Here is a 115343-nt window from a genome sequence, read left to right on the forward strand (position 1 = left end):
ATGCAATGTACTAATCTACAAGAAAGGCTCCCTGCCTCAATAGCAGCCGACCACGAGGAATTGTGGGTATCAGTACTTGAGAATTTAAAAGATGAATATGGGCTAGCTACTTTTAATTCATGGTTTACTCATTTATCATTCCAGGAAATAAAAGACGGTACACTAAAAATTACCGCTCCCAGTAAGTTTATCAGGGAATGTGTAATCAATAACTATTTCAGAAAAATTAAGCAGCTGGTTTCCGATATTGACCCCAATATTAAAATTATTGACCTTAGAGTTAAACAAAACAGACCTTCCTTAGTAACGAAAGAAAAAAAGCCATCGTTTAATGATAATTCAGTTATAAGAGTTGAGGAATATGAGTCCTCCACCCTTGCATCAAATTTGGACAGAAAACTTACTTTTGATAATTTTGTGGTCGGCAACTCAAATAAATTAGCTTTCATGGCTTCAAAGGCGGTTGCGGAAGGTAGGAGTAATAACCCGACCAATGTACTATATATCCATGGTGCAGTCGGCATGGGAAAAACTCATTTACTTCAAGCTATAGCTGAATATATAGGTAACAATCAGCCGAATAGAAATGTGGCTTATCTAAGTGCAGAAAAATTTATGCATCAATATATTTTATCTCTTAAGAATAATTCTAGTTTAGGTTTTAGGGAGCATTTAAGAAGTCTGGATATACTACTTATTGACGATATACAGTTCATTTGCGGTAAAAGCAGCACGCAACAGGAATTTGCCAATACTTTTAACGCCCTTGTCGAAAGCGGAAGAATGGTGGTAATTTCATGCGACAGATCTCCCTATCAGTTAGAGCTTGACGGTAGAACCAAATCTCGCTTGGCGGGTGGTTTATCGGTTGAAATTAAACCTGCGGACTTTGCTCTTCGCTATGAGATTTTAAAAACTAAAGCTAATATGCTTAATTTGAATTTAAGCAAAGATATATTGGAATTTATTGCGCAAAGCGTTACTTCAAGTATCAGAGAACTGGAAGGCGCTTTAAACAATTTATCCCTTTATGCCAATAACTTCGGTATGGAGCTTAACCTTCGCAATACAAAAGAAATATTGAAGGATTGTATTCTTGCTCATGAGGTGAGTGTTACAGTAGATAAAATTATTGAAGTAGTAGCTAATTTCTACGGGGTTACTGCTAAAGAAATATTTTCGAAAAGCAGAGAATCAAAGTATGTGCTTCCGCGGCAGGTTTCAGCTTTCATATCAAAGCAGCTTACCGATAAGAGCTTAAAAGATATTGGGCAAGCTTTAGGCAAGCGTGATCATGCGACCGTTATATACTCGATTAAAAAATTAGAAGAGAGAATGGCTAACGATAAGTCGGTTAACGAAGATATTACTAAAATTATCGATATGATCGGTGCACGATAAAATATTCTATTAGCAAAGCTATAACAAAAAAACAAAAATTAATCATTATTTTACTAATAAAGTTAAATTCTTTTATTATTTTGTCATTCCTAAATATTTTATTAATATAGTTGTGTTATAATTCTTTCTAATTATATTAATATAGAATTATATGAAAAGAAAAGAGCCGGATAAAAAAGGTAAAAAGGTTAGTACTAATGCTAAAAACTCTCAACCTAATAAGAGACTAAATGTAGAAGAAAATAAAGATAGCGGTATAATAGCGGGCGCTTCACTTCTTATGACTCAAGAAGCGTTGTTAAGAAAAAAAGTAAATGAATCACCATACTTTCTTGAATTAACAAAAACACTTATTAACAACGAAGTGTATTCCATGTTATTTCATCCATTGTCAAAAGATTTGGTGAATACAATAAATGTTGCCCAAGATATACCTGAACCAATACCGGGTATAAAATTGCTTTATACACAAGAGCTTAGTATCTTTATAAATAATCTACTTAATGGACTCAAACTACAATCATCTTTTAGCAAATTAAGTATAATAAAAATTTCAAAACTGTTACACGAAACTAATTTATCAGGCTTGCCTGATATAATTCAAACTTTTAAAATTATTCTCTCTTATTACCCGTTGCATGTTAATGAGATTATATCAGTATTCAGCTTATTTGAGAAAGTTAGTACGGATGAAAAGTTTGATAGTTTTTATTTAATACAAGAAATAATTGATTATACTATAAATGCATATATTGAGAAGAAAGACCATTACAGTTTATTAGCTTTAAGTAAATGCTATTTAGAGCTGTTTAAAAACTTTCCGCAAAGAGAAGTTATTGAGACAATAAACAAGGTAATTATAGCTGTATCTAACGAGACTAACGACCAAAATATTTTTAGTGAATTATTTAGGTTAAATGAAGCATTAAAAGTATGGAATAATATAGAATATAATGAAAATAAAGAATTAATTTTCAATTTGTTGGCTGATAAGATAAAAATCTACGCAAACAATTATGATTTTATTAATGCTTATGAATTAGATAGGGCATATAATAATTTCAATATTTTATTTAATGATGAAATAACAATTAGTGAACATATATATTTTATTAATGAATGTTTAGTAAAAGCTATTGAAGAATGGGTAAAGAGTGAAGATCTGACAAGTTTGAGTTTAAATCAACAAGTAATAAGTAATAATAAATGGTTATCTGCTGATATTATTCTTACCTTGTGTCGATTTTATTTGAAATCAAACTTTTTGTATGAAGCAGGTGTATATATAAATAAAGCAATAAGCGAAGCTGAAGATAATATTTTTATTGAAGGTTTTGAAGCTACTGATAAAGAAAATTTTTTGATTATAGAGGAATTTTTAGAGGAAGTAGCTTATAATGAAGACGTTGAAAGCGTAATGGGTTTGTATAACGAGATAGACTCTAAAGAACTAAAGAGTAGATTCTTAAAGCTTATTAAAGATGCTTGTCATAAAAAGATAACTAATTGTATTGAAGGAAATGATTACAAAGAAGCAAACAGACTTTTCACAATAATATCCGATAAATTGGAGTTAAATGAAGCAGTATTGCTGCTATTAATGCAATTAAATATTAATGGAAATCAATATATCGAAGCTAATAAATATTTAACGTTAATACTGGAAAGGGATTTTTATAATAAAAACATTTTGGAATCAGTTCGAGTTATTTTAGATGATACGCTTAGAAGCTACCAATTAGAGTGTGATTATGAAAATTTCAATGAGATGATTGAGCTTATCAGGAAAGCTTGGAGTGATAAAAAGCTGAATTATAACCCAATTAATATTTTAATTGAAACTTGTGAAAAGCTTATAAATCCCTCTAAGGAAGCTCGGTATTCTATAGAAAAGTTAATTCATGAGATAATGCCCGATAATATAGGTAATGTAAAAAAATTATATTATAGTTGTTATTATCTTGAAAAATATGAGGAAGCTTTAGGGTATGCCTTAAAAGTTGTAGCCCAAGAACCGGAGGATGAAGTGTTTCAACTGAATCTAATAGATTTATATTATGATACTAAACAATATAATTATATTATTGATAATCAGGTGAGTTTATTAGAAAAGTTTAAAGATTACGATAAATTCAAGAGAGCGAGACTAATAAACTTCATTTGTATTTCATATAATAAATTATACTTTGATTCCAATGTTACACAAATTACTCCGGAGCAAAAAGCTGGATATCTAAAAAAAATGATAGGATATATTAATCAAGGTATAGGATTATATCCTTATTTAGATTACTTATGGTCAAATGGTGCAAATTATTTTTTAAGATTTAATCAATTAAATATATCAGGGTATGAAGCGGAAAAAGAAAGATATAGAAGTTTAATAGAACCTTATAATAGTATTGGCCAAGAATATAAAAAGATTAAACAAGCCGTATGTAATGGGTTAGATGCTCCACAATGCCGGAAAGAGCTCGATGAAATATTTAGTGAATTACCATTTATAAAAAACCACTTTGCCAGACAAAAAGTAGCCGATTACTTTTATTACGTTTTTCCAAATGGTGCTCGAATATTTCAAGAGTATCTCCAATCTTTTGTAAAAGACAATAAAAATGCGGAATCATTAAAACAAGCAAGGGGAATATGTTTAAAAGAGCTAATGAAACCGTACACTGAAGGTGATAAATATGATGCCAATGCGCATGTGCATATTTATAATATCGCTAAAACAGAGTTTTGTATGTTAACAAGGCGAGAAATAATAACAGGAGAACCAAGAGCTCTTAGGTTGCTTGCAACTATTAAAGTGCTTGAAAATTGCAATAGTGCTGCGCTTCCTGATACTGATAATGAAATTATAAAAACAAATTTAATTGATTTAACCAAAGATCAAAGGGAGGTTAAAACTTCTATATTTATCACACCAAGAGCTATTTATTCCTTAAAAACAAATTGGGGAGATAAGGTTAAAGATCGGCAGAGTGAATCAAACAATAGCAAAGTATCCCGGGGATAAAAAAGATCCATTTTTAAAGAATTAGGCAAAAAGCTTTGCCGATGGATTAAAATTTTATTGAATACTAATTTTAAATATATTATCTTGTGCAGTAATTCACATGTAGGCTTAATATTTTGGTGTCTTAAAGATTTCGCCTACAGAGGTTTAACCAAAATTATTTATATAGGACAAAACTTATATGCAAAATTTCACTATTAGCCAGCTACTTGATGCCGGCGTACACTTCGGTCATAAAAAGAACCTTTGGAACCCTAAGATGGCGCAATACATCTATGGTATCAGAAACGGGGTTCATATTGTAGATCTACAGCAAACAGCTACAATACTCGCTCATGCATTAAATGTTTTAAGAGAAGTTGCTTCTAAAAACGGAAGAATTCTTTTTGTCGGTACAAAAACTCAAGCGACCGATATTTTGGCTGAATATGCTCAAAAGTGCGGCCAATATTATGTTAACCATCGTTGGTTAGGCGGAATGCTTACTAACTGGCCGACAGTTTCAGCTTCATTAAAAACTATGAGAGAATACGAAGAATTACTGGAAAATGAAAATTTAACTCTTACTAAGAAAGAAAGACTGGATATTTCCAGAAAGCATAATAATCTGGAAAAAGTACTGGGTGGAATTAAAAATATGGGCGGCATGCCTGACCTTCTGTTTGTTATTGATACAAATAAAGAATCTCTTGCTATAAAAGAAGCGAACAAGCTTGGTATTCCGATCGTGGCCATTTGTGATACAAATACTTCTCCCGACGGCATCGATTATGTTATTCCAGGAAATGATGATGCAAGAAAAGCTATCCTTTTATATTGCCAACTTGCCAGTGATGCTGTTCTTCAGGGAATGCAGGCAAGTATGTCTAAGTCCGGTGTTGATATTGGTGCTTCCGCCGAAATCAACGAGAGTACTTTCTCTTTAAATAAGGAAAGTGATCAGGATGAGAATTCAGAATCTGAAGTAACCGAATAGTAGGTAAATAATATGACAAATATTAATGCATCCAGCGTAAAAGATTTAAGAGAAAAAACCGGTGCAGGTATGATGGACTGTAAGAAGGCTCTTACCGAATGCAGCGGAGATTTTGAAGCTGCCGTAGATTGGCTTAGAAAAAAAGGTTTATCGGCTGCGGGCAAAAAAGCGGATAGAGTTGCAGCAGAGGGTTTAATAGCTATTTATACCGAAAATACTCGCGGAACAGTTCTTGAGCTTAACTCGGAAACCGACTTTGTTGCCAGAAACGAAAAGTTTCAAAGCTTGGCAAAAAATTTAGTGCGAAATGCCTCAAACTTTAATGGTAGTGTTGAAGAATTAAAATCCTCTAAACTTAAAGACGGCAAAACCGTAAATGAAGAAGTTATTGAGCATGTGGCGGTGATCGGAGAGAATTTAAGCTTAAGGCGTTTTGAAACTTTATCGGTAAATAGCGGTGCGGTTGTAAGTTACACCCATAATGCAGTTGCGGAAGGCCTTGGAAAAATCGGAGTTTTAGTTGCATTAGAGTCTGAAGCTAAATATGAAGATTTACTTCCCGTCGGTAAACAAATTGCTATGCATATTGCAGCAGCTAAGCCTGAAGCATTGAATATTGAGCAATTGGATCCCGCTAAGGTAGAAAAAGAAAAAAGCATACTTAGTGAACAAGCTTTAGCTTCCGGGAAGCCTAAAGAAGTTGTTGAGAAAATGCTCGAAGGCAGAATTAGAAAGTACTATGAAGAGGTAGTATTGCTTGAGCAGGTATTTATCATGGATAACAAGATGAAGATATCTCAGGTAATTGAAGATGCCGGAAGGCAAATCGGAAAACCGATTAAACTTACAGCCTTTGTAAGATATGCTCTTGGTGAGGGTATCGAGAAAACGGCAGAAAATTAATTTAAGTAAAAAAGGGGCTTTAAGCCTCTTTTTTTATAACTAATTTTATTTGGATATAAGTTATAATGGTAAAGAAGTATAATAGGATATTACTGAAGCTTTCCGGGGAAGCATTAATGGGCGCGCAAAAATTCGGCCAGGATCCGGAAACTATTAGCAGAATCTGCTCTGATATAAAAGAAGTTAGAGATGCTGGGTATGAAATATGCGTAGTAGTGGGCGGCGGTAACATTTGTCGGGGTGCTGAAATATCAAAAATGGGAATTGAAAGGGCGAGCGCTGATTATATGGGGATGCTCGGCACGGTAATTAATGCTCTTGCTATTCAAAGTATACTTGAAAGCATGGGGGTTTATACGAGGGTGCAATCCGCTATCCCGATGACTACCATTTGCGAGCCGCTAATCAGACGCAGAGCAATCAGGCATATGGAAAAGGGCAGAGTAGTAATTTTTGCCTCAGGAACCGGTAACCCGTATTTCACAACTGATAGCGGAGCAGCTTTAAGAGCGGCAGAAATGCATTGCGATGCAATTGTTAAAGGCACGCAAATCGATGGAGTTTACTCTGCTGATCCTAAGCTTGATAAGAGTGCAACCAGGTATGATAGGATAAGCTACAAGGATGTAATTAATAATGATTTGGCAGTTATGGATATAGCAGCTATTACCCTTGCAAGAGAAAATAAAATTCCTATACTGGTATTCAACCTACATGAAAAAGGTGCATTACTTGAAGTTTTAAAAGGAAAAGGAACATTTACAATTATTGAATAGGAGAAAATGAAATGAACACGCCGGCTGAAATAATTTCTGATGTAAAAAAAAGAATGGATGGAGGCTTAAACTCCCTAAAACATTCGTTAAACAGCTTAAGAACAGGAAGAGCGAGTATTTCATTATTAGACCCGATCAAGGCGGAAGTTTACGGTAGCTTAATGCCGCTTAACCAACTCGGTACGGTTTCAGCTCCAGAGCCTCGCTTAATTGTTGTGCAGGTTTGGGATAAAGAATCAGCTAAAGCTGTTGAAAAAGCGATTGCAAATGCAGGTCTCGGCCTTAACCCAATTGCTGAAGGAAATGTGATCAGAGTTCCGATTCCTGATTTAAGCGAAGAAAGAAGAAAGGAATTTGTGAAAAAAGCTAATGAGTATTGTGAGCAGGCAAAAATTGCGCTTAGAAATGTTAGACGTGACGGCATAGAAGTGATAAAGAAATTAGAAAAAGATAAGCAAATTTCCGAAGATGATATGAAACATTATTCCGATGAAATTCAAAAGATAACCGATGATCATACTAAAAAAGCTGATGAAGCCACCCAAGCTAAAGCTAAAGAAATAATGAGCGTGTAATAATATAATAATTTTTATGTATCTTTACTTTGTTATAAAGCGCCTAGGTTAAATAAATATTATTGTATGATTTATAACTTAATTTACTATAGATTATTTATTTATTCTTACAGCGATGCGCCTCATAATGAGGCACCATACTTGGCATTAAATCTAAACAAAAAAATTAGATAATATATATATTAATTATCATTAACATTCTTAATGCTTTTACCGTATCCGATATTAGCCTGTTTATGTTGGTTCAAGTTTTTTAAGGAGGCTAAAACATCTTTATGTACTTCAATTGAGGTTTTATTCAATTGATGTAAGTGATTAGTTAGCTCGCTAATCTCATTACCGAGTTCAGAAAAACAATTATGCTTGGAAATCTCTTGAAACACATTAACCAATTTTTGGTTTATGGGCTGAAAATCTTGTACTTCACCTAAATTTACATTTTGATGAAAATCTTGGATTTCCTCATTTAGGGAAGTAATCTGCTGGCGGATATGTTGCATGGTACCGTTTTATTTTTTATAATTTGTTTCAATCGCTTGGCGTGCCAGTTTATCGGCAATTTCATTATATTTATCACCGCTATGTCCTCTCACCCAATTCCATTCTATTATAAATTTTTGTGATATGTCATCAAGCTTTTGCCATAAATCAACATTTTTAATTTTTCCGCCATTCCATTTATTTCTTTTCCAAGTAGAAATCCAATCGGTAATTCCGCGCATTACATAAGTACTATCAGTATAAATCTTGATCTTTACCGGTCGGCTGACTTGCTTTAATGCTTCTATTGCAGCAGTAAGTTCCATTCTGTTATTAGTGCTGGTGTTCTCATAACCGGAAATTTCTTTTATACTATCACCCCAAATCAATACTGCACCCCAGCCACCCGGCCCAGGATTACCGCTGCACGCCCCATCACAATAAATCACTAGAAACTTTTGCATGAATAAGTTAAGTTAATCGATAAAAAATTATTATTATAATAAAGAATAATTAAAATCAAGCAAGATAGAGGTTAACATTATGCAAGAAGATTTACCTAAGGTTGCAATACCTCGCTCAATTAAAGTCGAGGTAAAAGAAGGAGAAACATATTATTATTGCACCTGCGGTTTAAGTAAAAGCCAACCGTTTTGTGACGATTCTCACCAAGGAACCGGCTTTTCACCCTTGGAGTATACAGCAGATAGCAACGGGATAGTAAGCTTCTGCGGGTGCAAGCATACTAAAAAACCCCCCTTTTGTGATGGGGCACATAAAACATTAGCTTGAAAACTCTTTTTTTATTAATAAAATAAACTTTTTTGGCTAAACATATATTTATGAAAAACTCTAAAACTATTAAGCAATTCGGGAGAGCCGTAATATTTATAATAACTTTATTCATATTAACCCCAGTTTCCTTTTCAAAAAACCAATCTGCTTTTAATATATTTTCTTCAGGCAAAGAAGACAAAAACAATTTAAAATTTTTTAAAGAAGTATTAGATAGAGTTAAAAAAGAATATATTACTGAAGTTGATGATAAGCAATTAATTGAGAATGCGCTTGATGGTATGCTTTCTTCACTTGATCCGCACTCGGGGTTTTTTGATCAGAAAGCTTATAAAGAGTTTAAGACTATAACTTCTGGAGAATTCGTCGGCTTAGGTATTGAAGTAATGATGGAAAACGGATTTATAAAAGTGGTATCCCCTTATGATGGTAGCCCCGCCGAAAAGGCCGGCTTAAAAACCAATGATTATATTACTGCAATTGAAGGAGAAGTAGTTAGAGGAATGAAGCTTAGTGAGGCGGTTGAAAAGTTAAAAGGTGCGCCTAATACTAAAGTGAATATTACGGTTTTTCGAGAATCTACCGGGCAAAATCTGCAAATGAGTATTACCAGAAAGTTAGTTCCACTTATTCCGCTTAAAGCAAGAATTATTTCGGATGATGTATTATATGTTAAGATTTTAAATTTTAATGAAAAAGTATCAACTGACTTAAAATCGGAAGTCAAGAAATTAATCGGCATAAACGGAGAGATAAAAGGCGCAGTATTGGATTTAAGATCAAACCCGGGTGGCCTGCTTGATCAGGCCTGTGAAGTAAGTGATTTATTTTTAAATGAAGGGGAGATAGTTACAATAAAAGGTAGAGACCCGAGTAAAATTAAAGTATATAAAGCTTTTCCGGGAGATATTATTAATAACTTGCCAATGGTAGTTTTGATTAATGCCGGCACTGCTTCGGCACCTGAGATTGTCGCGGGAGCATTACAAGATAATAAAAGAGCTATCATAGTTGGTGAAAAGTCGTTCGGTAAAGGTTCCGTACAAAGTACGATACCATTTTCAAACGGCACGGCAATAAAAATAACAACCGCCAAATATTATACCCCCTCAGGGAGATCAATTCAAGCCGAAGGAATAAAGCCTGATATTTATATTGAAGAGGCAATAGTTAAGCCGGTGGACAAAACTAATATACTGTATAAATCTGAGCAATCACTGAAAGGTCATTTGCAAAATGAGCATAAAAATAATACTGCCGAGAAAAAGGATGTTCGAAACAATACTAAAATAGAGCTGAAAATTGAAGAGGATTTTCAATTGCTTAGGGCAGTAGACCTGATTAAAGGGATGACAATATATAACCAACTAAAAAGAGTTAACTAATGAAAAACTTAAAAATAATTTTTGCTATCCTACTTTTTAATCTTTTACTTTCTTTAAAAGCTTATGCTTTTGAATTAAAAGAAATTATGCCTTCACAATTTCCGGGTGTAGTAGAAAGCAAAAATATAAGATTAATATATATATTTACTTCATGGTGCTCGGTTTGTAAGCGTGTGTTTCCTGAAGTTGTCGAGTTATACAAAGATTTTGATCCTAAGGATGTTGATATTATGTTGATTTCTTTAGATGATAATGATGAAGTGGTTAACGACGCATTTAAGCTTTATAAAGATCAAAACTTTGTTATTTATCGAATCAATCAGGATAGCCCGCAGGAAGTAATGCAAGGATTGTTAAAAGCAGGAATCCTCTATAAAGGCAGTGTTCCGCATTCAACGATTATTGATGAAAAAGATAATATAGTTGTTAACGGAAGCTATAAAATTCACTCACTTAAAAAAGCCGTTGAGTATTTAATTAAGAATAAATAATTATAGTCTAATTTTGTTTATTTAAAAATTGGTATGCATTTTGCTATATAATAATTTATATAGATTTTACACCAAGGGGAAATTATGAATAATCAGGATATTACCTTCTATAATACAAATAATATTGATGACAAAAACCGAATATTATTTTCTGAAAGCAAATCATACGAAATTAATGATAACGGTAATATACCTACAGGCGCAGGCACAATAGATAGCTTATACCCGGTAAGTATTCAGCAGTTAGTAAGTCAAGCAACCGCTTCAGGTAATATCGGTATATCGAATAGGATGAGTGATGATAGATTGAACGCAATCCTTATCGTCAATAAAAAAACAATAATTTTAGGAAAGAACGAATTAACTAAAGAAGATATTAAAGCAGATATAATGTGTGACTTCGGACGAAAACCACTATATGGGTTGCCATTTGGTGATAATGATAATTTGCTTTCAGACAATGATATGACGGCTAAATTAGTCTCAATGTATTCTTTTAAACCGTCCAGCTATGCAACATGGCATATTAAGGCAAAATTTGAATTTCAAAATAAAATTTATACGGTTGAAGACCCGTGCAAAGATAAATCTCCATATCAGCAGGAAGAAATAAATTCCGATGAATATGCAGTTAAAAATATAGAACTTGCCTTCGCTAATGAAAATTATGAATTTTAAAAAATAATAATGCATATACTGCCGATTTTTTAGAAATTGGCATGTATATTGCTTAATAGATGTTATATAAGATTACGGATAGGGGGAAATTATGGGTAATCAAGCTATTACAACGGCGGTAACAGGGTTATCGGCTGCTGAGAAATCGGTTTCGTTAATAAGCGGAAACATAGCCAATGAACATACTGACGGGTATAAAGCATTTCAACAGATGCTAGGCTCAAATGCTAATGCGGACGGGAGGTCAAGCTCAGGAGTAACGGGTTATATCAGAGCAAATATTGATACACAAGGCAGCATGAAAAATACCGAAGTATCAACTGATATAGCTATAAACGGAAACGGTATGTTTGCAGTCGGTGATGCTAATGCAGGGGGCGGTAAAAATTCAATATTATTTGCACGAGCCGGCTCATTTAGAGCTGATGAAAAAGGGAATTTATCCTTACCCTCGGGAGAAGCGTTGCTGGGATGGTCATTAGATGATGCGGGTAATATGCCTCCAGGTGCAGGAACAACAGATAGCTTAAGCCCTGTAAGCATTCAACAACTGGTTTCTCAAGCAACAGCTACAAGTAATATTACATTCAAACCAAACCTTAATTCCACCGAGATAGTAACCGGCGATAGGCAAGTAACTATTGATATAGCTAATAGCGGTTCTAAAGCTTCACCTCATAATGCATTCATTAAAGCAAATGATGTTCTTTATGCAAACCCTGCTAATTCATTAAAAGTCGGCGAAGGTTTTAGTGTTACTATGCCGGTATTGCAAAGTGATGGAAAAACACTAAAAATGACTCCTACTTACTTTACTTACGGCGGGTTTTCTCAAGCTAATCTTTTAGGAGATGCGGGCACGGATCTAGTAGGAACGGTAACTGATAATATAATGATTACAGTCGGGAACAATACGGCAACTCTTACTAGGGGTGCAGGAACTACTAATTTAGAAGTTATGCAAAATGTAGTTAATCAAATTAACAATATATATAATACTTTTTTAAGTGCCAGAATTGTAAGTGAAGGGGGTAATTCTACAATCCTTATATCTCCGCTTGATGCTAACCAGGCGATGAATTTTTCCGGTACCGGTGATTTACAATCAAAATTAGGATTAACTACTAATACTACGGCAGGAGCTAATAGATTCGCTTCATTACAAAACATTACCGATGCCTTAAATAAAATTACCGGGATTACTGCAAAAGTAAGTAGCGGTGATAATGCGGGTATTACTATATCCTCCGCAAAAGCAATGTATCTTGATAACTATCAACCGCTTGGAGCAGGAAGCGATTTTCTTTCGGAATTTAATATTGCTCCCGGATATATTGATTCATTGTATAATCCGTATGATTTAAATAATAATATGGCTAATGGAGCATTTATTCCTGCTTATAAAGAAGATATAGTTATATATGATGCAATGGGTAATGCTTATAATTTTGTAGTAAGCTTCCTTAAGATAGGGGTTAACTCATGGGCTTCCGAGGTTTATTCTTTAGATAAAACCGTGATAAATAATGGAAGAACTGATGGTTTAGTGCAGGCCGGAATAGTGAATTTTGATAGTACCGGGAAATTGCAAGCTTATGTTCAAGCTGTGCAAAGCACAACCAGCACCAATATTTTGAATCCCGGTACATCACTCGGGGCAACCAACGGCCAGAATATGACTATTCAAAGCGGTACTACTACTCATACTTTCACCTATGATGAGGCAATAGTTACCAGTGCTACAACATTAGGTGCAGGTGTTACTCTTGTTGGTGTGGCAACCGATACTTTAGATATCACAGTCGGTGGATCAACTTATAATTTTGCAAGGGGCAGCGGTACAACCAACTTAGCGGTTTTAAATGATATAGCTGCGCAAATTAACTCGACTAGGGGAGAAGATGCTTTAAAGGCAACCGTTAAAAATTTAGGCGCGGGCAACTATGCATTGAATATTAGCCCAGCCGATATCACTAAAGATATTACTATTGCGACAACCGCATTAGGAACTGACCTTGGTATTCTTAATACTGACAGCGTATTAGCTGACCCTGCGCGATATAGTACTTTATATGAATTAGCTGAAAGAATTAATGATACTTCATCTACTACTGATTCTTTAAAGGCATCAGTGATTCTAAACAGCGCAGGTTCATACCAACTTAAGATAGAACCGGTTAATCCTGCGTCTTATCTGACATTCGGCGGTACGAGTGGAGTAATTAATACTCCGCTTGGTACTGGTGCAACTGATACCATATTCTCTGCTTTAGGTCTTCAAAATACAAATGCTGGAAAAGAATTGGCAGCATTAGGTGAAACAGTAACTATTAATTGGTCTGATTCTATCAAAGCTGCTCCTAATGTGGTAACCATTAATTTCGGTTTGCCCGGTGACCCTGAAGCAATAAGCCAAATTAATCAGGATTTTATTGTAAGAAAGAAAGAAAATGATGGTGCGGTAACCGGTGAACTGAGTTCTATTGAGATTGATAGGGAAGGTAACATAGTTGCTAATTTTACTAATGGAAAAGTAAGGAAAATATATAAAATAGCAATTGCTTCTTTTACTAACTATAACGGACTTACCGCAGTTTCGGATACATTATTTACCACAAGTAAGGATTCGGGTGCGTTGGATTTAAAGCAAGCAGGCGGAAATGGTGTAGGTGAAGTAAGATCAGGTACATTAGAAGGTTCAAACGTTAATGTTGCTGATGAGCTTGCTCATTTGATTCAAGCGCAGACTTGGTATCAGGCTAATGCTAAAGTAATTAATATTGCCAATAGCCTCTTTGACGAATTGATCCATAGAACTTACGCTTAATATTATACAAGAGCTTATCAATAAAAGGTAAGCTCTCTTTAAAAAAACTGCTTCTAACCTTCGCAAGTTAAAACTTCTATAAAATTCTAAATTATATAAAATATTTAAAGATAAATTATTAAGTATTTCTTATTTAATTTGTGTTTATCGTAAGTATTCTCAAAATAGGTAACTTAATTTTATTAAGAATTATATGAGGTTAGGCAATGGAATATAGCGAAGGCATTTTTAAAGCTTTACGAGAACAGCTTGTATTTGATGAGTTACAAAGCCAAGGAATAAATAATCAAAATGTTTTAGAAGCAATGCTTAAGGTTCCGAGACATGAATTTATTCCTGAGCAGGAAAAGCATTTAGCTTATGTAAATAGAGCATTGCCGATTGGATACAGTCAAACTATTTCTCAGCCGTTTATTGTAGCAACAATGACTCAAGCGGCAAATTTAGATAAAGATTCTAAGGTACTTGAAATCGGTACCGGAAGCGGTTATCAAGCTGCAATTTTAGGGAATATATGTAAAGAAGTTTATTCAATAGAGGTAGTTGAGCCATTAGCAAAGCAAGCTACAAAAGTACTAAAGAAGTTAGGATATAATAATATACATATTCGTATTGGAGACGGATATGACGGTTGGAAGGAGAACGCGCCGTTTGATGCTATTATTGTTACCGCAGTTATTGCAAAAGTGCCGGAGTCGCTTCTTTCTCAACTTAAAATCGGAGGTAAGCTTATCATTCCCGTAGGTGAGGAATATGGTGATCAGGAATTGCTTGCAATTACTAAAACAAATAAAGGCTACGAAACTACTTACCTAATGCCGGTTAAATTCGTACCCTTTATTTAAAAATAAGTTTATTAGAAACTTATTTGGCCTTCAAAACACTTAACTGCCGAACCTGTCATTAACACTTCTAAATCTTCGGTTATTTCTATTAATAATGTTCCGCCCGGTAAATCAACCTTACATTTATTATTAATTAGCTTTTGAGTATATGCAATAATGGCGGTTGCACAAGCTCCGCTTCCGCAGGCAAGGGTTATGCCTGCTCCTCTTTCATATACGGTAAGAGCAATGTGATTATTATCTAAAATATGTGCAAAGTTAACGTTTACCGCTTGAGGAAATAGTTCATGGCTTTCAAAAAACGCTCCATACTTAGCAACACTTTCAAGCTCTAATGGAATTGAAGAAAAAAATACTAAATGAGGATTGCCCATACTAAGCGCAGCTCCTTGTTTAAATCCTTCTATCTCAAAATTTAAATTTAACGGATCAACCGGAGAAGAGAGTGGGATCTTATCCCAAGCAAATTCAGGTTTACCCATATTAACCGTATAATGAGGTTCATTATTTAAAGGGGGCAGTTTCTTAAAAAATAATAACCTTTCACCTACTTCAATTGCACCGCTATCTCTACCGGTCAAATCAGCTACACATCTTGCAGCATTTCCGCAATTGCCTGCAGCGGAGCCGTCTGCATTATAAATAGACATTTTTATATCCGCTCTACCGGAATTAGAAAGTATTATAAGTTGATCAAAGCCAATTCCCTTGTTCCTGTTGCTCATTTTTTTAATATCTTGGGAAGAAAAGCTTATCTTTCCCTCTCGCTCATCGAAGATAGCAAAGTCGTTGCCGACACCATGCATTTTTATAAATTTAAGCATTGTGAGTATATAAAAGTTTAATTCTTTTATATTAGCTTTTTGAGAGAGAAGCAAGATAATGGACGTTAGTTATAAATGGTTAGAAAAAAGTATAATGCTAGTCTTTATATTTATATTATTAGTCGGTTAATTGTTTATTAACTAATTTATTTTAGAATTAGGAAATAATCGTTACGGGAGGATTTATGAAAGGCGGTGGAGATAAAAATAGATATGCGACAAGCTATATTACGGGCGGTGACGGTCTAGTTTATGCTATAAATATGGCTTATCCAAAGGAAATAATGGAAGATAAGCTTAAAGAGCGAATTGAGCTTGGGGTAAGACCTGAAGGTCAAGATCACATAGCATGGATGGTTAGAAACAAGATTCCGCTGGTTGTAGCAACAAACCCTAGAACTATAAAAGATCCTATAAGTTGGGCAGTTGATAATGGTATTGGAATTGATGGAAAAAATCCTGTAGTTTGGGCAATTGATAATGAAGCGCGAATTGAAGGAAAGGCTCCTATAGAATGGGCAATTGAAAATAAAAAGACAATTGAGAATACGGATCCTATAAAGTGGGCAATAATAAATGATAAAAAAATTAATAACCGGAGTGCTGTAATATGGGCGATAATAAATGATAAACCGATCGAAGGAAAACCCTCTATGGAATGGGTGAGTACTCAAGAGGAACCCCAAAAAAAATTTAAGATAAGGATGCTAGCGGGCGACGCGGTAAAATTAGCTATAAAAGAAGGCAAAATGATAGCAGGAAAAGAACCTGTAATTTGTGCAATTGAGAATGATATTAAAATTGGTTCAAAAGATCCGATATATTGGTTATTAAGAGAAAATTTTGGGAATAGACTGAGAAATGACCAAAGGAATCCTACGATTGATGGAATTGATGCCATAAAATGGGCAGTTGAAAACGGTACAATGATTGAGAGGATGAATCCTATAAGATGGGCAGTTGAAAACGGTACAATGATTGATGGGATGAATCCTATAAGATGGGCAGCTGATTATAGGTATAACATTGAAGGAAAAGATCCGCTTATTTGGGCTGTTCATGATGGTCACAATATTGAAGGAAAAGATCCACTTATTTGGGCAATTGAACAAGAGAAAAAGATAGAAGGAAAAGACCCTATCATTTGGGCTATCGAAAATGGTATAGAAATTAGATATGAACCAGCTTTAATTTGGGCGGTAAGTAATAACATGGTAATTAACAAGCAAGACCCTGTAGAATGGGCTTTAGCTAATAATCATAATATTCCTGAAATATTGTTAATATTTAATAAAATTATTAATGATGAAGTTATTGCGGATAAAGATAATGAGATATTTATTAAAAATAACGAAAAAATCCAAGGTAAAACTCTTATAGAATGGGCAATAGAAAAAAATAAAAGTATTGAAGGGAAGGAGCCCTTACAATGGGCAGCTGAAAAGGGATTAAAAATTAATGGAAAAGATGCTACAGTTTGGGCAATAGAAAAAAATAAAAGTATTGAAGGGAAGGAGCCCTTACAATGGGCGGTTGAAAATGATGTAAAAATTGAACAGAAGGATGCTATAGCATGGGCTATAGGAAAACCTAAAAAAATTGAAGCAAATAAATATTTAGCTAATTTAGCAGAAATTGCAGTGCTAAGGGCGGTTGAAAATGATGCAAAAATTGGCGGCCAAGACCCGATAGATTGGGCGTTGAGCAATTTTATATGGCTCGAAGATAAGAACCCGATAGCATGGGCAGCTGAAAACAGAAAGCAAATTAATAATAAAAACCCGATAGTATGGGTTGTTGATAACAAAAAGATGGTTGAGAATAAGGATCCTATAAGATGGGCGGTTGAAAATGGTGTAAAAATTGAAGAGCAAGATGCTTTAGAGTGGGCGATTGAAAAAATACAAAGAATTGAATCCATGGACCCTATGGAGTGGGGTAAGGAATTTAAAGTAGAAAAAGGGAAAGAAGAAGCTTTAAAAAATGCTATTAGAAAAGGTAATAATGTTGATGGAAAAAATGCAATTGTTTGGGCAATGGAAAATGATCAAATAATTGCCGGGAAAGAACCTATATTATTTGCTTTAAAAGACTTGGGTAATTCACCGCGCTATTATGATAAATCCATTATAGAACTTTGTGCCGCAAAAGGGCATGATTTGCTATTAAAAATTGCGGAAGAGTATTCTTCGGTTAAAGCAGCGAAAAGAGAAGAAGATAAGGAATACTTAACGAAACTCAGTGAGTTACATAAAATTATAGTTAGAGAAGAATCTATAAATCAGAGTGCACCAAATATAATTGATAAGGATAGTGCTTTAGGGCAAATGTTACTTTCAAACAACCCCAAAACAATTGCAAGATTAATTGAAAAGGAAACGGCAGGTTTTAAAGAAACTGAGGGTATGACATTATCTTACGAACATATTATGGAGCACTGTAACTTGGAATTAATTGATAAAATAAGCGAAGTCGGAGAGGCTTTAAGTAAAAGACAAGATGGGGTTATGCAATCTATAGCAGATAAAATAAATGCTTTTGCAAACAAAGCTAAAATCTTACTCGGTATAGGGCGCGGTATAAAGGATGAAGAATTAGCAGCGGCAGTTAAGGATCTGGATGTGATAGCAAAAAGAGATGTTAACCTCTCATCAGGGGGAATTAAGAATGAGAGTATGACTGAGCAAAAAGTAAAAAGTTTCGTGGATAAAGTTAGCTCATCATCTGGGCGAATAAATAGTGAAAAAAGAGAAAATCTGTCTCAGGTAAGCAAATTGGATAATTCCTCGGTTAGTACCGGGCACTGCTTATAACCCATTTGCTTTTAATGATAAAACCTGGTTTTATAGAGCATATTATCTTCAAATCAGGTTGAAAGAATATGACAACTCAATTTAAAGTAGGGGATAAGGTAAAGTGGAAATTTGTTTACGGGGAAACCGAGGGTGAAATAATAGAAGTACTTACCGAAAATCTTAAGACATCAGCTAAACCGGTCACCAGGTATAAAGTTAAAAGCTCAAAAACAGGTAAAACCGCTATACATAAAGCCGAAGCTCTAATAAAGATTTAGAGCTTCGATTTCCTTCTGGCTGCTTTACAGCCCAGGGTAATTAGCACTATTAAACCGGTGACTAATTTGAGATCAGAAGGAGCAAATCCGATTGCAAGCGCTAAACCTTGAATTTGCTGGTAGATAAGTGCTCCTATTATCGGTGCACTTACTACCTTAAGCATGGAATCATTACCGATCACGCTTTCACCGATCATAAGTGCTGCAAGCGCATGTATAACTATCCCGATACCCATTCCGATATCAGCATATTCCTGAACCTGTACGGTTAAACTCCCGGCTAAACTTGCTAAACCATTACCGGCAAATAAACCTAACATAATATATAAATTAACATTAGTACCCTGTTTCTCTGCAAATTCAGGATTTAATCCGACGGAACGAAACCGCAAGCCTTTTTCAGTATTTAAAAAAAAGTAAGAAAGAGCAGCAATAATTAAGCAAATTAAGAGCAAGAGGCTGATCTTAAAAAGTAGCGTTTGGGGAAAGCAGCTAAATAAATTGTGTTGATCAAATAACGCTATATTCGGCTTACCCATAAGCCTTAAATTAACACTATAAAGCATAGTACTTAAAATTATTCCTGCTAACAGCGTATCAATTTTTAGGCGAATATGTAAGAAAGCTGTGATTATTCCTATTAATCCTCCAAATAATACCGCTATAGTAGTCGCAAGAATCGGGTTTACTCCTAAGATAATAAGGGAGGCGTATACTGAGCCACCTAATGTATAAGTACCTTCAGGGGTAAGATCTGCGAAATTAAGCAGTCTAAAAGCAATTGCAATACCGGTGGCCACAATAGCAAGTAATAAACCTTGCTGTAATCCGGAGGGCAATAAATCTATAAAAACACTAATCATCACTCAACTCCCATTAAAGTGTTATCTTCATAGGTATGAAATAAATCGAGCAATTTAGTTATAGTTAAAGCACTCTTTTCTTTACAATTAAAATCTTCGACTATTTTTCCCCTATGCAGCATGATTAAGCGGTTACCGTATTTTATAGCATCATTTAAATTATGGGTAATCATAAGAGTGGTAATTGCATTTTTCTCTACTAAGTTTGCCGTATAATCCATAAGAAAAGCTGAAGTTTTAGGATCAAGGGCGCTGGTATGTTCATCAAGCAGAAGCAGGGAAGGGGGAGAAAAAGTTGTGGAAACAGTAGCGATCACTTGCTTTTGCCCACCGGATAAAGCTTCCATTTTGGTATCTAAAAACCTTTCTAAACCTAAATTTAATATTGTTAACTGCTCTCTAAGCTGCTCTGTTTTTCGCTTATAAGGAAGAAGGGTGCTTGCTTTGCAGCGCATCTCACTCAAAGCTAAATTCTCAAGCAATGTCATTTCTTTTACTATGCTTTTGTTAGTATCTTGAGTAATACTGTTTATCAGCTTAGCACGTTTATAAATACTCAAGTTAGTCAGCTCTCGGTTATGCAGTTTTATTGAGCCTGAATCAACTTTATAATCTCCTAGAATTGCTTTAAAAAGAGTGGATTTTCCCGAGCCATTGCTGCCGATCACTATGCAAAAATCTTTCTCATTTAGTGTTAAATTAATTCCTTTTAATATTGGTTCGCAATCAACATTAAATGTCTTATATATATTTTTAATTTCTAACATAAAATTTACCTTAAAACCTCAACGTGCTCAATATATTGAGGTAAAGTGATACCAAGTTTATCAGCTTTTTGTTTTGATATAAAACCGCTATGATCGTTTTTGCTCGGGTATATCGGATCTATATTTCCAACTTTTTCTCCGGCTAAAATTCTACCTGCTATTTGTGCGGTATTTATACCAACTTTAGTATAATTAACTCCGTAGCTACCCAATAATAAGTGCTTCTTTACAGCATCTGAATCAGCATTGATAACCGGTATTTTCATTTGATCAGCTGAAGAAATAATCGCAGGCAGTGCCGGCTGAATTATCCCGCTTACTCCAACATATATAAAATCTGCCTTATCTTTAAAAGTACGCATTCTGAAAGGGATATCCTTAGTCTGTTCAACCGGTACCAGGAGAATTTCCATATTATGAATTTTAGCAGCTTCGCTCATCATTTTAACTAATGCTAAGTCATTAGCCTCACTCGTTGAATAAAGCATTCCTACCTTTTTAGCATGAGGTAATAATTCTTTGGCAAAGTTTAACATGAGCTTAAGGTCTTGCCGGTCTGATGCGCCGGTGATGTTATTTCTTGTATCAGGACTATTATTAATTAACCCTGCTTCAGCCGGGTCAGTGATTCCGGTGAAGATAAGTGGAGTATCTTTAAAAATACTTTTAGCTGCCTGAGCGACAGGAGTAGTAAGAGCTATCACTATTTTTGGGTTAGTGGCTTTTAACTTGGTTAACATCTGCATAATAAGAGTCGGCTCAAAATTTACATCTGCTATTTCAAAGTGAATTTGCTCACCTTCTTTAAAGCCAAGCCGGGAGAGTTCGGTTTTTATGCTTGAAATAATTTCGTGTAAAGATGAATGAGAGCCATAGTTAGCGATCGCAATAACCGGTAAGTCGGATTTTTCTCTTTGCTTGATAAATAATGAGAAGCAAATGAAGATGATAACTATAGTAGCAGTTAATAGATAACGCTTGATTTTAAACATTTGAGTATCCTTTTATAAGTATGAATTTAATAAATAATTTGGTTAAACAGTTAGCTACGCCAACGCCACCATGTTTTCATTAAATTATTAACTTTGAAGGACATCTTTTTTAAAAATTAAATAGTATAATTACGCATATCATATCATATGTTGTAGCAGGTAACAACACAATAAAATTTAGATATTGTTCTTTATATCTTTAAACCTAATCTCCACCTACGCCAGGGCCTCTATCTTTACTTTCAGTATCTGTGGTTTTATCATCGGCACGAGGGTCTACTTCTCTTTCAGCTTCCGCTTCTTTAACATAAGCTGCGTACTTTTTGGTGATGGGTGGTATGATATTATGATCAGTTGTTTTAGCTTCTTTTGTTTTTTGCTCTGCCGGGTTGTTTGTAATCGGGGTATCAGAAGTCATGCAGCACTCCTTTAAAATAAATAATAAATATTATTAGTTAAAAGAAATGCCGCAAAATATCTAAGTAAATTAAATTATATTTTAACTCGTCAATTATGCTGATGGAAAAAAGCTTAGTCTGCTTTTGCACCTGAGCTTGCTATTTTTGCTTCAATAGAAGCCGGTGTTTTTTTATACTTTCTTCTTGCTTCGTACTGAATTAAATATAACCCTCCTAAGGTAATTATAAAGTAGCCGATCAACGAGAACCTATCCGGCACTTCACTAAATATAATATAACCAAGTATTCCACCGAACACTAATCTGGTATAGTCATAAGGCATTACGGTTGAGATATCGGCATATTTAAATGCTTTAAACAATGCTGCTGAGTGAATAAGGTAACAAATTGCAAGAATTGCTAAATACTTAATATGCCAAAATTGAATAGGTTCCCAAGCTTGAAGAGCAAGAGGAAATGAAACTAGTGAAGAAACCAGCGTTACGTAAAATAGCTGCCCTTTAGAGCGTTCGGTTTTTCCGAGAACTTTTATGGTTATATTATTTCCTGCCCAAAAGAGAAGCGCCATGAAGAGATAAACATAATATCCGTTAAACTCTTGAAAACCCGGTTTAATAATTAAGAGAGTACCTATTAAACCGCATAAGATAAATACAATTTTAGCAATATTCAGCTGCTCTTTAAAGAATATTACCCCCACGGAAACAATTAAAGCTTGCTCCAGGAAAGTAATAGCTGCAGCATCAAGTACATTTAGCTTCGATAGTGCAAAAAAGAAGCATAAAGAAGCCATGATACTAAACGTTCCTCTTGCGACATGAGTACCCAATTTATTAGTTTTGAGATTTTTTTTAATCCCTCCTACAAAGCACCAAGGAATAATTGCAATAAGGATTGCAAATTTATAAAGGAAAGCTACCTGGTTAGGGTGTAAAGTATGCATAAGTTTTTTAGAAACTACATACAGCCCAGACATAGCGATTGCATGCACAATCATAAGCAATATTCCGGAACTTACCTTATCGTTTTTTAATTTAGTTTTTAGTTTATGCATGCTCGTATTCCTCGTTTAACTGCTCAATTTGTTGTTGCATTTTTTTCTTCTTTCTACGTTTAGCTTCGGATCTTATCAAGATAAGACCTGAACCTACAATTAAGAGATATCCTATGTATGATACGGTCTCTGGAGTTTTATCAAACATATAGAATTGTAAAATCCCGATGAAGACAATCTTGCTGTATTCAAAAGGAATAACGGTGGATATTTCAGAGTATTTAAATGCCTTAAAGAAGGAGATGTTATGTATAAAGTAACAAAGCGCAATTACTGCTATATACTTAAACAGATCGAAATCCAAGCCGATTTCTTCTAAAGTAATTAGCCTGTTTGGTGACCATATCTCCAGTCCGGCTAAGTTGTTAGTTCCCCACTCGATAAAAGCAAAGGGAAAAGCAAATATGCATGAGAAAAGAGTTACATAAAATAATTGAGTTTTAGTTTTTTCGGTTTTACCCATAACTTTCACTACTATACAATTCATAGTCCAGCAAGCTACCGCAAGTAAAGTGAATAAATAGAAGAAATTAAATTCTTTAAATCCGCCTTTTGCAAAGAAAACCGGTATAAAGCCCTCTTCAAATTTTAAAAGATCAGGATAAAGAATTACGGATGCCCCGATAAAGCTTGCGAACACGCAGAAAATCTTACTTTTAGTCGTGGTTTCTTTAAAGTAAAGCATACCGATTGCAACTAATAAAACCTGCTCTAAGTAACCTAAAGCCGTTGCATCAACCAGATCTACATATTTTAAGGCATACATAAATGATAATGAGCCGCAAATACTCAAAAACCCTCGTATAAGGTGGAGTTTTATTTGATCGGTAGCTATAGATTTAAATCCGTTTTTAAATATCCAAGGTAATATGGATATAAGTATAAGAGATTTATAAAAGAATATTATCTGATTTGTACTTATATCCTTAGATGCAAGCTTCATAACTGCATAGAGTATTGCTAAAGCAGCAGCATTTAAGATCATGAATAAAATTCCATATATATTATTATGCTGATTTGCTTGCATGGTTTTCCTCATTTAATAGGTTGTTATGAAATAATTTTAAGGTGAAGGTAGCTAAAACACCTTCTTCGTTATTTTGTATTGAAAGTGTGCCGCCGTGGTCTTCTACAATCTTTTTGACTATAGAAAGCCCAAGGCCTGTGCCGGTAGATTTTGTGGTAATATAGGGTTCGGAAATTCTATCGATAAGATCGAGCGGGATGCCTTGGCCATTATCTTTTATAAACACTTTCACCAAGTTTAAATCCTCACTGATTTGATAATATATATGAATTTCAGGCCTGAAGGTTTGGTTTTGAGCTTTTGCTTCAATTGCTTCATTGGAATTCTTTATAAGATTAAATAAAACTTGTGTTATTTGTGCTCTGTCGCACTTTACATAACATTCTTCCAAAATATTGTCAAATTGATATTTTATATTTGGGTTAATGCTTTTTTGAGAAAAAATTACTTCGTTGATAATTTGTAGAAGATCATATCTTGCAAGTTTAGGGGAAGGGATACGCGCAAACCGGACAAATTCCTCTACCATCATACCTATATCCGAAACATGCCGGGTAATGGTATCTACATACTTTGTAAAGAGCTCAGGCTCAGATTTAATTTCTTTTAAGAATTTTCTCTTTAGCTGTTCAGCTGATAAATTAATAGGAGTGAGAGGGTTTTTAATTTCATGTGCAATTCTTCTAGCCACGTCTGCCCAGGCGGCTGATCTTTGAGCCGCTATAAGTTTGGACATGTCATCTATGGTAATAATGAATCTTTCCAATTCCTGCTTAGTATTAAACTCGGTTCCGATTCTAACGAACAGATAGGTTTTTTTATCTCTTCGTTCTAGGGTAATATTACCTTCAATAAGTTCTTGAGAGGGTGTAGAAGCTTTTTCTAAAAGTTCTGATATTTCGGGAAGTGAATCCTGGTAAGGCTGGTTTATAATCCTAGTTTCTTCTTTCTTTAAAAGTTTGGCAGCTGATTGGTTACAGAGTGTTATTAAGCCTTTAGGGTTAATAACCAGGACTCCACTTGAAACTTCGGTTAAAATCGCTTCTATAAACCTTCTTCTCTCATCTATAATATCTTTTGCACTGATAAGTTCATTAGTTTGCTCGGCAATTTTCTTAGTCATGCTATTAAAAGCTTTAGCAAGAACGGCAGTTTCATCTCTGGCATGTTTTCTTTCGGGAACTCTGACGGAGAAGTCCCGCGCTTTAATTTTAGAAGTGGCCTCAACCAATTGGTTAATCGGGCGAGAAATAATATTTGCTAATTTTACTGCTGTAATGATTGAACCAAGGCATAGAATGATAGTGATAACAACAAAGGCAACTTCAAGCTTTACTTGAGTTCTATCTTTATCTTTAAGCATAGTTTTATAAAGGTTAGCAGAGCCTTTTGTGGTCGCTAAATAGTTAATAATTTCGCTATCTACATACCTTCCGACTAAAAGGTAGGTATCGATGAAGTTATCTAGCTTTATAATTGCTCTTACTTTATCTTCCTGCTCGGAGCTGATTATTATAAGTTTCCCGGTACTTGCCTCTTTTAGAGTCTCCTCAGGCAGCCTTTCAAAGGTCAAAGAGAAGCTTAAATAGTTTTTACCCAATACTTGGGTAGGAGTAAAAACCATAGCTTCAGAAAGGTTCCTAAGCTCCGCTTCTTTATTTAGGAGTATGCTGAAATACTCCGGGCTTTCAGATAGTACCACTTGGTTTTTTGCAATACTGTTTGTAACGCCTAATATATCAGCTTTAATGCTATCTTTATGTTCTTTTAAATAAAGCTCGGCAATCTTAACGGTTTCGGATATTGCAAAGCCGATTTTATCATTAAATAATTTTTCTACCCCTAAAAAATAATAAATAAGTGCAAAAACCGCGACCAGGACTGTAGGTGTTATGGTAACTAAGCCGCCTACTAAAAAAACTATTTTTCTTTTTAAAGTGGTATCAGAAAGTTTTCTATAAAAGTACTTAAACACAATTTACAACATTAGTAGTTTAGGTTTTTTAGTTCTATACCATTTGGCAATTATAAGCTTTGTAAGTGAAACTGCCGTAAACATAGAGCAAAGTATACCAATTGTAAGTGTAACTGCAAACCCCTTAACCGGGCCTGTGCCGAATATATAAAGTATAATTGCAGCTAAAATTGTGGTTAAGTTTGAATCTAAAATAGTACTGAATGCTAAGCTATAACCACTCTCAAGTGCAGAAAGAGGATTTTTTCTTTTTTTAACTTCTTCTTTTACTCTTTCGAAAATTAATACATTAGCATCAACTGCCATTCCTAAGGTTAATACCATTCCTGCAATGCCGGGAAGGGTGAGAGTAGCATTGAATAATGATAATGCAGCAATGGTCATAAGTAAGTTAAACAGGAGCGCAAAATTGGCAACCATACCGAATAACCCATAGAAAACAAACATAAGCAACATAACAAGGATGACTCCTGCAACTACAGCTTTTATGCCTGCTTCAATGGAATCAGCTCCCAAGCTTGGGCCTACTGTTCTTTCTTCGACAATATTTATCGGTGCAGGTAAAGCTCCCGCTCTAAGCAGTAGTGCAAGTTCATTAGCTGATTGGATGCTGAAGTTACCGGAAATTGTTCCGCTTCCTCCTAAGATCGGCTCTCTGATTCCGGGCGCGCTGATAATTTTGCCGTCTAAAACAATAGCAAGAAGTTTCCCTGTATTTTTAGAAGTCAAATCTGCAAAAATTTTACTACCCACACTGGTAAGTTTAAAGTGTACCACAGCTGAGCCGTTATTTACCGTAGTTTGAGCATCGGTAAGCATATCACCGCTTAATGCTGCTCTACTTTTTACCACTAAAACGTTTCTGCCGAAATTACCTCTTTCTTTTGTATCAAGAGGTAATAATTTTGAGCCGTAGGGCACTTTACCGTTTGCAGCATCTGAAAGCCTTACGCTGTCATCTACTAAATGGAAGGAAAGTTTAGCTGTTTGCCCGAGTAGTCTTTTAATTTGTTCCGGATTCTCTAAACCGGGAACTTGGAGAAGAATCTGATTATCACCTTGCATTTGCAGATCTACTTCCTTGGTGCCGGTTTCATCAATTCTTCTTCTTATAATCTCTTGTGTCTGCGCCATTAAATTATTTTTAAGACCGCTTTTAATAATTTGCTCTAAGGATAAAATAAGAACATTTTTATTTGCTTCAATTTGTGCGGTGTTGCCGAAAATATTATAAATTATTGTTTTAGCGTCATATATTGAATCAGCAGAGGATAAATGAATAGTAATATAATCCTCGGTAATATTAAATTTCTCAAAGCCAATTTTTTCCATTCTCAGCTTGGTTTTTATCTGCTCTACACTACTTTCTAGCTGCTCACTGAAATAATGTTTACTGTCAACCTCAAGTAATAATGAAGCGCCCCCTCTTAAATCTAAGCCTAGATTAACTTTATTAGCTGGAAAAGCAGACTTTAAGCTTGAATCTGCTATTTGCGGAAAAAGGGTAGGAATTGATAGATAGATACTAATAAGACAGGTGAATATAATGGTGTAAACTTTCCACTTAGGTATTGTCAGCATATTTTTTTACTTATTATCAAGCGTTGTTTTTAAAGCTTTTAATAGTAATAAGTATTTTTATCAAGTAAGTATTTCCTTGAAGGATTGCTTTTTTTTTTCTAAGTTGTAAAAAAAATACGTTTTTACTTATGAATATCACGACTATAATACTTGCTGCAGGAAAAGGTAAGCGAATGAAAACAGCATTACCTAAGGTAATGCATAGTGTAGGCAATATGCCGCTTATTGAGCATATTATTAATTTAAGTCGGCAGATATCAATCGATATTAGGGTGGTCGCGAGCGGAACTTTAAAAGAGCATGCGGAATTTAAGTCACTTGAAAATAAATATAATTTTGCTTCCTATATACAGGAAGAACAGCTGGGAACGGCGCATGCATTACAGTGTGCCGAGCTTGAAAATATCGGATCGGAATATATATTAGTGTTATATGGGGATACTCCACTAGTTACCTACCAAACCTTAAACCAAATGATCGAGCGGGCAAAAAACAGTAACGCGGTTATTACTGCTTTTGGGTTTTATGCGCAAAACCCTACAGGCTATGGTAGGCTTATAACTGATCAGGATCAGAACTTATTAGATATAATAGAAGAAAAAGATGCAACTGCCAACATTAAGAAAATTAATCTCTGTAACTCAGGTATAATGCTGATTAAAACTTCTGAAGGTAAAAAGCTTATTAGGGAAGTTGAAAATAATAATGCTTCAAAAGAATATTACCTTACAGATTTAATAAGAATTGCAAATGATAACGCATACTCTTGTAGTTATATTTTGGGTGATGAGGAGGAAGCCTTAGGAGTAAATGACCTGGCACAACTTGCCCGGCTTGAAGAAATTTTTCAAAATAGGATGAGAAAAAAAATAGATGAGTGAAGGGGTGATTCTAATTGCTCCTCATACCGTGCATTTTTCTGCTGATACCATAATTGCCGGTGGAAGCAAAATTTACCCTTATGTTTTTTTTGGCTCCGGGGTAGTTGTTGAAAAAGATACGGAAGTTTTCTCATTTTCTCATATTGAGCAATCAAAGATAGGAGCTAATTGCAAAATAGGTCCTTTTGCCAGATTAAGGCCGAATAATGTTCTAAGCGGTGATAACAAGATAGGTAATTTTGTTGAGTTAAAGAATGCCAGGCTTGCGGAAGGAAGCAAAGCTTCTCATCTATCTTATATCGGAGATACTGAAGTCGGGAAAAATTGTAACATTGGGGCAGGGACAATTTTCTGTAATTATGACGGTAAAAATAAGCATTTTTCCAAAATAGGGGAGGATGTGTTTATCGGCTCTAATAGTGCTATCATTTCTCCGGTGAATATCGGGGATAATGCCTTGATCGGAGCAGGGAGCACAATTACTCAAGATGTTGAACCTAATGATCTGGCAATCGCCAGAGCCAGACAAGTTAATTTAAAGGGCAGGGGAAGGAAGAAAGAAAGAGTAGATTAGTTGATGAGAAAGGTTTTAGCTGAGCACAACGGAATAAACTTTAAATTTAAACAGTTCTTCATCCTCTTCTATATAACTATATATAATAAGTTAAATTTAATATGCTGCATAGCCTATAACTGAAAATCAGATAACAAGACTAGTAAGAAGTACGCGCCTAGCCGCCATTTATGGCGCGTGCTCGTATAAATGACATAGTCATTTATACGTAAACTTAGTTTGTTTTTTTATAGTTTAACTACGCTCTCTATATATAGTATATTCAACTTAATCTACTATAAATATAGTCATTTTCACTCAAATTGAGAATAAAAGTTTATTATGTGTGTGAATTCGAAGAATTCATAAATGTATGCCTTTGCGCCCCGGTAGGGGGCGCTCTGCCCGCCTGACATGCATTTATTTTAATCTTCTATTAATTTATTACGGCATTTAGAAGAGCCGATAAATCCTGAGTATTATATTGTTTTGAAAAACTTAAACAACATATATTCTCAATGACCGGGTTCTCTGCTTCACGCACTATCTTCTTATTTTTAATCAGATATTTCATCGGGTATCAATTATAATTACATGCTATATGTATAATCAGAAAATGTTTCGGTGTAAGTTGTTTTGGTACTTATAGAAGTCTTTGAACTATCCTCAAAATTTTCTGTCTCTTTATTATCAATGGTTTCATCGGATTGAAATATCAATTTTATCACTTCTTCTTCATCATCTACTGCCGTTTCTACTACTAGTATCCTCTGTTCAGCCTGCAAATTTTTTAAGTTTTCACTTATTGAAGAAAAGTCTATAGTACCTTCTTTTTCAATTAACTTATTTATCTCATCATCTGCAATCTTTATTTTCATTGCCTGCATTTTAACAATATTAATAAATTCATTTGCTGTCAACTTAGCATCCCGTTCCTCCGTGGATTGATAGTGAAATTTCCAACCCGGCGTACTTCTTAGGTTAATATTTTGCTGTGTAACAATATTATTAATTATGGGGTTATTAATTACTATATTATTAATAATACAAGGCTGATCGGGCAAATTTTTACCTGAAAATAGATTTTTATGCATTCCTAAAGGATCGTTTGCCTTTTGAAAGTAAGTGTTATCATTTTCTGCTTGATTTAACTCGCTTATCCATTCGTATATATCATTAATAGCTTTATCTTTAGCAGCTTGTGCTTCAAGTTTTATTTTCTCCCATTTTTCTTTATCATTTATTAAATTCTTTTTTTCATTTTCGGCTGCTTGCAATTTTTCATTCACTTCTGTTATTTCTTGCTTAATGTTTTCTAATTTTTCTCTTGCAGGGATCTTTTTCATATTTTATCTCACTATTAATCAATATTAACTTTTTAATTATTCATGCACGGATAAACATGAAGAAGTTATTAAACAACTTTTAAAATATATAAAAATATTAAAGAAGCTGATATATGTTAAAATAGTTATATGAAATTGGAATTTATTTATCAAATATTTTTATATTAAATTTAATATTTAATGCTTATTAAGTCTCCTTAAGCTGAGTAACAAGCTGCCCCCTACAATCATTGAATTTATCCCGATAAACAATGTTGAATAATAACCCGGATTATTTTGAACCAAAGAGCCTAAGATTAACCCTATACTAAGTGCTGTTGGTAAAACATATCTAAATTTTAATAATTGATATTTTTTATAACATAAATATAAAGGTAAGCCGAATACAAGTAAGCAGAAATACGAGCAAGTTAAAACTATTAATAATGCCAAGAAAGCATACCCGCCTTTAATTGGTAATAATAAAAGAGAATATATTAGTGCTAACGGCCAAGGAGCTATTAAGAAAGCTGATAATGTGTCTCCGAATTGATTGGTTTTGTTCAAATTATTTATTTTCAATTCACCCTTTATTTTAAAAAGTATCAAATTCTTTATACTGCGATATACTGGGTATATTATTATTGATAAAATTTTAGATCGAAAAATAAGATGATTTATCTTGCTGAAGAGGCCAATCGGAGTGCTAAGCAGAGTTAGGATATGGATAGCCTCTCTACCATAATAAATTGAGTCATCTACTTTTAACGCCATGCCATTATCAATATCCAAGCCTTTTGAGGTAATCTCATTCATAAGAGTACTTGGCTTACGTGCATTTATAAAAGTTAAATTACCTATATCCTTTTTAATCTTAATCTCCTTGCAATACATTTCGCTTAAGGGGCATTTATAATCATAGATTAACCAAATATCTTTTTTAGCCGGTAAAATAGGGATATTATTCATTTTTTAAATAATTATATTTTTTTGGAAGTATAGCTTGCTTACAATGTTAATAATAGGATGTTATTTAACTTAAGTAAAAATTATATGTTCTTTCTAACTGATTTAACTGTTATACTAAGCTTTTTTCTTCTTTCTCTTCTTGAGTGCCGGGAAAGTTAGGATAAATTCGGTATACTTGCCTAGGCGTGACTTGCATTCAATATATCCGCCCATATCGTGCATTATCATTTTACAAAATGCAAGACCGATACCGGTACCGCTTTTGCTTTTTGAATAGAATTTATCAAATATATAAGGTATGTCCTCTTCCGATATGCCTTTACCATTATCTCTAAAATATAGCTTATTACTCTCTGCTCTAATCTCTATTTCTACATTCCTGCCACCATATTTATATGCATTATTCAGCAAATTAGACAGCAAGCGTTTAATATAATGCAGTGAGCCGTAAAATAAAAAGTTTTCTACAATGTTAATAACGACACCGTCTTTCTCGGGGTTAAGTAGCTTATATTCTAATATGCTTGCGGTAACGCATTCTTCTATACTGATATTCTTCTTATCATCGGCAATTATCGTGCTTTTAAGCGAAGCAAGAAGCCCATCAACTGTACTGATACCCTGGGAGCTAACTTTAGTAAGCATTTGAGTAAATTCTGCTAAAGTATTAGCATCTTCCGTATTTAGAGTGAAAGTACAAAGATCCCCTTTCACTTGTTTATTGGCAAAGGCACCCTGAAATAAATTATTTATGGTCACTGCACACATATTAAGTGTCGCAAGCGGGCTTTTTACCTCGTGTGCCATAGCTCCGCCGAACATATGCATTGTTTCTACTCTTTCTTCCTGCTCCTTCTCACGTTTTCTAAGAAAGAACAAGGTGGCGAATAAGAAAAATAAATAAATATAGGCTATGCGGCCTGTGGTAGTGATTTCCTGGAATCCCTCTAGACTAAATCCACTTTGCTTGAATAAAATAAACCCGCCAAGCGTACCGATCGAATAAAGTAATAAAAACCTCCTCGCATCAACAAATAAGTATAAAGAAAAAGCGGATAATATACCGTTTACCACCCAGAACGGGTCATTAAACCCAATAAATAGCATATAACTTGAAACGAATGGTAAACAGAAAGTGATCAGGAAATACCAATAATAATGCAAATATTTTTCTAAAAATCTTTTGCTGACTATAAACTCTCTAAATAACAAAACCATACAGAAAAAGTAGCCGATGGTTATAAGGTAAGCAAATGTAACATGCCCCGGGCTTGAGGTGACATCCAGGCTATATAAGAAGTAATAAGAAAGAGTAAAGGTACAAAATTTTCTAATTTCTATTTTATGTTGCCCGGGATTCTCTGCAAGCAACTTAATACTGGAGATTAAAAACTTATATGCATTTCTTATCGGGTCAAAAATAGCATTTGTAATCCTATTTAGTAAGGATTCTCTGGCCACTTTAGGAGTGGATTGTACTTGTATATGTCCTTTGGAAACTTGGTAATAGTGCATGCAGAATAAGCCTAGTGCACTTCCTATGTCACCTAAAGTAATACTTATTATAGCAAATTCCCCTGCAATAACTCTACCGATTAAAGTAAAAATAATAGCACTAATTACACTTGCTATAAATGAGTTGCTATTAGTTCTAAAACCTAAAAATCCTGCGATTGTAGGAATTGAAATTAAAGGCTCCCAAAAGTTTGCTACTAACCATATTAAAGCTAAAATATTACTACTTAATTTGATAAGAGCTAGAGAGGAGATAGCAAGTACAATTGTTGTAGCTTTGAGAGCAATAAGCTGCAAAGCATTATTCATATTTGGTCTTAATACTTTCAAAACATCGTTAATTAAAATTATACTGGTTGCATTTATTTGAGCTTCAGCCACAGACATAATAATTGCCATGAGCCCTGAAACCATTATGCCTTTGAGTCCAAGAGGCAAAAGCGATATAAACTTTAATAATGTTTCGTCAGGTTGTATATTTGGAAAAACAGCTTTCATTTTATAAGCAATAAGACAAAGTGCAGCTGAAAAAGGCAGAGATATTAAAGTAATCATCTTTAATGCTTGCTTAAGTTGTTTAGTGTCTTTGGCAATCAAGCATCTTTGAATAAAAGCAGGATCTACCCCAGGTAATAAAAAATATAATGTAAAGCTAGTTAATAAACTTACATTTTCATTCGATAATTTTATTTTTAAATGAGATTCAGGAAGATAAGAAATAAAGTTTTCAAGCCCCCCTGCTTTAGAAAAAATAACTATATATGATATTGGAATAATAAAAAAGAAGATGGCAAATTTAAAAATCTCAGTATGTATTACAGCTTTAATACCGCCTAAAGCTGAATATATTGTGATGACCCCATATCCAATTAATATTCCATACCCTGTTTCAATACCTAAAAAATAGTTAAATACAAGACCTAAGGCTAGGGCTTGAGCTGCAATAGATCCTAAGCTTATTATCATGGATGATAAAGCTACTACCCATCTGCCTGGAGCCCCATAAAGCTTATAAATTATTTCAGTAAGTGTTATACATTCTTTAAACTGTTCAAAATTACAAGTAATAATCTTAGTTATAATAATCCAACTTAGTGGAACAAGCAATTGCCCAACTACGTAAATAGCTCCAAACTCATAGATTTTACCAATTACCCCAATAGTACTTCCTGCCCCTATTGAAGATGCAAATATAATACAGACTAAGACTGTTACTGATATATTTTTATATCCTAACGCAAAATCTTTAAAAGTCTTGATTTTAGTTGTTTTATATAGGCCGATTATTAAACATATACTTAAAAAAGCTATAACAATTGATAAATCAATATAAGTTAATTTAATCATGCGGAGTATTTATAATATTTAAAAAATATTATATAACATTTATAAATAATCTTCAAATATCTTAAATACAATTTAAGCATTATTAAAATAACGAATAATATATATAATATAAGAGGAGAAGTAATTTAGATTGTTTTTATAAAAACGCAACTTCGTTCATTATTTTAATGAGGGAATATTTGGGACTAAGACTACAAGTAAAGGGATGCAATGGTTATACAAGATTATATTTGCAAAATTTTTATATAATTAGGGCGAGGCTTAAAAGAAAAAAATACCTGTAGAGAAATATGGAAAAATTTTTATTTGGTCTTATTACCCTGAGATAAGAATATATTTTTCCCCAAAACCGCTTCAATAGCGTTTTTAGCTACAAAAGTTTTTTTAGTAGGTTTCGAATGAGAAAATGCACAAACAACAAATGCTACAGCACTTAAGATAAAAGCTTTTTTGAAAATAGACATTTTAATAGCCTCAAAGTTATTTATTTAACTTTTAATTAAACTAAAGAATGATCATTAATTTGACAATACATATTTTATTAAGAATTAGATAATATATAATTACTATTTGCTACGTTACTTTAAATAGCTATAAAAGATTAAAGTTTTGAAATATCTAATATATCGCCTACCTTATTACCATGGTAGCATAAGAGTTAAAAAATCGAAAAATAAGTAATATATAACCTTATAAAGTTTCGAACCAATGGATAAAATTTTAATATTGTAATAAATATGTTGTTTTAGCTTAGACAATGTAAAGTAAGAAGGAATTTACTTGGATGCTATGGTCAAATATTGACGAAATATTGTAAAGTTTAAATATAACCTTAAGATCTTTTAAGCAGTATTATAGTAAATAACATTATCTTTAAAACAAAACAAAAACCTTAAAAAATATTTAAAAGCATTTATTAAAAAACTCTTCATAAATATGTTTTTCTAAGATATCGCATTTATTAAGAAATGAATAATCAAAAGAAAGTTTTATATCTTTCAAAATAGAATAGTTTTGTGCCCAGTTTAATATATTTCTTGTAGACATTAAAATAGTGATATCGCCGTTTATAAAACCTTGTCTTATAAGCTGAGCGAGAGTCACCATGCTTTTAAGTGTATCTTTAGGGATATCGGGGAGTTTTAAGGCTAATACTTCAAGCTCTTTATCAGGGGGCATAAAATCAAGGTTGGTAATAATATTCCAGCGATCCAGCTGCGCCTGATTTATCGGGTTTGTTCCGTGATAAAGGCCGGTCGGGTCGCCTAGGCCGATAGTGTTTGCAGTTGCAAAGATTCTAAAATGCTTATGAGGCTTTATTACGCTATTTTGCTCAAGTAAAGTAAGCTTCCCGTTCGTCTCTAAAAGTTGTTGGATTACAAACATAACATCCGGTCTTCCTGCGTCATATTCATCAATGATAAGTGCGATAGGCTGTTTTAGTGCAAGAGGGATTATACCTTCCTGAAATGAAGTGATTTGTTTTCCTTCACTTAGGGTTATGGTATCACGGCCGATCAGCTCGGTTCTGGTAATGTGGCCGTCAAGATTAATTCTAATACATGGCCAATTCAGCCTTGCTGCAACTTGTTCAACATGGCTTGATTTCCCGCTGCCGTGGTAACCGTTTATAAAAACTTTAAGGTTATGCTCAAAGCCCATAAGTATAGCTCTGGTTGTGTTTTCATCAAACACATAGCAATCATCCGTTTCTGGGACTAAATCTGATTTCCTGCTGAATTTATTTAGTTCACCGAAATCAAAATCAAATAAACTTTTAGAATCTACTTTAATTTGTTCCATTAACTTGCATCCCTATATTGATCCAGCTTTTTCTTCAGCACCTTTATAGTTATGCCGAGAACATTAGCTGTTTTATCGTAATTTCCTTGAAATTTTTTCCAGGCATTTTCTATAGTTTCTTTTTCAGCCGCAGCCAATGTTTTTATTTCAATATTATCATTATTTACTATGGAATTATTGTAATCCGTAAGAGTTAATATTATGTCATTAGGAGAAATTTTTTCGTCTAAAGAAAGAAGCAATGCCCGGTGAATAGTATTTTCTAATTCTCTTACATTACCCGGCCAATTATAAGATAATAATTTTTCAGTTGCCTCATTTGACAGTTGCTTATATGGGATAGAATTTAAGGCAGAAAACTTATTAAGGAACACTTCCGCAAGGTCTAAAATATCATCTTTTCTTTCTTTTAAAGAAGGGAGTTTTAAATGAATAACGTTAAGTCTGTAAAATAAATCTTCCCTAAATCTTCCGGCTTTCACCTCCTCAGCTAAGTTTCTGTTTGAAGTAGCTAAGATTCTAATATCTAATTTTACCGGGGCACTTCCGCCGACTCTATATATTTCTCTTTCCTGTATTGCTCTAAGTAATTTTGCTTGAAGCCTTAACTCCATTTCACTTATTTCATCCAGTAGTATTGTCCCGCCTTGTGCCTCTTCAAATTTACCGATTCTGCGGTCAACAGCGCCAGTAAATGCACCCTTCTCATGCCCAAAAAGTTCCGATTCCAGTAAATTATCAGGGATAGCTGCGCAGTTAAGCGATATTAAATCTCTTTTGCTACGTTTACTTCTATTGTGAATATATTTAGCTATAACTTCTTTACCTACTCCCGATTCGCCTGTTATTAGAACGCTTGCCTCACTGGGAGCAATTTGGTCTGCTATTCTGATAGTTTCTTGGAACTCTTTTGATTTTGCAATCATTTTTGAAGGTTTATCACTTGTCGTAATCAATTCCAAAAGTGCGGAAATAATTTCTTCATCCGGGGGGAGAGATATATATTCCTTAGCGCCGGACTTAATAGCATATATAGCTTTTTCTTTGTCAGCTTCAATTCCGCAGGCAACCACCGGTATACTTATTCTTTCTTCTTTAAGGCTTTGGGTTAAAGATTTTATATCTTGTGAAACCTCAACCAATAGTAAGTCCGCTCCCTTACCGGAGCGCAATGCCGCCAGAGCAGCTTTAATATCGGAAACATGAAAGATTTTTGCGCCACGTTTAGCCGCAATTTTACTTGCAGTAACTATCTGTTCACTCATTCCACCAATTACAATTAGTCTCATTGCTTACCGGCTCTAATATTAAGATTATATAAAGATACTATATAAATAATTCAGATCTTTCAAATATTATAAACAACTTTAGAGTGTTTAGAAGCAGCATTGCTAATCCGAGTGTTTCCATTAGTAATTAAGATGTATTTTAATGTACTAAATATCATATAAAATGCTATGCATATTAAAATATGCAGCACAGCAGTACTACTTAACCCTAGAAATCTTATTGAAAAACCTGCTTGCTCCAAACAACTGGCAAGTACTAATAAAAAAATTCCTAAAATTCCGGGTATAATATTTTTTGATAAATTATTAGCAAAGCAAACTAAAAATATAACAAGCATATTAAAAGCAGCCATGCTGTAATAAAGGATTGCTATTACAAATTCACTACTTACTTCAACTACGGCTATAAAATAAAGTACTAAGGTTACAATAGAAAAAATAAACATAATATAGGTGAATAATTTTGAATTAAACATTGCCGCACACATATTCCAAGTAATGGCGACCGCTACCCCTAGACAAACTAAATTCATATAATTCAGCGTCATTCTTAATAAATAATTTTTGCTGTTAATTAGCACTCCTTCGTTTACTAAACCAAGTGAGGTTGAGATACTTATAAGTACTAAAAAAGAAATGATTAAATTTTTTAAAACCCGGTTTGTTGTTTCAATTTTATAAAAATCGATACTATAATATATGCATTGGATAACCAATACACTTAAAATCAAAATTATATCTATATACATCATAAATACTAAAAATACATTTCCTTATTAGCAGAATTTTTTCTTTTTTTCAACAGGGCAATTACATAATTACATTATTTTTTAATAGAAGGTGTCATGTAAGATTTTAAATAATATCTTGCCTTTTTAATTTGAACGGGATTATAATTATAAAGGAAGTTAGTTGAGGGCAGCAAAGTTTGTAAATTTGGTCAGGTCTGAAAAGAAGCAGCCATAGCAAGTTAAACTGGGTCTTAGCTAGCTTCCACCTCAAATTTTATTCTCTTATAAAAAAGTTCTATTTTGCTATCTTACTTAATTGATATTGAAAGTTGTAGAATATTGATTATTATGCTTTCAAAAGCAGATATTTAGGTTCTCCGTATGAAAATTGTTATAAAGAAGAGTAATTTACAGAAAGCTCTTAATCATGTTCAATCAATAGTAGAAAAGCGTAATGCTATTGCAATGCTCGCGAATGTTAAGATTGAAGCTAAGGATAACCGCCTTGCCTTCACTACTACGGATATGGATATTTCAATAACTGATTTAGTTGAAGCTGAGGTTGACCAACCTTATTCAACTACTATTCCGGTGCTTACATTATATGAAATTGTTAAAAAAATCCCTGAGGATGCAGATATAACTTTCGAAGCATCGGCAGATAATATCAATCAGATTTTAGTTAAGTTTGCTTCCAGTAAATTCACTTTACCTTGTTTGCCGGCGGAAGAATTTCCTAATTTTGAACTTGGTGATACTACCCATAATTTTAAAATTAGCTCCAGTGCCTTAAAGCTCTTATTAACTAAGACACGCCATGCTATTTCCAATGAGGAAACAAGATATTATTTAAACGGAATTTATCTTCATAGTATTGAATCCGAGGGCGCTGGATTATTAAGGGCAGTTTCAACCGACGGCCATCGATTAGCAAGAGCGGAGGTAGCGCTTCCTGAAGGAGCGAAAAATATACCCGGTATCATTATTCCTAAAAAAACCGTAAATGAATTAATAAAGCTAGTAGAAGATTTTAATGATGATATAAATATCGGCTTGTCGGTCAATAAAGCAATATTTGAGATTGGTAATTCGAAATTAATTACTAAGCTGATTGACGGTAAGTTCCCGGATTATACTCGAGTTATCCCGACTAATAATGATAAGCAGCTGGAAATTTCCTGTAAAGATTTGATTAAATCCATTGAGCTTGTTATCTCAGTCTCAAGCGATAAAACAAGAGCAGTTAAGCTTGATATCGAGCCGTCAAAGGTAGTGCTTTCGGCAAGCAGCGAAATGAACGGTAATGCAAGCGGAACACAAATGCTTGCGGCTAATTATAATCTTGAACCAATTTCGATCGGTTTTAATTCAAAATATGTTTTAGATTCTTTAAATACCATGGAGGGTGACACAGTTAGATTCATGCTTTCCAATAGTAGCGGGGCGGTAATTGCATTAGATAGCGCTGATGATAAAAGCCTCTATATATTAATGCCTATGCAGGTTTAATCTTTGGCGCTGATTGGGCTTAGTTTAACCGGTTTTCGTAACCACATAAGCTTAAATTTAAGCCTGGACAGCAACTTTGTAGTTATTTGCGGACAGAATGGTGTAGGAAAAACCAATGTATTGGAAGCTATATCATTCTTTGCACCGGGTAAAGGCTTTAGAAATGCCAGCTCAGAGGATGTTTTTAATAAGAATGATAACCGGCTTAATGAATGGGCGGTGAGTGCTGAGCTTGAGTGCGGTTATGATGATATCCGGATTACAACCGGTTGTAAGCTGGATGCTTATCACAATATTTCCCGAAGAATTATAAAAGTAAATGATGAGCTATCATATAAATCTTCAGAGTTGCTTAGTTATCTTAAAGTAATTTGGATAACTCCTCAGACTGATAGAATATTTTTAGAATCACCGGGAGTAAGAAGGAAGTTTTTAGATAGGGTGACTTATAACTTCTTTCCGTTGCATGCTTCTCATATAGTTAATTATGAAAAACTGGTCAGATCTAGGTTAAAGATTATTCAACAACCTAAATTTGATGAAATTTGGGTAGCAGCACTTGAAAAGCAAATCGCTACATTAAATTTTCAAATTTATAAAAATAGAACTAATTGTCTTAATATGATTAAGGAGTCGCTTAATTTAAATTCGAGTAATTTTCTTAAGCCCGCTATTAACCTGGTCGGCAGTATTGATAATTTTCTTATAGATATAAAAAATAATGAAGTTGAACAAATCCAGGAAAAGCTGAAATCTAACAGAAGAATTGATGCTTTGAGCGGCAGAACAAATTTCGGTATTCATAAAAGCGATATAGAAGCCTTCCATCCCATAAAGCACATTAAGGCAGACCAGTGTTCTACGGGCGAGCAAAAAGCTATGTTAATTTCAATCATATTAGCTCAAATCAAATCTATAAAGCAAATTAGCTCCACTTCGGTGATTTTATTGCTTGATGAAGTGTTTTCCCATCTTGATATAAATTTCAGACGAAACCTAATTGAAGAATTGAATGCACTTGAAGTTCAAGCTTGGATCACCACCGCTAATGAGCACATAATTGAAGAAATTAATTATAAAAAAAATGTAGTATTAATTTAGTCTTAGAGTTTTTGAGCTGTATATACCCGCATAATTTTAGAGATCCGAATGTTTAACAGTCCTTGCAAAGCTAAGCGCATGAACCTCACGTGCACCATTTTGTTTTAACACTTTGGCGCACTCATTTATTGTACTGCCTGTGGTAATTACATCATCGATAATTATTATTACCTTATCTTTTATAGCCTTTCTATAATTCTCATTGAATACAAAAGCGCTTTTCATATTTGCTCGCCTTAACTTTTGATTAAGACCGCTTTGTGAAGGCGTATCTTTAATTCTCTTAACTAAGTCGGGAATTAATTTTAATTTCGTATTTTTGGCAAGTTCTTTAGCAAGCACTAAAGACTGATTAAATTTTCGCTTCCTTAGGCGTATTTTATGTAAAGGCACCGGCATAAGTATATCTGAATTTCTTATCAGTTCTTCCCCGGCTATAAGCATTAATTTGGAGATGGTAAATTTGGCCTGTAAATTATCGTTATATTTAAAATCATAGATTAAATGGTCTGAATGCTGATCATAAACCAAAGCAGCCCTAATTTTTGAGTAATAAGTTTTAAACTTTTTACAAGAACAGGAGCTACTTTCAAAATAAGGTATACCGCACCTGTCACATATATTTTCAACAATAAAAGAAAGCTTTGACCAACACACTGCGCATAAGCTATTATCTTCAAAAGTTTCCGTTTTACATAATAAACATCTTGGTGAGAAAACAATCCAAGTAATTATACTTTTCAATTTTTTGAGCATAAAAATGCAAGTATCCGGCTATACTATATTTGATAGAGAATTTTATAAACTAAATTTAAAAAGATGTATAAAAAATTTTAAAAAACATGATTTTCTGGTTAACGAAGTATCCGAAAATGTGGTCGAAAGAATTAGTGAGTTTTCAAAAGGGTTTAATAATGCTTTAATCTATGGTTTGTTTGACCGGTCGGTTCTAGATAAAAAAATTGATGTTAAAAGAGGGTTCCCCGTTTATGAGTTCACTCAAACTCATAATCAGGATGAGTGCATTGTATTTGATGAAGAATATAATACTTGCATTGAAGATAGTTATGATCTCATCATTTCTAACCTCTCTCTTTCCTTTGTGAATGATTTACCCGGAGCATTAATTCAATATAAAAAATATTAAAAAAGGAGGAGTATTTATTGCTACTCTCTTCGGCGGAGATACTCTAAAAGAATTAAAAGATGTGCTGATAAAAACCGATAGTAAGTTTTACGGCGGAAGTAGACCGCATATTATACCTTTTATAGACATTAAAGACGGAGCTGCATTATTGCAAAGAGCAGGTTTTACACAAGCTATCTCGGATTCATTTAATATAATCGGCAGATATTCATCTATATTCAACTTGCTTAGAGATATAAAAGGAATGGGGCAGAGCAATTGCTTGAGCGCCAGAAGTAAAATCATATTGCCCAAAAACTACTTTTTTGAAGCTGAAGAAATATATAAAAAAGACCACAATCTTGAAGCAACATTTGAAGTTGTAACGATAACGGGTTTTAAAGCTTAATAAATACCTTGTTAAACTCATTGCATAATAAGTAATTTTATACTAAAAATCTCTTACAACATAATTTAAATCATCAATGTAATTTAATCATGCTTTCAAAACTTTTAGGTCTTTTTTCCTCTGATATGGCTATTGATCTCGGTACTGCTAATACTTTAGTTTATGTACCGAAAAAAGGTATTGTTCTTAATGAGCCATCAGTGGTTGCGTTGCTTAATGACAGAGGGAGTAGTATTCCTTATGCATTCGGTAGTCAAGCTAAGATGATGTTAGGAAAAACGCCGGCTGAAATTAATGCATTCAGGCCGCTTAAAGATGGCGTAATCGCTGATTTCAAAGGTGCCGAGGAAATGATTAAATATTTCATAAATGCGGTTCATAATAAACGTAGTTTCTTTGCACGTCCTTTGGTAATAGTATGTGTGCCGTCCGGTTCAACTGCTGTTGAACGCAGAGCTATTCAAGATGCTGTAGAAAGTGCCGGAGCTAGAGATGTATTTTTAATTGAAGAGCCGATGGCAGCTGCAATAGGAGCTAATTTGCCGGTTACCGAGCCGACCGGTTCCATGATAGTTGATATTGGAGGCGGTACCACGGAGGTTGCGGTAATTTCTTTAGGCGGAGTGGTTTATGCCAAGTCGGTTAGGGTCGGAGGAGATTCTTTGGATGAATCGATCATTTCATATATCAGAAGATATCATAATTTATTAATCGGTGAATCTACCGCAGAGAAAATTAAGAAAGAAATCGGTGCAGCTTGCAGGCCTGAGGGTGAGCCTAGGACTATGGAGATTAAGGGTAGGGACTTAATAAACGGTATACCTAAGGAAATCGTGCTTTCCGAAGCACAAATTTCCGATAGCTTAGAAGAGCCGGTCAAGCAAATTATTGAAGCTGTCAAGCTGGTACTGGAATCCGCTCCGCCTGAGTTGTCCTCCGATATAGTTGATAGAGGAATAGCTCTAACCGGAGGAGGAGCTTTACTTAGAGGGCTTGATAAAGTAATTAGAGAAGCAACCGGCCTTCCTGTATTCGCTGCTGAAGAGCCGCTGAATTGCGTAGCTATGGGTACCGGAAAAGTTCTGGAAAACTTTGAGGAATTAAAACATGTTCTTTTTAAACAAGATTAATTGGTCTAATGAATATAAAATATAATAATGAAGACCTGCTTTTTGCCGCACTTGGCGGAGCAGGAGAAATTGGCATGAATTGTTACCTTTACTATCATAAAGGTAAATGGCTCGTGGTCGACTTAGGCATCGGATTCGCCGATGAGTCTTTACCGGGTGTAGAGATTATCGTACCTAACATTAATTTTTTAATTAAGAATAAACAGGATATTGCCGGGCTTGTGCTTACTCATGCGCATGAAGATCATATAGGTGCCGTGCAATATTTATGGCCGGAACTGGAATGCCCGGTTTATACCACTAAATTTACTTCTGCGGTGCTTAAAGCAAAATTAGCGGATGTAGGATTGGAAAACGAGGTAGATATTACGGAAGTGCCGGAAAACAGTAAATTTTCCGTTGGTCCTTTTGATATAGAATTTTTTAATATTACTCACTCTATTCCTGAAATGCACGGGCTTATGCTTAGGACTGATAAGGGTAATATATTTCATACCGGAGATTGGAAACTTGATATTGACCCTATTATCGGTAATGCAACCAATGAGGAAGCATTAAAGAAATTCGGTGATGAAGGTATTCTTGCCCTTGTATGCGATTCAACCAATATATTTAACCAAGGCAGCTCAATTTCAGAGGGGGAGCTTCAAAAGAGCCTTCAGGATATCATTTGCGGATTTAAAAATAACTTGGTTATTGTTACGACTTTTGCATCTAATATTGCAAGAATTCACTCTATTGCAAAAGCTGCCGAGTCTGCGAACAGAAGAGTCGTTTTAATCGGTAGATCGCTCTGGAGAGTATATGAGGCTGCTAAACAGTCCGGATATTTAGAAGATTTGCATCCTTTCTTAACCGATAGAGAAGCTAAACACTTAAAGCGTGAAGAAATGCTTGTTATCTGTACAGGTTGCCAAGGTGAGCCGCTGGCGGCTACCAATAAGATTGCAAACCATATACACCCGAGCATAAAAGCACAAAAAGGTGATGCAATAATTTTTGCTTCAAAAATCATCCCGGGTAATGAAAAGAAAATCTTTAAATTATTTAATCAATTCTGCAAACTAAGAATGGAAGTCTTAACGGAAAAAGACCATTTTGTCCATGTATCAGGGCACCCTGCAAGAGATGATGTTGCAAGGATGTATGAATTGCTTAGACCGCAAATTGCCATACCTATGCACGGTGAAGCCGTTCATTTACATGAGCATACGAAATTTGCACTTGAGCACGGCGCTAAACAAGCTGTAGAAGTTGAAAACGGAGATGTGATCAGTATTGAAGAAAGCGGGGCTAATAAAATAGGGACCGTAATCAGCGGTAGTTTAGCAATCGACGGTAACTATATTTTGCTGCCGGATTCTAAACTGATAAAAGCCAGAAGAAAAATGCGCGATGAAGGCTTAGTGATTATTACCCTCTTAATCAACAGTAAAAGAAAGCCTTTCAGTTTGCCCCTAGTGGTAGCTCCTGGAGTGCTTGACGAGAAGGATGACAGTGAGGTTATTGATGCGATTAAAGAAGAAATTTTCAATCATGTGAGTAAAGGTAAATTCCGTCATAGAATTGAAATTGAAAAATACATAGTTTCTACGGCAAAAAGGATAGTGAGGGCAGAAGCCGGCAAATATCCTGAAATAATAGTTCAAATTGAGCAAATTTAGGAAGCACATGAAGATTAGGGTGGGTACAAGAGGAAGTCAGCTTGCTCTTGCCCAAACAAATATAGTTATAAATGAAATTAAAAAACACTACCCTGAAGCAGAGTTTGAAATCATAAGGATTAAAACTACAGGGGATATGTTGTATAATAAAAATTTAGCACTAATCGGTGGTAAGGGGCTATTTCTAAAAGAAATTGAGGAAAGTTTGATAGCTTCAAAAATTGATCTTGCCGTTCATTCCATGAAGGATGTACCTGCGGTTTTGCCCGAATCATTAATAATTGATAGTGTGCTGGAAAGAGAAGATGTAAGGGATGCTTTTATTTCCGATAAATATAATTCCTTGGAGCAGCTTCCGTTTGGAGCCGTGGTCGGCACCTCTTCTTCTAGAAGAAAAGCGGCAATTTTGAGTAAAAGGCCTGATTTGATAGTTAAAAACTTTAGAGGAAACGTAATCACCAGGCTTGATAAGTTGGCAAAAGGTGAGGTTGATGCAACCATCCTCGCTTATGCAGGCTTAAAGAGGTTAGGACTGGAAAAGGTTGCAAAATATATTTTTGATTGTAAGGAAATGTTACCTGCAATTGCGCAAGGCGCAATCGGAATTGAAAGAAGAGTAACTGATGAAAAAATGGCTGAAGTAATCGCAAAAGTGAATCATACGGAGACCATGACTTGTATTACAGCTGAAAGATCATTCTTATACCACCTCTCCGGAGATTGTACTACGCCTATCTCTGCCTATGCTACTTTAGCGGGTGAGCAACTAAACCTAGCAGCACAGCTCGCTGAAAGCGACGGCACAATATTATATTCCTCTTCACAAACGGGTGGCAAAGAGCAGGCCTTAGAGCTTGGTAAAGCTGCTGCCGATGAAATTAAGAATAATTCTGGTATTTTAAATTAATACTAAATATATTTATTAATTAGTATTAATTTATTAGCTACAAAAAAGGGGAGTAGGTAATGAGAGAAGCTAGAGTATTATATGAGCACCCGGCAAAAAGGAAATCGACTTTAGTATGCTTTGATTTTGATCAAACAATATTAAACGAGCATTCTCATAATCAAATTAAACATAAGCAACTAAGTAATTTTAGTGAATGTATTGAAGCGGATTACCTGGAGGAACTAAAAGAACGAAAGCCTGATGAGGTGTTTAAAAATAGAGAAAAATTACGGGAAACTTTAAATCTCTTTTTTGAGCAGGGGCATAATATTGCAATAACTTCTTTTACTGAATATAAATCCTTGATAATTCCCGTTCTAAAGTTTTTGGGATTATCAAAAGAACAGCTTAGTAAAATTCATGTTGAAGCTTGGTTGCCGGAAACACAAGATTATATGTCTAAGTTTGGTAAAAACGGGCATATCAGAAAAGCAATGGGTCATTTCAAGGTTAATGATTATCAACTTGTTATGTTAATTGATGATAGCATAAATAATATTGAAATAGCTAAGTATAACAATATCAAAACAGTATTAGTTCCTGCCGAATATAATCCTGACCCAGCATATCTGGATGAAGCGGTTAAGCTTGGCGAAGAGCTTGTAAAGCAAGCTACCGCAAAAGATAATGAGCCGGAGGTTTTGACTTCGAAAGAAAAAAATACTTCTTGGGTTGCAAGAGAGAACGTTCGAAATGATAACCAATTAGGTTTAAATTTTTAATTAAATAATGTAAAAAAATAATAGGTGGTAATATTTTTAAATTTTTCATATGCACAAGCTTGATCTCAAGTTTTTTGAGCGCCCGACTTTACTGGTTGCTGAAGAACTGATAGGAAAATATTTTATATTTAATGATAGAAAGCTAATTATTACCGAAACGGAAGCATACGTTGGCCGAGATGATGAGGCATGTCATGCGGCAAGGGGAAAAACTAAGCGAACTGAGGTGATGTTCGGCAAAGCTGGATGCTTATATATATATTTTATATACGGCATGTATTACTGCATGAATGTGGTGACTGAAGAAGAGGGTATTGCTGCGGCCGTCTTAATTCGAGGAGCATTAGACATCACGGGAGCTGAGCAGAAGCTCTTAAACGGCCCGGGTAAACTTTGTAAAGATCTGTCAATTGATAAAACTTATAATACTTTAGATATAGTAGGAAACGACCGAATTTATTTCTTAGGTTCCGACTTAAAATATGAAATACAATCTACTCCGAGAATAGGTATCTCTAAAGCAAAAGATAAACCTTGGCGATTTATCGCAAATCTCTGAATAAGAATTTTTGCATTTGTTTCATAACGAGCGGAATTGCGCTGAAATAAGGATTGCCGCCTTTATTATATATATTAAGCCAGGATTTAGTTAAAACTTCCAAAGAAATAAATGAATGAATATCAGTTTCTTTTTTTGTATCAATAAGATCAAAAAAGTCAGCTATTTCAGTTCCTATAATTTTTGAGGTTCCAACCACGGCATACTCTTCAATCATATTGTCTAAAAATATGTTATTCGTAGGCATTAACCATTTTTCATCATCTCTTAAAATTGCCTCACAAACCGGTTTAGCAAATTCCTCAGTAGATTTTTTTAATTGGAAGTATAGCCCGCTTGAAAATATATCCATTTGCTCATGCGGGATGAAAGCATCGGGAAAAATATGAAGTTTAAGAAGTTCAAGAATATTATCAACCGAATCAATCGCTGCGGCAGAAATCCCGGCTCCGAATTTTTTGCCGGTTATAGGGGATATATTCATACCTAAGATTGCCGCTCCGGCTGATAAGCGTGTGTTTGTAATAAAACGCTTAAATGCAATTATGTTATTAGCTTCAAATCTGAAATAATCTATTATGTCTTTACTGTTTAGTTCTAATAAATCTTCTAACATTTTTATAAATATTAAATTTGAAGTTAAATATGGATTAGAATAAACACTGACGGTGAAAAGAGTTATTGACCCTAAAGTATTTAAAGATTCATAGCTTGGAAAAAAGCTTCTTATATACTCTTCACTAAGATGTGAATTTAGTTGTTCGGTTAATGAGGGAGTATCATTGGAAAAAATATCTAAATACTGATTAATATTAGAGGAGGTAACGGTTTTATGGCAATTTAAAATATTATCATATTCGGGGGTATCGAAATATATTTCTAATATTGCATCTTGTATTATGCTACCGGTAGTTGCATTATATATATCATCTGTATTTGGATTGTTTTCCATTATATCTTATAATATCTGTTGATAATTTTTATTTTATTTAAAAATTATTTATTTTTTGCAATTAAAATATTTTTTGCTCAAATTCATTTGAGCAAGTTTGCCCCATGTTAGGACATGTTGTCAATAGGAAGCTTGATAAGAATTTATTTCAGTTAAACGAGAGAAAGTTTAAGCAACCAGTTTTGCAATTGAATAAGCTGCAGCTGCTGCAATGCCGCCTATGAAACAAGTATGTAGTGCTGATTTAAGTACGGATACTCCGGTACACGCACCTTTAAAAGCTCCGAATCCTAATAGTGCTATTGTTGTTGCAATTACCGAAATACTTAATGCCTTTTCAATATTACTTGTAAATATATAAGGTGATAACGGAACAAATCCTCCTATTGCATAAGCGGAACCTATTATAAACGGGCTTACTACCTCTCTGTTTTTATCAGGTTTCTCCAAATTTAATTCAAAACGCATCATAAAATCGCGCCATTTTTTCGGATCCTTTTTTAAAGAGTCCACAATAAGTTTTTTGCTCTCAAACTCAGTAATTCCGAAATCTTCTAAAATTGCTTCCACTTCCTTCGCCTCTATTTCCGGAACTTCTTCAATTTCTTTAGTTTCTCTGGCAAGCTCAGTCTCATAATGTTCTCTTTGAGTTTTTGCTGCCAAATATCCTCCCATACCCATTGCTATCGTTCCGGCGGCAATCTCGGAAACCCCGGCAATAACAATAATATTCGAGCAATCTACGGCGCCGCTTAAGCCTGCAACAAGCGCAAAAGGGACGGTAAGACCATCTGCCATACCTAATACAAAATCCTGAAGATAGACCGAAGACTTAGAATGATGTTCCTGATGAAATTCACTATTTGATTGCAGCATATTACTTATAGTTATTAAACCTTTAAACGCTGAAGGTTAGAAAATTATAAGCATTTGTCAATAAGTAACTATGATTAAAGTTTTTTTAATAAATAAGTTTTGTATAAAGATTTAGCTTGGTAAGGTTGTGCTTGACTTTAATCATCGTTTTATGTAAAAAGCTACTTTAAAGTAATTCAAATTTTTGAGATATTAATTAAATGGCAAATCATAAGTCTGCAAAAAAAGCTCATTTAACATCATTAGACAATAGAGCTAGAAATAAATCCGTGCTTAGCAGAATCAAAACTTTCATAACAAAAGTTGAAAATCTTATTACATCAAATGATTCTAAAGAAGCTGAGCTGGCTTTAAGAAATGCTGAATCAGAAATTATGAAAAGTGTTACAAAAGGTGTTTTAAAGCTAAATACCGCAGCTAGAAAAGTAAGTAAGCTTACTAAAAGAGTTAAATCAATGTCACAAGCTGCTTAATGAGTGTTAAAAGTTGTTGAGGAACAGTTTAAAAATTAATTCTCAACTTGCTTTTATAATTCTCTCGACGGTTTTATTAGTTTTAAGGTTATTTGCAATTAAAGTGAATAACCTTGAACTTTATGCTGATGAAGCCCAGTATTGGGTTTGGGCTCAGCACCCGGCTTTCGGTTATTATTCTAAACCTCCCCTTGTTGCATGGTTAATTGCTTCTTCTACTAAGTTATTTGGTAACTGCGAATTTGCAGTCAGGATTTTTTCTCCCCTTCTTCATTTTATTACCGGGTTCATAGTTTATCTGATCGGTAAAAATTTCGGCAATAAAGTAGCCTTTCTGTCGGGTTGTGTATACATCACGACACCTGCTATATTCGTCTCTTCTTTTATAATGTCGACTGATCCGGTTTTGATGTTATTATGGGCGCTTTCGTTTTACTTTTTCCTTAGCGCATTAAATAGTAATAAATTTATCTATTGGATTTTATGCGGGGTAGCATCAGGCTTAGGAATGCTGGCAAAATATAATATGCTTTTCTTTTTGCTGTCTGTATTTTTATATATGTTTTACATAAGCAAATCTTTTAGATTTGTTTACTCCAAAAATTTTATAGCGGCTTTAATATCGGCTCTTATAATTTTTAGCCCGAATTTACTCTGGAACATTAACAACATGTTTGTAAGTTTTATGCATACTGCTGATTTAGTGCAAGGGGATCCGAGTAGTAAATTTAGTTTTAAAAAGTTAGCTGAATTTTTCTTTGCACAGTTCGGTGTATTCGGCATAATTACTTTCAGTTTCCTTAATGTTTCCGCATATCTTTGGTGGAGAGGTAAGCTCAATAAAAACTACAATATACTGTGCTTCTTCTCTATCCCGATTCTATTTTTTATGTTAATTATCGCCTTCATTTCCAGGGCGCATGCAAATTGGGCGGCTCCGATTTATATAACCTCTTCCGTTTTAGTAGTATTAACGGCAAAAGATTTAAATAAATTAAATTTAATAAAATTCAGTATAGTGCTACACCTTGTTATCGGCTTGGGTATAATGTTTTATCAGCCCTTATGCCAAAAACTTGGTATGGAAATAGCGCCTAAATATGATATTTACAAGCGCTTAAGGGGCGGAGAAGAGCTGGGAAGAAATATATTAAGAATTAAAGGAAATTATGATATTGCTATAATTGCAGTAGATACGAGAAAGGATTTATCATTAATAAATTATTATACTAAGCAAAGCAAGGTAGAAATTGTGAAGTGGAATCCTACCAAACGCATCTCGGATTATTATGCATTAACTACCGATGCAAATAAATTTATCGGTCAAGATATGTTAGTAGTGTTTCAATATTCTGATGAAGAAAGAAGGCGAAGTGATGAAAAATATTTAAGAAAATATGCAGAAGAGGTAAAGTTTATCGAGGTGCTTAATAAATCTACTGCTCATTCTCACCCTAAATACCAAATCTTTTATTTAAAAAAATTTAAAGGGTACTAATGATGTTAAATAAAATTATATTTTTAACTATATTTACTATTTTAGCTGTAGTGTTTTATAGAAACGGAAATATAGATTTAGCAGTTTCAGGCTATTTTTATGATCATTTGCACGGGTTCTATTTAAAAGAAAGTTTGTTTGCAAAATTTACCCATAAAGTTGTGCCGTTAATTGTAGGTATCTTTATTACGGGAGCAGTAATTTTGGGGACTAGAAAACTTTTAAAGGTAAAATCAGTAAACCCGAAACATTATATAAAAATTATTTATGTAATGTTAGTATGTATTACAGGCCCCGGAATAGTAGTAAATATGGTATTTAAAGAAAACTTCGGCAGGGCAAGACCGATCCAAGTTGAGAATTTCGGCGGAACAGCAAAGTTTACCCCTGCATTTGTTATTGCTAATCAATGTAACACTAATTGCTCCTTCGTTTCCGGGCATGCTTCAATAGGGTTTGTCTTTTTTGCTTTTGCCTTTATTAATAAGGGTAGAAAACGGATGATGTATAATGTTTTAGCAATTAGTTTAGGTTCTATATTTGGTTTAGGGAGAATTATTCAAGGCGCCCATTTTTTAAGTGATGTTATATTTTCGGGGTTTTTTGTATATATAACCGCGTATGTTTTAGCTTTACTTATTTTACCTAAGGAAGAAACTACAACTTCAACATAAAAATTTATTTTATACACTGTTAACTTTTTATTAATAAATGCTTAAGTATACTATTTAGTAGATAGAAAATAATAGTTTCATCCCTTTAGTGAAAGAATTTAGTAAGAATAAAAAATTAATTATCAGCTATGTAATTCCTATTATTTTAGTAATTCTAGTAGGTGTTTATTACCTAAAAGAGGCCGGATACGTCGGAACTGATAACGCTTATATAAAAGCAGGGAAAATATATATCAGCCCTGAAGTAAACGGGAAAGTAGTAAACATAGCGGTTAAAGAAAATGAAAGAGTTGAAAAAGGGAGAGTTTTAATAACTATTGATGATGAGCCATATCATATTGCTTTAAATCAGGCTAAAGCTAACCTTAATAGTACCATAAACGGTATAGAAGTATTAAAAGCGCAGTATCTTGAAAATACTGAAAGCTTAAAGCTTGCAGCAATGAATAAAGATTATGCGCAGCGTGAATTTTATAGAGCATCAGAACTTGCAAAGAAGCGCGCCGGAACTGAAGCTCAAGTAGATGCGGCCGCCAATAAACTCAATGGAACCAAGCAGCAGATTGCCATACTTGAGCAAGAAAAGAGACAATTAATAATTAATTTATCAGGTGATCCTCTAATTTCAGTTGAAAAGCATCCCAAATACATTGAAGCTAAAGCAAGCGTTGATCAGGCGGAACTAAATTTAAAACGCACAGTATTAAGAGCTCCTAATAACGGCATAATAAGTCAAGTTAGCACACTAAGTGTCGGAGACTATGTAGCAACCGGCTCATCCCTCTTTAGCATCGTACTTTTGGATAATATTTGGGTTGAAGCGAATTTAAAAGAGACTGATTTAACAAATGTTAAAGCAGGACAAAAAACTAAAGTAATGATTGATAGTTTTCCTAATTTGAAAGTAGAAGGTGTGGTTGAAAGCGTGGGTGCGGCAAGTGGCGCTGAATTTAGCATCCTTCCTCCACAAAATGCGACCGGAAACTGGGTAAAGATAGTGCAGAGAATTCCGGTTAGAGTATCAATTGAACAGCCTGATAGCACTTTACCTCTACGTGCGGGTATGAGTGCAGTAATTGAGATTAATACTAGATCTTCGGCGGAATAAGAGATGAGAGTAGGGATACAAACACTCTTCTCCAATCAGACATTAGTAACGATTTCAGTAATGCTTGCAGCTATAATGCAGACTTTGGATACAACAATTGCAAACGTTGCCCTGCCTTATATGCAAAGTACATTATCCGCGACTCAGGATCAGATTACCTGGGTTTTAACTTCTTATATCGTTGCTGCGGCAATAATGACTTTGCCCACCGGTATATTAAGTAATAAGTTAGGTAGAAAGAAATATTTTATATGGTCAATAATCGGGTTCACGGTTTCTTCCATGTTATGTGGGACTGCTTTATCCTTAACTGAAATGGTTTTATTCAGGATGTTGCAAGGAGTGTTCGGTGCGGCACTAGTTCCCCTTTCTCAAGCAATTTTACTTGATAGTTACCCTAAAGAAAAGCACGGAGTTGCTATGGCGATGTGGGGTTTCGGCATTATGATCGGGCCTATACTAGGGCCTACGCTTGGGGGGTATCTGACTGAATATTATAGTTGGCGCTGGGTATTTTTTATAAATTTACCCTTTGGTATTTTAGCCTTGCTTGGAGTTATTGTTTCAGTTGCTGATGAAGCAAAATCGACTAATCAAAAATTTAATATTGCCGGGTTTTTACTTGTCAGTATAGCTGTCGGAGCACTGCAATTAATGCTGGATAGGGGGGAGATGAAAGGTTGGTTTTCTTCAACTGAAATTGTTATTGAAACTGCAATCGCATGTTTTGCATTTTATTTTTTTATCATACATCTGTTTAACTCAAAAACACCTTTTATAACTCCCGGCCTGTTTCTTGATAGAAACTTTGTAGCAAGCGTAATCATGGTTTCAATAATAGGTATAATTTTATACGCTTCATTATCGCTACTCACACCTTTTCTGCAAAGCTTAAAAGGTTATCCCGTATTAACTACAGGATTAGTACTTGCTCCGAGAGGGGTAGGGACTATGGTAGCAATGATTATAGTCGGGCATTTAATTACTAGGATTGATACACGAATGCTTATTACATTCGGGTTAGTTTTAATTTTATTTTCACTATGGCAAATGATAAATTTCTCGCTGGACGTTAATATATTGCTTTTAGTTGAAAGCGGCTTAATTCAAGGATTTGGGTTCGGGTTTGTATTTGTTCCCTTAAGCACTATTGCCTTTTCGACCATAAATCCGACTCAAAGGACGGAAGCGGCCTCACTTTACAGCTTAATGAGAAATATCGGAAGCAGTATAGGTATCTCAATATCAACCAATATTCTAGCTGAAAAAACTCAAATGATGCATGCCGTCATTTCAGAAAGCATAACACCGTTTAATCACCTTCTTCATTCTTCTTTATCCCCAAGCGCGTGGGATATTAACACCGTAAAGGGACTGGCGAGCCTAAATAATGAGATTACCAGGCAAGCACAGTCAATTGCATACATTAACGATTTTACATTCTTAATGTATATTTGTGCAGCCTCTCTGCCTCTTGTGCTTTTACTGAAAAAAACCGAAATTGAGAAGAAAGCGGATATAATCGCAATCGCAGATTAAAATTGACAATTCGGGCAGTAAAACGTTGACCTGCCGGCCATTTTATTATTTAAAATTACTTCTTCACATATGTAACATTCTTGGCCTACTCTTCCGTAAACCTTAAATTTATGCTGAAAATAACCGATATCACCGCTTGACCTGACATAGTCCCTTAAAGTGGAGCCGCCGGATTCTATAGCTTCCAATAAAACTACTTTAATCATTTCACAAAGAGTGGTAATTTCTTCCTTGTTTAATGATTTAGCTGCGCGGAGAGGGGAAATCTGAGACCTAAATAAGCTTTCCGCTGCATAAATATTACCGACCCCCACAATTAACGAGGCATCCATAAGCAAAGGCTTGATCGGAGCAGATCTGTTTTTAAATATTTCATGTAAATAATCTTGGTTAAGGGCGGGGGTTAAGGGTTCTACCCCAAGGTTTTTAAATAGATTATGAGTATTGATTTCCGACTCCGGTATTACTGTATAAAGGCCGAATCTTCTTGCATCATTAAAAATTAACTTACTATCCCCAGTTAAGTCAATTTCCAGGTGATTATGTTTATTACTTTTGGGCTCAGTATTTAAAAGAATTTTACCGGACATTCCTAAATGGATTACTAATATATTATTGTCCTCAAGGTGGATTAATATATATTTTGACCTTCTGGCGAGATCCGTAATTCTCTTATTTAAAAGTAAATTGCTAAAGTTTGCGGGAGGAGCAATTCTAAACTTTTTACCTGAGGTATTAATGCTTAAAATTTTCTTACCAATTATAGGATAAAGAGAGTTTTTTACAGTTTCAACCTCAGGTAATTCAGGCATTTTAAACCCCGTAATTTAATTAACTTTTGCTCTTCCTAAAGATATATAAGTGAACCCTGAGTTACTCATTTCTTCTCTTGAATAAATATTCCTCAAATCAATTATTATTGGCTGTTGCATGCATTTCTGTAACTGCTGAAGATCAAGGGTTTTAAACTCAGCCCACTCGGTAATTATGCAAAGCGCTTCCGCATTATTTGCTGCGGTAAATATGTCATCACAATATTCGATACTATTGCCGAATATCTTCTTAGCTTCTTCCATACCTTTAGGGTCATATGCCTTAATTACGGCGCCTTTATTTTTAAGCGTGTTTATAATATCTATACTTGCGCTATCACGCATATCATCAGTTTCAGCTTTAAAAGTCAGACCCAAAATTGCAATAGTCTTGCCGTTAATATCGCCGTTTAAGGCGGATATCACTTTACTTGCCATCTTTGCTTTTCGTCTATCGTTTGAATCGATGACCGCATTAATAATTAAACTTGGGATAGAAGCATCATTTGCTGCTTTTGCAAGAGCAAGCGTATCTTTGGGGAAGCATGAGCCGCCATATCCCGGCCCGGGTTTTAAGAAATGCTTACCGATCCTTTTATCTGAGCCTATCCCGTTTGAAATATCTTCAATATTTCCGCCAAACTGCTCGGCTATATCGGAAATTTCATTAATAAATGCTACCTTCATGGCAAGGAATGCGTTCGCGGCATATTTAATAATTTCAGCGGTGCTGTTATCGGTAAACTCAATATGGGTATCATTTACTATAACGGGAGCATAAAGTTTTCGGGCGATTTCTTTTGATTCCTCGTCCATGGTGCCGATTACTATCCTATCAGGATAAAAGAAATCGTTTACTGCCGAACCTTCACGGAGGAATTCAGGATTGGAAATAATACTAAATTTTAAATCCTGCCTCTTTTCTTCCAGCGTTTTTTTAACTCTATTTGCGGTGCCGACCGGAACGGTTGATTTTATAATGATATACTTATCATGGTTTACGTATTTTGCTATATCTTCCAACACCGAATCCAAGTAAGTCATATTAGCATTGCCGTCTTTAGCGGCAGGAGTCCCGACTGCTATTACTAAAACATCCGCTTTATCAAGTAATGATTTATCAGTTGAAAAATGCAAGTGACCATTCTTGTAATTTTTGATTACCAGCTCTTCTAAACCCGGTTCGTAAATCGGGATTACACCTTCTTTGAGTGCATTAATTTTAGTAACATCATTATCAATGCAATTGACTTCAATACCAAAGTTAGCAAAACATGTGCCTGCAACCAACCCGACATAACCTGTGCCTATAACCGTAACTTTCATATAAAATATTCAATATAAAATTATTTTTGCAGATTAATAGATTTTTATTTTATTAGCAATTTTAGAATGATTTAAAACCATTTATTCTCTATAATTACGGATGTAAAAGATGTAAACTACTTATAAAAAATAATCTGCATGAAAATTAAAAGACTAACCGAAAAGACAATTAATAGAATAGCAGCGGGTGAAGTTATTGAAAGACCTCTTTCAGTGATTAAGGAGTTGGTAGAAAACTCGATAGATGCCGGTGCAAAAAATATTGTTATTGAGATTGAACGGGGAGGGAGGAACTTAATTATAATTACTGATGACGGGGAAGGGATTACTAAGGATGATCTTTTACTTGCTATTGAGCGCCATGCAACCTCAAAGCTAAGTGAAGATGATATTTGTAATATAAATTTTCATGGTTTTAGAGGAGAAGCTTTACCCTCAATTGCTTCAGTTAGCAGAATGAAAATTGCCAGCCGGCATATAACAAAAGATGAGGCATGGCAAATTGAAGTTTTAGGCGGTGAAGTACAAAATTTAACTCCGGCAGGTTTAAAACAGGGCACAGTAGTAGAAGTTAGAGATTTATTTTATTTTACGCCCAATCGGCTTAAGTTTTTAAAATCCGAAAGTTCGGAAATTAGCGTATGTACTGATTTGATAAATCGATTTGCGCTTTGCCATTGCCATATTTCTTTTAAGTTTATTTCAGACGGAAGAGTAATATTAAATTATAAACCGAATCAAACCGACCTAAGCGGAGAGGATACCAGGGTAGGGGATATACTCGGTGCAGACTTTTTAAAAAATTCAGTAAAAGTAAGTTTTAGCCGGGATTATTTATCATTTAAAGGATACACTTCACTTCCCACCTATAGCAGAAAGACTTCGGTAAATTATTTAACCTACGTAAATAGAAGAATAATTAAGGATAAATTTTTTATAGGAGCCGTAAAAGCAGCTTATAATGGGCTGATACCTCATGATAGGTATCCTATGATTGCCCTATTTTTAGAAATTGATCCCTATGAGGTTGATGTTAACGTGCACCCGACTAAAGCAGAGGTGCGCTTTAAGGATGAAAATTTTATCCGCGGTATCATAATCTCCGAGATAAGAAAGGCAATTGCACAGGCAAGCGCTCCTCAAGCAAGTGGTGAAATAAATCCGCCTAAACTATATCATTCCAGGATTAATTTCATACCGCCAAGGCCGATAGTTCAGTCTTCGCTTAATATTAATCGATTTGTGGATGAAAAACCTCAGGCTAAAACTTTTAGCAATAATTTTAATAGTGAGGTTAGTACTTCGCAAATACATGATTCGATAACTGATAGCTTTAGGTCTGTAAGCGTTAAGGTTATGGAGAATGAGCCGAAAGAAAAAATAGAAGAAACAAATACTGATTCCTTTCCCTTAGGTTTTGCTAAATGCCAAATCAATAATACCTTTATTATTTCGGAAAGTAAGGACGGGTTTATTATAGTTGATCAACATGCAGCACATGAGAGATTGGTGCTGGAAAAGATGAAAAAGGCAATGCAGGAAAATAAAGTAAAAACCCAGCCGTTACTCGTTCCGGAAGTAGTTGAGGTTGGGGCGGCTATGGCTGAAAAGATTTTAGAATTTTCCTTTAACTTAAGAAAATTCGGTATTGTGATTGAAAGAAACGGGTTATCTCAGATTTTAGTCAGGGAAGTGCCGTATTTGCTTGGTAAGCTTGATATAAGAAGCTTTATCTTTGACCTGGCTGATAATATTTCGGAATATAATACAATTACCAATCTCGATGAAAAGCTTGATGAGATATGCGGCAATATTGCCTGTCATTCGAGTATAAGGGCAGGGAGAAAGCTATCCGTTGAGGAAATGAACGCAATTTTAAGGGAAATGGAAAACACACCGTTCTCCTCGCAATGTAATCACGGTAGGCCAACTTTCAGGAAATTGACCCTAAAAGAACTTCATAATATGTTCGAGAGAACTTAATTATAAGTTTCGCGAAAAATTTCAATATTAGCCTTAAATATCCACAAATATAATTTTAATATTTTTTTGCTTCAATAATTATATTTAAGTGACTATAATGTATCAAAATAACTAATTATTTAATATTATGAAAAATGATACTCAGAATAACGATTTAAATAAATTATCAAAAGAATTAAATGTTATATTGGAAACAGGAACTGCTAGCGATATTGAAAATTTTGTAAAAAATCATTTTAATCATTTTAGAGGCATAAAAATTCCATATTTTCGTAAAGATTTAGATTTACTTCCTGATAATATTATTATTAAATTATTACATATTGAGGATATTTTATGTTATGTTGTACATACACATGGAAATTATAGGATATTAAAACTATGCTTAGAAGCTAATAAATCCGTAAATTATATTGATATTAATTATGAGTATGGGGCAAATGAGGGATACCCTCTACTTCACAATGAGGTTATCTACGGTAGTTTTGATTGTGTTAAGTTGTTACTTGAAGAAGGTGCAAATCCATATTTAAAAAATTATAAGGGGAGAATCCCGATTAATTATTCAAAAGATGAAGGCATAACGGAACTTTTACTTTCATGGATGCAAAAAGAGCAAACTTCCAATAAACGTGATAGAGAAGACTTTGAAGGTTTTGATAAGAAAGAAGAAAGCACTCCTAGTAAAAGAGCAAAAAATGAAGAATGTTGTGAAGAGTTAGATTCTAAACAACGTGATGAGCAGATTGAAAAAAGGCGACTTGCAGATTCTGCTAAAAAACACAGCCAAGATATTACAAAATTTTTCAAATCCCAAGATAAACCTCCGGTTGGTAAACATTCCGAAAGAATATCTAAGGAAAGTGAGTGCAAAGGTAAAGAAAAGGCTCTATAGAGTTATATATGCTGTTTTTGTATAGTGTAGACAATTAGCTTACAACTGGAGAATCAGATAATAAAAATAGTAAAAAGCACGCGCCTAGCGGCCATTTATGGCGCGTGCTCGAATAAATGACTATGTCATTTATTCGCAAACTCAGTTTAATTTTTTATAGTTTAACTATGCTCGATGTATGTTGAATATTCAACTTACTACACTATACTTAATTTTTAATAAAAAGTCGGAATTTGTTTTATTGCCGACTTTTTTTATTCAGGCTTTTTGCCGGTAAATGTGCGAAAATTTTTAACGTTCGTTAAATGCTCTTTATAAGTTTCGGAGAATTTATGGCCGCCGAGCCCGTCGGCCACAAAAAACAAATCCTTGGTATTAGCTGGGTGCAGCACGGCAGCAATTGACCTAAGCCCCGGGTTTGCAATCGGGGTAGGTGGAAGCCCTTTTACTTTGTAAGTATTATATAATGAATCGCTTTCCAGATCCTTATAATTAAGACGTTTAGGAAAGGGCTCAACCCCGCCGGTCATGCCGTAAATTACGGTTGGGTCGGCCTGAAGCGGCATATTTATTCTTAAACGATTAAGGTAAACGCCTGCAACCAGAGGCTTTTCAGCATTTATACTGCTTTCCTTTTCAACAATGGAAGCTAGAGCTAAAAGCTCGTTAACATCCTTCAAAGGAACGGGTAACACCGCGGTCGCAATAAATAAATTTAAATGCTTCTCCATATCCGCATGCATTCTGGCCAAGATTGAGTCTTTAGGAGTACCGTATGTATATGAATAAGTTTCCGGGAGTAAATAGCCTTCTTTATATTTCTCTTTATTTATGCTGCCTCTTAAGCCATAGCTGTTATCTAATATTTTAAATACTTGGGAATTAGTTAGTCCTTCGGGAACGGTAACTTTATGAATAATTACCTCTCCTCTTGTCAGCTTATGAATTACTTCAATCATCTTCATCCCAGCTTCAAACTTATATTCTCCCGATTGTAAATATTGTTTTTTAAATGAATGTGCTTTGGAAAGTAGGATGAATAAGAATTGGCTTTTAATTACTTCTTTTTTATGAAGTAAATCAGCAATTTGATTGATTGAATAGTTCTTAGGAATTATGACAATTTTTTCTTGATATACATGTGTTTTATAAAACGTATCGTGATAAGAATAAACCACTGCTACAATAAGTAATAGTTTAAATATAAGATATATAATAAAAAATTTCTTTAACTTAGAGAGCATTAAACTTTTTTAAATAATAAGCTGGCATTTGTTCCACCAAAACCGAACGAGTTTGAAAGCGCAACCTCAATTTTCTTTTCTTTTGCCGTATGGGCAACTAAATCAATATCACAACCTGCTGATGGATTATCAAGATTCAAGGTAGGCGGGATTATCCCATGCTGCATGCTAAGTATTGAAAAAATTGCTTCAACGCTTCCTGCTGCCCCAAGTAAATGTCCGATTGAGGATTTAGTTGATGACATCATCAGCTTATAAGCATGATCTTTAAACAATGTCTTAACCGCATTTAACTCAATTATATCTCCAAGCGGAGTAGAAGTGCCGTGAGCATTTATGTATCCCACTTCTTCCGGGTTAACTTTAGCCTTCTTTAAGGCCATTTGCATGGATCTTAAACCGCCGTTGCCGTCAGGCGCCGGAGCGGTCATATGATATGCATCACCACTTAAGCCATAACCGACCACTTCGGCATAAATCTTTGCGCCTCGCTTTTTAGCGTGCTCATATTCTTCAAGTACCACAACACCTGCACCCTCACCCATAACAAAGCCGTCTCGGGCTTCATCCCAAGGTCTGGAAGCTTTTTCAGGAGTATCATTGAAATTAGTTGAAAGTGCTTTACAAGCATTAAAGCCTGCAATACCAAGTCTGCAAACTGCAGCCTCGCTTCCGCCGGCAACCATTACATCAGCATCACCAAGAGCGATCATCCTTGCTGCATCCCCGATCGCATGCGCACCTGTTGAGCATGCCGTAACTACGGCATGATTAGGCCCTTTAAAGCTGTATTTAATTGAAATATGACCTGAGGCCAGGTTTATAAGGGAAGCGGGAATGAAAAAGGGGCTGACTCTGCGTGCGCCTTTTTCAGCTAAAATATTAGCTGTTTCCTCAATAACCGCCAACCCTCCGATACCGGAGCCTATTAAAACACCGGTTTGCGTCATTTCTTCCTCAGTTGAGGGAACCCATCCTGAATCATCAACAGCTTGTGTTGCTGCGGCAATTGCATAATGAATGAATTTATCCATCTTACGAGTTTCTTTTAAAGGAATATATTTTTCTAGATCTAATCCGCATTGCTCATCTTTACCGGGAACCAGGCCGGCAATCCGGGTATTGAGGTCAGATGTGTCAAATAGCTCAAGAGGAATTTTTTTAACTCCGGATTTACTCTGGATTAAATTTTCCCATGAGCTTTTTGCGTCAGCACCTAAAGGTGTAACTAAACCGATTCCCGTGATAACAATACGTCTCATAAAATGCTGCTAAGAAAAGTTAAACTTAGTTTTTTAGTTTAAGAAGCTTTATCAATTTGTGATTTTATAAAACTAACCGCATCTTCAACTTTAATAATTTTTTCCGCTGCATTGTCAGGTATTTCGATATTGAACTCTTCTTCAAATGCCATAACCAGTTCAACGGTGTCCAGGCTATCTGCTCCGAGGTCATCGCTAAACCTTGCATCCGGCTTCACTTTAGACGCATCAACATCTAAATGCTCGGCAACTAATTTAATAACGCGGCTTTCGACGTCGCTCATAATTTCTCCTCTTTAGTTTCAAAAATAGCTTGAGCGCTTTAATATCATATTATTACTCAAGTTGCAAAGTTAAAATTTAAAACTGAGTTTATCAAGCATAATTTTACTTATTTTTAAGGCAGCAATGTTATATATAAATTGCGCAATTCATGAAGTTATTGTAGTAAATTATATAAGCTAATTATTTTTTATATAAAGTTGTATGTTTGAAAACTTAATGTTGGTCGTTGGTATTCTCACCAAAATTTTAATCGTGGTTGTGCCGCTTATTGTTTGTGTTGCTTACCTCACCTATGCGGAAAGAAAGGTGATTGCCTCTATGCAACTTAGAGTGGGCCCTAGTGTGGTGGGGCCTTTCGGTTTATTACAGCCGCTTGCTGATGCATTGAAGTTAATGTTTAAAGAACCTATTTTGCCAAAGAACTCTGATCGGGTTTTATTTATGCTTGCGCCGATGATTACCTTCTCCCTTGCTATGCTCGGCTGGGCGGTGATCCCGGTCGGCAGTGAATTTGTGATAGCTGATATTAATGTCGGGGTATTATACCTTCTTGCAATCTCCTCACTTGGAGTTTACGGGGTTATTATCGCCGGGTGGGCGAGTAATTCCAAGTATGCCTTTTTAGGTGCGATAAGGTCAGCCGCTCAAATGGTTTCTTATGAAGTTTCCATCGGGCTAATTATAGTTAGTGTTTTACTTGTGACTCAGTCTTTAAATTTAAGGGAAATAGTGCTGGCTCAGCAAAGTATGCCGCTTTATTTAGAGTTATTGCTGCTGCCTATGATGGTTATATTTTTCGTCTCAATTTTAGCAGAAACTAACAGGCATCCGTTTGATTTACCGGAAGCAGAAGCGGAATTGGTTGCAGGATATAATGTTGAATATTCTTCTATGGGTTTTGCCATGTTTTTCCTTGGGGAATATGCTAACATGATTCTAATGAGTGCAATTACGGTAATTTTATTTATGGGAGGGTGGCTACCGCCGTTTGGCATCACCTTCCTCGGGTTTGTTCCCGGGATTATTTGGTTTTGTTTAAAGATAATGTTTTGCTTATTTGTCTTTATTTGGGTTAGGGCTGCGCTGCCAAGATATAGGTATGATCAATTGATGAGATTAGGCTGGAAAGTATTCCTCCCGCTTAGCCTTATTTGGGTGGTGCTTATTGCTTCAATTGTGGTTTATACGGGGTATAAGCCTGCTTAATATACTTTGTATAAGGTAAAGAGGTTGTTTTGTTCACTGATAACTAATCAAGGTTCTTTTTTTTAGAAGGGGATTATAAAAAACACATAAATACAAATAACCTTATCAGATACATAGTTCGAATACCTTTCTAATGATTTACCAGAATACGTTAAAATATAATGAAAGCTTAAGTAATCTCATGATTAAGATATCTGCTGGTATTCTATTTTATAACTATAATTATTTTATGTTCTTTGCCAGAATACGTAAATTAAAGATATTTTTATAAATTAATAATGATTAATATTGTTTTATTTTAGTTAATTGTATCTTTATTTTATAATAAATATTATGTATAATAATATTTTTAAAAGCATGAGAGATATTTATGAAAGAAGGAAATAGTTTGTTGGGAAGTTGTAACTTTTTAGATAGTGAAAAGCCAATAAGATTAGTACATGTTACTACGTTTAATTTTAGGGGTCTTTTAGATGGTAGTATTGAAAAAGATGGTAGTATTAGTTATAATCGTAAGTATAATTTAAAAAGGGATGCAGAATTAGCAAATTCAGGCCTTCGGCAAGTTCTTAAAAATACTATAAATTTTATGCTAGTCAGTAGTGATCCTATTAATGCATTTAGTGAGGCAACAAAGTTACCGGAAGAAATTCTTTTCAATATTCTAAAGCTAACTTCAACTACTCCTGAGGCATTATCTGATAAAGATGTAAAAAGTATTATTGAAGTATTTAATGAATTAAAAGAATCTTCTGCAAAAGCTAAAAGGTTATGTGAATCAGAGCAAAGTTATCAAGAAAATTCAAAAGCAATATTCCTTGCTAATCTTAATATAAAAAGAACTATTAATTCACTTGAAAAAAGCATTCCTCCGAAATATACAGAGACTATAACCAGTTCCAGAGAAGCTGAAGCAAGCTTAAAACAAGGACTTTAAATTAAGCTTATAAGGTTGCAACTTTCTAAAGTATAGCTCTTTATATAGTTTTAAACTTTTATTGAGCTAATATATATTGCTTATGTTAATATAGTAATGAAGAAGGTGATTATTCGTTAAAAACTATTCTAAAAATGTGAGCTAATTTTTTTATCGCCTACCTAACTTAGCAACGTTGTTTAAGTCAGCTTCCGCACTTTTCTCAAGAAAATTTTTGGTGAAATGGCCTTTAATTGTTTTGCCCAGCTCTTCGGAAGCTTCCTTTGCAAAGGTGGTGAATTTATCATTACCCATGAACTTTTTGAGGAAATCTACAAACTTATCCACTATACCCATTTTATTAATAGCATTATTTTTGCTTGCGAGGTTATCATGAAGATCATAGGCCTTAACTCTTATATTTTGTTCATCCTCTTTGCCAAGTTCCTTATCGTGCTCGAAGGTTTTTTTAACCCTATCGACTATTGCGTCGGCAAAATTCTCTTTTGAATTTTTATATTTTTGAAAAAGTTTGGTTATGGATAATTTCACGTTACCGGCTAATTCGTCGAACTTTTTGCTGATATTAATCAGTTCGCTTTTATCCTCTCCGTGTTCGGCGGTATTTAAGTTTTGGGCATGCTCTACTTTTGCACCGTTCATTACTAATACTTTTCTGATTTCCTGGTTAGCACAAAGGCTTAAAGGTGTCTGCTGTTCAGAATTAAAACTGTTAATTTTATCATTATTTTTATCTAAAAGATATTGAAGTCTAACATCTCCAAATTCAGCGCGGAAAGCTTCTCCTCCTTTGTTTAAAGCATAAACGGCTCTGTGCAATATATTGTTACTATATTTATTATTTTCTACATATTTTATATCCTCCAGAGAGCTAAATTTTTGAATATTATCAATCATTTTGTTAATAGATTCACTTCTCATTTCACTGATTAGAGGAGCGGTATATTTTTCAGGTAACCCTTCTATCCTCGGTTTTATTTCTCGCTTAACTAATAATTCAACTATGTGTTTAGGGGTGATATCCTGTTCCTCTTTTATTGAGGAAATGAGTGAACTTGCTACTTCACCGTTTAGGTATGCTAAGTTTAATATTGAGTCTATAGCTTTGCTTCTCTTCTCTTCAGCATTTAAACCGCTTAACTCCTGTTCAAGTTTCTCTTCGATTATTTTATAATGAGTCTTAAGACCTCTTCTTTTATACTCTTTGTTTAAGGTATCGCCCGATATTCCATTTTTTTGTTGATTAAGAAATACTTCCTCAGCTTGAGCATCCGTTACTAAAACGTTTCTTTTAATAGTATCGATATATTGCAGTTTTATTTCTTTATTTTCTATTTCTTTCAATGAGGCATCCAACTCTGATAGTTTGCCGGTAATGTGCTCATTAAAACTTTTAATTAACTCGGATTTTTCCTGTGCAGGAATATCAGCATTTTCCGCTAGTTCCAGCTCATAGCGCAGCAGCTCAATTCCGATTAAAGCCTTTATATAATCATCTTTTCTGTAATTACCTGCTTTAATAGGATCCGGGATATCACCCGGTTGTAACTTGCCGTCTTTAATGCCTTCTAAGAGTGCTGAAATAGAAAATTTGCCGTTATTTAGTTGTCCATTGATAAGTCCGATATCCTTACCCGTAAAACTATTTGCATTAAAAGCGGCTGCACTCAGTAAGTTTCTAACTATTTTTTGAGTTAACTCAGGATTTGTTTCTACTAACAATCCTACATTCTCAATTCCGCGGTTTTCAAAAAATGATATAAGTATTTGATCTAAATCTGCTGCCAGCACAGGATCAAGAATTTTTGAAGTATTTATCATATTTGTAAAAATGTTGCCGGGATTGCTCTTCATAAAATTATTTTATGATTTAATTATAATTTAATTATGGCGCTAAATTATTAACAAAAGGTTAATAAGGCTTTTTTAAAGCAATAAATTTATAAAGTTTATAAAATTCTAACAATTTGGGATAAGTAAAGTTAAGCTAAAAAGCCGGCGAAATCATTTGCAGTGATCGAGTAAATATATACATCAATTGGTTCGCCTCTTATAATTCTATACCCACGCATAGTGCCTTCGCGTTTAAAGCCTACTTTTTCGAGTAAACGCTGTGAAGGAATGTTGCCAAGCATGGTGCGCGCTTCAATTCGATGAAGATTCATATTTTTAAAACCGAATATAATAGCATTAGTTAATGCTTTAGTCATAATGCCTCGGTTCCAATATTCCTTCATTAAATCATAGCTGATTTCAGCTCTGCGATTACTAAAATTCCATGTATTGAAACCGATAGTACCTAAAAATTCATCAGTTGAAGTATCTGAAATTGTCCAAAATACACTTTGCTTTCTATAAAATAAACCACCCCAAAATTTTATTTCCTGTTCAGTTTGCTCCAAGCTATTGGGAACATCTTCATCGGAAAGATACTTAACAACTTCAGGCTCTGACATCATTTTAAAATATCTTTCCTTATCCGAAAGCATTAAATCTCTGAGCTTAATTGTACCGAGCTCTATAACCGGAAACTTATTAAAAAAACGGTGGTAATTAAAAGTATCTGACAAAGCCTTTTCCCTTAGCAATTTTAAAAAACATATATTTAAATTTAAATACAACTAAGTAAACTTTTATTCAAGTTACATTTTTAGTAAACTAAGAGGACGATTTTGCTACAGCTACTAATGCCGGGCGAAGTAATCTGTCTTTAATAATATATCCTGCCTGAATGACTTGAACAATACTCCCTTCAGGTTTTTGAGCATCGGGAACCTGTACGATCGCCTGGTGGAAATTATGGTCAAACAGTTGTTCTAACGGATAGATTCTTATTATACCGTATTTTTCAAAAACACTAGCCAGAGAGTTTTTAGTTAGCTCAACTCCTTCTAATAAGGCTTTAAGAGTTGAATTGGCTTCTATTTCATTTTGCGGAATATTATCAATAGCTCTATGCATATTTTCCTGCACTTCAATTAGGTCTCTGGCAAAGTTGGAGATTGCATATTTATGATTATCTTCGAGTTCTTTTTCGTGCCTTTTACGTAAATTCTGGTTTTCTGCCTTTTCCCTTAGAATTAGTTCTTTTAAAGATTTAATTTCTTCTTCCAGTTTTTTGCTAATTTCCATTAAGCTGTTTTCTACCAAGGTTTCTTCTTGGTTTTTACTTTGCTCCTGAGCTTGAATCTCGGTATTTTCAGGGATTTTATTTAATTCACCGGTATTATTTTCATCATGTATAATTGGCATATTGTTCCTAAAGTTTTATTAATTTTATGCAATGAATTTAGTGCGTATATTAAAAATTTTCAAGATCAAAGCTCTTAATATAATTGATTTATATTATACTTTTCTAGTATTATTAAATTAATGGGGTTATTAATAACTTAAAAAATAAATTCGGAGGGTATTATAATGTCAAAAAGACATAAAATTGCGCTTATAGGGGGTGGTAACATAGGTGGAACACTAGCACATCTTGCTGCACTTAGAAATCTCGGGGATGTAGTAATCCTTGATAAAACAGCAGATTTTGCTTGCGGCAAGGCACTTGATCTTGAACAAAGCACACCGGTGGAAGGTTATGATTGTTCTATAACCGGCACTTCGGATTATAAAGATATTGAAGGTGCGGATGTAGTCATAATTACCGCAGGTATAGCCAGGAAACCCGGCATGAGTAGAGATGATCTTTTAGGTATTAATAACAGTGTAATGAAGATGGCCGGAGAAGGCGTTAAGAAGCATTGCCCGAATGCCTTTGTTATTGTGGTGACTAACCCGCTCGATGTTATGGTTTATGCATTTCAAAAAGCAAGCGGATTGCCGCATAATAAAGTGGTAGGGATGGCAGGTGTTCTTGATTCCGCAAGATTCAGATTGTTTATTGCAAGAGAACTCGGTGTATCGGTTGAAGATGTCAGCGCCTTCGTTTTAGGCGGACATGGTGATAGCATGGTACCGCTCGTAAGATATACTACCATTGCAGGTATTCCTCTTCCGGATATTATTAAAATGGGCTGGGTTTCTAAAGAAAAAGTTGACCAAATCGTTCAGCGTACTAGAGAAGGTGGTGCTGAGATTGTGAAGCTATTACAAACCGGATCTGCATTTTATGCACCGGCTACTTCGGCAATTGAAATGGCGGAATCTTATTTAAGAGACAGGAAAAGAATACTGCCTTGCGCAGCTTATTTAAACGGAGAGTATGGCGTTAAAAGTTTATATGTCGGCGTGCCTGTCGTAATTGGCAGTAAAGGAGTCGAAAAAATTGTCGAAATCCAATTAGACGGTGAAGAAAAAGATAAGTTCGATAGTTCCGTCGGTGCGGTAAAAAGTTTAGTCGATGCACTTGATGCTTTGCCAAATTAAAGTAAGATGATTTTAATAATATAGAATCTCGTAAGCCGGTTTAGTTCAATTTAAAGCCGGCTTTTTAAATGTAAACAATATGATAAAAAGAATAATCAACAAAGTTTTACGTAACTTATTTGACTCCCGAGGAGCGGTTATAGGCCCTAGAATGAAATCCGGAGTAGATATTAAAGAAGTACGTTTATCTAAAGGTTTTAAGTTAAAAATTTATAAGCCTACCGCAAATAAATCAGGTAAAGCTTTACCGGTATTTATATATTATCACGGCGGCGGGTGGACTATAGGGAGCCTAAAAGCTTATGGCCCTATGCTTAAGTATTTATGCTATCATACGGGTTTTATAGTGGTGGGAGTCGAATATAGAAAAGCTCCCGAGCACAAATTCCCTCAAGCGGCTTATGATGCATTAGAGGGTTATAATTGGGTGATTAATAATATTGAAGCTATAGGAGGCGATATTAGCAAGATAATGATCGGCGGTGATAGTGCAGGAGGTAACTTAACCTGCGTAGTTTTAAATTACTTACAGGATAAAAAGCAGCCGCTCCCGATAAAACAAGTACTAATTTACCCGGTGCTTGATGCAAGTGAAGAGGGAATAAAGCGAGCACGGGAAAGTAAAAGATGGTGGGTAGGGAAGTTAGGTAGTAAGATATTAGATTACCAGTTAAGCCTATATACTAACACTCCTGAAGACCTAAAATCACCGCTTATGTGCCCTAATATTTCAGACTTAGACTTAAGCAATACGGAAACTCTCATAATCACCGCAGAGTTTGACCCACTATTTATCGGAGCAGGAGACTATATTAAAGCCTTACAAAAAAATAGTTATTCGGTCATTCATAAACATTATGCCAAAACTTTCCACGGGTTTATTAACTTTGCAGGGGTCTCCCCAAAAGGTTTATCCGCTTTAAGGGAAATCGTTAAGTTTTTACTAGAGTAGATTATTATTTTTATATCTCTTTTTCTTTACCTTTGTCTCTTTCTGCTTTTATTCTATCTACGAATTCTGAAGTTTTGACTCGTTTAGCAATTGGAAAAAACCTTTTAATATTTTGGCTATGGTCTCTTGCAACTTCTTCAAGTTTTCTTTTTTCAATTTGCTCGTCCCGTTGTTGTGAACTCATGGAGGCGTTTTCTTTAATCGTTTCATTAAGTTCTCGAATAGCATCAACAAAATATGGCTGGGGGTTTTTAAAAGCATTTAAAACGCTTATAAGATTATCGCGATCTTGCTTATAAAAAATATTAGTAATTAAAATTCTTTCCAGATTTTGAATCATCATGTTTAAAGGTTGATTGCTTAAAATAATCTGATGGATAAAATTTTTAAAATTGTCCTCTTTTTCTAAATCGGTCGGAAATTTCCCAGGTTGTAAATATTGAGGTAGCTCCCTATAAGATTTTAAAGTGAATTCAAACTTCCTCTTATTATCTTGCCTTCCATTTCTTGCAAGATCACAATCAAACATTGAAGTCGGGCAAGGAGTAGGGAAATTAATCGGGAATCTACTGTGAAGCATCCCGGCAATGAACGGGGATATAAGTTCATTAAGTTCCTGCATAGTTTGTTCAACTTCTTTTTTTATCTCATCAAACCAGGGTTTTAATTGATCCGCTACAGGTAAGCCTTTCATAAAATATTCCCAACCTGAAGGTATACCTTTTAACTTGAAATAAGATTTTAATATTTGTAGAACATTTGAATTATAATTTTCTTTTTTTTCTTCTTCATAATCTTCTTGATCATGTGCGTCCTCATCCAAACCTGCATAATCCTTATCAAATAAAGCTTCTGCTGTAGTAATAAACCCTTGCATTTTTATGAATTTTATTTTTAGTGCTTTTTGTTCCGCCGTTGTTTCATCAAGAATAGAAGGATTACAATGAGCTTTAGCTCCGTGTAATATAAGCAGCTTAAATAATTCATAGTTGCCTTTTTCAAATGCTAGATCTAAAGGGCTACTACCGTTATTATCCTTAATATCAACATCTGCTCCATAATTTAATAATATTTCAGCCATTTCTTTTCCGTAAGGATTTTCTGCCGCATAATGAAGAGGTGCGTAACCGGAATGACCGTCCCTTGCATTAACATCTGCATTATTTCTTAGTAATATTTCAATTATATCAATTGTATCTTTATCTTCCAAATTACTATCTTCCAAATTATTCACCGCTCTATGAAGGAGAGTATCAAGGCCAATATCTTCGTCAATTTTAGCGCCGCTTTGAAGAAGATATTCTATTATTTCTTTCCTTTCAGAATTCAACATTTCTAGGAAATGACTAAGTATAGACTGTTGATACTCCCCGCAATATACATAATTAAGATTTGCTCCATTTTTAACTAGGAGTTCAACCATCTCTTTAGTATTAGCTTGAAAAAGAGGAGGCATCGCCCTCTCTCCGATTAAATTCACGTCAGCACCATATGCAATCAGTAACCGCGCTATCTCAATATGATTACCTATAACTGCATTATTAAGTAACGTATCTTGTAAATAACCTTTACTAACATAATTTAAATCAATTTCTCCCTGATTGTTATCCAGGCACAACTGCACGATTTGTAAATGTCCTTTTTTCACGGAATTTACTATTATCAATTTCAAATCTTCTTTGATTGCTGCAATCAGCTCGTTTTTAGAAGTGCTATTGATAAACTCTTCCATTTGTTCAGGGGTTGCTTTCTCAATTTTTTCCAATAAAATTGACTTCAGATTTTTTTCTATATTGAAGCTTATATCTTTTTCAATCATAGTGATGCTCTTAATTTTTTATCTATATAATTAACGCATTATATATTTTTTCATTATGTTTAGGAAGTCCTTTGCTGAAATTTAATAAATTTGTTACTAAATCTGATAAAAAACAAAAAAATATTAAGAAAGCCTATTATTAGAGATAAGTTGTTCAACCAGCTTCTCTTCAGCCGTTTTCAGGTCTTTATATTTCATCAATGTATTATTAATCATGACGGCAATAGCGTATCTTGGTTTTCCTTGTTTGTCATTAATAAACCCGACTAAGCAGCTCGTGTTTTCCATATAGCCCGTTTTGGCAAGGATTGAACCTTGGTTTATTATTAAACTATCGGTAAAACGAGCTTTAAGTGTGCCGTTACATGAGGAAGAGGGAAGGGCGTTTAATAAAGTTTCTTTTATTGCTTGCGGCTCCTGATTAATTTTTTTAAGTAAGGAGATAAAAATATCAGCTGAAATAAGGTTTTTTCTGGAAAGCCCGGAACCGTCCTTCAGTTGAATTTCAAGTTCTTTATTTTTAAGCTGTTGTGCAATGAAGTCATAAAGTATTTTAGTTCCCACCTTAAAACTACCGACTTTATTTTTTCGAGCCGCCAATGTTTTAAGCAAAACTTCACCAATTAAATTATTTGAGTCTTGAAGAAACGTTTTAAGCATTTCATTGAGCGGCCGAGATTTAAAACTGAAAAGCAGTTTGGCGGAAGAAGGTGTTTTATCAAACTTAATTTCCTGAAAAGCTATATGATCCCGCTTCAAATAAAACTTAACCAAATGTTGTACCCATAATTTCGGATTTTGGATTGCAATTTTCAGTATCTCGGGTGAAGAGCCCTTTAATGAACAACCGTATAGGTTATAAATATTTCCGTCATTAGAGGTAAGCTCTAATTCGCATTGCGGGTCTTTTTTTTGAATTAATTTAACATGATTTATAATTTTGGGGTAGGGGCTATATTCGGTTAATTGAAAAGTTGAGCCTTTTTCTTTAAGCTTCAGAGTAAAAGCATTTTGATCGATTACAATTGCAGAGACGGGTGCTGAGAATGCAAAATTCTTATCTTCTATATTCCACCCATCAGCATAATATTTATCATCAAAGCGGCTATCATCTATTATTATATTCCCCTTAATTTTTGTAATCCCTTTTTCTTTAAGTTTTCCGGGAATGGAAGCAAGGTCTTTTTGCGAAAAATCCGGATTGCCATCGAAGGTGATATATAAGTTGCCGTGTAAAGTTTTGTTTACCACTTTACCTTGAGTTGAAAATTTGGTTTCAAAGCGATAATTATCCCCTAATTCTTGTAAAGCTGCATATGCGGTAATTAGTTTTTGAGTGCTTGCCGGGGTCATAAGCTTCTCTGGATTATGTTCGGCAATAACTTTTGAAGTTTTTAAATCAACAAGTTTGTATGAATAAAAGTTAGTTTCTTCCGCATAACTTATTTTGCTTTGTAATACTAAACATATAAGCAATAAACCGATTTTATACATAAAAACTTTTGTAGTTATTGGGTTGGTAAAAATAAGAAGTATAATTAATTTTTTTTTAACACAAGTTTTTTATTATTACTCAAAGTTTGTATGTCAAATAGACTTCTTAATTTTAATGCGTTATGTAAATAAAAATTATACTATATTAAACCAAGCAGAAAAACAGAAGAGATGAAAAATTTTGATTGCTTAAGTGAATTGGAACTTTTTTGCGCATTATCTACGGATGTAGATGAGATCAAAATCACTGCACTTAACTACAAGGATTTATTATTAAAATTGGAGGAAATCTATGAGAAATTATTTCCTTATACTTTTAATCTTTTAATAACAGGTTCTCATCCAATAGTTGATAAAGAAAAAGTATTACATTTAGAAAACCTTTTAGAAAAGCTGGAAAAAACTATTTCTCTTATTCCTCTAGCGGCGTTAGCAAATTTTTACTATGAGTTTATGCACTTAAAGCCTTTTGAATATGGAAATAGTATAGTACTAAGGACATTTGTTTTTAAGCTCTCTAAATTTATCGATATGAACCTTGATTTTAGAGTTCTAACCGATAGAGAAGCCAAAGAATTAATAGCCAATAAAAGCTTGGGCTCAATAACTAAAATATTAGAAAAAGCAGCAAACCGCAAATACCCAACTAAAGAATTGAAAATTAGACACCCATGGCCGAAATGGCCGGAGGCCTCGTTTAAAATCAATGATAAAAACTTCCTATGTTTTGAAGGTAAGTATTTAGTTGCAATAGACGGTACTTTGTTGCCGATTAAAAATATTAAAGAAGCATTAGAGAACGATGATTGCATAGATTCTCTTAAATATAAAAAAAAGCTTTTTTCGATCTCGACAAAAAAAGCGATTGACGGTATTCCGATTAAGCTGAGCAAGGTACCGCTCGTGAGCTTAAATCATGATATATTAACCGGGTTAAGTATTGATAAAGAACTACCTATCTTAGTAAATGCGATTCGAAAAAATAATATTTCATTACCGGAGCTTCCCGGAAAGATAAATGAGATTAAGAACAAAGAAGACAACTTAGTAATTAATATTGCTGAGAGAGCTTCTGAGCGCCTGGTACACACCCTAAAGCTTATAAAGCATATAGCTAAAAATGCATTTACAAACAAGCAACCGACTGTAGAACATGATTTGTTTATAACTATGGGAGGAAGCGGTTCAGGCAAAGGTTTATTAAATGAGATAGCTTTGGAAGCCTCGGATAATAACCTTGTTGAAGCCTCACTTGATAAATCCAGGTATTTTAGCTTCATATATAAATTATTAATTGCTTGTCAGCATCATAATGATGATTATAAAATTATTGCGCAGTTTGCTTACGTGCTTAGAGACACAATACTGAACTATGCGCTTGCGGAAGGATATAACTTATTATTTGACGGATCAGGAATTCCATATAAAGGGAGATATGACCATCTGGTCGAAATTTTTAAAAATTCCGGTTTTAGGACGCATATATTAGTTGCTGAAACCCCATTTTACCTTATTCATTCAAAAAATAAGGGAATAGATTCCTACCATAAAATAATTAATCGCTTCAGATATTCAAAAGACCATAGAGCTTTACCATGGCGAATTGCCATTCAAAAACACGCCGGTCAGCCGCAATCTCAACTTAATGCTGCTTGTGACAAAAATGTTAAGTCTTTTTTTATTATTGATACTTTACCAAAAAAAGAAAAAACATATATATTAGCTTTTACTAAAGATATTAATAAAGATAATTTAACCCATTTTTTAGAATATAAAAATCAGCCGGAGAAACTATTGGAGTATATAATACAAAAGCAGTTGCTTCCTAATAAGCGGATAAATAATATTATACCCGAAATGCTTGATTTCTTAATATGCACGAAACTTTCCCGCCAATCATATAGAGTGCTGATAATAACAAACAAGCAACGCTTTATTGAATCCCTAAAAAAGTGCTTGCTAAATACTGAATCAAAGGGGAAAGAAGATATATTCTTTAACCCTTTTCCTTATTTAATCCCTGTAATTGATTTTGAGTATAAGTATTAGTTGCCTTTCATTTAACTATTACTTATAAAAGTTATAGCTTGCTTTTAAACCGTGTATAACAAATTTTTCCAAATGCATATCTATCATAAATATTTATTTAAAGCCGTATTTTTGCAGTTTATTGCCGTTTTAGCCACGCTTACCGGTATAGTTTGGATTACACAATCAATGAGGATTGTCGATCTTATAGTAAATAAAGGAATTAACTTTTTAGATTTTTTAAAAATTACTATGCTCTTAGTTCCGTATCTGGTTTTTATTATTATTCCTGTGGCGCTGTTTTTCTCCGGAATTTCGGTAGCTTATAAATTTCTTTTAGATAAAGAAATGATAATATTAAAAAGCATAGGTCTAAGCGATTTTCAAATTGCCAAACCCTTTTTGAATTTAGCAATTCTTATAGTATGCTTAAGTTATATTATTTCTTGTTATGCGCTTCCTTTAAGCTATGGGAAATTTAAAGATTTACAAGTATATTTCAGGAATAACTATGCTTCGATATTGCTTGAAGAGGGGGTGTTCAGTTCCCAGGTTAACAAGCTGACATTATATGTTGATAAGAAGATAGATGAGAAAACATACGGCGGAATTGTGGTCTATGATAACAGAGAAGTCAATAACCCTAAAGTAGTATTTGCCAAAGAAGGGAAGATTTTTAAGTCACAAAACAATTCCTGGTTTGAATTATATAACGGCAGCCATCAGGAAAAGAACATTTCCGGGGATGGGCTTTCAGTGTTATATTTTGATAAATATTCCATCAACTTTAGCCTTTTTGAGGAGGATTATATCAGAACAATCGAACCGAATGAAAAATATATTACTGAACTGTTTGATATATCTCCCGATGAAGAAAGTAAACGAAATAAATTAATCAGCCATGGTCACTTTAGGCTTTCTTGGCCGCTGAATTCGTTAGCGTTGATGATGTTGGCAACCTCAATGTTAATTACCAATAGGTATCAAAGAAAAGAGGGAGTTTATAGAAATCTAGCAGTAGGTATTTTAGGCATCGGATTTATAATTCTATCTATTTTATTTAATAATTTTACTCTGCATAATTTAAACTTTGCGGTACTTATGTACTTAGCGCCCGTTGCACTGATGATGTTTGCATTAATACGTTTTAAGAGGGCTAATAACCTTTGAAAATATTTAAAAGAAAAGGGGCTTACAGAATATAAAATTGAGATTTAACCCCTTTAAACCTTTTAACTGCTTATGCTACCTTTTTATAGTAAATTAATTTATAAATCAGAGAAGCCTATTATAAGAATTTTAACCCTTCTTTATCTCCGAGAACTTTAATATTGCTATTTTCCTTAACTACTCCGGCTAGTAATTTTTCCGCAAGCGGATTTTGGATGTAGTGCTGGATTACTCTCTTCAGCGGTCTTGCCCCGAACACAGGATCGTACCCCTTATCAGCAAGCCAATCTTTAGCCGTATCATCAACTTCAAGAGTAATTTTTTTCTCTTTTAGTAGGGCTATTAAGCGTTTAAGTTGGATATCAACAATTTTGTGCATATGCTTACGAGCCAGGCGGCTAAATAATATAATCTCATCAAGCCGATTTAAAAACTCAGGCTTAAAAGCGCCTCTTACTACTTCCATTACTTGGTTTCTGGCTTGCTCAACTTCTACACCTTCAGGAAGGGCTGCAATATATTCGGAACCTAAGTTAGACGTAAGGATAATTACAGTATTTCTAAAATCAACCGTTCTGCCCTGGCCATCGGTTAACCTCCCTTCATCCAACACTTGGAGCAGTATATTAAACACGTCGGGATGTGCTTTCTCAATTTCATCAAAAAGCACTACCTGATAAGGCCTTCTCCTTACTGATTCGGTTAACACTCCGCCTTCTTCATAGCCGACATATCCCGGAGGAGCCCCGATCAGCCTTGCCACGCTATGTTTTTCCATAAATTCAGACATATCAATTCTTACCATTGCTTTCTTATCATCAAATAAGAATTGGCATAAGGCTTTGGTAAGTTCGGTTTTACCGACTCCAGTAGGCCCTAAGAATAAGAAGGAGCCAATCGGTTTTTCATAATCGGCAAGGCCGGCACGTGATCTTCTTACTGCGCTTGCTATTGCTTTAACCGCGTTATCCTGACCGACTACATATTCCTTAATATGCTCTTCCATGTGTAAAAGTTTCTCTTTCTCTCCTTCAAGCATTTTATCTATCGGTATTCCCGTCCATCTGGAAACTATGGAGGCAATATCATTTTCAGTAATAGTTTCTTTTAGCATTTGCATATCTTTTGAACTTTCGGCTTCCTGTACTTTCTTCTCCAGCTCAGGAATTATTCCGTATCTGATTTCTCCGGCTCTTTCATAATTGCCGGATCTTTGTACTGTTTCAAGCTCAATTTTAGCTGCATCAAGTTTTTCTTTATTCTTCTTAAGCTCGTTGATCTTGAGTTTCTCCGCTTGCCATTTGCTGTTCAAATCAAAAGCTTTGGCTTCAACTTCAGCCAGATCTTTCTTCAACTTTTCAAGCCTGGTTTGTGAAGCAGGATCTTGTTCTTTTTCTAATGCTGAAATTTCTATTTTAAGCTGAATTATTTTGCGATCAAGTTCATCTAAAGCTTCCGGCTTACTATCAACTTGCATGCGAAGTCTGCTGGCCGCCTCATCAATCAGGTCGATTGCCTTATCCGGCAAAAATCTTTCGGTGATATAGCGATTAGAAAGCGTGGCAGCTGCAACAATTGCGCTATCACTAATTCTTATCCCGTGATGCATTTCATATTTTTCCTTTAGGCCGCGCAAAATCGAGACCGTATCTTCAACCGTGGGTTCAGGGATAAAAACGGGCTGAAAGCGTCTTGCAAGAGCTGCATCTTTTTCAATATGCTTTCTGTATTCATCGAGCGTAGTTGCGCCGATACAGTGAAGTTCGCCTCTGGCAAGAGCAGGCTTAAGCAGGTTGGAAGCATCCATCGCGCCTTCTGCAGCTCCGGCGCCGACAAGAGTATGTAGTTCATCGATAAACAGTATGATTTCTCCTTCAGCTGCTGAAACTTCATTTAAAACTGCTTTTAGCCTTTCTTCAAATTCTCCTCTAAATTTTGCACCGGCAATTAGTGCACCCAGATCTAAAGAAAAAAGCTTTTGATTATGCAGGTTCTCAGGCACGTCACCTGCAACCATTCTTTGAGCTAACCCTTCTATGATTGCGGTTTTTCCGACTCCCGGTTCGCCGATGAGCACGGGATTATTTTTAGTCCTACGGGATAGTACCTGCATGGTTCTTCGGATCTCTTCATCTCTTCCGATGACCGGGTCAAGTTTACCTATCTCGGCAAGCTTAGTGATATCTTTGGCATATTTCTTTAACGCCTCAAATGTAGCTTCTGCATTTGCGGAATTTGCCGTTCTGCCTTTACGCATTTTTTCAATGGCGCTACTAATCTTACCTTCGGTAATGCCTGCGCTTTTTAGAATATTAAAGCTTTCAGTATCTTTTACTTTAGCTAAGGCTTGCAGAATTCTTTCTACAGTAACAAAGCTATCATTAAATTTGTTAGCTAGGTTATTTGCTTCTTCTAATACTTTAGCCGTTTCAGGCGAAAGAAAAAGTTGACCGGCACCTGAGCCGGAAATTTTCGGTAGTTTATCCAAGCATGCTTTAACTTCAGCTTCTATTAACTTAGGATTTGCATCACAGGCGGTAAGTAGACTTGCAATAAAATCATCATCTTCTTTTAACAATGCATACATAATATGCTCAGGCATAAATTTTTGATGATTGCTTGCAACGGCACTGGTTTGCGCGTGTTGTATTACTTCTCTGGCTCTTTCAGTAAATTTCTCAAAATTCATCTTATTACCTTTTATTTCTCTGTTGAATAAATATGTAGTAAAGATATTTACTTTTTTAAAGAGTAGTTAATTAAGAAAATTTACATATCATTTTTTCAAAGTTAATCTCAAGCATATGTTTTTTTATAAAAGAGCAGGAGGGCTATGCTCTTAGCACACATAAGTATCTTGGTATAGAATATGAATTATTCTCAATTAGTTGTGTCATAAACCCAAGGTTTTGATAAAAACTTACAGATTCGTTATCAGTCTCTGCTTCAATTATATTTAAATCATATTTTATAGGTAAAGTTTTTATTACTTTTGTTCCGATGCCTTCTTTTTGAAAATCTGGTAAAATACTTATATGCTTTATAATTCCTTTATTGAGCATTAGCTCTATACCTAAAATACCTATTAATTCATTGTTCTTTTCAATTCCAAGTAAATCGGTGGAATCCGTATGAAGATAATAATTAATGGTATCTTGGACTTTTTCTTCTGTGCTTGGATAAGTACATGATGAGAATAGAGTTTTAATTACATCAATATAAGAATTCTGATTCAGTGCAACCTTCAAATCAATAAGAGAGATTTCATCCATATCAAACGCTTTGATAAAAAATTAATAAAATTTTCATAAATACTGCTTGAACGTTAATTAATTTGGGCAACTTATAAAGTTAATATGTTAAGTTGGCAATAGAATTATATTATTTTTTAGAAAAGAAAAAGGTTAGGAAATAAACCGGGTTCATATTTGAATTGCTATTGAGCCATGTATATACACGGCTCAAATACTTAAGATTTAAGCAGTAATTTCTTCAAGCCATTTTTTATGTCTGCGCTCATCTTCTCTGGCATTTTTAATGAAGTCATCCGCACTGCTTGGTCTATCTTCATGATTAAGCATTCTTTCATAAGCCGTATTAGTATCTTCTTCAGCAGCAAGCATTGCTTTTAAAATTGAGTTATCACCAATTAAGTTTGCGATCGCTACTTTTCCTATCATAAGCACTTGCTTACCGCATGGACCATCAGTAAATTCTTCGCCGCTTGCCTTTAAAAGATTTCTGATTCCTTCAATGTGGCGTTCATGGTCGGCTTTAAACTCATTTAATTTAGCTTTATAGTTTTCATCATTAAGTCTATCAATTGCAGCTGTATAAGTTTCAGTTGCATCATATTCAAGTTCCAATAAATCTTTTAATGCGTCTGTAAATCTAGCTTGGGTGCCTACTAATGTAACCATAGTTGTTCTCCTATTATTTATAACTTTTATTGATTTTATTGATTTTAGGGGTGTTTCAAAAGTGAAAATAGTAAAAGTTTAACGTTGCCTAGCTTTAAAGCTTATATAATCCTTTTTTTATTAAAGATAATAAGATAAATTGAGGTTATTATGAGTAGTAAACTAATAGTGGTAGCAGATGCTAAAAATGCTATTTTTTACAAAGCAGTGGGTCTAAAAGTTACTGAACAAAACAGCCAAATTAATGCTGATGAGTTTAATATTGCACATAAGCACCCTCCGAGAAGAGAAGGGTTTAACCATATTGGCTCTACCCCAAGCCACTACTTTGATCCACGTTCCGAATTTAAAAGCTTAGAAAGAGATGATTTTTGTAAAGAAGTAGTCAATCATATTGATTCAGTTTGCAACCATGAAAAATTTGATGAGTTAATTATCGTTGCCGAACCTAAAACTTTAGGGGATATACGTAGCAACCTTAACCCGAAGCTTAAAACCCTTGTTACTAAAGAAATTTCTAAGGATTTAATACATGCGGATAAAATATCTATAGAAAATCACGTTTTTAGTAATTAAACTTATTAGACTATATCTAATAAATAGTTAATATAATTTTAAAATTTAGTATAATAAAATATATAAACCATTCTTAAGAGGAAGATAATGAAATCGGGGAGGGGAAGTAGTGTGCACCTGCATTTGTTAAGAACTACCACAGATATGCAAAGATTTGAAGAATGCCGGAGTTTTTTTTGAAAAATGTGGCTATAAGTTTTATAACCCTGAAAAAAAAGAGCTTGTTATTGATGCGCTTTATTCATTGGATGTTGAAGAACTTCTATTGCAAGAATTAGAAATCAAGCATAGAGAAGAGGTTGGTAGTGAGGTATTCATAAATGATTGTAATGAATTATTTAATAATGAAAAAATAATAATTAAAAAAAGTATGATGGAAACTGAAAGTAGTAGCAGCGAAGCTGAGAAAAGCAGTAGTGAAGTTGAAGGTAGTAGTGAAGTAATTCATTACAATCATTTTGAAGGAAGTAGCAGTGAAATCGAGTGTTTATACCGAACTTCGGTTGTGTCCAATGAAACTAATGAAGATTCAAATTTATTATTTCAAACATTATTTTTTGGACATAACTTTGACTCTGCCAGCATTTATATTATATAAAAAAGCTGATGTTGTAATGATATTATTTTATTAACTAGAATATTGGTAACTGTAATAAGCATGAAGAAAAAAGAAGAAATAACTATTAAGTTTGAAGATTTAAAGAAAATTTTTGCAGATTCTAAAAATGCTTTTCTGGAAATCCGTGAATTAATTCCCCAACTGAAAAAGACAAATGCTGAGGATTGCTATAACTTCTTGACTAATAAATATCAGCTTAAGTTTTGTGATTCACTCGGTAAAGAGGTTAATAACTTTGATAATTTATATAATACTTTTAAAAACAACTTATCCGATAAAGAAATTGTAATAGATGCTTTAGGGAAAGAGAGTAAAGAGGATTTAGCCAAACAATGTTTGGATATGTTTAAGAAAGAGGGAATATATGTATTAGAAAAATTAAGCAATCTTGATATTGAAAATCTCAGTGAGTATACATTTCAGGCTACTAATGAGCTAAGTGAGTTTGAGGTTTTAGGAAATGAACCTTCCTTACGGAATCATAATGAAAGTTTACTGCGTAGTACGCGCAGTTTGAATTTTACCACTGAGTTTCAGGCTGAGGAAAATGATATCGAAAACTCATTTCACTCGGATTATAAGGAAATAAAATATACTACACCTACTTCTGCAGAATTATTAGAAAGTTTAAGTTTTATTTAAAGACTTTAATATAAGTTATAACCGTTCCCCTATAACGGTTCCCAGGCATGCAAATCCTATGCAAAATACCACGCTGCAAGTAATATATAAAAGCGCTACGAATAACTCGCCGGCTTTTAAGAGGTTTATAGTTTCGATTGAAAATGAGGAAAAGGTAGTATAGCCCCCTAAAAAGCCGGTTATCAGCAAAGCTTTTAGTTGATCGGCAGCTTCATTATTTGCGCTAAACTTATTTGATATAACTGTAAATAATAGCCCTATTATAAAGGATCCGATTATATTAACACTTAATGTACCAAGCGGATAATATGAACCGAAAAAAGAATTGATTTTTAATGTAGTTAAGTATCTTAACATACCTCCCATGCCACAGCCGATAAATACTAATAAATAAAGATTCATGTAGTTTCCTATAATAATTTATTTATAATAAAACCGGTAGAGAGCTTACCTACCTAATCAAAATTATGAAGTAATTGAAATTAACATTTTTTTAAACTTTATAGTAAGTAAATATTATATCAATCTTTTAAAAGAGAAAAATATTAATTAAATTTTATTAGCAAGGAATAAATAATGAGTGATATACACGGCCATACTCACAACAATTACGGTGATAACATAAATTTAGATAAGAATTATTTATTTAAAGCACTTTTATTAACTCTGAGTTTTATGGTTATTGAAATAATTGTAGCACTTGTTACCGGCTCTCTTACTATTCTTTCCGATGCCGGACATATGTTTACTGATGCTTTGGCTCTAGGCTTATCATGGTATTCCATAAAGATATCCTCTAAAAAAGCTAATAATACATTTTCATACGGCTACCACAGAGCACAGATTATAGCGGCGCTACTTAATGGAATTAGCTTATTTATACTATCAATATATATTATTATTAAAGCTATTATAAAAATACAAAATCCTGTTGAATTGGACGGATCTATACTCATTTGGGTAGGAGGTGCAGGCTTTATAGTTAATTTACTGGGGTTATACTTTATAACTAAAGCTTCTTACAATAATATTAATATAAAAAGTGCTCTATATCACGTGTTAAGTGATATGCTCGGATCATTAGCGGCAGTGATTGCCGGATGTATTATTATCTATACGGGATGGATGTTAATTGACCCGATTCTATCAATCTTAATTTCCCTTCTTTTTATTAGAATAACTTGGAAACTTCTTACGGAATCTCTTTCTATTCTGATGGAAACCGCACCTTCCGATATTGATTATCAAAAACTGGAAACTGATATTAAAAATATTAACTCTAAAATAATTGATCTTCACCATATTCATATTTGGTCAATTAATAAGAGCAAAAGGTTTATTACTCTACACATTAAAGTTAAAGATTTTTCAGAAAATGACTCGATTATAAATTCATTAGAAAAAATATTACATGATAATTTTCATATAGAGCATTCAACTATTCAAATTGAAAGTGAAAATTGTGAGCGTAAATCATGTTAAGTATAATTTTAAGGTGAAAATTATATTGATATTTACTTTGAATTTATTAGTATTTTCTTGAATTATCAGTTTCTTTGGTAAATTTGTTTTAAGAGGGTGGCATGATTAATACTCAAAGTGATAAGCAACCGAGAAGTTATGATTTTTCTGATGATGAAGAATATATGTCCCCTCAAATGCTTGAGTATTTTAAGCAAAAATTACTTAATTGGCATGATGAGCTGCTTAGGAAAACAAGAGAAGAAGATAATGCGATACACCAAGGCCTTGGAAGAGAACCGGATCATGTGGATAGCGCGGTAAATGAAGTTGCTTTAGAAAATGAATTAATTCCCGGAATTAATCACGATAGAGAATTATTAGCGCAGGTTGAAGTGGCATTAAGCAGGATAGAACAGGGTGACTACGGCTTTTGCAGTGTAACCGGAGAGCCGATCGGTTTTGCGCGCCTTGATGCTTGGCCGATAGCCACCCGAAGTATTGAGGCTCAGGAAGAAGAGGAAAAAAATAATAAAATACATACTAAGTTATAGTTCATCCTGACCTTTTGCTTCAGGAGTTAAATAACAATGCTGGTCATCATTAACACAATGTTGATCCTGATTCTCATAAGGGAGGTTATTATCATATGAAAACAAGCTGCTACTTTTAATATATTCTAAAGGCTCGAAAGCCTTGAAAAATGCTTTTGCTCCGAAAACGGCTACCCCGGCTTTTCCGAACGGAATAATACCTTTATAAGCAAAATATGCCATCATTAACCCTTCACCAACCTCAGCAATATGAAATACGGCAGTTGCTAATTTAAAATTAATTTTTTCTAGAAAACCTTGCTCATGATGGCCGTGAAGATTCAATACATTACTTTTCAAGCTTGTAGAAATTTTTAAAGCATGTTCACTTATATACTTAATCAACTGATCGGTTTCTTCAATAACGGTATTATTTTCTTTAATGAATGTGTTATCGGTAGTTACCTTTCCCAAGATTGAAGCAAGACTGCTGACTAACTGTGCAGATGGATTTTTTACATCTGCAGAACTTATTATACCTTGAGCATATGCGCTGACTTCGGAATAGTTTAATAGTTCTACCGCTTCTAATTTAAGTAAATCGTTAATTAAACCGGCGGGCAAGTCGGTTTTGCTTTTTACTATATTAGTTACCGTGGTATTTAATACTTTAATTAATTTATGAAAATCTTTTGTTAGCGTTTGTTGCATAATATACCCCCCTAAATAAAAGTTTAATAAAATTTAGAAGAATTAATAGCTAATATAAATTAGAAAAATATATATTTTTAAACTTGAGTTATTGTTAATCGTCTAACTCATTCTATAATGAGATATATAATATATGACTAAAAACTAGTGTTTAGCTATGCAGATCATTGAAACTTTAAAATATATCGATAAAGATTTACCGACAATTTTTATTATTAGGCATGCGGAAAGATTTTACAAAGACTCTCCTGAGCATGACTTTTTTTGTTACTTAACCGAACAAGGCAAGCAGCAATCTCTACTATTGGGTAAGCATATCAAAGAAAATCTCGGTAATATTACCAAAGTTTCGAGCAGTATTGTTGAAAGATGCATTGAAACAGGAGCTAAAGTAATAGAAGGTAACGGTGGTAATATAAGTGTAAATAAGGCTGAATATCTTACTAAGTCATTCGTTTATGATCCGCAAAACGCAATGATTGACTTTCCTCAGTATACCGTTAAGGAGTTAGTAAAAATGCATTTAGCCGAGAATATGATCAGTTGTATGCGAAAGCGTGATGAAGGGATTAAAATGTTGCTTTCACCTATAATTCAGGATTTACTGATTTTAAAGAACAGATCCATATATGTAACTCATGATTACTTACTAGGCATGTTATATGCTATGTTAGTCGATTTGCCTATTGATAAAGTTGAGGAGGAATGGTTTAGCTATCTGGACGGCGTGTGTTTGCAAAAAACCAATGAAAGTAAGCTTATACTTTATCGAAAAGAAAGTGTTATAGATATTACTGAAAACCTATCCAAGTTTGAAATTAAATTTTAGGGCTATAAAAAAACTCCCGCTTTTTTAAGAGAGGGAGTTTAAATAATATTATGCATTAAAAGTAGGTAGCCTATAGATATTAGACATCTTCTTTTCTGCTTGATTTTTTCCTATCATGTGGATTAAGGTGTTTTTTTCTGATTCTAATATTTTTCGGAGTTACTTCAACCAATTCATCTCTATCAATATAAGAAATGACTTCCTCAAGCGTAATTTCTCTAGGAGGTGTAAGTACAATATTCTCATCAGTACCGGATGCTCTCATGTTAGTTAATTTCTTGCCTCTTACGGCATTAACTTCAAGGTCGTTATCCCTATTGTGTTCACCGATAATCATGCCCTCATATACTTTGGTTTTAGGCGGGATGAACATTGTGCCTCTATCCTCAAGATTCCAAATCGCATATGCGGTTGTTTCACCGTCGCAATTAGAGATAAGTACACCGTTTCTTCTGCCTTCGATTTCTCCGCGATATTCCTGATATGAATGGAATAGTCTACTGAGTACTCCGGTTCCTCTGGTATCGTTTCTAAACTCACCTTGATAACCGATTAAGCTTCTTGACGGAACATGGAAGATAATTCTGATTTTATTTCCACCCGATGGGCGCATATCTTTAAGCTCACCTTTTCTTTGCGATAATTTCTCAACTACCACACCGCTATAGTTTTCATCTACGTCAACTACTACTTCTTCAATCGGTTCTAAAAGTCCGTTGTTTTCATCACGCTTAAATAATACTCTCGGACGTGATACGGATAGCTCGAAACCCTCTCTTCTCATGGTCTCGATTAACACACCGAGTTGTAATTCCCCTCTTCCTCCAACTTCAAAGCTTTCACCTTGTTCATTAATGCTTAGAGTGATTGCCACATTAGTTTCCGCTTCGCGTTTAAGTCTGTCTAGTATCATCCTAGAGGTGACTTTAGTTCCTTCTTGTCCTGCAAAGGGAGAATCATTTACCCCTATAGTAATCGCCATAGTCGGCGGGTCAATAGGAGTCGATTTTAAAGGTACTGAAACCGAAGCATCGCAGATAGTATCTGAAACGGTAGCTTTTTCAACGCCCGCAATCGCAATGATATCACCGGCTTCAATCTCGGTTAAAGGTATACGCTCAATCCCTTTGAAACCGAATAATTTGGTCAGCTTAGTGGATTCGATAAGCTCGCCGTTCAAATTCATTGACTTAACGTTTAAATTTACTTTAGCGGTACCTGCATAAACTTTACCGATTAATATCCTACCCACATACGGATCATAATTAAGAATGGTAGCAAGCATTGAAAATGGTGCATTTCTATCGACGTCAGGTTTAGGAATATGTTTGATAATTAATTGAAATAGGGGTGTTAAATCCGTTCTTTCATCTTTTAAGTCGGTAACTGCCCAGCCGTCTCTTCCGACTGCGTATAGTACAGGGAAATCTAATTGCTCTTCCGTTGCATCAAGCGCAGCAAATAAGTCAAAAATTTCATTTAATACTTCGTCTATTCTGCTGTCGGGTCTATCAACTTTATTGATAACTACAATAGGTCTTAAGCCTAATTTTAAAGCTTTACTAAGCACGAATTTAGTCTGAGGCATAGGCCCTTCGGAAGCATCAACCAGGAGAACTACTCCATCTACCATAGATAGTACGCGCTCAACTTCTCCTCCGAAGTCTGCGTGTCCCGGGGTATCAACTATATTTAATTTATAATCTTCATAATGTATAGATGTGCATTTAGCGAGAATGGTTATTCCGCGCTCTTTTTCCAATTCGTTAGAGTCCATTACTCTTTCGTCAACTTGCTGATTATCGCGGAAAGTACCGCTTTGCTTAAGCATGTTATCTATAAGTGTAGTTTTGCCGTGATCTACGTGAGCAATAATTGCTAAATTTCTAATATTATTCATTTACTGATTCGTTAATTATTTATAAGCTCTAGGAGTATAATTAATTTAACAGTAATTATCAAACTATATTGAGAGAATAATATGCAGGAAGTGAAAAAATATCCTTTAAGCATGCGTTTAATGCATTGGGGATTAGGTATGATAATACTTGTAATGCTCTTTGTTGGGCTGTATATGGTCAGTTTACCGGTCGATAATCCGTTTAAATGGGAGCTGTATAATTTACATAAATCATTCGGGGTAGTTGTTTTTGTGCTGGCAATTATACGTTTAGGTATAAGAGCTGCTTCTCAAATACCACCTCTTCCGAAAGAGATATCAACTTTAGAATCCAAGTTATCTATTTTATTTGCAGTCTTGCTTTACTTAAGCATGTTTATTATGCCTCTAAGCGGATATATTTCTTCAACAGCGGGAGGATTCGGAGTGAAATTCTTTTCGCTTGATATGCCGAATTTCTTCTCCGAAAAGAATTTTGATTTATCCAGAATTGCTATTACCGTTCATATATATGTGGCATATTTTATGATTGCCGTGCTTTGCTTACACCTTAGCGCACCTTTAAAGCATTTATTTGTAGATAAAATAAATATATTTAAAAGAATGCTTTAAAAGGTAGTTAACGGGTTGCTAATATAAGATTTATGCTTAAACTCTCATGCAACCTTACTTCTTGTAAAGAAAGTTAAACTAATATATAAAGATTGCAAAATAAACTTAATACCTTTTTATGTTTAAGCGAATTTTAATTGCAAACCGCGGTGAAATTGCCTGTAGAATTATCAAAACTGCAAAAAAAATGGGGATTCAAACTGTTGCCGTATATTCTGAAGCCGATACCAATTCTCTACATGTTAAGCTTGCCGATAAAGCTATATATATCGGGCATTCTCCCTCTACACAAAGTTATTTAAACCAAAAAAGTATTATTAATGCGGTGAAAATATCAGGCGCCGATGCGGTGCATCCCGGGTATGGCTTCTTATCCGAAAATACTGACTTTGCAGCCCGTTTGGAAAAATTAGGGATTACGTTTATCGGTCCTTCTTCTTATGCGATCAAAATGATGGGCGATAAGATTGAAGCAAAGAAAATTGCTAAAAAAGCAGGTGTGAATATCGTTCCCGGTTATATGGGTGCTATAAAAAATGATAAGGATGCAGTTAGAATTGCAAGTAAAATCGGTTATCCGATAATGCTTAAAGCCGCAGCGGGAGGCGGTGGGAAAGGCATGAGAGTAGTAAGAAGTTCCGAAGAAATGAAACAAGCTTTCAGCTCAACTACCAATGAAGCTAAGAATAATTTTTCCGATGAAAGGACATTTATAGAAAAATTTATTGAAAATCCTCGGCATATTGAAATTCAATTACTTGGTGATAAACACGGAAATTATGTTTGTGTAGGTGAGCGTGAATGTTCTATACAAAGGCACCATCAAAAAGTGATTGAAGAAGCTCCAAGCCCGTTTATTGATGAAAGAACCCGTAAGAAAATGTATGCGCAGGCAGTTGCACTTGCTAAAGAAGTTAAGTATTTTTCCGCCGGAACCATAGAGTATATTGTAGACCCGAAAAAGAATTTTTATTTTTTGGAAATGAATACCAGGCTCCAAGTGGAGCATCCCGTAACCGAACTGGTTAGCGGAGTAGACTTGGTTGAGCAGATGATTAGAGTTGCAGCAGGTGAAAGATTGCAGCTAAAACAAAAAGATATAAAACTAAACGGTTGGGCATTTGAATCCAGAATTTATGCCGAAGACCCGAGCTCAGGCTTCTTACCTTCTACGGGAAGAGTATATACTTATAAAGAACCTCAAGCAACTGAAGGGGTGAGGGTGGATACGGGGATTTATGAAGGCGGAGAAGTAAGCATGTTTTACGATGCTATGATCTCTAAACTTTGTTCATACGGCACCGATAGAAATGAAGCAATTACTAAAATGAAGAATGCTTTAAGCCAATATGTAATTCGTGGCATTTCTCATAATATCAGTTTCCTGCAAGCTATATATAACTCTGAACGATTCGTTAAAGGAGACCTTTCAACTAACTTTATTGAAGAGGAGTTTAAAGGCGGCTTTACGGGTGCTGTTTTAAATGATGAGCAAAGTGCGGTTATCTTGTGTGCAACTGTATTTATCTTCTTAACTGATGCCAAACGTGCAGCAAGTGTTTCAGGTCAACTGCGGGGAAGGTGTAGAGCGATCGGTACGCGCTGGGTAATAAACTTAGACGGCAAAAACTATCCGGTAACCGTAAGACCGATTGAGGACGGCTATAAAATTACCTTTGAAAACAGAAGATTTTATATAACCAGCAAATGGGTTCTAGGAAGTAAATTGTTCCCATGTAAAGTGAATGGTCAGCAGTATAACTTGCAAGTAGAGTATGTAATGGGCGGCTTTGATCTTAGGTTTATGGGCTCCACGGTAAGGGCTGCCGTGTTTACTCCAAGGGCTGCCGAACTTACTAAATTCGTCAAAATATCCAACGGTAAAGATATTCAGCCTGATCTGATTGCTAATATTGCCGGCCTTATTGTGGATATTAAAGTTAAAGAAGGTGATAAAGTTGTGAAAGGCCAGCCATTGGTAGTAATAGAAGCAATGAAGATGGAAAACGTCTTTTTCAGCCAAGTTGATGGTAGGGTGAGTAAAATACATGTTAATTCTAAGGCAGTTATTGCAAATGGTGATACCATAATCTCGATTGAAGCGGATTAAGGACGTATGTGAGACCATTTAAGTTTAATTTTAGCATAAAAAATTTAAAAGTAATGCTGCGATAGGGCTATTTATATTATGCTAAAGATATTGGAAAGTACAGTTAGTTCAAAAATTTTGGATTAATAGCGAATCGAATAAATCAAAATCGCCCGATGAGATTAGTATAATTTAATATGTTCCCCCGAAGTGATAACTTACTTAGCAACTTCATTCCAAATTAAGTCAAATTGGTTCTTATGTGCTAAAGCCAGATCCGTGTTTTCAATCAATACTACTTTTAAACTTTGCCACATTAGATAGGCAATCTTATTATGATAAATATAGGTTGAAATGCCGCTAAAGTATTTATTAGGTATAAACCTATTCTCAACAAAGGCTTTTCTTTCTTCAACCAAGTATTCATTTTTTTCGCCCACAACTAAGCACCTAAAAACTACATTATTTAATTCAGATAGCAGGTTGTAAAATTTAATCATATATTCATCACCAAAATATTGAAAATATATTCTTCTATCATGCCCGGATAGCCTTACTATTCCTGAATTTTTATTCATAACTTCAAATACATTTTCCATTACTTTTATAAAAGCAGGTATTCCCTCAAGTACCGTAATATTGTGTGATGAGTGGGTAGGTACTATTTGTTTAACATATTCAGGTTTATTTTCCGACATGCTATTACTTTTGCTATTGTACATTTTTTGTATTTAATCATGTTTAATTTATACTATTAATATTAGTTACTATAGTAATAAAGCAATATAAATATTAATTATTTTGTAAAAAAATAACAAACTTTCATTAAAATTATGTTAAGAAATTTAGCAACCTTATGTTATAATTAGTATATAACATAAGATCCGTAAAACTAAAAAATTATACAATTAAAAATTGCTCTGCTATGATCATTAATATAAGACAATCTATTAATATCTCTTCCAATTAAGCCGTAGAGAGAAATATCATGAGAAGTGTATAGCTCCTTTTCAAAGAAAAAAGAGCTTACCAGTTGATAAACGGAATATTGGAAGCCAATATAGAGTTCATCATTTGAGATAGGAAATACACTTTTATAATGAGATAAGAAATGCTTTGCTTTATTAATATTTTCTTCATCAAATCCTGAATTACAGCAGCCTTTATGAATAAATTCAAATATATCCTCTGTTCTACTTCCTATAAAAGTATGCTCAAAATCCAGAAGCTTAATTACCTGATGACCAGCAGAAAAAATAATGTTTTCATTATGGAAATCTCCATGAACTAAATACTTGGGCTGCAAAACATTATTAAAATTAAAAGCCGAAAGATCATTCAGTAAACTAAGTTTGAGGTAAATCAGATTCCTAGTAATATTATCTGTTTCCTCACTGATCGGATTATTAGCAATTAAGTTTAAGACTTTGTTTGCTTCATCCGAAACTTCATCATAATTAACTAAGCAGGTATTGGCGTCATGTAAATTAAGCTCTGCTATAGGGATAAGCCTATGTAGCTGAGCAAGGATATTGCTGGCTGAATGTAAAGCCTTTTGGCTTAAAGTATTTTCATGAAGAATTATACCTTCTACCATCGGGTATAAAGCGTAAAGTGTATCTTGATAAACAAAATGATATGAGCCGTTTTTATTTAAAATAGGAAGCTTAACAGGAATATCGCTTTGATCTAAAAAAAAGCTGATTTTCTCTATCTGTTTAATTTTATCAGCGGTAGAATTACGATATTGTTTTAAGACAAATTGGTTTGAACTATCTGAAATTTGAAAATTAAGGGAACTGAAGCCTCCTAAATTTTTTATCAGCTTCAAATTGGATATGTTATATAACTGTTTAATTTTTATAAAAATTTCATCAAGCATTATTATTAATTAAAAAATTTACATTTGAAAATAATCGCAAATATAGTTGGGAATTATTTTATGTCCCTTAATAAATAAATCTAAATTTGTAAAATTTTTATATATACCTTTAGAGATTAAAAGAGAATCTATTCCGAAATTTTTTGCACCTAAAATATCTGTATTTAAATTATCACCAATAGCAAGCATTTTAGATTTATCATACTTAGAATCTTTTACAGCGTACTGATAAATTTCCATATAAGGTTTCCCGTAATATCTAACTACTCCGCCGAGTGATTCATATTTATTTGCAATAAACCCTGCCGGGTATCTTAGTTCATTTCCATGATAAACTACGGTATCAGGGTTAGGGCATAAAGCAACAATATTATTGCCGATGGCTTTTTTTAATATTTCATCATGCTTATCAAGTTCATCGCTGTTTTCCAGAAATGCAAGTATAACAAGAACTTCTGCCTGTTCAATATCCTGAGTTAGGTTATAAAATTCGCTTAAATCCAAATCTCGATTATATTCGTATCCTAAAACATAAGCTGTGCTTTTATGATTATATTTTCGAAAATTTCTCTGTAATTCTTGTAGGAATAAATCCCCTGAGGTAATGATTTTTTCCTCTCCGCAAATATATCCTAAATCCCCCAGCTTTTTTCTGACTACATTTTGCGGTCGTGGAGCGTTAGTAAAGAATATAATATCTTTTTGCATTTCTTTTAAAGTATTTAATGTATTTATCGCCTTAGGGTAGGCGTTGAGCCCGTTATGTACCACACCGCTCATATCAATTAAATAAGTTTGATATTTTTCTGCAATTTCTCCAAGACCCTTAATATACCTTTGCATAAACTAATAACTTTGTTTACAAAAAACTATATAGGAATATCACTCTGTTTACAATCCTTTAATCCGTTTTATTTCATTATAAATGATAGACTTAGTTAGTATTTCGGGTAGTATAATTCCGCTGGGGTTTTCTTTACTTACTATTATATTAAAAGGAATGCCGTGCCGGTCATATTTACTTAAAAATTGGCTTATTAAGGCTGATTTATTTGTATAATCAGCTCTCAATAATTTTATATTCTGAGTGCTGAGAAATTCTATAATCTCATCGTGCTCTAATACATTAAATTTATTCATTTTGCATGTTAAGCACCACTCTGCGGTAATATCTATAAACACTACATAATCTTTTGCTATATACTCATTAAGCTTTTCCTCGGAGAAGCTTTCCCATATAGGATTTGTTAACTCATTATTATGGGAGTGGGAAAGGTATATAGATGCAAAATAACCAAGTATTGCAACCCCAACTAAAATAGCCCCTGCTTTAAGAGAGGAGCGGTTTTGAGTAAAAAAAAGCTTGGTTAGGATAATTAATGTAATAAAGAGAAATATTTCTACAAAGCCGGTTTGGAATGAGAGTACGTAAAATAACCATAAGGCAGTTAAAGCCAACAAAACTGAAAAAACCTTCTTTAGCTTAATCATCCATGCTCCAGGCTTGGGTAAAAACCTAAGTAAGCCTGGTCTAATTAAAAGTAGAATGAATGGTAAAGCCATACCGATCCCGATAAAAATATAGATCAGTAGTAGCTTAGGAAAGCTCTGACTTAGCCCGAATGCAATTGCAAGCGAGAGAAACGGTGCAGTACAAGGGGTTGCAAGGAGGGTTGCAAACATACCCGTAAAAAAGCTTCCTAATATATTGCTTTTGGTGTGTTCCGAATAATTAAAGATTCTGTTTAAAAAGGGTGGCAATTGAATTTCGAAGCTACCCCATAGGTTGCTTGCAAATAATAACAAGATAGTTATTAAGAACATGATAAATATCGGCTCTTGAAAGTGGAAGCCCCAGCCTAACGAATGCCCGAAGCTTTTCAAAATTTGAGTAAGACTTGCAAGCATGATAAAAGAAAAGATGATACCTAATATGGTAAATAATAAAGAGATCTTTATATTCTTAGGATCATTGTTTAAGTTTTTCATTACACTAAGAATTTTTAGCGAAAGGACGGGAAGTACGCATGGCATCAAGTTCAAAATAAATCCGCCTAACATCGCAAATAAAAGAATTGCAAGCAGTGAATATGAAGAATCGGGTGAGTTTTCTATATTTAAAGCTACCTGATATAGCGCATAACCTGCTTCATCAAAGTATCCATAAGGTATATTAAACTGAATTTCTTTACTTTCCCTTATACAACTTTCCTTACAAGCTGCGTAATCAACATGAATTGCAGCAATAATTTCCTGATCGTTTTGAATAGGAATTATTTCAATTGGTATAATTACCTCATTATTATAGTAATTAATACTAAAGTCTTCATAGATAGACGTTTTAAATTGAGGCCAAAGTATTTGGTAAGACTTAATATTATTCACATCATTAAGTTTGATTTTTAAAGGGAGCCCGCTTTCACCGGGAATATTTGCATACAGTTTCCAGTTTTCGGTAATGTTAAACTTAAGAATTACTATGGCCTTTTCTTTTTCATAGCTAACCTTCGTTAATGAAACACTGATCGGTAAATCATCGGTTTGAGCATAGCAGTAATTATAGAAAAAAATTCCTATAAAATAAATTAGTAGTAATAAATATTTAAATCCATATACAAAATAAGGTTTATATATTATTTTTTTCATAATAAAAATGTGCTAAAATATTTTATAAATTATATTAGCAAGATAAAAGTTAATGTTAAACATAAACCCTACCTGGAATTGGAATTCTTCACTCTTTTCTCAAATTGATTTTAAAAATTCTTTATTTTTTAAACCTACACTTGAACTAAATCCTATTGCTAATGTTGTTGGAGGGGTTTTATCAATTTATACTTTCAGTAATTTTTTAGATACCTGGAATCATAAATTTTCAACCGCTGCAAAATTGAAAGAGCTTAACTTAAGAGATGTTTATCATATACTTAGCCTCTCTACGCTAATCGCTCCTCTTGCCAGTATTATCCAAAACTCTTCGGCATTTTATAAAAGTTACTCAAGCTATCTTTATAGTTCTTTGAGGGGTAATAGTATATATACCCTGTTATATACCCTGTTGGGAGGTTCAATCGTCCTATATAATCTTCCCAATTATTTAAAATCAACTTATAATATACTAAGCCACAAAGGGACTGTAGATGACTGGGCTAATGTTGCTCGCAATACTGCGGTAGGATTAGGAACTCTCCGCTCAATATATATAAGCAGCGCTACGCCTTTAGCAATCGCATTAGCCGGTGTTTACGGCTCAAATGCTTTAAAAGTAGTATATAATTTAGCAAGACGCAGAGGGACTGCCGATGATTGGCTCACAATTGCTAAAACCGGTGCTTTGTATACAATTGGAGCCGGATTTATATATAATTCTAAATGGATTTTAAATGCCGTAAGCCCTTGGGTTCAAGCTATTAATACTTGGAACATTTCCGCCATGCTACTTTTCAGATCTTTTGATATTATTAGCGGCAGAGATAGGGATGATTCCGCTTTACAAGCTTCGTTAAGTATCATATTTACGGTAGGTGGATTTTTCACCCTAAATGGGGCTATAAAATCCGGAATTGCGTTAGCGCTTATGTATAAATTTTCCTCATATTTAGGAACGGATGGGCAATATACAAGATTATTGCGTTATGTTGATAGAATAACCACTGTCGGAGCCGCAATTTATATGGCACCAAAAGTTATAGGTCTTGTTATGGGGGCAACAGCTTCTCCGGCTTTGTCATCTGTTGCCGGGTTTATATCTTCAATCGGTATTTCGCAATTTTTATCATCTGTTGCAACTTATATTGGTTCAACTCAAGCAGCCGTTGTAGCAGCTCCTGTTGCAACCTATTTTTCTCCACTCTTATTACCGGCGGCTGCTTTAACGATCGGCGGGTTAGCGCTTTATAAAGGCTATCCTTTTTATAAAGAACGGATGAATTTAACCTATAAAGATCCTAAGCACATACTATATGATCCGGAAGGAAGGAGAGAATTCAAGTTAACAGACATTTTAACAAATACTTTTAATATCAGCAGAAATTTTCATAATCTTGAGTTAAGGGACGGGATAAAGAAGATTCCGGCCATGGCTGCAATAGGGATAAGTTTCGGGGTCGGAACTATCTTATGCTATTCATGTGTGGCTGTTTTTGCTCCCTACCTGGCTCCGCTTGCTACTAGTGCAGCAGTTGTTATTATTCCTAAAATAGCTGCCGGTGGGCTTACGGGATATTTAGCGAGTACCGGAATAGTTGCGGGGACTGGTGCTTTATTAGGAGGGATAAAGGGGTTGTATGGAGGGAATATAGTATGGAATACTATAAAATACAGCGGGTACGCCGGGGGTACCTTATTATTATCCTCATTAGCATTTGGAAGTAAGGCGGGTATATTTGCGGTTGCTGCGCTTACTTCAGCAGCGCCTACGGTATTGGCTTTTTCAATCGGTGCTTTCATATCTTCAATAATTATAGCAAATGTTTACGCTTTTGCTTACCAACAAAAAAAGCCAGAGCATGTTTTAACTGCTGAAAGGCTACTTTCAAATATAACCGAGCTTAATAAACAACTTAAAAAATTTCCCTTTGAGGAGTATCCTAGTTTTTCCGTCGGTGATATAAGCCGGGGAGCTATATATGTTGAAACTTCAAGAATTAACCTTCCTGCCGGTATAACTCCGCTTGATTTATTACAACCGGGAAATGGTGCAAATGCTTTAGTACCGGTCGAAATCCCGGGAGCTATGCCTAATGCCGGAATTAATTATTCTTATCAACCTGTTGAAAATATAGATAAGATAAATGACTTTATGAGTAACCTGCAAAAGTTAGCCGGAATAGTTTCCGAGTTTTACAATTTTAACGAAATTCAACGAAAGCAATTTATCCAGGCTACACTGTTATTTGAAAAAGATATAGAGCACTTTAAAGGACAAATTACAAACCATTCCATTAGTAATCATGAAGATAAGATAGTATCAAAAAATGTTTTAAGTATTTTAAACGAATGTGAAGCAATACTTAAATCTTTAGATAAAATAATTAACCCTGATCGTACTTATAAAGAAATCTAGATAAAAAGGTTTTATATAATTTTGTTTTTGTTAATATAATTTTTAAAATTTTAGAAAGCTAATAATGAGCGTTGAGTTAAGTATAGTTACATTAATCGGTTGTTTTATTTTTTCTTATTTTCTTTCGGGAAATTTTATTCGACTGCTTACTAAAAAGAAAATTATTGCTATCCCGAACAGTAGGAGTAACCATAAATCACCTACTCCGCTCGGGGGAGGGTTAGCTATAATTATCGCTTTCTTTATCGGCTGTATCCCGTTTCTATTCCTTTATAACGATGCGGTAAAACCTCCTCTCTATATTGCTTCCGCACTTGCACTATTATGTATAATTTCATTTAGGGATGATATTAAGCATGTCCCGGCTGCTATAAGGCTTATAGCTCATTTTGTGGCGGCTATTATAGGCGCATTTGTAGTTAAGCATAACGGCTTAATTTTTAAAGGTGTTATTGATCCTGATATTGAATATATTTTTATTGTTCTTGCGATTGTAACTTTTGTTAACCTTTTTAATTTTATGGACGGGATAGACGGCATCACCGGTGCACAAGTCATTTATTTAGGGATAGCAATTGCTTTAATTTTAAGTTTTTTGAACAATCAGAGCAGTTATATCTATATATCACTTCTACTGGTTGCATGTACTCTCGGATTTTTAATATATAATTGGCATCCGGCACGTATTTTTATCGGGGATGCGGGAAGTATTACCATCGGTTACATTCTTTCATTATTACTATTGATTATTGCTGCTAAAGGAGCTTGGGTGCAGGCAATTATTCTTCCTATGTATTATTTTGCCGATGCAGGATATATACTATTAAAACGAGCAATATCTTTGGAGAAAGTCTGGCAGGCTCATTCGGAGCATTTCTTCCAGCGTGCGGTGAGGGCGGGGAGAAGTCATGCCGAGGTGGTAGTAAAAATTATTATATTGAATATTATTCTGCTTAATTTGAGTTTAGGAGCCCTGTATTTTAAGGGAGAAATCTTAATTGAATGCCTCTTTATATTATGTGCTTTAGTAGGAACTATTGTTACTATTAATATTTTACCTATCAAAATGCCATTGCTGGATTTAAAAGCAAAAAGGTAGTAGTGACATAAGTTAACGTTTTATTAACTATTCACCATTAAAGTAGTAATAAATAATTATATTAATATTACTTAGGTGAGAGAAAGATTTTGGAAAATAGTTAATAGCCAGCGTACAAAATCTATAACTGAAGGCATAAAAGAGTTCTTTTTCTTTTTTTCTCAAAATTATGAACAGGGAACTCAATCATCAAAACAAAATACAGACAATTTAAAAATTAGCCAAGAACAAAAAGATCAAACTGCAGCAGTTCAAAATCCCGAAAATGAAGCCGACATAGAAAATAAACCTTCCAGAACCAGTATAGCTTGGAACTTTACTAAAAAAGCATTTTTAGCAACTAAAGATGTAGTGACTTCTACAAGCTTCGGTAGAGTGACTTTAATTGCATCAGCGGCTTTGCTTTTTGCAACTGCCCCCGTGGCTCCCTGGCTTGCAGGAATCGGGCTCACCGCTGCGGTCGGCGCGGTAGTTGGCGGCTTAACGGTTGAAACCTATAGAAGATATAAACTGGGGACTTTAAAGAAAGAGGATAAATTACTAAATAAGTTAACCGATGCGGAAGTCGAAAAGAACCGGGATCTTGAAAAATTGAAGGGAAAAGAGATCCCTGAGAAAGAGAAGGAAAATTATAAGGAATTACTATCCTCACTTGAAAAAGAGTTATATAAATTCCCGGGGTATGATGAAAAAACCCATAAAACTAGCTTACTTAAAGCTATGACTAAAGCCGGAATTTTTACTGGCCCTGAGAATTTTGTGAATATAGGTGTTTCTCTAATTGCTATGGATCCGTTATCCCTTTCGGTAACCGTTGGCACCACTATTTTAGGTTATAATCAAGAAGTAAAAAAAACAAAACGCTATAATGACGAGAAGGTTAAACTCTTAACTGATATGGAAGCGGCTAAAAGCGTTTTAGGCATTTCATTTGAAAACGGCAAAGGTTTGCCTATATTAAAAGATGCAGCAAATCTAAGGCTTGCCGAAAATATTGCAACCCAAGACTTAATGAATAAAGTAAATATTAAACTTGAAAAAGGAGAAGAAATAGAGCCTAAAATGATGATGCAGGAATTTGAGAAACTGCGCGGCACACTTATGAACGAGTTTACTAAAAAAGATAATATATTTGCTATGAGCGATAAAAAGGCAGCCAAAGAAATGGAAAATAGGAAGCTAGCTTTCAGTGAAAAGGGTGATATAGAATCTTTACAAAAATTAGAAGGTATAAAAGATTTACGGGAGCAACATAAAGATCAGTTAAAAGATAAAGTAGAATCTCAGGAAACTTTGCCACAAAAAGCCGGTAATTTTCTTAAAACCATGGGTAAGGTTGCATGGTATGGTTTTTCAGTGAATAAAACGCAGGAAATGTTTTCTCCTGTCAGGAAGCATGTAGATTATACGGAAACCTTAAAAAGCTTAAAAGAATCCAAAGAGCTTGCAATTCAAAAAATTAAAGAACCTGAAATTCAAAAAGATAAGCCCCAAGAGCCCTTAAAAGATGACCCAAACTTTTGGAGAAAAAGCATAAAACCGGTAATAGGAAATCATAGGCAAAATGATAGTCATTCTCACTAAGTTTATATTTTGAATTTGTGAAATATAAGCTATACTGCCGATGCAAAAAATCGGTAATTTATTTATGTCATTAAAATATAAAGTTTTAGCTAAAGATGGAAATGCGAGATTAGGGGTTTTAGAAACAGCGCACGGCGAAGTGAGAACACCGGCGTTTATGCCTGTTGGGACTGCTGCAACAGTAAAAGCAATGTTTCCTGAAGATATCAAAACAACGGGTGCGGATATTATTTTAGGGAATACTTATCACTTGATGTTGAGAGGAGCTGCGGAAAGAATCCATAAATTCGGAGGCTTAAGGAAGTTTATGAACTGGCATGGACCTATCCTGACCGATTCAGGAGGATTCCAGGTGTTATCCCTTACTAAGCTCAGAAAAATCACCGAAGAGGGAGTAACTTTCAGATCTCACCTTGACGGAACAAAATACGAGCTCACTCCCGAAAGATCAATGGAGATTCAATATTTTTTAGGCAGTAACATCACTATGATACTTGATGAGTGCCCGCCGTATCCTATCTCTCATATGAAAGCTAAAAAATCCATGGAGCTTTCGTTAAGATGGGCGGAAAGATCCAAAGCAGCATTCATCAAACGCGAAGGGCACGGAATATTCGGAATCGTGCAAGGTAGCGTATTTGAAGATTTGAGAGCAAGATCAGCGCAAACCCTGGTTGATATGGATTTCGACGGGTATGCTTTAGGCGGCGTTGCAATCGGAGAAATGCAGGAACTGATGTTCCAAACTTTAGAATTTACCGTGCCACTGTTACCTCAAGAAAAGCCAAGATACTTAATGGGAATCGGAAAGCCGAAAGACATAGTCGGTTCGGTGATGAGAGGAGTTGATATGTTTGATTGCGTTCTACCCAGCCGTTCCGGAAGAAACGGTCAGGCGTTTGTGAGGGGCGGAACCATTAATATTAAAAATGCTAAATATTCTGAGGATACAAAGCCTTTAGATGATAAATGCGAATGCTATACTTGCAAAAATTACAGTCGAGCTTATTTATATCATTTAGTTAGGTGTAAAGAAATACTTGGAGCTATGCTTGTTACCATGCATAACCTCACATATTATCAGGATTTGATGCAGGCACTGAGGAAAGCTATTGAAGAGAAAAGGTTATCAAGCTTTGATAGTCAAGGATTTATCTGAAAATAAAGGAGTAAAAAAGATTGGCAAAAATATATCCGCAAACGATTAAAGGTAAATTCAGATCTATAAAAGATATCACACTGGTAGGTTTGTTTTTACTTTATTTTCTCGGATCATGGATTAGGTGGAGCAGGGGAGAAGGTAACCCTGATCAAGCTTTGCTTATAGATTTGCCTAACCGCCGTGCTTATTTATTTGGGATAGAAATATGGCCTGATGAAATATACTATATTACCGGCGCCTTGATTCTTGCAGCTTTAGGATTATTTTTCGTTACCTCTTTACTTGGAAGGGTTTGGTGCGGGTATACCTGCCCGCATACGGTTTTTACCGACATATTTTTAAAAATCGAAACCTTCTTCCAAGGGGACAGAAATAAAAGAATAAGGCTTGATAGCTCTTCATATGATATTGATAAACTTGCCCGAAAAGTCGCCACTCACATTAGTTGGTTAGGAATAGGGTTCTTGTTTGCCTTCGGATGGGTAGGATATTTTTATGATATCAAAAAACTGCTATTAGATTTAATAACATTAAAGGTAAGCGGTAATGCTACAATATGGTTATTTTCACTTACTGCCTCTACTTATTTATTTGCAGGCTTCGTAAGGCAAAGAGTATGTATGTATATGTGCCCTTACGGTAGGTTTCAATCAGCAATGATTGATAAAGAAACTGTGCTTGTGACATATGATAGCAAGCGGGGTGAGCCGCGTGCAGGGGAAGGTGAGCAGGAGAGTGGCGATTGCATTAACTGCAACAAATGCGTTGTCGTGTGCCCGATGGGTATTGATATAAGAGATGGGTTGCAGATGGAGTGCATAAATTGTGGCTTGTGTGTGGATGCATGCAATAGTGTTATGGAAAAGATAGGCAAGCCGTTAGATCTTATCGGCTATAAAAGCAGTGTAATATCCAACGATCAACAAAAAAGTAAAACTATTATAAAACATATTTTTAGAGCAAAAACTATAATTTTTTCCTTAGTATTTGTTATAGTTGCAGGAATCATGCTTTATAGCCTTACAAATAAGCCAACCTGTATACTATCCGTATCAAAAGATCATGGAGCATTATTTACCGTTATTCCTGATGGAAGTATCAGAAATACTTATGATATTAAAATATTTAATAAATCTTCATCCATCAAGGATATGGAGTTAATAATTGAAGGTATGGAGAATATAAAATTCATGGTGCAGGATATAAGTGAATATGTTGATAAATATAATCTTCAAATCAAGCCGAATGAGGAATTAGAGTATAGGATATTTATTAAAATCCCGAATGATAATTATAGTTTTAAACAAAAAGATATAAAGTTTATCTTGAAAGATCTAAATACAAATGAAATAATCGTGAAACAAAATTCCTTCGTGGTTTCAAGATGAAATTCGGAAATTTACTAGCATTTCTTATATTGGTTTCAGCGCTTGCACTTGGTACAGCTAAAGCAGCTGAGATAATTTTAAAAGTACCGCCATGTAAATTATGCTATTACCAGCGCTATATTTACGGGCTGTTAATATTCCTCTGTTCAATATTTTTTATAGGAAGATTTCATATATTAAAATTGGTTATAGTTTTGACTTTGCTTATTTCAAGTTCGGTTTTATCATTTTACCACATGGGAATTGAGCAAAAATGGTTTGCTTATGAATCCGAGTGCACTACAACATTTAAAAAAGCGAGCACATTTTTAGAGTATAAAAAAATGCTTAAAAATAAAGATATAGTGACATGTGATCAATCATTATTCGAGTTCTTAGGAATCTCCATTGCTGCATGGAATTTTATTTACACAACTTTAATTTTGCTTATAACATTAATTATCAGTATGAAATTTAATTGGTTTAAAGATGAAGAAACCAAGACACCTTCCACTCCCTAATAATAAGAAAGATAGACTTGCAGAAATTATGCGTGTAGATCATGCGGGGGAGTATGGTGCTAAGCGGATATATGAAGGCCAGCTGAATATTACACGGAGCGGAGCTTTACATAAGGAAATAAAAGATATGTATGAGCAGGAATTAACCCATCTTAAATATTTTGAAACTCAATTAGCACAAAAAAGAATTAGGCCGACAATATTACAGCCCCTTTGGCATGTATTAGGCTATGCACTGGGCGCTGCCACTGCTCTATGTGGAGAAAAGTCTGCAATGGCATGCACGGTTGCGGTGGAAGATGTTATCGAAGAGCATTACCAATCTCAAATTGATGAACTTTCAAATTCCAATGAAGACTTGGAACTTAAAGAAAAAATAAAGCAGTTTCGTGATGAAGAGCTTGAGCATAGAGATAGAGGAATTGAGAATAAGGCCAAAGAAGCTTTCGGTTATAAAACTTTATATAATATAGTGCAATCCGCGACCAAAGCTGCAATACTACTTTCAAAGAAAATTTAATTAAATTGAAGAATGCTAAAAACTCTTTTTGTTTTTGATATTGAAACTGTGCCTGATCTCATTTCAGCAAGGAATCTGCTTGGCAGTGGTACCCCTGAAGCAGAGCTTGGGGAAGCTCTAACTCAATATCATCTTGATATAACGCAAGGAAAAAACGGTTTCATCAGGCAGCTATTTCATCAAGTGGCAGCCATAAGTTTTTTGGAAGCAGAGATACACCATGATCAAGAGGGTGGGGAGTATTATGTATTAAAAGATATAAGATCAGGCGGAAAAGCAGAATCTACTGAAAAGGAGCTTATACAGGGAGTATTTCAATACTTATCAACCTTAAAAGCAAGATTGGTCAGCTTTAACGGCAGAAGCTTTGACTTACCGGTGCTGAAATATCGAGCTATGCGTTATGGAGTGCAGGCTAAGTGGTTGCACCAGAGCGGTGATAAATGGAATGGGTATAACAGCAGATATAGTCATGACTGGCACTGTGACCTTTTGGACGCGCTTTCGGATTATGGTGTTTCAGCTAAGGTAAGAATGTCCGAAGTCTGTGCGCTCTTAGGGTTGCCGGGGAAAATTGATGTTGACGGCTCGCAAGTAAGTGAATTGTTTAATCAGAATAAAATCCAAGAAATCAGAGATTATTGTGAACTTGATGTAATTAATACTTATTTGATTTATCTAAGGCATATGCATCATATCGGGAAATTAAGCGGCAATTCCTATGATACCTGCATTGAAGATTTAATAGCATTTCTACAAAGTAAAGCCGAAGAAAAGCCAAACTTTACCCTTTTCCTGGATGAGTGGCTGAGTAAGTATTAAATGTAATTTCTATGCACTTTGTAATAATCAACTTATATAGTGTATTAAGTTGAATATCCTACATACATGGAGCATAGTTAAACTATAAAAAATTAAACTAATCGTTTACGTATAAATGAGATAGTCATTTATACGAGTACGCGCCATAAATGGCGGCTAGGCGCGTGCTTCTTACTATATTATTTAGTATCCGGTTTCTCAATTTTTAGTTATACAATATTAACTTCAACTTATTCTATTTTTACAAACGTGTTATATATACAACTTAATTTACTATAACACATTTTCTATCATTCGCTTTGCTAATGAAGCTAAAATAGGGTTTGTATTCTTATAATAAGGCAACATAATTAGTGCGATTGACAGAGCCCAACCTCGACCCCTTTTCCACGTGTTATCATCAATATTTTCCAGATTATTTCTAAAGACTCTTCTTGAATGTGGTTTAAGCAAACTCCAAGCGATAATCAGATCACAAGCCGGGTCACCTATACCCACGTCAGAGAAATCGATCACTGCACTTAGGCGATTATTTTGAACTAAAATATTCCCCGGTAAAAAGTCTCCATGAACCCATACAGGCTCTTTTCCCCATGGTGTGGTATTTGATAGCTGACTCCATAAAGAAGTTATGGATGGAATATCAATTTCTCCTTCTAATTTACATATAGCTTCTCTTGTTTCTATATCTAATTCTTTTAAGGGAATACCACGTCTAGAAAATGAACCATTAGCTAACTTTATCCCATGTAGCCCATTTAAAAAGTGAGCCAAATCTTGAGCAAGCAGCCCATATTCATCTCCATTTTCAAAATCAGGATTATGACCTTCATGCCATTTGGCTATAATCCACGACCAAGGATAAGACTTATCGGGGTTACCCTTAAACAAAGGTTCAGAGATTGGTACTTTTAAAAATCGGGAAATCCTGGGAACCCACTCGTATTCTTTATTAATACTTTCAGTTGCCCAATCAATCCGAGGGAGGCGAACGACATACTCACTACCCAAACGAAACAACGCATTGTCCGTACCGCTTGATATTACGGCTTCCAAGGGCAGATCAGCCCAATGAGGGAATTGGCTTTTAAGAAGCTTATGGACAAGATACTCATCTACTTCAAGCTCATTTTCATGCATTTTTGCCATAATTTTATACTCCTTTTATCTCAAGTCTTGAATTGCTGTTATTAAGCATAATATTATGCTTAATAAGGGTTAATATTGTGTTAATACCCTTTCTGAAATTTCAACTATTGCAGGGTTGCCCGTTTGATCTTTGTTTATCGGGAGCTTATTTCTTGAGAAAACTATAATGCCTTCTTTTGACCTTTCCAGTTTTTTTTGCCTATTTATGTTTGGCTTATTAGTTATAGGAGAAGATGAGGATCTTACTTTGGACACTAATAAAGGTTTCTTATTACCTTCACCTTGCTCTTTTTTATATTCCGCTGTTTTAACGGGTAAAGCTTCACGAAGGAATAATTTCCATCTTGTAATTACTTTACTTGCATATTTTTCACCTAAGTGAGGAGTATGAGAATGATATCGTGCTACTGCCAATTCCCAGTTCTTGGTGTTAGTATAATGGTTTTTCAAAAAATTAGCAGCATAGTTGGTGTTTATTACAGGGTTAAATGCTTGCTCAATATTAGAGAAATTTTTTCCATGGTGGTGTAGATTAATTTGATTACATCCCACATCAATATTGCGTACTCCTTTCCTCATTTGCTCTTTAACAAATTTTACAGCTTTATATTTGTTTTCAAAAAAATAAGGTTTGCCTTCTATCCCGACTGCCCAAGGCCAAGGGTAAAATTTTTTAGCACTTTTATCCCATCTTCCGGATTCAATAATAGCAATTGAATGGAGTAAACTTTCCGGGATATCATATTTATTTTCATAATATTTAATAGCAACACTGCATTGCTGCGCATCATATGAATTATAAGAGGCATTTGCCTTTAAATATATCACGCTTAATATAGCGATAAAGAAAGCCTTTGCCCAAAACCCCATATTACTTATATAATTCTCTTCAATATAACTAAAATCTAGCATAATTATTTGCCGGTTAAAACTAATTTTAACTAAGGGGGCAGAAAATTACCGACCGGGTTATTTATTCACTTTTGGTTATGCAGATAATTCTTTTTAAAATATTTGTAGTAGTGGAAAGTACTTAAAGGTATCAACAAAAGATAGGTTAATCCTACTATCGGTAAAGTTATCCACGGCTCAAGTACCATGCTTGCAATTAATAATCCTACACTAACCAGCATTAGGGTAACATATTTTCTATTAATATTTATCTTTTTAAATGAAAAAGTCGGTACACTGCTTACCATAAGAATACCGATTACGAACATATAAGCGGCAATAATCCATGGAGAAAATTTTATATCTAATAATTCAAAGCTCGAAATCATAGGAGTTAATGCTAATGCTGCAGCAGCAGGCATTGGTATACCTGAAAAGTAATATTGTGCAGTGATTGCTCCCAATTTATCGGTTGCCTGCACGTTAAATCTTGCAAGCCTTAGCGCCGAGCAGGTAATATAAAACAATACTACTGCCCAACCGACACCTTTATAAGGAATTTCATGCAATGACCAAGTATAAATTACAATAGAAGGTGCTACTCCAAAGCTCACAATATCCGCAAGGGAATCGAGCTGCGCGCCGAAAGGACTTGTGCTGTTCAATAGCCTGGCAATTTTACCGTCCAGACCATCCATAAACGCTGCAACAATAATAAGCCCGGCTGCAATTTGCCACTTTGAGTCAATAGAATATCTTACTGCACTAATACCTAAACATAACCCTAAAATTGTAATCATATTAGGAAATAATTTTTGTATCGGAACTTGCAAGCTGGGCTTGTGTCTTTTTCTACTCACTTTAATATTACCTTACTTCGCCGATTCTCTTGTTTTGAACACCTTCAAGGTTAGCTATAATACTTTCTCCGCCGACTACTCTTTGGCCTTCAATTACTTGCGGCTCAATGCCTTTCGGTAAATAAACGTCAACTCTGCTGCCAAATCTGATAATACCGAACCTTTCACCTGTTTTAACCTGTTCGTTATCTTTTAGATTACAAACAATTCTTCTTGCAATGAGCCCTGCGATTTGAACAACACCGACAAGTTTGTTTTCTGGGGTTTCAATTAAAATAGATTGTCTTTCATTATGCTCACTTGCTTTATCAAGGGAAGCATTGAAAAATTTGCCCGGATGGTAATGTAGTATCTTAACTTCACCTTCGATCGGAATCCTATTCACATGCACGTCAAATACATTTAAGAATATACTTACTCTGGTATATTCCTCATCTCCGCCTTCAAGCTCAGGAGGCAGTTTTGCGGTAGTAATTCTTTGTACAAGGCCGTCAGCAGGGCTTACTACAAAATCCTTCTCAATCGGAGTAACTCTTTCAGGGTCTCTAAAGAAAAATACGCACCAAATAGTTAGAAGAACACCAATCCAACCTAATTTTTGTGAGATTAGGAACAAAACAAGCGTAATTATAATAAATATAAGGATAAAAACATAGCCTTCTTTATGAATACTGGGAATAAAATCTTTTATGCTTTCAATCATCGACTTCTTAGTATATATTGTTATTTCGTGTTTACTATATATCAGAATGGTAAGCTTATTACAAAGAAATTTTAACATAAATTAGTTGAATATATGAAAATTAAAAGTGTTTGTGTATTTTGTGGGGCGCGTGACAGCGTAGATAAAGAGTATATTGATCTTGCCGCAGAGTGCGGAAAGATGATGTCCTCCAAAAGTATTGATTTAGTATACGGCGGCGGTAGAACCGGTATGATGGGCGCTGTTTCAAAAGCGGTTACCGATACGGGGGGTAAGGTAGTCGGAATTTATCCGAAACTTCTTGATGACCTTGAGCCTTTGAATACAAATTTAGATAACACTATCTTTGTAAAAAGTATGTTTGAGCGTAAAGAGCTTATGATCGAAAAATCCGATGCATTTTTAATTCTTCCCGGCGGGTTCGGAACACTTGATGAAATATTTGAAGTTGTTACTTTAAAAATTCTTAAGCAGCATGATAAGCCGATTATTATATGTAATTATAATAATTTCTGGCAGAGCTTAATTGATTGTTGTGAGGAAATTATTAATAAGAAATTTGCTCGCACTCATGCAAGAGATACTTATGAAATAGCTGATACATTAGAAGACGTATTTGTTAAACTCGGTTATTAAAGTTAATGAAAGTTGGTATCATCGGTGCTTCAGGTAGAATGGGGCAGGAATTGGTTAAAGTCGCTCTTGAAGAAATGGAGCATAATAAGTGCCAACTGATAGGGGCAAGTGTAAGAGACTCAAGCTATTTACTGGATATAGAAATTATAAACCCTATAGAAAACAAATCTATCGGAGTCGCATATTCGGATAATATAGGAAATATTATCAAAAATGCCGATGTAATAATTGATTTTACCGAGTCTAGTTATTCCTTAAAAGTTGCTGAATTGGCTAATAAATATAAGACTGTTCATATTTGCGGCACTACCGGATTTAATCAGGATGAATTCGAACGACTAACTGAGATAGCTAAGCAAACAGTATTGTTTTGGTCACCTAATATGAGTATTGCAATATATACACTATCAATGCTTGCTGAAAAAGCTGCCGCACTCCTTGATAAGTCATTCGATATCGAAGTACTTGAAATGCATCATAAGTATAAAGTTGATGCACCGTCCGGCACGGCTCTTATGCTCGGTAAATCTGCCGCTAGAGGCAGAGGTATTAATTTTGAAGATTCTAAAGTTTTGAATAGATCGGGATCTAATGGGGTTAGGCAGGAGGGGAGTATAGGTTTTGCAGCTCTTAGGGGAGGAAGTGTAGTCGGGGAGCATTCAGTGATTTTTGCCTCTTCCAATGAAAAGATTGAATTATCCCATACTATGTATAACCGCAAAGTTTATGCCGAGAATGCCTTTAAAATTGCATATTGGGCTAGCACACAGCTTCCGGGTAAGATATATACCGTTGAGGACTATATAAACACCAAGTAATAAAGATATATTAAACACTTCTCTTAAAAACAGTATTTGATATATAGTCCTTTCTTACTCCTTTAACCGTATGCTTAATCTCAAATTTTTCTTTGTTGTTATGGAAAATATACTTTGTATCATAGTTATCAGATCCGCAAAGGTGTGAAGCCTTAGCTTGCCATGGGTATGTGGATTCTTTGGTATCCTCAAATTTTATTATATGAAATAAATCACCTTGTTTCCCATTATGATAAAAATATATTTCTATTTTGGAATCTTTATATATGTATATATATTCTTTATATACCTGCAAGGTTAAATTATCAGTTATAAGCTCTCCATTCTCTCTATAAAGAAGAGAGAGATTCTTGCCCGTATTGCCGGCGGTAAAGCTCGCTTCTCCAATTACTCTGCCTGACCAAGGTTTACCTTTTATTGTTCGGGTGAAATACCAATTACCTTTTAGTAAATCAAATATTTTAGTTGTATGCACAATTTAGTCTTCAAATTTATTGGTGTTTCAATAATATTTAAGTTAATTTCAAAGCACAATGGCTGATAAGAATAATATTCTTATCATATTGTAACAACATAATTGACATAGCACACAAACTCAATTATTGACTAAACTTAAATAAGTCTTCAGGGCAGGGCGTAATTCCCTACCGGTGGTAAATTCATTGTAATTCAATGGAAAGCCCACGAGCGCTTAAGTAGGTTAAACTATTTAAGGACAAGCAGATTCGGTGTAAATCCGAAGCCGACGGTATAGTCCGGATGGGAGAAGGCAGTAGTTGGATATATATCATCTTGTATAAGGCGCTAACCTTGCAAGCTATTCTCTGCCTAATTCTTTTGGTGACGACAAAAGTTTTAAGGGTTTTTAAGTGGAAGATAATACTCATTTATATTATATGAAAAAAGCTCTCGAGCTTGCGCAAAGAGGGGAATATACTGTTTCTCCTAATCCTATGGTCGGGTGTATAATTGTAAGACAGGGCAATATAATAAGTGAAGGATGGCATGAAAGAGCGGGTGAAGCTCATGCTGAAATAATTGCGATTAGAAAATCTACTCCCGAAATAACGAAAGATGCCGATATGTATGTCACGTTAGAGCCTTGCTGCCATTATAATAGGACGCCTCCTTGTACGGATGCTATAATAAAAGCAAAGATAAAACGGGTAATTATTCCGTCTCTTGACCCGAACCCAAAGGTTTCCGGGCGAGGAATTGAGATGCTAAGAGAGGCGGGTATTGAAGTAATTACCGGTGTTCTGGAAAATGAAGCTTTGAAATTAAATGAAATATTTTTTCATTATCAAAAAACAAGGCTACCTTTTGTTATATTAAAGTGGGCAATGTCGTTAGACGGTAAGATGGTAACAAGCGTTCATGATAATAAAAAACTAAGCTCAAAAGAATCATTGGAGCATCTGCATTTGAGCAGGGCAAAAGTTGATGCAATATTGGTTGGAGCTAATACTATAAGGGAGGATGATCCGCTGCTTACCTGTAGAAGTGATGTATATAGTAATAATAATCCGTTAAGGATTGTATTATCAAACGATTTAAGCCTCCCGCTATCGGCAAAAGTTTTACAGGATCAGGATAAAGCTAAAACTTTAATAGTTACTACAAATAAGGTGAGTGTTGAGCAAATAGAAAAAATTTCTTCTAAAGATATTGAGGTGTTAGTTACTGAGAGTGATGAAAATGAGCAAGTTGATATAAAAGCTTTGCTTATCGAGCTAGGCAAGAGAGAGATCACCAGCTTACTCGTAGAAGGAGGAAGCAAAGTGCATGCATCATTTTTTAAGGCTAGGTGTGTAAACAGAGTTGAAGCTTATATAACACCTTACATAGTTGCGGATTTACCTAAAAAACTTGCCCTTAAGCCGTTTGGTTTTCAAGCTATGGGTAATGATATATTTATAAAATCAAATGTATGAGGAGTAGTATGTTTAACGGCATAGTCGAAGGAACGCTTAAACTTTTAAGTAAAACTTTAAATAATAACTCATGTGTTATGGAATTAGAGCGCTTAGAAACTTTAGATGATTTAAAAATCGGGGGTAGTATTGCTATAAACGGAGTTTGCCTTACGGTTACTGAACTAACAAATTACAAATTCGTCGCTGATCTTATGCCAGAGACTTTAAATGTTACCGCTTTAGGTGATCTTAAGCCCGGAAGTATAGTTAATTATGAAAGATGTATGAAATTGAGTTCCCGTATTGAGGGGCACTTAGTTAAGGGGCATGTCGATGAAATCGGAGTAATTGAAGAAATTTATGATGAAGGTAATGCTAAAATCATTAAAGTCTCGGTTTCGGAAAATATTGCTCCTTATCTGATTAAGAAAGGATCAATTGCTATTGACGGGATGAGTATAACTATTATTAGTGTAGAAAATAAATATTTTACCGTAGGGTTGATTCCACATACGGTAAATAATACTGCCGCCCGAGTTTACAAAGCCGGCACAAAAGTAAATTTAGAAGTTGATGATATGGCGAAATATATGTGGAACTTTATGCAAAATAACTTATTGAGTAAGGCAAGTTAAATATGAACCGATTTAAGACTATAAGCAAAGCTTTGGATAGCTTAAAATCCGGCAAAATGGTTATTTTAGTTGATGATCATGATAGAGAAAATGAAGGAGATTTAATACTTGCCGCTCAATTCGTGACGCCTGAGGCAATAGCCTTTATGCTTAAATATACGAGCGGTATTATATGTGTGCCTATGCACAAGGAAAGGCTTGATGAGCTTGGAATAAAGCTTATGGTAAATGAATCTGAAAATACCAGCCGTAATAAAACAAAATTTACTACATCGGTAGAAGCAAGGCACGGGGTTTTGACCGGTGTCTCGGCAGAAGATCGCACAACCACGATTAAAGCCTTATGTAATAAAGGAAGCACCGCAAAAGATATAAGCCAACCTGGGCATGTGTTTCCGCTTGAATATACACCGCTTGGGGTAATTAAAAGGAGAGGGCATACCGAAGGTGCTATTGACCTAATGAAAGCTGCTAATTTAGATGAGACTGCAATAATTTGCGAGCTTATGAATGAAGACGGCACGATGACGAGAGGAACTCAGATTAATGAGTTTGCTGCTAAGCATAATATGGAGATAATCTCTATTGAGGATATTTATCAATATAGAATATATCATGAAACTATAGTTAGCGAAGAAGCTTCTGCTTCTCTTCCGACCGAATATGGAAATTTTAAAATCAGCGTGTTCAAAACTGAAATTGATGATAAGGAGCATATAGCATTAAGTAACTTAAAAGAAAGCCAAAATGAAGCATTGGTAAGAATACATTCCTCATGTGCAACGGGAGATATTTTTCATTCGCTCAGATGTGATTGCCAAAAACAACTTGAATACGGGCTTAAGGAAATAGGCAAAAACGGAGGTATTTTACTGTATCTTGACCAAGAGGGTAGGGGTATAGGGCTAACTTCGAAGATTAAAGCTTACTTACTTCAGGAGAAATATAATTTTACTACTGTGGAAGCGAATGAGGAGCTCGGCTTTCCAGTGGATTCCAGGGAATATCTGATTGCCGCACAAATTATTAAGCATTTCGGTATTACTTCAGTTAAGCTTCTAAGCAACAACCCTAAAAAAGTTGAAGGATTAATCAGAAACGGAGTAGCTGATGTTGAAAGGCAACCGGTGCCGGTTTTTATAAATGAGCATAACAAAGCTTATTTAGAGACTAAAGAAAAGGTTCTAGGACATATTTTAAAATAGGATTAAAATGAAAGATTACAGAATTGCTATAGTTCAAAGTAGATTTAACGCCGAGATAACCGATAGCTTATCTTCAGCTTGTATAGAAAAGCTAAAGCAGTATGGAGTATATGAAAATAATATCAGTTTATTTTATGTACCGGGTGCGGTTGAGCTTCCGCTTGCAAGTAAGCTACTTGCTAAGAAAAAAGATGTTGATGCGATTGTTTGTATCGGGGCGGTAATTAAGGGTGATACCGATCATTATCAATATGTTTGCGAACAGGTAAACTACGGCTGTCAAAAGGTAGCTTTAGAGCAAGAAATCCCCATTATTTTCGGAGTTTTAACCGTGCCTACCTATGAGCTGGCTTTGGCGCGAGCAGGGGATGATTTAAGTTTAAACAAGGGAGCAGAATGTGCCGATGCGGCTGTTGAGATGTTAAAATTTATCCGAATAATTAAAGCGGCGTAGAAAAGGTTGAGTTGTCCTTACTTATTTTTTCTACGCCTTTTTTGGGTTTTTGATTTATCACTACCTACGCTATATTTAAGCCTATGGTTGAAGACAATTTATTTAGTACTCTTGAAGCAAAAGTATCTTGATTATAAAGCTTAAGATCCTCTTCGGGAATATAAGTTTTAAGTAATGCATCAGCCTTATCGTTAAACACTACTAAATTCAAATGTAGGATTGATGTAAAGCATAATAAGGGGAAATAACCTAAGTTGTGAGTGGTAGTAGTAAGTAAGAAGAAAGCAGCAATAGGAGTAAAGTTTACTAAATTATCTCCTATTGCTTTAATAAGATCGTTATCTTTAAAATCTTGTACTGCTGACTGAGCAAGAGGGTTACGGTAGTTATCAAAGCATTCGTCAATGGTTTTGGCAGATAGGTAGGTGTTTAAAACTCCGAGAATTATTGTACCAGCTGCAAGTGCAGGATATAAATAAGTTGTAGAGTAAGAACTTAGTAACTCGGATGAAATTATTCCAAGGTTGTTAACTTCAAGTAAAGCTAAAGCTGCAAGGCTCAGATGGCTTACATTCTTAAGACTAATAATATTATTTTTCATTTTATAAATTAATTAGTTGATTCAAGTGAATTATATATAATAAATACGAACATAACAAATAAAATGCTGTTAAATATTTGTTAAAATTAACATACTAATCTTTTTATGCTGGTTGCTTATGAGTCGGCTTTGGGATGATTTGAACCTGAATAAGGGTGTCAAATGTTCTGATGCGGCATGAGGAATGCTAAAATTTATTCAAACTTTTAAAGGATAATGGAGGCGAGAGGTTGCCTCCTCGCACTTACCTTTGGCTACCTATTTTAACTTCTTGAGAACGTCTTTCACCGCTTACTTTCTTCGTCCATTTATTTGTTTCATGCTCTTGAGTTTCATCCAGCGGTTTTTGCTTGTCACTCTTAGAGTTTTGCGATTTAGTGTTTTTCTCACTTGCTTGCTGTTCATCTAAAGGAACTTGATTTTTTGCTTTCTGCTTCGGTAGTTCATCAAGGGGGACTTCTTTACCGACTTCATGTTTTTGTGCTTGATCCAGCGGAACAGTTCCGGCTTTTTTCAAAGTCTCTTTTAAGTAAAGCTTTTCCGAATTAAATTCATTTTGGAGATTTTCAATTTTTTCTATAATTTCTTCTTTTGATTTAGATTTTGAAAGTTTATCCGGAGGTATCATTTCAAGGTCTTGTTTAAAAATTTCCGCAACTTGGTTAGAGGCTAGTTTCATATTCTTTTCAAACTTATTCGGGTTTTTCATACCGCTTTCAACAAATTCCTTAAACATATCTTTAAAGTTTTCTTGCAATGCTTGGTGTTCTTCCCAGCGATTAACAAATTGAGGATCTTTTTCATGAAAGTACGACCCGTATTTTAATAAGCTAACATGGTCAGCGGATTTACCGTCTTTTTCGGAAGATATTAAATGCATAGCAAGCGGGTATTTATTTATAATTAAATCTTTTAGTGCATTAAGCTGTTCAGGGGTGCTTGCTCCGTTTTTATCAGCTTTGATAATGTTATTTTCAACTCCCTTGACTGCCCTTTGATAATCACTTCTGGAAGGGTCTTCATAAACCGAGTTGATTAAAATTTTCATCATATCATTCAGAATAATCAGATCTTCTCCTAAACCTGAAATTAGGCTTTTAGTTTTCCCCGCTTTTAAGTTTTGCATAAACCCTTCCAGTTCCTCGGCATCTTTAGCTTTATCAGGTGAAAGCCCGCCTACTGAATTTTCTACTTTTGTTGAAATAGGCTTTACGATCATATTTTTAGCCATAAATTCATTTGTTTTATTCATATGATTAGCGAGCTTGACGAAGTGACTATACTCTTTAGGTATCAAATCCTGATTATTAACAATATTTCTTACTGCTCTTGCCTTTTCCTCAGGT

The 115343-nt window shown here is 34.6% G+C and carries 109 protein-coding genes, 1 other RNA gene and 1 riboswitch (1 of these 111 running past the window's edge); of the genes, 61 read left to right on the forward strand and 49 right to left on the reverse strand.

All coding sequences use genetic code 11. The features are described 5' to 3' along the window. The 6 genes from dnaA (at position 1) to frr (ending at position 7650) form a co-directional block, all read left to right on the forward strand. Entirely contained in the window at positions 1–1401 is a 1401-nt protein-coding gene (gene dnaA / locus I862_RS00005) for a chromosomal replication initiator protein DnaA (RefSeq protein ID WP_038537466.1), read from the forward strand. Positions 1402–1552: 151 nt separating this feature from the next. Further along, positions 1553–4420, forward strand: a complete 2868-nt coding sequence (locus I862_RS00010) for a hypothetical protein (RefSeq protein ID WP_038537470.1) — start codon at positions 1553–1555, stop codon at positions 4418–4420. 181 nt (positions 4421–4601) lie between these two features. Beyond that, positions 4602–5396: a 30S ribosomal protein S2 gene (gene rpsB / locus I862_RS00015; RefSeq protein WP_038537472.1), complete on the forward strand. Its 795-nt coding sequence runs from the start codon at positions 4602–4604 to the stop codon at positions 5394–5396. 12 nt (positions 5397–5408) lie between these two features. After that, positions 5409–6299: a translation elongation factor Ts gene (tsf, locus tag I862_RS00020; RefSeq protein ID WP_038537476.1), complete on the forward strand. Its 891-nt coding sequence runs from the start codon at positions 5409–5411 to the stop codon at positions 6297–6299. Positions 6300–6364: 65 nt separating this feature from the next. After that, positions 6365–7075, forward strand: a complete 711-nt coding sequence (pyrH, locus tag I862_RS00025) for a UMP kinase (protein ID WP_038537479.1) — start codon at positions 6365–6367, stop codon at positions 7073–7075. 11 nt (positions 7076–7086) lie between these two features. Further along, positions 7087–7650: a ribosome recycling factor gene (gene frr, locus I862_RS00030; protein WP_038537482.1), complete on the forward strand. Its 564-nt coding sequence runs from the start codon at positions 7087–7089 to the stop codon at positions 7648–7650. 182 nt (positions 7651–7832) lie between these two features. Here frr and I862_RS00035 read toward each other — a convergent pair whose 3' ends face one another. Both I862_RS00035 and rnhA read right to left on the reverse strand, forming a co-directional pair. Further along, positions 7833–8150 carry a hypothetical protein gene (locus I862_RS00035; RefSeq protein ID WP_038537485.1) on the reverse strand — a complete coding sequence of 106 codons (318 nt, stop codon included), beginning with the start codon at positions 8148–8150 and terminating at the stop codon, positions 7833–7835. A gap of 9 nt (positions 8151–8159) precedes the next feature. Continuing rightward, the gene (rnhA, locus tag I862_RS00040) at positions 8160–8594 is read right to left on the reverse strand and encodes a ribonuclease HI (RefSeq protein ID WP_038537489.1); all 435 of its coding nucleotides are present in this window, start codon (positions 8592–8594) and stop codon (positions 8160–8162) included. A 79-nt stretch (positions 8595–8673) separates the two neighbouring features. Here rnhA and I862_RS00045 point away from each other — a divergent pair, with 79 nt between their 5' ends. The 6 genes from I862_RS00045 (at position 8674) to I862_RS00070 (ending at position 15151) form a co-directional block, all read left to right on the forward strand. Further along, complete coding sequence (locus I862_RS00045) at positions 8674–8922, forward strand: CDGSH iron-sulfur domain-containing protein (RefSeq protein ID WP_038537492.1); 249 nt, start codon at positions 8674–8676, stop codon at positions 8920–8922. Between the two features lie 50 nt (positions 8923–8972). Continuing rightward, entirely contained in the window at positions 8973–10310 is a 1338-nt protein-coding gene (locus tag I862_RS00050) for a S41 family peptidase (protein WP_052646248.1), read from the forward strand. Next, the gene (locus I862_RS00055; RefSeq protein ID WP_038537496.1) at positions 10310–10801 is read left to right on the forward strand and encodes a TlpA family protein disulfide reductase; all 492 of its coding nucleotides are present in this window, start codon (positions 10310–10312) and stop codon (positions 10799–10801) included. Before I862_RS00050 ends, I862_RS00055 begins: the two co-directional genes overlap by 1 nt. An 84-nt stretch (positions 10802–10885) precedes the next feature. After that, positions 10886–11479 carry a hypothetical protein gene (locus tag I862_RS00060; RefSeq protein ID WP_038537499.1) on the forward strand — a complete coding sequence of 198 codons (594 nt, stop codon included), beginning with the start codon at positions 10886–10888 and terminating at the stop codon, positions 11477–11479. A 91-nt stretch (positions 11480–11570) separates the two neighbouring features. Beyond that, a complete protein-coding gene (locus I862_RS00065; protein ID WP_038537502.1) occupies positions 11571–14306 on the forward strand; it encodes a flagellar hook-basal body complex protein in 2736 nt (911 codons plus the stop codon). Between the two features lie 206 nt (positions 14307–14512). Next, positions 14513–15151 (forward strand): protein-L-isoaspartate(D-aspartate) O-methyltransferase, encoded by a 639-nt coding sequence (locus I862_RS00070; RefSeq protein WP_038537505.1) that lies wholly within the window; start codon positions 14513–14515, stop codon positions 15149–15151. 11 nt (positions 15152–15162) lie between these two features. Here I862_RS00070 and dapF read toward each other — a convergent pair whose 3' ends face one another. Further along, complete coding sequence (gene dapF / locus I862_RS00075) at positions 15163–15975, reverse strand: diaminopimelate epimerase (RefSeq protein ID WP_038537508.1); 813 nt, start codon at positions 15973–15975, stop codon at positions 15163–15165. 185 nt (positions 15976–16160) lie between these two features. On the opposite strand from dapF, the gene I862_RS00080 reads away from it, so the two are divergent. Together I862_RS00080 and I862_RS00085 are read left to right on the forward strand one after the other, a co-directional pair. Beyond that, positions 16161–18788 (forward strand): hypothetical protein, encoded by a 2628-nt coding sequence (locus I862_RS00080; RefSeq protein WP_038537511.1) that lies wholly within the window; start codon positions 16161–16163, stop codon positions 18786–18788. A gap of 68 nt (positions 18789–18856) precedes the next feature. Next, entirely contained in the window at positions 18857–19048 is a 192-nt protein-coding gene (locus I862_RS00085; protein WP_038537514.1) for a hypervirulence associated TUDOR domain-containing protein, read from the forward strand. Here the strand turns inward: I862_RS00085 and I862_RS00090 are convergent. The 8 genes from I862_RS00090 to secD all read right to left on the reverse strand — a co-directional run bounded on the left by I862_RS00090 (position 19045) and on the right by secD (position 27726). After that, on the reverse strand, positions 19045–19911 hold the full coding sequence (locus I862_RS00090) for an ABC transporter permease (protein WP_038537516.1): 867 nt from the start codon (positions 19909–19911) through the stop codon (positions 19045–19047). The genes I862_RS00085 and I862_RS00090 overlap by 4 nt on opposite strands. Further along, positions 19911–20678 (reverse strand): ABC transporter ATP-binding protein, encoded by a 768-nt coding sequence (locus tag I862_RS00095; protein ID WP_038537519.1) that lies wholly within the window; start codon positions 20676–20678, stop codon positions 19911–19913. Before I862_RS00095 ends, I862_RS00090 begins: the two co-directional genes overlap by 1 nt. A 5-nt stretch (positions 20679–20683) precedes the next feature. Further along, entirely contained in the window at positions 20684–21670 is a 987-nt protein-coding gene (locus I862_RS00100) for an ABC transporter substrate-binding protein (RefSeq protein ID WP_038537521.1), read from the reverse strand. Between the two features lie 205 nt (positions 21671–21875). Continuing rightward, positions 21876–22088, reverse strand: a complete 213-nt coding sequence (locus I862_RS00105) for a hypothetical protein (protein WP_038537523.1) — start codon at positions 22086–22088, stop codon at positions 21876–21878. A gap of 113 nt (positions 22089–22201) precedes the next feature. Beyond that, on the reverse strand, positions 22202–23143 hold the full coding sequence (locus I862_RS00110; RefSeq protein WP_038537525.1) for a DMT family transporter: 942 nt from the start codon (positions 23141–23143) through the stop codon (positions 22202–22204). Beyond that, positions 23136–24170, reverse strand: coding sequence for a DMT family transporter (locus tag I862_RS00115; protein WP_038537528.1), 1035 nt, complete (start codon positions 24168–24170; stop codon positions 23136–23138). Before I862_RS00115 ends, I862_RS00110 begins: the two co-directional genes overlap by 8 nt. Beyond that, positions 24151–26145, reverse strand: coding sequence for a sensor histidine kinase (locus I862_RS00120; RefSeq protein WP_038537531.1), 1995 nt, complete (start codon positions 26143–26145; stop codon positions 24151–24153). Before I862_RS00120 ends, I862_RS00115 begins: the two co-directional genes overlap by 20 nt. 3 nt (positions 26146–26148) lie before the next feature. Next, the gene (secD, locus tag I862_RS00125) at positions 26149–27726 is read right to left on the reverse strand and encodes a protein translocase subunit SecD (protein WP_038537535.1); all 1578 of its coding nucleotides are present in this window, start codon (positions 27724–27726) and stop codon (positions 26149–26151) included. A 128-nt stretch (positions 27727–27854) separates the two neighbouring features. Between secD and I862_RS08205 the strand changes: the two genes are divergently transcribed. Next, positions 27855–28607: a sugar phosphate nucleotidyltransferase gene (locus I862_RS08205; protein ID WP_084173740.1), complete on the forward strand. Its 753-nt coding sequence runs from the start codon at positions 27855–27857 to the stop codon at positions 28605–28607. Further along, positions 28600–29181, forward strand: coding sequence for a DapH/DapD/GlmU-related protein (locus tag I862_RS08210; RefSeq protein WP_084173741.1), 582 nt, complete (start codon positions 28600–28602; stop codon positions 29179–29181). The genes I862_RS08205 and I862_RS08210 overlap by 8 nt, the downstream gene beginning before the upstream one ends. A 415-nt stretch (positions 29182–29596) precedes the next feature. On the opposite strand, the gene I862_RS08325 is transcribed toward I862_RS08210, so the two are convergent. From I862_RS08325 to I862_RS00160, 8 genes are all read right to left on the reverse strand, one after another. Then, positions 29597–29734: a hypothetical protein gene (locus I862_RS08325; protein ID WP_158499228.1), complete on the reverse strand. Its 138-nt coding sequence runs from the start codon at positions 29732–29734 to the stop codon at positions 29597–29599. 16 nt (positions 29735–29750) lie between these two features. Continuing rightward, complete coding sequence (locus I862_RS00135; RefSeq protein WP_038537537.1) at positions 29751–30506, reverse strand: ATP synthase subunit B family protein; 756 nt, start codon at positions 30504–30506, stop codon at positions 29751–29753. 177 nt (positions 30507–30683) lie between these two features. After that, positions 30684–31454 carry a hypothetical protein gene (locus I862_RS08470; protein WP_052646249.1) on the reverse strand — a complete coding sequence of 257 codons (771 nt, stop codon included), beginning with the start codon at positions 31452–31454 and terminating at the stop codon, positions 30684–30686. A gap of 114 nt (positions 31455–31568) precedes the next feature. After that, positions 31569–34316, reverse strand: coding sequence for a sodium:solute symporter family transporter (locus I862_RS00145; protein WP_038537540.1), 2748 nt, complete (start codon positions 34314–34316; stop codon positions 31569–31571). 302 nt (positions 34317–34618) lie between these two features. After that, positions 34619–34780 carry a hypothetical protein gene (locus I862_RS08330; protein WP_158499229.1) on the reverse strand — a complete coding sequence of 54 codons (162 nt, stop codon included), beginning with the start codon at positions 34778–34780 and terminating at the stop codon, positions 34619–34621. Positions 34781–35219: 439 nt separating this feature from the next. Next, entirely contained in the window at positions 35220–36119 is a 900-nt protein-coding gene (locus I862_RS00150) for an AAA family ATPase (protein WP_038537543.1), read from the reverse strand. Continuing rightward, positions 36119–37408, reverse strand: coding sequence for a sigma-54-dependent transcriptional regulator (locus I862_RS00155; protein ID WP_038537546.1), 1290 nt, complete (start codon positions 37406–37408; stop codon positions 36119–36121). The genes I862_RS00150 and I862_RS00155 overlap by 1 nt, the downstream gene beginning before the upstream one ends. Before the next feature lie 59 nt (positions 37409–37467). After that, a complete protein-coding gene (locus I862_RS00160) occupies positions 37468–38160 on the reverse strand; it encodes a DUF6962 family protein (protein ID WP_411572133.1) in 693 nt (230 codons plus the stop codon). A 151-nt stretch (positions 38161–38311) separates the two neighbouring features. Here I862_RS00160 and ffs point away from each other — a divergent pair. The 3 genes from ffs to recF all read left to right on the forward strand — a co-directional run bounded on the left by ffs (position 38312) and on the right by recF (position 40749). Further along, an RNA gene (gene ffs / locus I862_RS08035) (signal recognition particle sRNA small type) lies at positions 38312–38406 on the forward strand. Between the two features lie 114 nt (positions 38407–38520). After that, positions 38521–39648: a DNA polymerase III subunit beta gene (dnaN, locus tag I862_RS00165; protein WP_038537551.1), complete on the forward strand. Its 1128-nt coding sequence runs from the start codon at positions 38521–38523 to the stop codon at positions 39646–39648. 3 nt (positions 39649–39651) lie between these two features. Continuing rightward, positions 39652–40749: a DNA replication/repair protein RecF gene (gene recF, locus I862_RS00170; protein WP_038537553.1), complete on the forward strand. Its 1098-nt coding sequence runs from the start codon at positions 39652–39654 to the stop codon at positions 40747–40749. Positions 40750–40785: 36 nt separating this feature from the next. Here recF and I862_RS00175 read toward each other — a convergent pair whose 3' ends face one another. Beyond that, entirely contained in the window at positions 40786–41505 is a 720-nt protein-coding gene (locus I862_RS00175) for a ComF family protein (protein WP_052646250.1), read from the reverse strand. A gap of 4 nt (positions 41506–41509) precedes the next feature. On the opposite strand from I862_RS00175, the gene I862_RS07705 reads away from it, so the two are divergent. From I862_RS07705 to I862_RS00205, 7 genes are all read left to right on the forward strand, one after another. Next, positions 41510–41896 carry a hypothetical protein gene (locus I862_RS07705; protein WP_052646251.1) on the forward strand — a complete coding sequence of 129 codons (387 nt, stop codon included), beginning with the start codon at positions 41510–41512 and terminating at the stop codon, positions 41894–41896. A 61-nt stretch (positions 41897–41957) separates the two neighbouring features. Continuing rightward, entirely contained in the window at positions 41958–42284 is a 327-nt protein-coding gene (locus I862_RS00180) for a hypothetical protein (protein WP_052646252.1), read from the forward strand. Between the two features lie 89 nt (positions 42285–42373). Next, positions 42374–43414, forward strand: coding sequence for a rod shape-determining protein (locus tag I862_RS00185; RefSeq protein WP_038537555.1), 1041 nt, complete (start codon positions 42374–42376; stop codon positions 43412–43414). After that, complete coding sequence (locus tag I862_RS00190; protein ID WP_095666392.1) at positions 43414–45078, forward strand: ribonuclease J; 1665 nt, start codon at positions 43414–43416, stop codon at positions 45076–45078. Before I862_RS00185 ends, I862_RS00190 begins: the two co-directional genes overlap by 1 nt. Positions 45079–45085: 7 nt before the next feature. Then, positions 45086–45985, forward strand: coding sequence for a hydroxymethylbilane synthase (gene hemC / locus I862_RS00195; RefSeq protein ID WP_038537559.1), 900 nt, complete (start codon positions 45086–45088; stop codon positions 45983–45985). 59 nt (positions 45986–46044) lie between these two features. Next, positions 46045–46749 (forward strand): hypothetical protein, encoded by a 705-nt coding sequence (locus tag I862_RS00200; protein ID WP_038537561.1) that lies wholly within the window; start codon positions 46045–46047, stop codon positions 46747–46749. 49 nt (positions 46750–46798) lie between these two features. Then, complete coding sequence (locus tag I862_RS00205; RefSeq protein ID WP_038537563.1) at positions 46799–47308, forward strand: DNA-3-methyladenine glycosylase; 510 nt, start codon at positions 46799–46801, stop codon at positions 47306–47308. On the opposite strand, the gene I862_RS00210 is transcribed toward I862_RS00205, so the two are convergent. Then, a complete protein-coding gene (locus tag I862_RS00210; RefSeq protein ID WP_038537565.1) occupies positions 47292–48260 on the reverse strand; it encodes a hypothetical protein in 969 nt (322 codons plus the stop codon). The genes I862_RS00205 and I862_RS00210 overlap by 17 nt on opposite strands. Before the next feature lie 168 nt (positions 48261–48428). Then, positions 48429–49136, reverse strand: coding sequence for a VIT1/CCC1 transporter family protein (locus I862_RS00215; RefSeq protein WP_038537568.1), 708 nt, complete (start codon positions 49134–49136; stop codon positions 48429–48431). Positions 49137–49336: 200 nt separating this feature from the next. Between I862_RS00215 and rpsT the strand changes: the two genes are divergently transcribed. From rpsT to I862_RS00240, 5 genes are all read left to right on the forward strand, one after another. Continuing rightward, entirely contained in the window at positions 49337–49609 is a 273-nt protein-coding gene (gene rpsT, locus I862_RS00220; RefSeq protein ID WP_038537570.1) for a 30S ribosomal protein S20, read from the forward strand. Positions 49610–49622: 13 nt separating this feature from the next. Further along, positions 49623–51107 carry an ArnT family glycosyltransferase gene (locus tag I862_RS00225; RefSeq protein ID WP_084173742.1) on the forward strand — a complete coding sequence of 495 codons (1485 nt, stop codon included), beginning with the start codon at positions 49623–49625 and terminating at the stop codon, positions 51105–51107. A gap of 2 nt (positions 51108–51109) precedes the next feature. After that, positions 51110–51781, forward strand: coding sequence for a phosphatase PAP2 family protein (locus tag I862_RS00230; protein ID WP_052646253.1), 672 nt, complete (start codon positions 51110–51112; stop codon positions 51779–51781). An 88-nt stretch (positions 51782–51869) separates the two neighbouring features. Continuing rightward, complete coding sequence (locus I862_RS00235) at positions 51870–52889, forward strand: HlyD family secretion protein (protein ID WP_052646254.1); 1020 nt, start codon at positions 51870–51872, stop codon at positions 52887–52889. Between the two features lie 3 nt (positions 52890–52892). Beyond that, positions 52893–54428, forward strand: coding sequence for a DHA2 family efflux MFS transporter permease subunit (locus tag I862_RS00240; protein ID WP_052646255.1), 1536 nt, complete (start codon positions 52893–52895; stop codon positions 54426–54428). Here I862_RS00240 and mutM read toward each other — a convergent pair. Together mutM and I862_RS00250 are read right to left on the reverse strand one after the other, a co-directional pair. Beyond that, positions 54425–55240 (reverse strand): bifunctional DNA-formamidopyrimidine glycosylase/DNA-(apurinic or apyrimidinic site) lyase, encoded by an 816-nt coding sequence (gene mutM, locus I862_RS00245; protein ID WP_038537578.1) that lies wholly within the window; start codon positions 55238–55240, stop codon positions 54425–54427. The genes I862_RS00240 and mutM overlap by 4 nt on opposite strands. A gap of 15 nt (positions 55241–55255) precedes the next feature. Continuing rightward, the gene (locus tag I862_RS00250; protein ID WP_038537581.1) at positions 55256–56566 is read right to left on the reverse strand and encodes a UDP-glucose dehydrogenase family protein; all 1311 of its coding nucleotides are present in this window, start codon (positions 56564–56566) and stop codon (positions 55256–55258) included. 138 nt (positions 56567–56704) lie between these two features. Between I862_RS00250 and mutL the strand changes: the two genes are divergently transcribed. Both mutL and I862_RS00260 read left to right on the forward strand, forming a co-directional pair. Then, a complete protein-coding gene (gene mutL / locus I862_RS00255; protein ID WP_038537583.1) occupies positions 56705–58549 on the forward strand; it encodes a DNA mismatch repair endonuclease MutL in 1845 nt (614 codons plus the stop codon). A 127-nt stretch (positions 58550–58676) separates the two neighbouring features. Continuing rightward, positions 58677–59444: an ankyrin repeat domain-containing protein gene (locus I862_RS00260; protein ID WP_038537585.1), complete on the forward strand. Its 768-nt coding sequence runs from the start codon at positions 58677–58679 to the stop codon at positions 59442–59444. A 254-nt stretch (positions 59445–59698) separates the two neighbouring features. On the opposite strand, the gene mltG is transcribed toward I862_RS00260, so the two are convergent. The 3 genes from mltG to I862_RS00275 are packed head-to-tail and all read right to left on the reverse strand — an operon-like array spanning position 59699 to position 62234. Continuing rightward, a complete protein-coding gene (mltG, locus tag I862_RS00265; protein WP_038537589.1) occupies positions 59699–60688 on the reverse strand; it encodes an endolytic transglycosylase MltG in 990 nt (329 codons plus the stop codon). Further along, positions 60688–61950, reverse strand: coding sequence for a beta-ketoacyl-ACP synthase II (gene fabF, locus I862_RS00270; protein WP_038537592.1), 1263 nt, complete (start codon positions 61948–61950; stop codon positions 60688–60690). The genes mltG and fabF overlap by 1 nt, the downstream gene beginning before the upstream one ends. A 38-nt stretch (positions 61951–61988) precedes the next feature. Further along, positions 61989–62234 (reverse strand): acyl carrier protein, encoded by a 246-nt coding sequence (locus I862_RS00275; RefSeq protein ID WP_038537595.1) that lies wholly within the window; start codon positions 62232–62234, stop codon positions 61989–61991. Between the two features lie 202 nt (positions 62235–62436). Between I862_RS00275 and nuoH the strand changes: the two genes are divergently transcribed. Beyond that, positions 62437–63441, forward strand: coding sequence for an NADH-quinone oxidoreductase subunit NuoH (gene nuoH, locus I862_RS00280; RefSeq protein WP_038537597.1), 1005 nt, complete (start codon positions 62437–62439; stop codon positions 63439–63441). A gap of 370 nt (positions 63442–63811) precedes the next feature. Then, the gene (locus I862_RS00285; RefSeq protein WP_038537600.1) at positions 63812–64378 is read left to right on the forward strand and encodes a hypothetical protein; all 567 of its coding nucleotides are present in this window, start codon (positions 63812–63814) and stop codon (positions 64376–64378) included. A gap of 150 nt (positions 64379–64528) precedes the next feature. Here the strand turns inward: I862_RS00285 and I862_RS00290 are convergent, their stop codons facing one another. The 3 genes from I862_RS00290 to grpE form a co-directional block, all read right to left on the reverse strand. Continuing rightward, on the reverse strand, positions 64529–66232 hold the full coding sequence (locus I862_RS00290) for a hypothetical protein (protein WP_038537602.1): 1704 nt from the start codon (positions 66230–66232) through the stop codon (positions 64529–64531). A gap of 128 nt (positions 66233–66360) precedes the next feature. Continuing rightward, on the reverse strand, positions 66361–66948 hold the full coding sequence (locus tag I862_RS00295) for a GNAT family N-acetyltransferase (protein WP_038537604.1): 588 nt from the start codon (positions 66946–66948) through the stop codon (positions 66361–66363). 88 nt (positions 66949–67036) lie between these two features. Next, entirely contained in the window at positions 67037–67630 is a 594-nt protein-coding gene (grpE, locus tag I862_RS00300; protein ID WP_038537607.1) for a nucleotide exchange factor GrpE, read from the reverse strand. 165 nt (positions 67631–67795) lie between these two features. Between grpE and mdh the strand changes: the two genes are divergently transcribed. Then, complete coding sequence (gene mdh, locus I862_RS00305) at positions 67796–68752, forward strand: malate dehydrogenase (protein ID WP_038537610.1); 957 nt, start codon at positions 67796–67798, stop codon at positions 68750–68752. 79 nt (positions 68753–68831) lie between these two features. Then, complete coding sequence (locus I862_RS00310) at positions 68832–69704, forward strand: alpha/beta hydrolase (RefSeq protein WP_038537613.1); 873 nt, start codon at positions 68832–68834, stop codon at positions 69702–69704. Positions 69705–69714: 10 nt separating this feature from the next. Here I862_RS00310 and I862_RS00315 read toward each other — a convergent pair whose 3' ends face one another. Both I862_RS00315 and dacB read right to left on the reverse strand, forming a co-directional pair. After that, entirely contained in the window at positions 69715–71523 is a 1809-nt protein-coding gene (locus I862_RS00315; RefSeq protein WP_038537615.1) for an ankyrin repeat domain-containing protein, read from the reverse strand. Positions 71524–71646: 123 nt separating this feature from the next. Beyond that, positions 71647–73017, reverse strand: coding sequence for a D-alanyl-D-alanine carboxypeptidase/D-alanyl-D-alanine endopeptidase (gene dacB / locus I862_RS00320; protein WP_038537618.1), 1371 nt, complete (start codon positions 73015–73017; stop codon positions 71647–71649). Between the two features lie 171 nt (positions 73018–73188). Between dacB and I862_RS00325 the strand changes: the two genes are divergently transcribed. Beyond that, positions 73189–75066: a zeta toxin family protein gene (locus I862_RS00325; protein ID WP_038537621.1), complete on the forward strand. Its 1878-nt coding sequence runs from the start codon at positions 73189–73191 to the stop codon at positions 75064–75066. A 72-nt stretch (positions 75067–75138) separates the two neighbouring features. Then, the gene (locus tag I862_RS00330; RefSeq protein WP_038537624.1) at positions 75139–76215 is read left to right on the forward strand and encodes an LptF/LptG family permease; all 1077 of its coding nucleotides are present in this window, start codon (positions 75139–75141) and stop codon (positions 76213–76215) included. A gap of 118 nt (positions 76216–76333) precedes the next feature. On the opposite strand, the gene clpB is transcribed toward I862_RS00330, so the two are convergent. From clpB to I862_RS00345, 3 genes are all read right to left on the reverse strand, one after another. After that, positions 76334–78904 carry an ATP-dependent chaperone ClpB gene (gene clpB / locus I862_RS00335; RefSeq protein ID WP_038537627.1) on the reverse strand — a complete coding sequence of 857 codons (2571 nt, stop codon included), beginning with the start codon at positions 78902–78904 and terminating at the stop codon, positions 76334–76336. Between the two features lie 142 nt (positions 78905–79046). Further along, positions 79047–79487: a GNAT family N-acetyltransferase gene (locus I862_RS07710; protein ID WP_052646256.1), complete on the reverse strand. Its 441-nt coding sequence runs from the start codon at positions 79485–79487 to the stop codon at positions 79047–79049. Positions 79488–79691: 204 nt separating this feature from the next. Beyond that, positions 79692–80135: a ferritin-like domain-containing protein gene (locus I862_RS00345; protein ID WP_038537630.1), complete on the reverse strand. Its 444-nt coding sequence runs from the start codon at positions 80133–80135 to the stop codon at positions 79692–79694. Positions 80136–80285: 150 nt separating this feature from the next. Here I862_RS00345 and I862_RS07715 point away from each other — a divergent pair, with 150 nt between their 5' ends. From I862_RS07715 to I862_RS00360, 3 genes are all read left to right on the forward strand, one after another. Next, the gene (locus I862_RS07715) at positions 80286–80711 is read left to right on the forward strand and encodes a host attachment protein (RefSeq protein ID WP_052646257.1); all 426 of its coding nucleotides are present in this window, start codon (positions 80286–80288) and stop codon (positions 80709–80711) included. 154 nt (positions 80712–80865) lie between these two features. Next, entirely contained in the window at positions 80866–81309 is a 444-nt protein-coding gene (locus I862_RS00355; RefSeq protein ID WP_038537633.1) for a hypothetical protein, read from the forward strand. 60 nt (positions 81310–81369) lie between these two features. Continuing rightward, positions 81370–81972: a hypothetical protein gene (locus tag I862_RS00360; protein WP_038537636.1), complete on the forward strand. Its 603-nt coding sequence runs from the start codon at positions 81370–81372 to the stop codon at positions 81970–81972. A 15-nt stretch (positions 81973–81987) separates the two neighbouring features. Here the strand turns inward: I862_RS00360 and crcB are convergent, their stop codons facing one another. After that, the gene (gene crcB, locus I862_RS00365) at positions 81988–82374 is read right to left on the reverse strand and encodes a fluoride efflux transporter CrcB (protein ID WP_038537640.1); all 387 of its coding nucleotides are present in this window, start codon (positions 82372–82374) and stop codon (positions 81988–81990) included. Between the two features lie 174 nt (positions 82375–82548). Between crcB and I862_RS00370 the strand changes: the two genes are divergently transcribed. Further along, positions 82549–83454 (forward strand): cation diffusion facilitator family transporter, encoded by a 906-nt coding sequence (locus tag I862_RS00370; RefSeq protein WP_052646258.1) that lies wholly within the window; start codon positions 82549–82551, stop codon positions 83452–83454. 101 nt (positions 83455–83555) lie between these two features. After that, positions 83556–83987, forward strand: a complete 432-nt coding sequence (locus I862_RS00375; RefSeq protein WP_038537643.1) for a TraR/DksA family transcriptional regulator — start codon at positions 83556–83558, stop codon at positions 83985–83987. Here the strand turns inward: I862_RS00375 and I862_RS00380 are convergent. Beyond that, positions 83982–84677 (reverse strand): hypothetical protein, encoded by a 696-nt coding sequence (locus I862_RS00380; protein WP_038537646.1) that lies wholly within the window; start codon positions 84675–84677, stop codon positions 83982–83984. The genes I862_RS00375 and I862_RS00380 overlap by 6 nt on opposite strands. A 157-nt stretch (positions 84678–84834) precedes the next feature. Between I862_RS00380 and I862_RS00385 the strand changes: the two genes are divergently transcribed. Then, the gene (locus I862_RS00385) at positions 84835–85506 is read left to right on the forward strand and encodes a histidine phosphatase family protein (RefSeq protein ID WP_038537649.1); all 672 of its coding nucleotides are present in this window, start codon (positions 84835–84837) and stop codon (positions 85504–85506) included. 79 nt (positions 85507–85585) lie between these two features. Here I862_RS00385 and typA read toward each other — a convergent pair whose 3' ends face one another. After that, positions 85586–87406 (reverse strand): translational GTPase TypA, encoded by a 1821-nt coding sequence (gene typA / locus I862_RS00390; protein ID WP_038537652.1) that lies wholly within the window; start codon positions 87404–87406, stop codon positions 85586–85588. Between the two features lie 81 nt (positions 87407–87487). Between typA and I862_RS00395 the strand changes: the two genes are divergently transcribed. Together I862_RS00395 and I862_RS00400 are read left to right on the forward strand one after the other, a co-directional pair. Beyond that, positions 87488–88018, forward strand: a complete 531-nt coding sequence (locus I862_RS00395) for a cytochrome b (protein ID WP_038537655.1) — start codon at positions 87488–87490, stop codon at positions 88016–88018. A 118-nt stretch (positions 88019–88136) separates the two neighbouring features. Continuing rightward, positions 88137–90128 (forward strand): acetyl-CoA carboxylase biotin carboxylase subunit, encoded by a 1992-nt coding sequence (locus I862_RS00400; RefSeq protein ID WP_038537658.1) that lies wholly within the window; start codon positions 88137–88139, stop codon positions 90126–90128. 197 nt (positions 90129–90325) lie between these two features. Here I862_RS00400 and I862_RS00405 read toward each other — a convergent pair whose 3' ends face one another. The 4 genes from I862_RS00405 to I862_RS00420 form a co-directional block, all read right to left on the reverse strand. Beyond that, the gene (locus I862_RS00405) at positions 90326–90805 is read right to left on the reverse strand and encodes a hypothetical protein (protein WP_038537660.1); all 480 of its coding nucleotides are present in this window, start codon (positions 90803–90805) and stop codon (positions 90326–90328) included. A 194-nt stretch (positions 90806–90999) separates the two neighbouring features. Beyond that, complete coding sequence (locus tag I862_RS00410) at positions 91000–91989, reverse strand: phosphotransferase (protein ID WP_038537663.1); 990 nt, start codon at positions 91987–91989, stop codon at positions 91000–91002. 18 nt (positions 91990–92007) lie between these two features. After that, on the reverse strand, positions 92008–92832 hold the full coding sequence (locus I862_RS00415; RefSeq protein WP_038537666.1) for a TIGR01459 family HAD-type hydrolase: 825 nt from the start codon (positions 92830–92832) through the stop codon (positions 92008–92010). Positions 92833–92880: 48 nt separating this feature from the next. After that, the gene (locus I862_RS00420; RefSeq protein WP_052646259.1) at positions 92881–94635 is read right to left on the reverse strand and encodes a protein-disulfide reductase DsbD family protein; all 1755 of its coding nucleotides are present in this window, start codon (positions 94633–94635) and stop codon (positions 92881–92883) included. Positions 94636–94687: 52 nt separating this feature from the next. Between I862_RS00420 and I862_RS00425 the strand changes: the two genes are divergently transcribed. The 8 genes from I862_RS00425 to I862_RS00460 all read left to right on the forward strand — a co-directional run bounded on the left by I862_RS00425 (position 94688) and on the right by I862_RS00460 (position 104129). Further along, positions 94688–97054: a hypothetical protein gene (locus I862_RS00425; protein WP_038537670.1), complete on the forward strand. Its 2367-nt coding sequence runs from the start codon at positions 94688–94690 to the stop codon at positions 97052–97054. 64 nt (positions 97055–97118) lie between these two features. Then, on the forward strand, positions 97119–98153 hold the full coding sequence (locus tag I862_RS00430) for an MraY family glycosyltransferase (protein ID WP_052646260.1): 1035 nt from the start codon (positions 97119–97121) through the stop codon (positions 98151–98153). A gap of 75 nt (positions 98154–98228) precedes the next feature. Next, the gene (locus I862_RS00435; RefSeq protein ID WP_038537673.1) at positions 98229–99737 is read left to right on the forward strand and encodes a hypothetical protein; all 1509 of its coding nucleotides are present in this window, start codon (positions 98229–98231) and stop codon (positions 99735–99737) included. A gap of 64 nt (positions 99738–99801) precedes the next feature. Next, on the forward strand, positions 99802–100896 hold the full coding sequence (tgt, locus tag I862_RS00440; RefSeq protein WP_038540885.1) for a tRNA guanosine(34) transglycosylase Tgt: 1095 nt from the start codon (positions 99802–99804) through the stop codon (positions 100894–100896). 20 nt (positions 100897–100916) lie between these two features. Further along, positions 100917–102287 (forward strand): cytochrome c oxidase accessory protein CcoG, encoded by a 1371-nt coding sequence (gene ccoG, locus I862_RS00445; protein WP_052646261.1) that lies wholly within the window; start codon positions 100917–100919, stop codon positions 102285–102287. Then, complete coding sequence (locus I862_RS07720; protein ID WP_052646262.1) at positions 102284–102787, forward strand: disulfide bond formation protein B; 504 nt, start codon at positions 102284–102286, stop codon at positions 102785–102787. The genes ccoG and I862_RS07720 overlap by 4 nt, the downstream gene beginning before the upstream one ends. Then, positions 102756–103307, forward strand: coding sequence for a demethoxyubiquinone hydroxylase family protein (locus I862_RS00455; protein WP_038537676.1), 552 nt, complete (start codon positions 102756–102758; stop codon positions 103305–103307). The genes I862_RS07720 and I862_RS00455 overlap by 32 nt, the downstream gene beginning before the upstream one ends. Positions 103308–103319: 12 nt before the next feature. Continuing rightward, positions 103320–104129, forward strand: a complete 810-nt coding sequence (locus tag I862_RS00460) for a 3'-5' exonuclease (RefSeq protein WP_038537678.1) — start codon at positions 103320–103322, stop codon at positions 104127–104129. Between the two features lie 273 nt (positions 104130–104402). On the opposite strand, the gene I862_RS00465 is transcribed toward I862_RS00460, so the two are convergent. The 4 genes from I862_RS00465 to I862_RS00480 all read right to left on the reverse strand — a co-directional run bounded on the left by I862_RS00465 (position 104403) and on the right by I862_RS00480 (position 107810). After that, positions 104403–105278: an aminoglycoside phosphotransferase family protein gene (locus I862_RS00465; RefSeq protein WP_052646263.1), complete on the reverse strand. Its 876-nt coding sequence runs from the start codon at positions 105276–105278 to the stop codon at positions 104403–104405. A gap of 69 nt (positions 105279–105347) precedes the next feature. Beyond that, a complete protein-coding gene (locus tag I862_RS07725; protein WP_052646264.1) occupies positions 105348–106190 on the reverse strand; it encodes a transglycosylase SLT domain-containing protein in 843 nt (280 codons plus the stop codon). 65 nt (positions 106191–106255) lie between these two features. Beyond that, entirely contained in the window at positions 106256–107029 is a 774-nt protein-coding gene (gene pssA / locus I862_RS00475; protein WP_038537681.1) for a CDP-diacylglycerol--serine O-phosphatidyltransferase, read from the reverse strand. 7 nt (positions 107030–107036) lie between these two features. Further along, positions 107037–107810, reverse strand: coding sequence for a phosphatidylserine decarboxylase (locus I862_RS00480; protein WP_267880533.1), 774 nt, complete (start codon positions 107808–107810; stop codon positions 107037–107039). Between the two features lie 15 nt (positions 107811–107825). Between I862_RS00480 and I862_RS00485 the strand changes: the two genes are divergently transcribed. Together I862_RS00485 and dapB are read left to right on the forward strand one after the other, a co-directional pair. Continuing rightward, positions 107826–108368: an LOG family protein gene (locus I862_RS00485; protein WP_038537687.1), complete on the forward strand. Its 543-nt coding sequence runs from the start codon at positions 107826–107828 to the stop codon at positions 108366–108368. Positions 108369–108373: 5 nt separating this feature from the next. Beyond that, positions 108374–109186: a 4-hydroxy-tetrahydrodipicolinate reductase gene (dapB, locus tag I862_RS00490; protein ID WP_038537690.1), complete on the forward strand. Its 813-nt coding sequence runs from the start codon at positions 108374–108376 to the stop codon at positions 109184–109186. Between the two features lie 10 nt (positions 109187–109196). Here the strand turns inward: dapB and I862_RS00495 are convergent, their stop codons facing one another. Continuing rightward, on the reverse strand, positions 109197–109661 hold the full coding sequence (locus tag I862_RS00495; protein WP_038537693.1) for a DUF6314 family protein: 465 nt from the start codon (positions 109659–109661) through the stop codon (positions 109197–109199). Positions 109662–109802: 141 nt separating this feature from the next. Next, positions 109803–109961: riboswitch (FMN riboswitch) on the forward strand. A 94-nt stretch (positions 109962–110055) separates the two neighbouring features. On the opposite strand from I862_RS00495, the gene ribD reads away from it, so the two are divergent. Genes ribD through ribH form a run of 4 tightly spaced genes read left to right on the forward strand, consistent with a single transcriptional unit; the run spans position 110056 to position 113396 of the window. After that, positions 110056–111120 carry a bifunctional diaminohydroxyphosphoribosylaminopyrimidine deaminase/5-amino-6-(5-phosphoribosylamino)uracil reductase RibD gene (ribD, locus tag I862_RS00500; protein WP_052646265.1) on the forward strand — a complete coding sequence of 355 codons (1065 nt, stop codon included), beginning with the start codon at positions 110056–110058 and terminating at the stop codon, positions 111118–111120. Positions 111121–111128: 8 nt separating this feature from the next. After that, positions 111129–111737, forward strand: coding sequence for a riboflavin synthase (ribE, locus tag I862_RS00505; RefSeq protein WP_038537695.1), 609 nt, complete (start codon positions 111129–111131; stop codon positions 111735–111737). A gap of 2 nt (positions 111738–111739) precedes the next feature. After that, positions 111740–112942: a bifunctional 3,4-dihydroxy-2-butanone-4-phosphate synthase/GTP cyclohydrolase II gene (locus I862_RS00510; RefSeq protein WP_038537700.1), complete on the forward strand. Its 1203-nt coding sequence runs from the start codon at positions 111740–111742 to the stop codon at positions 112940–112942. Positions 112943–112949: 7 nt separating this feature from the next. Continuing rightward, a complete protein-coding gene (gene ribH, locus I862_RS00515) occupies positions 112950–113396 on the forward strand; it encodes a 6,7-dimethyl-8-ribityllumazine synthase (protein WP_038537702.1) in 447 nt (148 codons plus the stop codon). A 64-nt stretch (positions 113397–113460) separates the two neighbouring features. On the opposite strand, the gene I862_RS00520 is transcribed toward ribH, so the two are convergent. Then, the gene (locus tag I862_RS00520) at positions 113461–113997 is read right to left on the reverse strand and encodes a hypothetical protein (protein WP_038537704.1); all 537 of its coding nucleotides are present in this window, start codon (positions 113995–113997) and stop codon (positions 113461–113463) included. Positions 113998–114241: 244 nt separating this feature from the next. Continuing rightward, positions 114242–115343 carry the 3' portion of a hypothetical protein gene (locus I862_RS00525; protein ID WP_038537707.1) on the reverse strand. It continues 179 nt past the right edge of the window, so 1102 of the gene's 1281 nt are visible here — the last part of the coding sequence; the start codon falls outside the window, past its right edge — the gene reads right to left on this strand; the stop codon is at positions 114242–114244.

The sequence above is a fragment of the endosymbiont of Acanthamoeba sp. UWC8 genome (assembly GCF_000730245.1).
Classification (GTDB): Bacteria; Pseudomonadota; Alphaproteobacteria; order Rickettsiales; family Midichloriaceae; genus Jidaibacter.

Excerpts from the sequence above, each read along its gene's own strand:
- crcB (WP_038537640.1), bottom strand. The coding sequence starts at position 82,374 with ATGAATCTTTATTTATTAGTATTTATCGGCTGTGGCATGGGAGGTATG.
- I862_RS00315 (WP_038537615.1), bottom strand. The coding sequence starts at position 71,523 with ATGATTGAAAAAGATATAAGCTTCAATATAGAAAAAAATCTGAAGTCA.
- rpsB (WP_038537472.1), top strand. The coding sequence starts at position 4,602 with ATGCAAAATTTCACTATTAGCCAGCTACTTGATGCCGGCGTACACTTC.
- I862_RS00330 (WP_038537624.1), top strand. The coding sequence starts at position 75,139 with ATGCATATCTATCATAAATATTTATTTAAAGCCGTATTTTTGCAGTTT.
- I862_RS00035 (WP_038537485.1), bottom strand. The coding sequence starts at position 8,150 with ATGCAACATATCCGCCAGCAGATTACTTCCCTAAATGAGGAAATCCAA.
- I862_RS00275 (WP_038537595.1), bottom strand. The coding sequence starts at position 62,234 with ATGAGCGACGTCGAAAGCCGCGTTATTAAATTAGTTGCCGAGCATTTA.
- I862_RS00090 (WP_038537516.1), bottom strand. The coding sequence starts at position 19,911 with ATGATTAGTGTTTTTATAGATTTATTGCCCTCCGGATTACAGCAAGGT.
- I862_RS00215 (WP_038537568.1), bottom strand. The coding sequence starts at position 49,136 with ATGCTGCAATCAAATAGTGAATTTCATCAGGAACATCATTCTAAGTCT.
- I862_RS00150 (WP_038537543.1), bottom strand. The coding sequence starts at position 36,119 with ATGGAACAAATTAAAGTAGATTCTAAAAGTTTATTTGATTTTGATTTC.
- I862_RS08325 (WP_158499228.1), bottom strand. The coding sequence starts at position 29,734 with ATGAAATATCTGATTAAAAATAAGAAGATAGTGCGTGAAGCAGAGAAC.
- I862_RS00375 (WP_038537643.1), top strand. The coding sequence starts at position 83,556 with ATGATTAATACTCAAAGTGATAAGCAACCGAGAAGTTATGATTTTTCT.
- ribE (WP_038537695.1), top strand. The coding sequence starts at position 111,129 with ATGTTTAACGGCATAGTCGAAGGAACGCTTAAACTTTTAAGTAAAACT.
- mutL (WP_038537583.1), top strand. The coding sequence starts at position 56,705 with ATGAAAATTAAAAGACTAACCGAAAAGACAATTAATAGAATAGCAGCG.
- I862_RS00395 (WP_038537655.1), top strand. The coding sequence starts at position 87,488 with ATGCAGGAAGTGAAAAAATATCCTTTAAGCATGCGTTTAATGCATTGG.
- I862_RS00065 (WP_038537502.1), top strand. The coding sequence starts at position 11,571 with ATGGGTAATCAAGCTATTACAACGGCGGTAACAGGGTTATCGGCTGCT.
- I862_RS00345 (WP_038537630.1), bottom strand. The coding sequence starts at position 80,135 with ATGGTTACATTAGTAGGCACCCAAGCTAGATTTACAGACGCATTAAAA.
- I862_RS00240 (WP_052646255.1), top strand. The coding sequence starts at position 52,893 with ATGAGAGTAGGGATACAAACACTCTTCTCCAATCAGACATTAGTAACG.
- I862_RS00520 (WP_038537704.1), bottom strand. The coding sequence starts at position 113,997 with ATGAAAAATAATATTATTAGTCTTAAGAATGTAAGCCATCTGAGCCTT.
- I862_RS00175 (WP_052646250.1), bottom strand. The coding sequence starts at position 41,505 with ATGCTCAAAAAATTGAAAAGTATAATTACTTGGATTGTTTTCTCACCA.
- nuoH (WP_038537597.1), top strand. The coding sequence starts at position 62,437 with ATGTTTGAAAACTTAATGTTGGTCGTTGGTATTCTCACCAAAATTTTA.
- I862_RS00480 (WP_267880533.1), bottom strand. The coding sequence starts at position 107,810 with ATGTTAAAATTTCTTTGTAATAAGCTTACCATTCTGATATATAGTAAA.
- I862_RS00160 (WP_411572133.1), bottom strand. The coding sequence starts at position 38,160 with ATGATGTATATAGATATAATTTTGATTTTAAGTGTATTGGTTATCCAA.
- fabF (WP_038537592.1), bottom strand. The coding sequence starts at position 61,950 with ATGAGACGTATTGTTATCACGGGAATCGGTTTAGTTACACCTTTAGGT.
- I862_RS00115 (WP_038537528.1), bottom strand. The coding sequence starts at position 24,170 with ATGCAAGCAAATCAGCATAATAATATATATGGAATTTTATTCATGATC.
- I862_RS08205 (WP_084173740.1), top strand. The coding sequence starts at position 27,855 with ATGAATATCACGACTATAATACTTGCTGCAGGAAAAGGTAAGCGAATG.
- I862_RS00370 (WP_052646258.1), top strand. The coding sequence starts at position 82,549 with ATGAGTGATATACACGGCCATACTCACAACAATTACGGTGATAACATA.
- I862_RS00070 (WP_038537505.1), top strand. The coding sequence starts at position 14,513 with ATGGAATATAGCGAAGGCATTTTTAAAGCTTTACGAGAACAGCTTGTA.
- I862_RS00510 (WP_038537700.1), top strand. The coding sequence starts at position 111,740 with ATGAACCGATTTAAGACTATAAGCAAAGCTTTGGATAGCTTAAAATCC.
- I862_RS07720 (WP_052646262.1), top strand. The coding sequence starts at position 102,284 with ATGAAATTCGGAAATTTACTAGCATTTCTTATATTGGTTTCAGCGCTT.
- mdh (WP_038537610.1), top strand. The coding sequence starts at position 67,796 with ATGTCAAAAAGACATAAAATTGCGCTTATAGGGGGTGGTAACATAGGT.
- I862_RS00100 (WP_038537521.1), bottom strand. The coding sequence starts at position 21,670 with ATGTTTAAAATCAAGCGTTATCTATTAACTGCTACTATAGTTATCATC.
- I862_RS00045 (WP_038537492.1), top strand. The coding sequence starts at position 8,674 with ATGCAAGAAGATTTACCTAAGGTTGCAATACCTCGCTCAATTAAAGTC.
- I862_RS00425 (WP_038537670.1), top strand. The coding sequence starts at position 94,688 with ATGTTAAACATAAACCCTACCTGGAATTGGAATTCTTCACTCTTTTCT.
- I862_RS00310 (WP_038537613.1), top strand. The coding sequence starts at position 68,832 with ATGATAAAAAGAATAATCAACAAAGTTTTACGTAACTTATTTGACTCC.
- rpsT (WP_038537570.1), top strand. The coding sequence starts at position 49,337 with ATGGCAAATCATAAGTCTGCAAAAAAAGCTCATTTAACATCATTAGAC.
- I862_RS00430 (WP_052646260.1), top strand. The coding sequence starts at position 97,119 with ATGAGCGTTGAGTTAAGTATAGTTACATTAATCGGTTGTTTTATTTTT.
- pyrH (WP_038537479.1), top strand. The coding sequence starts at position 6,365 with ATGGTAAAGAAGTATAATAGGATATTACTGAAGCTTTCCGGGGAAGCA.
- I862_RS00205 (WP_038537563.1), top strand. The coding sequence starts at position 46,799 with ATGCACAAGCTTGATCTCAAGTTTTTTGAGCGCCCGACTTTACTGGTT.
- I862_RS00095 (WP_038537519.1), bottom strand. The coding sequence starts at position 20,678 with ATGTTAGAAATTAAAAATATATATAAGACATTTAATGTTGATTGCGAA.
- frr (WP_038537482.1), top strand. The coding sequence starts at position 7,087 with ATGAACACGCCGGCTGAAATAATTTCTGATGTAAAAAAAAGAATGGAT.
- dnaA (WP_038537466.1), top strand. The coding sequence starts at position 1 with ATGCAATGTACTAATCTACAAGAAAGGCTCCCTGCCTCAATAGCAGCC.
- I862_RS08470 (WP_052646249.1), bottom strand. The coding sequence starts at position 31,454 with ATGAATAATATCCCTATTTTACCGGCTAAAAAAGATATTTGGTTAATC.
- I862_RS00285 (WP_038537600.1), top strand. The coding sequence starts at position 63,812 with ATGAAAGAAGGAAATAGTTTGTTGGGAAGTTGTAACTTTTTAGATAGT.
- I862_RS00135 (WP_038537537.1), bottom strand. The coding sequence starts at position 30,506 with ATGAAAAAGATCCCTGCAAGAGAAAAATTAGAAAACATTAAGCAAGAA.
- I862_RS00055 (WP_038537496.1), top strand. The coding sequence starts at position 10,310 with ATGAAAAACTTAAAAATAATTTTTGCTATCCTACTTTTTAATCTTTTA.
- I862_RS00420 (WP_052646259.1), bottom strand. The coding sequence starts at position 94,635 with ATGAAAAAAATAATATATAAACCTTATTTTGTATATGGATTTAAATAT.
- mltG (WP_038537589.1), bottom strand. The coding sequence starts at position 60,688 with ATGCTCTCTAAGTTAAAGAAATTTTTTATTATATATCTTATATTTAAA.
- ribH (WP_038537702.1), top strand. The coding sequence starts at position 112,950 with ATGAAAGATTACAGAATTGCTATAGTTCAAAGTAGATTTAACGCCGAG.
- I862_RS07705 (WP_052646251.1), top strand. The coding sequence starts at position 41,510 with ATGCAAGTATCCGGCTATACTATATTTGATAGAGAATTTTATAAACTA.
- grpE (WP_038537607.1), bottom strand. The coding sequence starts at position 67,630 with ATGCCAATTATACATGATGAAAATAATACCGGTGAATTAAATAAAATC.
- I862_RS00250 (WP_038537581.1), bottom strand. The coding sequence starts at position 56,566 with ATGAAAGTTACGGTTATAGGCACAGGTTATGTCGGGTTGGTTGCAGGC.
- I862_RS08210 (WP_084173741.1), top strand. The coding sequence starts at position 28,600 with ATGAGTGAAGGGGTGATTCTAATTGCTCCTCATACCGTGCATTTTTCT.
- dnaN (WP_038537551.1), top strand. The coding sequence starts at position 38,521 with ATGAAAATTGTTATAAAGAAGAGTAATTTACAGAAAGCTCTTAATCAT.
- I862_RS00485 (WP_038537687.1), top strand. The coding sequence starts at position 107,826 with ATGAAAATTAAAAGTGTTTGTGTATTTTGTGGGGCGCGTGACAGCGTA.
- I862_RS00155 (WP_038537546.1), bottom strand. The coding sequence starts at position 37,408 with ATGAGACTAATTGTAATTGGTGGAATGAGTGAACAGATAGTTACTGCA.
- I862_RS00145 (WP_038537540.1), bottom strand. The coding sequence starts at position 34,316 with ATGATTAAATTAACTTATATTGATTTATCAATTGTTATAGCTTTTTTA.
- I862_RS00465 (WP_052646263.1), bottom strand. The coding sequence starts at position 105,278 with ATGGCAAAAATGCATGAAAATGAGCTTGAAGTAGATGAGTATCTTGTC.
- tsf (WP_038537476.1), top strand. The coding sequence starts at position 5,409 with ATGACAAATATTAATGCATCCAGCGTAAAAGATTTAAGAGAAAAAACC.
- I862_RS00360 (WP_038537636.1), top strand. The coding sequence starts at position 81,370 with ATGAAGAAAAAAGAAGAAATAACTATTAAGTTTGAAGATTTAAAGAAA.
- I862_RS00080 (WP_038537511.1), top strand. The coding sequence starts at position 16,161 with ATGAAAGGCGGTGGAGATAAAAATAGATATGCGACAAGCTATATTACG.
- typA (WP_038537652.1), bottom strand. The coding sequence starts at position 87,406 with ATGAATAATATTAGAAATTTAGCAATTATTGCTCACGTAGATCACGGC.
- I862_RS00185 (WP_038537555.1), top strand. The coding sequence starts at position 42,374 with ATGCTTTCAAAACTTTTAGGTCTTTTTTCCTCTGATATGGCTATTGAT.
- I862_RS00105 (WP_038537523.1), bottom strand. The coding sequence starts at position 22,088 with ATGACTTCTGATACCCCGATTACAAACAACCCGGCAGAGCAAAAAACA.
- dapF (WP_038537508.1), bottom strand. The coding sequence starts at position 15,975 with ATGCTTAAATTTATAAAAATGCATGGTGTCGGCAACGACTTTGCTATC.
- I862_RS07710 (WP_052646256.1), bottom strand. The coding sequence starts at position 79,487 with ATGGATGAAATCTCTCTTATTGATTTGAAGGTTGCACTGAATCAGAAT.
- I862_RS00410 (WP_038537663.1), bottom strand. The coding sequence starts at position 91,989 with ATGCTTGATGAAATTTTTATAAAAATTAAACAGTTATATAACATATCC.
- secD (WP_038537535.1), bottom strand. The coding sequence starts at position 27,726 with ATGCTGACAATACCTAAGTGGAAAGTTTACACCATTATATTCACCTGT.
- I862_RS00290 (WP_038537602.1), bottom strand. The coding sequence starts at position 66,232 with ATGAAGAGCAATCCCGGCAACATTTTTACAAATATGATAAATACTTCA.
- I862_RS07725 (WP_052646264.1), bottom strand. The coding sequence starts at position 106,190 with ATGCTAGATTTTAGTTATATTGAAGAGAATTATATAAGTAATATGGGG.
- I862_RS00380 (WP_038537646.1), bottom strand. The coding sequence starts at position 84,677 with ATGCAACAAACGCTAACAAAAGATTTTCATAAATTAATTAAAGTATTA.
- I862_RS00110 (WP_038537525.1), bottom strand. The coding sequence starts at position 23,143 with ATGCATAAACTAAAAACTAAATTAAAAAACGATAAGGTAAGTTCCGGA.
- dacB (WP_038537618.1), bottom strand. The coding sequence starts at position 73,017 with ATGTATAAAATCGGTTTATTGCTTATATGTTTAGTATTACAAAGCAAA.
- I862_RS00460 (WP_038537678.1), top strand. The coding sequence starts at position 103,320 with ATGCTAAAAACTCTTTTTGTTTTTGATATTGAAACTGTGCCTGATCTC.
- clpB (WP_038537627.1), bottom strand. The coding sequence starts at position 78,904 with ATGAATTTTGAGAAATTTACTGAAAGAGCCAGAGAAGTAATACAACAC.
- I862_RS07715 (WP_052646257.1), top strand. The coding sequence starts at position 80,286 with ATGAGTAGTAAACTAATAGTGGTAGCAGATGCTAAAAATGCTATTTTT.
- I862_RS08330 (WP_158499229.1), bottom strand. The coding sequence starts at position 34,780 with ATGTCTATTTTCAAAAAAGCTTTTATCTTAAGTGCTGTAGCATTTGTT.
- I862_RS00060 (WP_038537499.1), top strand. The coding sequence starts at position 10,886 with ATGAATAATCAGGATATTACCTTCTATAATACAAATAATATTGATGAC.
- I862_RS00405 (WP_038537660.1), bottom strand. The coding sequence starts at position 90,805 with ATGTCGGAAAATAAACCTGAATATGTTAAACAAATAGTACCTACCCAC.
- I862_RS00200 (WP_038537561.1), top strand. The coding sequence starts at position 46,045 with ATGAGAGAAGCTAGAGTATTATATGAGCACCCGGCAAAAAGGAAATCG.
- I862_RS00415 (WP_038537666.1), bottom strand. The coding sequence starts at position 92,832 with ATGCAAAGGTATATTAAGGGTCTTGGAGAAATTGCAGAAAAATATCAA.
- I862_RS00050 (WP_052646248.1), top strand. The coding sequence starts at position 8,973 with ATGAAAAACTCTAAAACTATTAAGCAATTCGGGAGAGCCGTAATATTT.
- I862_RS00400 (WP_038537658.1), top strand. The coding sequence starts at position 88,137 with ATGTTTAAGCGAATTTTAATTGCAAACCGCGGTGAAATTGCCTGTAGA.
- I862_RS00325 (WP_038537621.1), top strand. The coding sequence starts at position 73,189 with ATGAAAAATTTTGATTGCTTAAGTGAATTGGAACTTTTTTGCGCATTA.
- I862_RS00085 (WP_038537514.1), top strand. The coding sequence starts at position 18,857 with ATGACAACTCAATTTAAAGTAGGGGATAAGGTAAAGTGGAAATTTGTT.
- I862_RS00230 (WP_052646253.1), top strand. The coding sequence starts at position 51,110 with ATGTTAAATAAAATTATATTTTTAACTATATTTACTATTTTAGCTGTA.
- I862_RS00210 (WP_038537565.1), bottom strand. The coding sequence starts at position 48,260 with ATGGAAAACAATCCAAATACAGATGATATATATAATGCAACTACCGGT.
- hemC (WP_038537559.1), top strand. The coding sequence starts at position 45,086 with ATGAAGATTAGGGTGGGTACAAGAGGAAGTCAGCTTGCTCTTGCCCAA.
- tgt (WP_038540885.1), top strand. The coding sequence starts at position 99,802 with ATGTCATTAAAATATAAAGTTTTAGCTAAAGATGGAAATGCGAGATTA.
- mutM (WP_038537578.1), bottom strand. The coding sequence starts at position 55,240 with ATGCCTGAATTACCTGAGGTTGAAACTGTAAAAAACTCTCTTTATCCT.
- I862_RS00455 (WP_038537676.1), top strand. The coding sequence starts at position 102,756 with ATGAAGAAACCAAGACACCTTCCACTCCCTAATAATAAGAAAGATAGA.
- dapB (WP_038537690.1), top strand. The coding sequence starts at position 108,374 with ATGAAAGTTGGTATCATCGGTGCTTCAGGTAGAATGGGGCAGGAATTG.
- rnhA (WP_038537489.1), bottom strand. The coding sequence starts at position 8,594 with ATGCAAAAGTTTCTAGTGATTTATTGTGATGGGGCGTGCAGCGGTAAT.
- I862_RS00385 (WP_038537649.1), top strand. The coding sequence starts at position 84,835 with ATGCAGATCATTGAAACTTTAAAATATATCGATAAAGATTTACCGACA.
- I862_RS00260 (WP_038537585.1), top strand. The coding sequence starts at position 58,677 with ATGAAAAATGATACTCAGAATAACGATTTAAATAAATTATCAAAAGAA.
- I862_RS00010 (WP_038537470.1), top strand. The coding sequence starts at position 1,553 with ATGAAAAGAAAAGAGCCGGATAAAAAAGGTAAAAAGGTTAGTACTAAT.